This window comes from Actinacidiphila guanduensis, from assembly GCF_900103985.1.
Taxonomy (GTDB): domain Bacteria; phylum Actinomycetota; class Actinomycetes; order Streptomycetales; family Streptomycetaceae; genus Actinacidiphila; species Actinacidiphila guanduensis.
Genome location: NZ_FNIE01000007.1, coordinates 171,184 through 286,526, shown reverse-complemented (window position 1 = coordinate 286,526; position 115,343 = coordinate 171,184). Strand labels below are relative to the sequence as shown.

Genomic DNA, 115,343 nt, shown 5'->3' with positions numbered 1-115,343 from the left:
ATCCCGAATGCCGTTCGGCGCATGGCACCAGCAGACCTGATCACGGCACAAGACCACCCGAGCGGACTCTGACCGGGAGTGCACAGCCGAGGTCAAGACGCCGCCTCCGGCGGGGGCGCTCCGACTCCGGGATGGGCCAGACCCGGCCGGCAGCCGCGCAAGCGTCGCGGGCGGGCGCGGGAAGTTCCCAACCTGCCATCGACCGGCAAGCCGAGCAGTCAGGGCCCAGGGCGTCACGGGCGCTCGTTGGCGCGCTCCACCTTGGCGCCCTGAACCACGGCAGCCCCCAGGAGTGGGGCCGGTCATCACGCGGATACGCTGCCGCCGTGGACCCGAGCCAGGAACCGACCGGCCGCCTGTCGGACGAAGAATTCCGTCAGTTCCTCAGTTTGCTCCGGCGCTACCTGCACCACGACTTGGACCAGTGGGAACTCCTCGTGACTCAGCGCGAGTTCGGCCCGGCCTATGCGGTCTTCGCGAACAAGCTCCCGGAGGGCTGGCCCGAAGAGATGTTCAGGCCGTTCTAGTCCGCCCGGCAGCTCGCGTCCCACGTGCCCGCCACGTGCCCGCCTGAGGAGCGAACGAGGTGAGCTCACGGGGGAAATGCGGTCCGGACGTCCCAACGACCCTGTAAGGAGCCCTACGGCTGGTTGTCCTCGGGGGGTTCGAAGACGATCAAGGTGCCGTCCGGGGTGAAGCGCAGGACCCGAGGGGTGGGGGGCTGCTCGGGGGGCGGGGGCGGCTCCGGGTGGAGCTCACAGTAGCGCTGCCCGTAGAGGTCGATCGCCTCGCGGAGTGAGCAGCCTCGCGACGCGCGGATCGCCGACAGCGCGGGCAGGGTGCGCCCGTCCAGGATGTCGCGGTCCACACTCTCCGGCAGCCGATCCACGGCACCTCCCCTTCCGGCTCTCCGCAGTAGAGCAACCGCGGCGACCTCGGTCAACCGGATTGCTCCGCGGTCCGGACCGCTGGCCCGCGAGGGCAGGGCGCCCTCCAGGGCGGAGAGCGCCCCGCTCAGGGCTGCCGTTCCCGCAGAGCGCGGGCAGGTGCCGCACGCCGCTCCCCTTGTCGCCGAACGGCTCCCACTCCACGCCCTTCCCTGTCCCCCAGCGCACCCCATTGCGGTGGCCCACGCCACCGACGCGGCGACGCCGGGGAGTTGGTGCGCCCCGCCAGGCGAAAGGGTCCGCCCGTGAAAGGCCGACCGCAGGGCGGCGAGACCTGCGGATGAGAAGAATGGCGCCGTCCGGGCAACGGAGGGGCGGGCCGGGGGCGTTCAGAAGCCGTGGGGGAGCCAGGGTGCCGGGTCGGTGAGGAAGGCGGCGGAGGCCGCGGCGAGGGCCCCCTCGCGCAGTTCCCGGACCAGCCCCGCCGCACCCATCGCCCGCAGCGACAGGCCGCCGAGGTAGGCGGCCCCCAACTCGCGGACGTCCAGCGCGAGATCCGCCGGCTCCGTGCTCCGCTCGCAGCTCGCCCCCTTCGCGTCCCCGACCAGCTTCCAACGGCCGCTGTTCCAGGGGCAGAAGGGGTCCTCGACGTCGAACACGACCTCCACCGGCACCGTGTACGTACGCGCGGCGAGCGCCTCACCGACGTCGACCAACCGCACATGCAGCCCGTCGCGGAAGGACAGGTTGCAGCGGCGGACGTCCGAGACCAGATGCTGCACGGCGTCGTCGATGGGCCGGTTGTGCACGGAAATCTGCGTGCTGAGGTCGATGCCGGCCAGGTAGCGCCACAGCGCCGCGTACACCACCGGGTCCAGCGCCTCGATGTCGCGCAGGTGGATCGTGCCGTCCGCGCCCGCGGGGCTCCAGGAGGGCGTCACCGAGTAGCGGGCGTACCCCCGTACCCGCCCGTCCTGTTCGGCCAGGACGCACAGCAGCGGGCCCGAGCCGGGCTGCGAGGGCGGCACCAGCGCCTGCGTGTCCCAGCCGGGCTGCCGGACGAGCATCCCGGCCCGTCCGGGCACCAGTTCGGCGTAGATCTCCTCGCACCGCTCCCGCGCCTGCGCCGGGTCCACCAGCCGCATGCGCACCGCGTCGGCGCCCTCGGGCGCGAAGAAGGCCACCCGCGAGGTGTCGATGGAGGCGCGCAACTGCCGGGTGCCGATGCCGTACCCGAAGCGGCCGTAGATCGCCGGCTCGGAGGCGGTGAGCACCGCGACCGGCTCGCCGCGCTCGCGGAAGGCGTCCAGCTGCCGCCGCATCATGGCGGTGAGCACCCCGCGGCGGCGGTGCGTCGGCTGCACGGTGACCATGGTGACGCCCGCGGTGCCGACCGCGGAACCGCCCGGCACCGTCAGCCGGAAGGTGAACGCGCCCGCGGTGCCGATGAGTTCCTCGCCGTCCCACGCGGTGGTGGTCCGCCCGAACTCGAACACCCGGTGCCACTGCTCCCGGTGGGGCCGCGGGTCGGCCGGACCGCCGAACCCCCGTTCGACCCGGTCGAAGAAGTGGTCCCACTGCTCCGGCGCCAACGCGCGGTACTCGATCGCCATGACCCCCTGCCTACCAGTGGAAGTACGGCGGGAGCGACCGTATTTTCCGGCCTCGTCGGGGCGACTTCGGGCAGCCCTCCGGCCATCACGGGGGATCGGCCCTGCACGCGGCGGCGATCGATGGGTAGGGTCGCCGGGACATGACCAAAGAGTCGGCAAAGGAAGAGCTCGGGCTCCGGTGGCGCAGGTGGGCGCACCGGGTCCGCCTCGCCGTGCGCCGGTCCGCGGTGGACTACTTCCGCGGCGACGCCTCGGACCTGGCGGGCCTGGCGGCCGTGGCGGTGACCATCCCGGCCCTCGCGCTCGCCTCGGTGACCATGCCGGTGTGGTGCCCGCCGGGCGCGCTGGTGCTGCCGATCCTGGCCGGCGGGCTGCTGCTGCGCCCGGCCAGCCTGCTGTTCCTGTACGCGGCCTCCGCGCTGGCCCTGGTGGTGGAGTCGGCGGTGCTCGGCCCCTACCGCGAGGGCCCGGCCCGGGTCACCCCGGGCACGGTGCTGCTGGTCACCGCGGTGGCGCTGGCCGGCCTGGTGATCGCGCAGTTCCGGGCGCGGGTCGGGGTGCCGTGGCGGCGCGGCCACACCATGCTCTTCGACCTGCGCGAACGGATCAGGGTGCAGAGCCGGCTGCCGCACCTGCCGGCCGGCTGGCACGCGGAGATGGCGCTGCGGCCGGCCGGTGGCCAGTCGTTCTCCGGCGACTTCGTGGTGGCCACCCGCACCTCGGGCGGCCGGGTGCTGGAGGCGGTGCTCACCGACGTCTCCGGCAAGGGCATGGACGCCGCCTCGCGCTCCCTGCTGCTGTCGGGCGCCTTCGGCGGGCTGCTGGGCTCGCTCCCCCCGCACGCCTTCCTGGGCGCCGCCAACGGCTACCTGCTGCGGCAGAACTGGGACGAGGGCTTCGCGACCTCCGTGCACCTGGTGCTCGATCTGGAGAGCGGGGACTACGAGTTGCTGTCGGCGGGGCACCTGCCGGGCGTCCAACTCCACGCGGGCACCGGCCGCTGGGAGGAGAAGTCGGCCGAGGGGCCGCTGCTCGGGGTGTACGACGGGGCGGAATTCCAGGGCGTGAAGGGCACGTTGGCCTCCGGCGACGTGCTGATGCTGTTCACCGACGGCCTGGTGGAGACCGCCGAGCGGGAGATCGCCGAGGGTATGGACCGGCTGATCGGCGAGGCGGACCGGCTGGTCGGCACCGGATTCCGGGGCGCTGCCTGGCGGTTGATCGAGGCGGTCGCCAAGGACGTCAACGACGACCGGGCGTTGCTCGTGGTGTGCCGCGACTGACGTACGGGAATGGGACTATGGGCCCCGCGGCCGAGAGTCGGCCACAACGCGGCCTCCCGGTCCCGTGGCGGATGGCACCATGGGAGCGGGCGAGGCGGGGGCGGCGGGCGCGGTCCCCGGACCGGCAAGGGCCTACCGAAAGAGGAAGTGATCCATCGTGGTTATCTCCCTGTCCGCTGCACTGCTGCTGGCGATCGTGCTGGTGGTGATGATCCGGGCGAAGACCATGAAGGTGGGCCCGGCGATAGTCGCCGCGCTCTTCGGTTTCTTCCTGGCGTCCACGAACATGGCGCCCGACATCAACCGGTTCCTCAACTCAGTGGCCGACACCATCAGCCAGATAAAGCTCTGAGCGGGACAGGGCCTGCGGGGCGGCGCTGAGCACGGTGTGCAGCGTCTGCCCGGCGTCCTGCCCCCGCGGGGTGGCGAGCAGCGCCGCCAGCAGGGCGATACGGGTCTGCGCGGGGCGCAGCGTGCCGGCCAGCTGTGCGCCGGCGGCCACGAGGTCGACCGCTCCCCCGCCGGTGTAGAGCGGCGCCACCGCGCCGGCCGCGACCCGGGTGCTGACGGCGACGGGCACGCCGCCGGCGACCGCGGCCCGTACCGCGTCCACGATCTCGGGGGTGGTGTTGCCGGCGCCGGTCCCGGCGATCACCAGGCCGCGGGCGCCGGCGGCGAGGGCGGCCTGGACGAACACGGCGTCGCCGTCGCTGTGGTGGGCGATGATGTCGACGCGGGGGTGGGGGGCGTCGGCGGGGGGCAGTGGCAGGGCGGCCGCGCGGGGCCGCCGGCGGCCCCAGCTGACCCGGCCGAACTCGACGCGGCCGAGCGGGAGTCCGTCGGGGTCGCCGAAGGCGCGGGCGTCCAGGGTGTGCTTCTTGACGGTGCCGCGGGCGGCGAAGACCTGGCCGGCGAAGACGATGACGGCGCCGAGGTCGCTGCCGGTGGCGGCGGTGAGCAGGGCGTCGTAGAGGTTGCCCGCGGCGTCGCCGTCCTCGGCGTCCAGCGGCTTCTGGGCGCCGGTGAAGACGACCGGGCGGCGGTCGGAGTGGAAGAGGTCCACGAAGAAGGCGGACTCCTCCAGGGTGTCGGTGCCGTGGGTGACGACGATGCCGTCCACCTCGGGGTCGGCCAGGACGTCGTGGACGGCGTGCAGCAGGCTCAGCTGGTGGGCGGTGGTCACCCGGGAGCTGTTGACGGTGAAGAGGTCCACCACGCGGACCTCGACGCCCTCGGGGACGGCACCGGCGGCGAGCACCTCGCTGCCGGCCGCCTCGGCGGCGTACCCTTCCCCCTGCCAGCGGCTGGCAATGGTGCCCCCGGTGCTGATGACCACGACGTGTCGCATGTGTCCGCCTCCCTGAAGCGCCTGCCCCACGGTGGCGGCGGCGCGCGGCTGGTGCGCCTTCCCCGGGCGCACGGCAACATTCCCCAGCACAATGATATGCGCGTAGACCTGCCATATGATTGCTAAATCTGATGATGAACGCGCCATATCATGGGAGGAAGCACCCTCATGGACGCCATTGACCGCAGTATCTTGCGCGAGCTCCAGGCCGATGGCCGGCTGACCAATCAGGAGCTGGCCCAGCGGGTGGGCCTGACCCCCTCGCCGTGTCTGCGCAGGGTGCGGCAGTTGGAGGACGACGGGGTGATCCAGACCTACCGGGCCGTGGTGGACCCGACCGCAGTGGGCCGCGGCTTCGAGGTCTTCGCCTCGGTGGAGGTGCACCGCGACCGGGCCTCGGTGGCGTCCTTCGAGGCGGAGGTGCAGTCGATCCCCGACGTGGTGGAGGCGTACCGGCTCTACGGCGCCCCCGGCTGCCTGCTGCGGATCGCGGTCGCCGACTCCGACGCCTACGAGCGCTTCTGGACCGACAAGCTGATCGCGCTGCCCGGCGTCTCGGACGTCAACTCGCAGATGATCATGAAGCGGATCAAGGCGCCGCAGGGCGTCCCGGTGGACTGAGCCGGGCCGTACGGCCGGCGCGGGGAGGCTCGGGGGCGCCTGGATGCCCGGGGTGCCGCGGGCACGGCACCCCGTCGGCCGTCAGGCGTGCGGTGGTTGGCAGGTGGGGCACCAGAAGAGGTTGCGGCCCGCGAGCGGTTCGGTGCGCACGGGGGTACCGCACACCAGGCACGGCTGGCCGGTGCGCCGGTAGACGTACACCTCGCCGCCGTGGTCGTCCCGGCGGGGCGGGCGGCCCATCGCCTCGGGCTCGTGCTCGGGCCGCACCGTGTCGATCCGGTTGTCGCGCACCCCTTGGCGCATCAGGGCGGACAGGTCCGCCCACATCGCCTCCCACAGCGGCGCCGGCAGGTCCCGGCCGGGCAGGAAGGGGTCCACGCCGTGCCGGAAGAGCACCTCGGCGCGGTAGACGTTGCCGACGCCGGCGAGCACCTTCTGGTCCATCAGCAGGGCGGCGACGGGGATGCGCGAGCGCGCTATCCGGGTACGGGCCCGCTCGGGGTCGTCGCCGGGACGCAGCGGGTCCGGGCCGAGCCCGTCGTGCACCGCCTGCTTCTCGTCGTCTGTGACCAGCGCGCAGGTCGCCGGGCCGCGCAGGCTCATCGTCCGCTCGCCGTGCGGCCCGCCCTCCAGCCGCAGTCGCACGGTGGCGGTGACCGCGTCGCCGAAGGCGACCTTGCCGATCAGGCCGAGGTGGATGTGCACCCAGCCGAGTTCCCCGAAGCCGAGGAAGAGGTGCTTGCCGTGCGCGTCCACGCCGTCCAGCACGGTGCCGTCCAGCAGCGCCGCGCTGTCGGCGAACTTGCCCTGCGGGCTGCTCGCCCGCACCGGCCAGCCGGCCAGGCGGTCCCGGACGTCCTCGGCCAGGCGGTGGATCGTGTGGCCCTCGGGCATCGGCCGGCTCAGTCCTCCGGCTGCGGGTGGTGGGCCGGGACCGGCGGGAGGTCGCCGGTGGCCTCGTACCTGCTGAGCATGTCGATCCGGCGCTGGTGGCGCTCGGCGTGCGAGTAAGGGGTGGCGAGGAAGAGTTCGAGGAAGCGGGTGGCCTGCTCCACGGTGTGCATCCGGCCGCCGATGGCCAGCACGTTGGCGTCGTTGTGCTCACGGGCCAGGGTGGCGGTCTCCTCGCTCCACGCGAGGGCGGCGCGCACGCCCTTGACCTTGTTCGCGGCGATCTGCTCGCCGTTGCCGGAGCCGCCGATGACGATGCCGAGGGAGCCGGGGTCGGCGGCGGTGCGGGTGGCCGCGCGCAGGCAGAACGGCGGGTAGTCGTCCTCCGCGTCGTAGATGTGCGGGCCGCAGTCGACGGGTTCGTGGCCGTTCTTGACGAGCCAGTCGGCGAAGTGGTTCTTGAGTTCGAAGCCGGCGTGGTCCGAGCCGAGGTAGACGCGCATGGGGGGATTCTCGCACTCCCCGGCTCACGGTGCCGTACGCGGGCGGCGGCAGGGTGCTGCACCTGCGACACGGTGCCGCTGCGCGCGGCGGTGGGTGCCCTCAGCGGGAGAGGTGGTGCCAGGCGGTGGGGAGGGCGGTCATGGCGAGGGCGGCTTTGAGGGCGTCGCCCAGGAGGTAGGGGCGCAGGCCGAGGCGGAGGGCCTCGGGGGCGGAGAGGTGGGCGGCGTGGGCGAGGTAGGGGACGCCGACGGCGTAGGTCACCGCGGAGCCCAGGACCATCACCCCTGCCGTACGGAGCACCGTGCGGTCGCCCCCGCGGCGGGCCAGCGCGCCGACGACGGCCGCGGCGGCGATCATGCCGAGGATGTAGCCGAAGCTCGGCATGGACCAGCCGGAGGTGCCGCCGGCGAACCACGGCAGCCCGGCGACGCCGGCCAGCGCGTACAGGCCGAGCGAGGCGGCCCCGCGGCGGGCGCCGAGCGCGGTGCCGACCAGGAGGGCCGCGAAGGTCTGCCCGGTCACCGGGACCGGCGAGCCCGGCACCGGCAGGGACAGCTCCGCGGCGAGCCCGGTGAGCACGGCGCCGCCGACCACGAGCGCGAGGTCCCGCAGCCGCGCCCGCGCGGCCGAGGAGGCGGGCAGCAGGTCGGCCAGGACGGTTCCGGTGCTGGGTGCGGTGCCGGGCGCTGAGGGGGCGGCGGTGCTCATGGGTGACTCCGCGGGATACGGGGGCGGTCGGGGACACGGTGACGCTAGCGCACGGCCCGCGGGCCGCTCATCGTATGACTCCGACAAAGCCGTACCGCCCCCGCTTGGAGGCTTCCGCGGCCGCCCGCACCCGCCAAGGCCCGCACCCGGTACGCCGTTTCACCAGGTCGCGTGAGCCATGTCACGTAGGGCGGGTGCGCGGGCGGCACGGGACGGCCCCGGCACAGGAGCGGTGCCCTTGCCGTCCCGCTGCCGTCCCGCTGTGGGAAACCGCCAATGCCGGCCGCGGCCCGGGGTCAGTCGAAGATCGGGCCCTGCGTGCGGGTGCGCTTGATCTCGTAGAAGCCCGGGATGGAGGCCACCATCAGCGTGCCGTCCCACAGCTTCGCCGCCTCCTCGCCCTTGGGCGCGGGGGTGACGACGGGTCCGAAGAAGGCGATCTGCTCGCCGTCGGAGCCGGGGACGGCGATGACGGGGGTGCCGACGTCCTGGCCGACCTTGTCGATGCCCTCCTTGTGGGAGGCGCGCAGCTGCGTGTCGTAGGCGTCGGAGTCGGCGTAGTCCGCCAGCGACTCGGGCAGGCCCACCTCCGTCAGGGCGGCCACGATCGTCTCGCGGTCGCGCGGCAGCGCCTGGTTGTGGAAGCGGGTGCCGAGCGCGGTGTAGAGCGGGCCGACGACCTCGTCGCCGTGCAGCTCGCGGGCGGCGGTGACGACACGCACCGGGCCCCAGGCGTCGCGCAGGAAGGTCGCGTAGGACTCCGGGAGGGTGTCGAGCTTGTCCTCGTTGAGCACCGCGAGGCTCATCACGTGCCAGCGGACGCTGACCGGGCGGACCTTCTCGACCTCCAGCATCCAGCGCGAGGTCATCCAGGCCCAGGGGCACAGCGGGTCGAACCAGAAGTCGGCGGGGACGGTCCCGGCCGGTACCTGGGCGGCGGTTGCTTCGGGGGCGGTGGTGGTCACTGCGTGCTCCTCGGACGGCGTGGTACGGACTGCGGCACTGCGCCGCGCGGGCTCCCCGGAGGCGCCCGGGTCCCTCGCGGGCAGGGGGCGGGCGGGGGCGCCGGCTCGGCGCACACCACCCCTTCCAACCGGAACGTGCGGCGCCGACCTGGCATTCCCGCGCCGCGCAGCCGCCCGGGGCCCGTGGGAGGATGCCTCAGCGCCGCGATCCGGCGTGCCAGTCGAAGCAGACGAAGGAGCCGACCGTGCCCGGCGAGAACCTGAGCCGTGAGGAGGCCCGCGCGCGGGCCGCGATCCTGTCCGTGGAGCGGTACGACGTGGCGCTGGACGTGCGCTCCGCGGTGGGACCCGCCACCGGCGCCGGGCCGCGCACCTTCCGCTCCACCACGGTGATCGACTTCCGCTGCTCGCAGCCCGGCGCCTCGACCTTCGCCGACCTGGTCGCTCCCGCGGTCACCTCGGTGCGGCTCAACGGCCGCGACCTGGACCCGGCCCGGGTCTTCGACGGCGCCCGCATTGCGCTGGACAACCTGGCCGAGCGCAACACCCTGGTGGTCGACGCGAGTTGCGCCTACAGCCGCACCGGCGAGGGCCTGCACCGCTTCGAGGACCCCGAGGACGGCGCGGTCTACCTCTACACGCAGTACGAACCGGCCGACGCCCGCCGGGTGTTCGCGAACTTCGAGCAGCCGGACCTGAAGGCGCCCTTCACCTTCCAGGTGACCGCGCCCGAGGGCTGGACGGTGCTGAGCAACGGCGCCGCGGACGGCGAGCCCGTCCCGGCCGAAGGGGGCGGCGCCACCGTCTCGTTCGTGCCCACCCAGCCGATCGCCACGTACATCACGGCGGTGCTGGCCGGCCCGTACCACGTCGAGCACGACCACTACTCGCGGACCCTGAAGGACAAGGCGGTCCTCGACATCCCCCTGTCGGCGCTGTGCCGGCGCTCACTGGCCCGGCACTTCGACGCCGACGCCATCTTCGAAGTGACCAAGCAGGGCCTGGACTTCTTCCACGACGCCTTCGACTACCCCTACCCGTTCGGGAAGTACGACCAGGCGTTCGTGCCCGAGTACAACCTGGGCGCCATGGAGAACCCCGGACTGGTCACCTTCCGCGAGGAGTTCGTCTTCCGCGGCAAGGTGACCCGGCCCTCCTACGAGCACCGGGCGAACGTGGTGCTGCACGAGATGGCCCACATGTGGTTCGGCGACCTGGTCACCATGCGCTGGTGGGACGACCTGTGGCTCAAGGAGTCCTTCGCGGACTTCATGGGCGCCTTCGCGCAGGTGGAGGCGACCGAGTTCACCGAGGGCTGGATCACCTTCGCCAACCGCCGCAAGGCGTGGGCCTACCGGGCCGACCAGCTGCCCTCCACCCACCCGGTCGTGGCCGACATCCGCGACCTGGAGGACGCCAAGCTCAACTTCGACGGCATCACGTACTCCAAGGGCGCCGCCGTCCTGAAGCAGCTGGTCGCCTACGTCGGCCGCGACGCCTTCCTGGAGGCCGCGCGGCGGTACTTCACCCGCCACGCCTACGGCAACACCACGCTGGCCGACCTGCTGTCGGTGCTGGCCGAGACCTCGGGCCGCGACATGGCCGCCTGGTCGCGGGCCTGGCTGGAGACCGCGGGCGTCAACGCGCTGACCCCGCGGGTGGGCCTGGACGCCGAGGACCGCGTCGCCGAACTGGTCGTCGAGCAGGGCGCCGCGCAGTCGCACCCGACGCTGCGCCCGCACCGGGTCGCGATCGGCCTCTACCGGCGGGACGAGGAGGGCGCGCTGACCCGCTACGCCCGCGCCGAGACGGACGTGGCCGGCCCCTCCACGGCCGTGCCGGAGCTGGCCGGGCAGCCGCGGCCGGACCTGGTGCTCGTCAACGACGAGGACCTGACGTACTGCAAGGTGCGCTTCGACGCCGCCTCGCTGGACACCCTGAGATCCCACCTGGGCGACCTGACCGACCCGCTGGCGCGGGCGCTGGCCTGGTCCGCGGTGTGGAACCTGACCCGCGACGCGCTGATGCCGGCCGGTGACTTCCTCGACCTGGTGCTGCGGTTCGCCGGGCGCGAGTCCGACATCGGCGTGCTCCAGCAGCTGCACCAGCAGGCCCGCACCGCGCTGACCCGCTACGTGGCCAAGGACGCCCGCGCGGCGGCCGGACAGGCGCTGGCCGCGGGGGCGCTCGAGGCGCTGCGGGCGGCCGAGCCGGGCAGCGGCCACCAGCTGGCCTGGGCCCGCTTCTTCGCCGCCGTGGCCGCCGCACCGGCCGATCTGCGGCTGCTGCAGGGCCTACTGGACGGCTCGGAGGCGATCGGCGGCCTGGACGTCGACCAGGAGCTGCGCTGGACGCTGCTGGGCACCCTGGCCGCGCAGGGCGCCGCCGACGCCGCGGCGATCTCCGCCGAGCGGGCCAGGGACGACACCGCCTCCGGCCGCCGGCACGAGGTGCGCTGCCTGGCCGCGCGCCCCGACGCGGCGGTGAAGGCCGAGGCGTGGGCGGCCGTGGTGGACTCCGACGCGCTGTCGAACGCGCTGGTCGAGGCGACCATCGCCGGCTTCGCGCAGGACGGCCAGGCCGACCTCCTCGCGCCCTACGCGCAGCCGTACTTCGCGGCGATCGAGGAGCTGTGGGCCAAGCGGTCGATCGAGATCGGCATGTCGGTGGTGCGCGGCCTGTACCCGGCGCAGCAGGACGACCCGCGGACGCTCGCGGCCACCGACGCGTGGCTGCGCGAGCGCGAGGACGCCGCCCCGGCGCTGCGCCGGCTGGTGCTGGAGGCGCGCGACGACCTGGCGCGCGCGCTGCGGGCGCAGGAGTGCGACGCCCGGCGCTGAACAGGCGTGCGGGCACCGCCCGCCGGGCCGGCAGCGCGGCCGGGCGGTGCGGGGCCGTTCCGGCTGGTCGGGGCGGCCCCGTCACTCTTATGGGTGATGGGGGCTGATCGGCAGCCCGGCGGGCAGACTTTAGCCCGGTGTTGTCCGGTTTTGTCGACGAGACCGTAACAACGGTTAGTGACCACCGGGCGGACGGGAAGCTCCTGTCCCATGAACGCGAACGACCTCACCCCCCACGTCCCCCTCCGCCTCGACCCCCGCGGCGAGACCGTCCTGACGGTCCGCCGGCTGCGCGAGCGGGGCCTGTCCGCCGCGACCATCGCCGAGCGCTGCCGCCCGGGCGGACCCTGGCAGCAGGTGCTGCCGCAGGTGTGCCTGCTGCACTCGGGGCCGCCCTCCAGCGAGGAGCGGGTGCGGGCCGCGCTGCTGTACGCGGGCCGCGACCTCGGCGTCCCCGCCCCGCTGGGCGGCGAGGCCATGGTCACCGGCCCGGCCGCGCTCGCCCTGCACCGCTTCCGCGGGGTGCCGCCGCTGATCGGCCTGCCCCGGATCGACGTGCTGGTCGGGCGGCAGCGGCGGCTGCGGGACGCCGGCGACGTGGCGATCCACCGGGTGCGCGAGCTGCCGCCGCCCGTGGAGGTGGCGGGGTTGCCCTGCGCCCCGGTGCCGCGGGCGCTCGCCGACGCGGTGGCCGAGCTCGACGACCCCGACACCGTGCGGGCGCTGTTCAGCGAGGCGGTGCGCGGCGGGCACTGCGAGGGGTCGGCGGTGCTGCGCGCGCTGTCGGCCGCCGGGCTGCTCGAACGCCCCTACGTGCGGCGCGCGCTGGACGTCCTGCGGGCCGAGGAGCGCGGGGTTGCCGAGCAGCGGCTGTACGCCATGGTGGCCGGCCACCGGCTGCCCGACCCGGTGTGGAACGTGGACCTGCGGCTGCCGGGCGGGCCGCCGTTGGGCGGGGTGGACGCCTTCTGGCCCGAGCACGCGGTGGCGCTCGTGCTGGAGTCGCAGGAGGAGGCGCTGCGGTCCCACCAGGCCCGCCAGCAGGAGCACTTGGAGGCGCTGGGCATCACCGTGGTGCTGGTGCCGCCGGAGCGGCTGCGGCACGCCCCGGTGCAGCAGGCGGCCGTGGTGCGCACCGCGCTGATGGCCTCCGCAGACCTCGACCCGGCCGCCTACGTGGTGGTGACGCCCAGGTGAGGGCCGACCCCAAGCGGCGGTTCAGCGCTTCCGCAGCAGCAGCTCGGTGTTGCGGTCGTCCGAACCCCCGGTGAAGCGGGGGATGTTGGCGCCGGGGGCGTTGTAGGCCAGCTCGCGGTAGAGCGAGGCCAGGCCGGTGGCCGACAGGTCCTCGAAGTCGGTGCGGTGCGGGGCCGCCGACTCGATGAGCGTGGTGAACAGCGACAGGGTGCCGTCGTGGTTGTCGGTCAGCTCGATGATCCGGGCCAGCTGCGGATAGTCCACGTGGGAGGCGGTGTTGACCTCCCAGAAGGAGCCGTGGGACTCGATCCGGTTCAGGTGGCTGTGGCCGTTGATCCAGGCCAGCACGTTGCGGTGGCGGCCGAGCAGCGCGGTGAGGGCCTTGCCGTCGTGCCGGGCCTCCCCCGGGCGGGCCGGGTCGAGGTGCAGGTTGGTCATGGTGCGGCTGGTGTGGTGGCTGAAGACGAGCGCGTGGCGGTCGGCGTTGGCGGCCAGCGTGCGGTCCAGCCAGTCCAGTTGCTCGGTGCCGATGGAGCCGAGGTAGTCGCCGCCGCGGTCGGTGGTGTCCAGGCTGATGCCGAGCACGCCGTCGGCGACGTCGAAGGCGTAGTAGAGGTGGTCGGCGTCGACACCTTCGGCCGCGTACCCGTGGCCGGCCGGGCCCGCGCCCTTGCGGCGCGGCTCCAGGTGCGCGGCCAGGTACTCCTGCGGGGTGAAGGGCACCCGGCGGGCGTCGGCGGTGACGGTGCGGGCCGTGCGCGCGTAGCGGTCCAGGATCTCGTGCACCAGGGTGCCGCCCGGGTCGCGGTGACCGTTGACCGCCTTGACGGCCTTCTCGACGTCGGCGTGCGGCACCTGCTCCAGTTTGCGGGCACCGGTGGCGATGTCGGCCGCGAAGCCGGCCGAGCGGTAGGCGCCGCCGAAGAGGGCGTCGTGGTTGCCGACGGTGGAGTACCAGGGGATGGTCAGCCCCGGGCTGGTCAACGGCCGCCTGGCGGCGGTGAGGTAGCCCGGCAGGTGCGGGAAGCCGCGCTTCTTGTCGGCGTCGGCGCGGGCGCTGTCGGGCTGCCAGAACAACTGCAGGCCGGAGTTCTGCACGCCCTCGTACGCCTCCGGGTCACCGGAGTCGGGCGTGATCGTGCCGCCGCTCAACGCGGTGAGGAACCAGTCGAGTTCGAGCGAGGAGTTGTTGTCGGTGTTGTCGCCGGTGGTGACGGCGAAGGCCAGCGGGGCGCCGGTGACCGGGCCGCCGCGCAGGCTGTTGATGCGCTCCACCAGCGCCACCGCGCCGGCCGCGGTCAGCGCCTCGTGCGGCCGCCAGCCGTTGGGGGCGTGCGCGCGCATCCACTCGAGCCGCAGCGGTGACTGTACGTCGGTGATGTGCAGGTCGGTGAGCTGGACGAAGGAGGCGAGCACGGTGCGGCGGCGCTCGCGCCCGGCGCGGGCGGGGGCGAGGTCGGTGCGCACCACCTGCTTCCAGCCGGGCGCGTCCGCCAGCCGCCGGTAGCCGCCCTTCCGGCCGGTGGGTTCGGCGACGCTGTGCAGGGTGGTGCCGACCGGCGTGGGCCGTACCGGCGTCGCGCGGGTCGGGGTCGCCGAGGGGGTGTGCGGCGCGGGGCGCGGGGTCGCGGTCACCGCGGCGGTGCGGGCGCTCGCGGGGTCGGAGCCGGGCCCGAAGACCCAGGCGGAGGCGCCGCCGCCCGCGGCGACCACCCCGGCGGAGGCGATCAGCAGCGTCCGGCGGTCGATCCGGCGGGCGGTGCGGGCGGGGGCCGCGATGGGCTCGGCGGGCTGCTGGGCGGCCGGTTCGGCCCGCAGCCGGGCGGCCGGCTTCGCCTGTGCCGCGGCGCCCGCGATGGCGCCCGGTTCGGACACGTCCGATGCGCCGGGTACGTCGGGTGCGGCTTCGGCTGCGGCTTCGGCTTCGGCTTCGGCTTCGGCTTCGAGGGCGGGTACGGGTCGCGGCGTCGGCTCGGGCTCGGGGCGGGCGGCAGGTCCGGGCATGGGATGGTCCCCCTGAGGTTCCCCCGGCGGCCGGGGGAGGGCGCGGCGTGCGGGCGTCCGCGGTCGGGGCGCCCAGGGGGATGGTTGGCAGCTCAAGTGACCTGTGACGTAACGCGGGACGAACGCCGAACGCCCATCTCCGGGCGCGGAATGTCCGTTTCCGGGCTGTCCATCCGCGGCTCGCCGCCCGGTGGGGAACCGCTCACCCGCCGGCCACGAAGGGCCGTCAGCGGGGCGTTCGGCGGCATGGACCGCGGCGGTGCGTGTCACGGGGCGCCGCCGCCCGGTAGCCGCCCATCGTAGCCCGGCGGCGGGCTACTCGCGGGCCGTCCCCGCCGCCGCGGGCCGGGTGCGCAGCAGCGCGCGGGCCGGAAGCCCCGTGGCCGCCAGGGCGAGGAGCACCGCGCCTCCGGCGATGGCCGCCGCCGTGCCCGGCGGCACGTAGGGCGAGGAGCCGGTCAGGCCGCGGGCGATGGGCCCCAGGGTGACCCAGGCGATGGCCGCGCCGATGGCGAGGCCGGCCACGGCGACGAGCAGCGCCTCCCAGCGGAGCATGGCCAGCACCTGCCGCCGGGTGGTGCCGGCCAGCCGCAGCAGGGCCACCTCACGGCGGCGGTCCAGCACCGTCATCACCAGCGTGTTGGCGGCGGCCACGGCGGCGAAGCCGCCGAGCACCACGGCCATCACCTCGTTGGACCAGGCGTTGAGTTCGAGGTCCTTGTCCACCTCGGCCCGGTAGCCCGCCCGGTCGGTGACGGTGAGACCCGGCACCGGCAGCGCCGCCAACTGCCGCCGTACTGCCGCCCGGTCGGCGCCAGGGGTGTCGCGGACCAGGATCCGGGCGTCGTAGGCGGTGCCGGCGTGTGCGGCAACGGCCCCGCGTGGCATGAGCAGTTGGCCCAGGCCCAGGCCGCGCGAGTAGATCGCGACCACCTTCGGGCGGACCTGTGTGCCGTCGCCCAGCCACAGCGACAGCCGCCCGCCGACCTTCGCGTGCGCGGTGCCGGCCAGCAGCGTGTCCACCGCCACCGTGCGGCCGTCGGCGGTCAGTCCGGCGAGGCTGCCGCGGCGCACACCGAGGTCGAGCACGCGGCCCACCCGCGCCGGGTCGCCCGAGACCCCCAGGAGGTTCGCCGAGTCCAGACCGCCGCCGACCCGTACGAGGGCGCCGGTGCGCAGCACACCGACCGCGGTGTCCACCCCGGGCACGGCCGCCGCCTGCCGCTCGGCGGCCGCGGGCAGCCCGCCGCCCGAGGAGCCCACCACCTGGTCGGCGACCACCCCGTCGCGGACCTGCCGGGCCGAGGTGTGCGTCAGCGAGCCCTGCATGCCCAGCAGGGTGCCGCAGAACGCGGTGACCAGCACGATCGGCGTGATCGCCGCGGCCAGCCGGCGGGCCGCCGCCCGGGCGTTGGCGGCCGCGAGCATCCCCGGCACCGAGCCCGAGGCGCGCAGCGGCAGCCCGAGCACGGCGGCGGCGAGCCACGAGACGATCGGGCCGAGCAGCGCGACGGCGACCATGAAGCAGAAGACCACGCCGAGCGCGGTGGAGGCCGCGTCGTCACCGGACGCCTGCGCGGCCACCGCGGCCAGCACCACCCCGCCGGCCAGCGCCACGACGCCCAGCACGGTGCGCACCACGCCGGGCCTGCGCCGCTCCACGGCTGCCTCCCCCAGCGCCTGGCTCGGCCGGGCCTTCGACGGGCGGCGCGCGGCCAGGTACCCGGCGAGCAGCGCGGCCAGCAGCCCCGCGCCCACCGCGGCCACCATCGGGATCCAGCCCACCGACAGCGTCACGCCCGCCGGCACCGCGTCCCGGTGCGCCAACTGCCGCAGCCACCAGCCCGCGAGCCGCACGCCCGGCCAGATCCCGGCGGCGCCCGCGAGCGGCGCCACCAGCAGCGCCTCGGTGGCGACGGTCCTGCGGATCTGCCGCGGCGTCGCGCCGAGCGCGCGCAGCAGCGCGATCTCCCGGGCCCGCTGGCCCACGGCGAGCGCCACCGTGCCCATCACCACGAACACCGCGGTGCCGGTGGCGACCCCGCCGAAGGACCCGCCGATCGCGACCAGCAGCTCTTTGGCCGAGCCCAACTCGGGCTGCTCGGCGGCGCCCCTGCCGTTCCCGGTGCGTACCTGGGCGGCGTGGCCGACGGCCGCGCGGACCTGGTCCGCGAGCGCGTCGGTGGACACGCCCGGCCGCGGGAGGACGGCGATGGCGTCGGCCCGCCCGTCGTGCCCGGACAGCACCCCGGCCTGCGCGTCGGCGAAGTAGACGCTGTCGGCGCCCGAGGGGGCCAGGGCGGCGATCCGGTAGCCGGCGCTGCCGGCAGGCGTGGTCAGGGTGACAGTGCCGCCCGCGGCCAGGTGGGCGGCACGGGCGTCCGCGGCGGCCAGGACGACCTCGCCGGGACGGGGCGCCGCCGTGCCGCGGCCGGCCGGGCCCTCGATCAGCCGGGCCGACCAGTCGCGGCCGGTCAGCGGCGGCAGATGGCCGCTCCGGACGGGGAAGGCGATGTCCGGAACGGCGGCGGCCACCCCCGGCCGCGCGGCGATGCGGCCGGCCAGGGCCGTGGCCAGGCGCGGCCGGTCCGTGAGCGGTGCGGACTCGGTGTCGCGGTCGTCGCCGTGGCCGGTGGTGACGTGCCCGGACGGGTCGGGCGCGGCCACGACCGGCACGTGCGCGTACCGCACCGGCAGCACACGGGCGGTGATGCCCGTCTGCAGCAGCGCGCCGCAGGCGGTGACCACGGCGGCGGCGAAGAGCAGCGCGACGAAGGTGCCGGCGAAGGAGGCCGGCCGGAACCGCAGGGAGGCGCGGGCCAAGCCGTTCACGCCGCCGCCCCCGCCGGTCCGCCCGTCGCTGCCGAGGTGAGGGCGACCATCCGGTCGGCCACCGCGGCGGGTTCGGGGTCGCGCAGCTCGCCGGCGAGCAAGCCGTCCGCCAGGAACACCACCCGGTCCGCGTATGAGGCGGCGACCGGGTCGTGGGTCACCATCACCACGGTCGCCCCCGCGCGGTCCACGGCCTGCCGCAGCAGGGCCAGCACGTCGCGAGCGGTCGCGGTGTCCAGGGCGCCGGTCGGCTCGTCGGCGAAGACCACCTCCGGGCTGGTCACCAGAGCCCGGGCGATGGCCACCCGCTGCTGCTGGCCGCCGGAGAGCTGGCCCGGGCGCCGCCGGGCGTGCCCGGCCAGGCCCACCTGCTCCAGTACCGCGGCCGCCCGCCGCCGGTCGGGCCGCTGCCCGGCCAGCCGCTGCGGCAGCAGCACGTTCTGCAGCACCGTCAGGGACGGCAGCAGGTTGAAGGACTGGAAGACGAAGCCGATCCGGCTGCGGCGCAGTTCGGTCAGCTTGTTCTCGCCGAGGCCGGTGATGTCCTCGCCGCCCAGCAGGACCGCGCCGGCGTTCGGCCGGTCCAGGCCGGCCGCGCACTGCAGGAAGGTGCTCTTGCCGGAGCCCGAGGGGCCCATCATCGCGGTGAAGCTGCCGCGGGGCAGGGCCAGGTCGATGCCGCACAGGGCGTGCACGGCGGCGTCACCGCGCCCGTAGGTGCGCCGCACCGCGCGCAACTCGACGGCGTAGGGGGAGCGGGGCCCGACGGCCGGACCGCCCCTCGCGTACCCGGCGTCCCTCACGTCTTCGGCTGCTTTCCCGGCTGCGCCCCCGGCGCCCACTGTGTCCACGCCACCGACGCTACGGAGAGCCCGGCACCCCCCGGAATGACGCTCCCCGGCGTACCCGCGGTGGGGTTGTCCCCCCCTTTTTCGATGCCCTCCGGCTGATTCCCGCACACGGGCCGGGCTGTCCGCGGGCTCCGCTCCCGCCCCGGCCGGACACGGGTCCGGCCAGGAGGGGGATATGAGGGCGGTGCCCCGGGGTAGGGGTGTGGGCACGTGATGTGAGGACGGAGGCTCGATGGACCGGGCACGGCTTGCCGGCTTGTACGGCGTGGACACCGCATACCGGCCGACCCCGGACACGGAGGTCCCCGTCCCCGAGGAGACGATCGTCGCCGTGCTCGCCGCGCTCGGCGTGGACGCGAGCACCCACTGCGCCGTCAGGGACGCCCTGGCCGCCTACGAGCAGCGCGCGGCACGCCGGCTGCTCCCGCCGTGCACGGTGGTCCGGGCGGGCCGCGAGACCCTGCCGACGCTGGCGGCCCGGCTGCCGGAGGGCACCCGGCTGACCGTGGCCGGTCCCGGCGGCGAGCCGCTGGAGCAGGTGCCGCTCGTGCCCGGCCGCTATGTGCTGCGGGCCACGGCGGCCGACGGCCACGGCGCCGTCGGCGACCTCGTGGTGGCGCCGGAGCGGCTGCCGGGCCCCGCCGGGCGCACCTTCGGCTTCATGGCGCAGCTGTACTCCACGCTGTCGGCCCGCTCCTGGGGCATGGGCGACCTCGCCGACCTCGCGGACCTCGCCGCCTGGACCGGCCGCTCGCTGGGCGCCGGTTTCGTGCAGATCAACCCGCTGCACGCCGCCGTGCCCGGCCGGCCCACCGACCCCTCGCCCTACCGCCCCTCCTCGCGCCGCTTCCCCGATCCGGTCTACCTGCGGGTCGAGGAGGTCCCGGAGTACGCCTACCTGGGGGCCGAGGCCCGCGAGCAGGCCGCCGCACTGCTGCGGCAGGCGGCCGCGCTGCGCGACGAGGTGCTGCTCAAGGACGCGCTGATCGACCGGGACGCGGTGTGGGCGCTCAAGGCGCGGGCGCTGGACCTGGTGCGGGCGGTGCCGCTCGGCCCCGGGCGGCAGGCCGCCTACACCGACTTCCTGGCCGCGCAGGGCCAGGCGCTGGAGGACCACGCGACCTGGTCGGCGCTCGCCGAGGTGCACGGCCCCGACTGGCGGGCCTGGCCCGCGGGGCTGCGCGACCCGCGCTCGCCTCAAGTGGCCAGGGCCCGCAGCGAGCTGCGCGAGCGGGTGGACCACCACTGCTGGCTGACCTGGCTCACCGACGGCCAGCTCGCCACCGCCCAGCATGCCGCGCGGGACGCGGGCATGCCGGTGGGCGTGGTGCACGACCTGGCGGTCGGTGTGCACCCGGCGGGCTCGGACGCCTGGGCGATGCAGGACGTGCTGGCCGCCGGGATGTCGGTGGGGGCGCCGCCGGACGCCTTCAACTCCCGCGGCCAGGACTGGGGGCTGCCGCCCTGGCGCCCCGATGCGCTGGCCGCCACCGGCTACGCGCCCTACCGCGACCTGGTCGCGCGCATGCTGCGGCACGCCGGCGGGGTCCGGGTGGACCACGTGATGGGGCTGTTCCGGCTGTGGTGGGTGCCCGAGGGCCGCCCGCCCACCGAGGGCACCTACGTCCGCTACGACCCCGAGGCGATGCTCGGGCTGCTCGCTCTGGAGGCGTACGAGGCCGGGGCCGTCGTCATCGGCGAGGACCTGGGCACGGTGGAGCCCGGGGTGCGCGAGGAACTGGCCGACCGCGGCATCCTGGGCACCTCCGTGCTGTGGTTCGAGCGCGACTACGACGGGCCCGGCGCCACCCGCCTCCCCCTTCCGCCGAGCGCCTGGCGGCAGGCGTGCCTGGCCACCGCGACCACCCATGACCTGCCGAGCACCGCGGCCCGGCTCACCGGCGAGCACGTCGGGCTGCGCCACCGGCTCGGGCTGCTGGCCCGGCCGCTGGCCGAGGAGCAGGCCGAGGACGCCGCCGAGGTCGCCGAGTGGATCGCGCTGCTCGGCCGGCTCGGGCTGCTGCCCGAGGGCGCGGCCGACGCCGCCGACGAGGAGGCCGTGGTCATCGCCGTGCACCGGTTCCTGGCGAGCACGCCGGCCCGGATGGTGGGGATCTGGCTGCCCGACGGGGTCGGCGACCGCCGCCCGCAGAACCTGCCGGGGACCTCCGACGAGTACCCCAACTGGCGGCTGCCGGTGGCCGGGCCGGACGGACGGCCGCTCGCCCTGGAGCAACTGGCGGCCTCCCCGCGGCTGCACGCCCTGGCCGAGGAGGTCCGGCGCGCGCTCGCGACGCGCCCGTAGGGGGACCCCGCGCGCGCGGCCCGCGGGGGCGGTCACTACATTGAGGGCGTGGACAAGAAGCTGACCAAGAAGCTGCAGCGGGCCGGGGTCGTCACCATCGGCACCACGGTGATGCTGCTCATGTCGTCCCCGGCGTTCGCCCTCATCCGCGACCAGGGCGACGACCCGGGCTCCGGTCTCAGCGTGGCCCAGACCCTCGGCCTCTTCGTCGGCATCCCCATCGCGCTGTTCGCGATCATCGCGGGCCTGGTCATCGTCACGGACCGCTCCCCCAAGCGCTGACGCTCGCGCCGCGGGGCCCCGCGGCGCGCTCCGGCGAGCCCGCCCGCACCCCGCCACCGCCCGGTGGCGGGGTCGTCGTGCATCCCCGGGGCTGCGCCCGCGGGCGGCACCACGGCCCGGGCCGCCGAGGCAGCGGGCCGCCGGGCCCCGGCGGCCGTGACGGGCCGCGCCCGGCCCCTGCGGCCCGAGTACGACACTCGCGCGAAGCACAGCGGCCCTGTCCCGGCGCCACCGCTCCTCGCGGCGGCCCGGGACGGGGCCGTTCTTCTCGGTGCCGCTCCTTACGCCGACAGGCGGGCGTCCGCCGCCTGGGCCTTCAGCGCGCGCTCCACGCCCGAGCGGCTCTCCACCACCAGGCGGCGCAGGGCCGGCGGCGGCTGCGCGGAGGCCAGCCAGGCGTCGGTGGCGTCCAGGGTGGCCTGCGAGACCTGGAGCGCGGGGTAGAGGCCGACCACGATCTGCTGGGCCATCTCGTGGCTGCGGCTCTCCCACACCTGCTTCACGGCCGCGAAGTACCGCTCGGTGTAAGGCGCCAGCTCCTCGCGCTGGTCCGGCTGTGCGAAGCCGCCGATGACGGCCTCCTGCACCGCGTTGGGCAGCTTGTCGTCCTCGACCACGGAGGCCCACACCGCGGCCTTGTTCGCCGCGCCGGGGCGGGCGGCCCGCGCGGCGGCGGCGTGCTGCTCGCCGGCCGAGGTCGCGTCGCGGACCAGCTCGGCCTCGATCGCCTCCTCGCCCACCCGGCCGGTGGCCGCGAGGCGGTTGAGCAGGGCCCAGCGCAGGTCGGTGTCCACGGCCAGGCCCTCGTAGGAGCGGGTGCCCTCCAGCAGGCCCTGCAGGATGTCCAATTGCTCCGGGGTGCGGGCGGTGACGGCGAACGCCCGCGCCCAGGCGAGCTGGTGGTCGCTGCCGGGGGCGGCGGCCTCCAGGTGCTCCAGGGCGGCCTGCGTCCAGCGGGCCAGGCCGCTGTCCCGCCAGGCCGGGTCCGCGTACAGGTCGAGGGCGAGCTTGACCTGCCGGTGCAGCGACTGCACCACGCCGATGTCGGACTCCTTGCCGATGCCGTGCAGCACCAGCTCCAGGTAGTCGCGCGTGGCGAGTTCGCCGTCGCGCGTCATGTCCCAGGCGGCCGCCCAGACCAGGGCGCGCGGCAGCGACTCGGCGAAGTCGCCGACGTGGTCGCGGACCACGGCCAGGGACTGCTCGTCGAGGCGGACCTTGGCGTAGGAGAGGTCGTCGTCGTTGAGCAGCACCACGGCGGGACGGGGGGTGCCGGCGAACTCGGGGACGTCGGTGTGCGAGCCGTCGACGTCCAGCTCGACCCGGCGGGTGCGCACCAGCCGGCCGTCGACCAGGTCGTAGGCGCCGATCGCGATGCGGTGCGGGCGCAGCACCGGCACGCCCTTGGCGCCCGCCGGCAGGTCGGGGGCGTCCTGGCGGACGGCGAAGGAGGTGATGGTGCCGTCGGCGCCCGTCTCGATCTCCGGGCGCAGCACGTTGATCCCGGCGGTCTCCAGCCACGCCTTGGACCAGGTCTTCAGGTCGCGGCCGGAGGTCTCCTCCAGGGCGCCCAGCAGGTCGGTCAGGCGGGTGTTGCCCCAGGCGTGCCGCTGGAAGTACGTCTGCACGCCGGCGAAGAACGCGTCCATCCCCACGTAGGCGACGAGCTGCTTGAGCACCGAGGCGCCCTTGGCGTAGGTGATGCCGTCGAAGTTGACCAGGACGTCGTCCAGGTCGTTGATCTCCGCCATGATCGGGTGGGTGGAGGGCAGCTGGTCCTGCCGGTAGGCCCAGGTCTTCATGGTGTTGGCGAAGGTGGTCCACGCCTGCGGCCAGCGCGAGCCGGGGGCGTGCGCCTGGCAGGCGATGGAGGTGTAGGTGGCGAACGACTCGTTCAGCCACAGGTCGTTCCACCACTCCATGGTGACCAGGTCGCCGAACCACATGTGGGCCAGCTCGTGCAGCACGGTCTCGCCGCGCAGCTCGTAGGCGGAGTCGGTGACCTTGGAGCGGAAGACGTACTGGTCGCGGATGGTGACCGCGCCCGCGTTCTCCATCGCGCCGGCGTTGAACTCCGGGACGAAGAGCTGGTCGTACTTGGCGAACGGGTACGGGTGGGCGAACTTCTCGTGGAACCAGTCGAAGCCCTGGCGGGTGACCTCGAAGAGCGCCTCGGCGTCCAGGTGCTCGGCGAGCGACGGCCGGCAGTAGATGCCCAGGGGGACGCTGCGGCCCTCCCCCTCCCAGGTGCTGTGCACCGCCGTGTAGGGGCCGGCGATGATCGCCGTGATGTACGTGGAGATGCGCGGGGTGGGCTCGAAGACCCACACGCCGTCGGCCGGCGGCTCGGGCGTCGGCGAGTTGGACACCACGGTCCAGCCGGCCGGGGCCTTGACGGTGAAGGCGAAGACGGCCTTGAGGTCCGGCTGCTCGAAGCTGGCGAAGACCCGGCGGGCGTCGGGCACCTCGAACTGCGTGTAGAGGTACGCCTGGTCGTCCACCGGGTCGACGAACCGGTGCAGGCCCTCGCCGGTGTTGGTGTAGGCGCAGTCGGCGACCACGCGCAGCTCGCAGGGCCCGGCCGGCAGGTCGGCCAGGGCGATCCGGGAGTCGGCGAAGACCTCGGCCGGGTCGAGGGTGCGCCCGTTGAGCACCACCTCGCGGACGGCGGGGGCCACCAGGTCGATGAAGGTGGAGCCGGCCTCGCGGGCCTCGAAGCGCACGGTGGTGACCGAGCGGAAGGTGCCGCCCTCCTGGGCACCGCTCAGGTCGAGCTCGATGTCGTACCTGTCCACCGAGAGCAGGCGCGCCCGCTCCTGCGCCTCCACACGTGTGAGGTTCGTACCCGCCACGACAGCCCACTCCTTTTCACCGGCTCGTTCCCGCCCCGCCCGGCCTGATCGGGCGAGGCGCCCATCCTCGCATGTCGCGCCGTTCCCCCGCCGGGACCCTGTGGACAACCCGCGCGGCGCCCCTCCGCGGCCTGCCCGCAGCCGGTCGGCGCCCCGTCCGCCACCGGCCGGCAACCGTTCAGCGGCCGAAGACCGGCCGCACCGCGGCCAGCAGCCGCTCGCCGAAGTGCCGCTGCTCGGGCTGCGCCAGCTGGGGGTACTCCTCGGCGAAGTGGTGCCAGCCGTACGCGCCGACGGCCTCCTCCAGGTCCTCCAGCGTCAGCGTCAGTGTGCTGCCGCCGGGCGTCTCCTCCAGCAGCCAGAACACCTGCTGCAGCAGTTCGTAGCGCAGCGGGAAGCGCTCGGCCAGCAGCACCGCGTCGTAGAGGTCCTTGCCCTCCGGGTGCAGGTCCGTGCCGAGCCAGACGAGCTTCCAGGCGAGCGACAGCTCCGGTGAGGCGGCGAGCAGTTCGGTGCCGGGCAGTCCCGGCGCGCCGGACAGCGCGACCCGGGCCGGCCGCGGCGGGTCCGGCAGCTGCTCGCCGAAGACGAAGTCAAGCTGCACCGAGCCGCCGGGCACCCCCGGTGCCGACCAGGGCAGCACCATGCGGCGGCCGGGCACCCGCTCGTACGTCCAGATGAACTCCGAGCGGGCCTCGGCCGCGTGGATCGACGGCCCCTCCGGGAGGCGCGCGCCCACGCGGGCCGCGGCGGAGGCGATCCCGGCGAGCATCCGGTCGGTGCGCTCCTCCTCGATCCGCCAGTCCGCGGGCACGACGACGAAGTCCAGGTCGCCCGGCTCGCGCGCCGCCGCGCCGAACCAGCCCGCGAGCAGCGCGCTGCCGCGCAGCACGAGGGCGTCGCGGTAGCCGCCCTCGACCACACCGGCGAGCACCGTGTCCAGGGCCGCCCGGCGCGCGGCGTGCCAGGGCGCGGCCGCCGCGGGGTCATCGAACGTCGGCTCGGCCACCCGGAAGGCGGTGGTGAAGTGCTTGAGCGCGGGGTCGAAGGCGAGCCCCTGACGGATGCCGGGGTCCTGGCTCGGCAGGACGGTGCGGGGCAGCTCCCGGTATCGCCGGTCGCGCTGCGCGGGCGTCTCCTCGCCGCTGTCGGGGCTGCCGGGGAAGCGGTAGCGGGCCCAGGGGTCGTTGCGGGACGCGCCACTTGGGGCACCGCCCTGCCCGTCGGGCCCGGGCACCGTCCCACCCGCCGTCCCGTCCCCGTTCTCGCCGTTCTCGCCGTTCTCGCCGTTCTCGCCGTTCTCGCCGTTCTCGCCGTTCTCGCCGTTCTCGCCCATGGTCCCGCCCGTGTCGCTCATGTCGTCTCCCCCGTGTCGTCCGCTCGGCATCTCATCGGACGGTCCGACCGATACCGGCACCTGTGCCCGCACCGGATTCAGCACCAGCACCGGCTCCCGGCTCGATCCACCCCTCGTCCACCGACAGGTCGCTGTCGTAGAGCACGAACTCCCGCTCCACCGCCAGCACCTCGTGTCCCCCGTCCGCCGAGGCGGAACAGCCGGTCAGCTCCGCCAGCAGAGCGGCCAGGCGGCCGCCCGCCGTGCGCGCCCCCACGCCGTGGCAGCGCTGCGTCACGAACCGCTCGTGGCGGCCGCGGCCCGTGACCCGGCGGGCGTTCCACGACAGGTGGGCGCCGTGCGGGCGTACCGCGGCCAGCAGCCGCTCGCGGTCGAAGTCCCCGGGCAGCGCCAGCTTCACGTGGTGCTCGAAGTAGGTGCCCTCCGCCGCCGCGTCCGCGTCCTCCTGCGGGGCCTGGGGCGCCCAGGGCTCCGTCTCGGTCTTCACTCGTACGACGCGGAAGCCGGCCGCACGCAGCCGCGCCTGCAACTCCGCGGCCCCGGCGCGGTGTCCGGCCAGGCCGGCGCCGCCCCGCACGGTGAGCATCGGCTGACTGGGGACGCGCCCGCGGGCGAGCACGATACGGGTGGCCTTGACCCCCTGCCCGGCCGCCCAGGCGGCCAGCCGCTCCCACTCCCCGGAAGTGGCGCAGGGCACGGTCACATGGGTCTCGTACTGCGGTGTTCGCACCTGGCCGATGGTCCCAGAGCACCCATGGTGCGCTCATCCGAATATGTGCGGGATTCGCGCGCCAAAGGGCCCAGGGCTGTGGGCAGTTCGCCGCCAAGGAGCCCAAGTCGCCCGTAGGTCACCCGGGTGACGCCGTGCCACGTCCGCCGGATGCCGGAAAGACGCCCGGCGGCCGTTGACACGCACCGGCGGCAGGTGATGGGCTCACGATCCGGCGTAGGACCGGTGCGGTTGGGGCACGGGAGGCAAACGTGCTGCGGAGGAGTTCCGCTGTGGCGGTGGTCGCCACCGTGGTGGGCGGCTGGCTCGGCCAGGTTCCGGCCTGGGCGGACGGACCGACCGCGCCCGTGTCCCCGGTGTCCCCCACGGCCACGTCGGCCCCCGACGCCCAGGGGCAGACCACCCCCGCGGTGTGGCCCAAGCCCCAATCGATGCGCACCGGCGGGCTGTTCGCACCCGTCACCTCCCAAGTGACCCTGGTGGCCGACTCGGACGCCGACCCGTACGCGCTCCAGGTGATCGAGCAGGCGCTCAAGGACGCCGGCGCGCGGCAGGTCGTCCGCGCGAGCGCGCCGGGCCCCGGCCTGACCGTCTACGCCGGGGACAGCTCCGCCGAGGGGCCGCTGGAGCGGCTGGGCGCCCCCGCGGCCGGCGACCTGCCGTCGGGCGGCTACCGGCTGGCCGTCTCCGGCCGCACCGTGGCGCTGGCCGGCGTCGGGGACGACGGCCTCTTCCACGCCGCCCAGACACTGCGGCAGTTGGCCGCCGTCCATGGCGGCGAGCACGGCTTCGCGGCGGCCGTGGTGCGCGACTGGCCGACCTCCCCCGTCCGCGGGGTGGCCGAGTCCTTCTACGGCGTGCCCTGGACGCAGGCCCAGCGCCTGTCCCAACTGGACTTCCTCGCCCGCACCAAGCAGAACCGCTTCCTGTACGCCCCGGGTGACGACCCTTACCGCCAGGCGCAGTGGAAGGAGCCCTATCCGGCCGCCCAGCGCGCGGACTTCAGGGCGCTGGCGCAGCGGGCGCGGCAGGACCACGTCACCCTGGAGTGGGCGGTGGCCCCCGGGCAGGCGATGTGCTTCTCCTCCGATGCGGACGTGCGCGCCCTGGAGAAGAAGCTCGATGCCATGTGGGCGCTGGGTGTGCGGGCGTTCCAGCTGCAGTTCCAGGACGTCAGCTACAGCGAGTGGCACTGCTCCGCCGACGAGGCGGCCTTCGGTTCCGGTCCGGACGCCGCGGCGCGCGCGCAGGCCAAGGTGACCAACCGGGCGGCGGCCTACCTGTGGGCGAAGTACGGCGTCCCCTCGGCGGGCGGCCCCGAGGTCTCCCTGCTGCCCACCGAGTTCTACCAGGACGGCGCCACGCCCTACCGCACCGCGCTGGCCTCCGACCTCGACCCCGCCGTCGAGGTCGCCTGGACCGGCGTTGGGGTCCTGCCGAAGACCATCACCGGCGCCCAGGTGGCGGGCGCCCGGGCCGCGCTGCGCCACCCGCTGCTGACCGAGGACAACTACCCGGTCAACGACTTCGCGCCCGGCCGGCTCTTCCTCGGCCCCTACACCGGCCGCGAGCCGGCCGTGGCCACGGTGTCCGCGGGTGTCGTGGCGGCCGGCATGCAGCAGCCCGCGGCCTCCCGCATCCCGCTGTTCACCGCTGCCGACTACGCCTGGAATCCGCGCGGTTACGACCCCCAGGCGTCCTGGCAGGCCGCGATCGACGACTTGGCGGGCGGCGACCCGAAGGCCGAGGCGGCGCTGCGGGCACTGGCCGGCAACGAGGAGTCCTCCGCGCTCGGCGGCCAGGAGTCCGCGTATCTGCAGCCGCTGGTCAAGGAGTTCTGGGCGGCGCTGGAGGGCGCCGACCCCGCGCGGCTGACCACCGCGGCGAGCCGGCTGCGGGACGCCTTCTCGGTGATGCGCACCTCGCCGACCGCCCTGGAGGGCCTGGCCGACGGCACATTCGGCGGCGAGGTGCGGCCCTGGCTGGACCGGCTCTCGGCCTACGGGGCCGCGGGCGCGGACGCGGTGGACATGCTGGTGGCCCAGGCCCGCGGGGACGGCGCCGCCGCCTGGCAGGCCCGGCAGTCGCTGGACAAGGAGCGCGCCGACCTCGCCCAGGGCACCGCGAAGGTCGGCGAGCAGACCCTCGACGGCTTCCTGGACCGGGCCGTGGACGAGGGCGACGCCTGGACCGGGCTGCGCTCCGACGGCCGCACCGCGACGACCTCCATGGCCTCGGGGCGCGGCAGCGACCCCTCGGCGATGGTCGACGGCAAGGACGCCACCGCCTGGTCGAGCGCGGCCGCCCCGCAGCCGGACGACTCCTTCGGTGTGGACCTGGGCGCCTCCCGCCCGGTGGACTCCGTGCGGATCGCCATGGGCGACGGCAGCGGCTCCGACGACTTCCTGCACGACGCGGTGCTGGAGATCTCAGACGACGACGGCGCCGGGTGGCGGAAGATCGGCACCTACCACGACCGGGCCGTGATCACCGCCGCGCTGCCGGCCGGCACCACCGCCCGGCAGATCCGGCTGCGGGCCACCGGCACCCAGCCCGGCGCGGTGACCGTGCGGGAGTTCGCCGTCTCCGTGGCCGGGCGAGGCGGGCCCACCGCCTCGGGCGGACCGCACGCCTCCGCCGCGGTCGACGGCGACCTCGGCACGGCCGCCGGTCCCGGGCCGCTGACGGTGGACTTCGGCGGGGCCCGGCTGCTGGACACCGTGAGCGTGGCCGCCGGGCCCGCCACCGGCGGCCGGGCGCCCGAGCCGCCGCCCGGGCCGCCGGACTCCGGCTGGAAGGTCGTCCCGCCCGACCCGCTGCCCGACCCCGAGCCGGTGACCGTGCAGGTGCACGTGCCGAGCGGGCCGAACGCGGGCTGGCACACGCTCGGCACGGTGCGGCCCGGCGGCTGGGCCGAGCTGCCCGCGGGTGTGCTCGCCGACTCCGTGCGGCTGTCGGACGGTGACGGGGTGCGCGAGGTCGTGCCGTGGTTCACCGGGGCGCCCCGGGTGTCGCTGTCGGGTTCCGAGGTGGACGCCGAGGCCGGGGGCCCCGCGGCGACGGTCACCGCCGAGGTGGCCTCGGGACTGCCGCGCGACACCGAGGCGGTGGTCGCGGCGGGCGGCAGCTCGGCGAAGGGCCCCGTCACGGTGACCGCGCCCGCCTCGGTCACCGTGCGCAGGGGCGCCACCGTGTCCGTGCCGCTGCGGGTGGCCGTGCCCGCGGGGACGGCGCCGGGGACGTACACCGTGCCGGTGCGGTTCACCGTGGCCGGGCGCACCGTGGAGCGCACCGTCGCCGTCCGCGCCCACCCGCGTACCGGTGGGCCCGACCTGGTGCCCGGCAGCCGGGCGACGTCCTCGGGCAACGAGACGCCGGACTTCCCGGCCTCCTACGTCGCCGACGGCAACCCGTCGACCCGCTGGTCCTCCCCGGTGGACGACCGGGCCTGGGTGCAGGTCGAGCTGCCCGCGCCGGCCGTGGTGGGCCGGGTGGTGCTGCACTGGCAGGCGGCGTACGCGTCGGGCTACGAGGTGCAGACGTCCTCCGACGGGGTGACGTGGCACACCGCGGCCGCGGTCACCGACGGCTCGGGCGGCAACAGCGAGCTGTGGCTCGACTCCCCCGTCGCCACCCGCTACCTGCGCATCCAGGGCACCCGGCGGGCCACCCGCTACGGGTACTCGCTGTACGGCATCGAGGCGTACGCCGTCACCCGGTGAGACGGGGGCCCGGGCGGGCAGCGCCCGCAGGAGCGACGGCAGGCTTCCCTCCCTCCAGCGAAGCCGACTGTGTACACATGCGTCACTTGGTACCATCGAGCCATGACGCAGATGCCCATAGAGTCCATCCGCGATGTCCGCGCGCACCTGGCCGAAGTCGTCGACCGGGCCGACCGTGACGATCAGCCCACCGTCATCACCCGCCGGGGCAAGGAAGTGGCCGCCGTGGTGTCGATCGAGGTCCTGCGCAAGTACCAGCAGTGGGAAGAGCGCGAGATCAACCGCATCATCGACGAGCGGATGGCGGACAGGTCGCCCGGTGTCCCGATCGAGGACGTCATGAGGGAGACGCTCGCGCGCAGTGAGTAAGTACCGCACCGTCTTCCGGCCGGAGGCCCAGGCCGAACTCCGGAAGGTCCCCCGGGAGACAGCGCTTCGCATCCTCGCCAAGCTGACGGAACTGGAGAGCGACCCTCTCGGATTCAGCACTACCGCTCTCGTATCCCAGCCTGAACGCCGTCGCCTGCGCGTCGGCGACTACCGGGTCATCTACACCGTCGACAACGGCGAATTGATCGTGTGGGTCGTGCACATCGGGCACCGGTCCACGGTCTACGACACCTGAGTGGCACCCACCGGCCCGCAGGGGTCTCGGGCACGCGTCCGGCCCGATCGGCGGCCGGGCGCGCCGCACCGACCGGCATTGGTGCCCCCGCCGCGCGAATCCGCTGGTCAGGGGCACCGCCGAAACACACGAAAGCCCGGATCTCAGGCTGATATGCCGTCGATCCGGGCCAGGGCGTCGTCCGCGCCGAAGGGTTGCAGATATGGCAGCCACCTCGGGTCCCGGTGTCCGGTCCCGATGATCCGCCAGGCCAGGCCCGACGGCGGCGCCGGTTGATGGCGCAGCCGCCACCCCAGCTCGGCGACGTGGCGGTCCGCCTTGACGTGGTTGCAGCGTCTGCACGCCGCCACCACGTTGTCCCAGGCGTGCTGGCCGCCCCGGCTGCGCGGGATGACGTGGTCGACGCTGGTGGCGGCCGCCCCGCAGTACGCGCACTTGCCGCCGTCGCGGGCGAACAGGGCGCGCCGGGTGAGCGGCACCGTGCCCCGGAAGGGGACGCGGACGAACTTGGTGAGTTTCACGACACTCGGCGCGGGCAGCGCCTGGGTCTCGCTGTGCAGGTAGGCGCCGGATTCCTCCAGGCACACGGCCTTGTTGTTGAGCACGAGGACGAGCGCGCGGCGGAGCGGTACGACGCCGAGCGGCTCGTACGACGCGTTCAGGACCAGGACATGCGGCACGGATGCCTCCTTAGGCGCCGGCGGCGCGTGGCTCGCGCCGGGACGTTCTGGCCTCAGTCTCTCCGGAAGGCGCCCTGACGCGCCACCATGCCCGGGTAACGGACCGAGGGTGTTTTGGACCACACTTTCGGGCTCGTTCACCTACCGCCCACTTCCACCAACACCGCTGTTGTCTCCATGCATCCCCCGTATGGCGGCCTTCCGCTCCTGCCGCGGGCAACAAGACGGCATCAAAGCGCGGCCCGCGGCGCCGTTAGATTGGAGGCTTCGCACTTCCAGGAGGTCTTGGTCCCGTGTCCACCGCGACGCCCGGCGCTTCCACGCCGCTCGACGACGTGCCCCGTACCGCCGCCCAGGCCAGCTCCTGGGTGGACGACAACTGGGCGGGGTGGGTGACCGCCGGCCTGCGGATCATCCTCATCGTGGCGATCGCGCTGGTGCTGCGGACGGTGGTGCGGCGCACCCTGAGCCGGCTGATCGACCGGATGAACCGGGGCGCCGAGGCGGCCGCGGGCACCACGCTGGGCGGGCTGCTGGTCAATGCCGAGCGGCGGCGCCAGCGCAGCGAGGCGATCGGCTCGGTGCTGCGCAGCGTGGCGTCCTTCCTGATCATGGGCACGGCCGCGCTCACCGTGCTGTCGGTGCTGAAGATCAACCTGGCCCCGCTGCTGGCCAGCGCCGGGGTCGCGGGCGTGGCGATCGGCTTCGGCGCCCGCAACCTGGTCACGGACTTCCTGTCCGGGGTGTTCATGATCCTGGAGGACCAGTACGGCGTCGGCGACGTGATCGACGCCGGGGTCGCCTCCGGCACGGTGATCGAGGTCGGGCTGCGGGTGACGAAGCTGCGCGGCGACGACGGCGAGATCTGGTACGTGCGCAACGGCGAGGTCAAGCGGATCGGCAACCTGAGCCAGGGCTGGGCCACGGCGCTGGTGGACGTCCAGGTGGGCGCGGGCGAGGACCTGGAGCACGCCCGCAAGGTGATCTCCGAGACGGTCGAAGTGATGGCCAAGGACTCGCCCTGGGACGAACAGCTGTGGGAGCCGGCCAAGGTGCTCGGCCTGGAGTCGGTCTCGGCGGAGTCCGTGGTCATCACGGTCCAGGCCCGCACCATGCCGGGGCAGTCGGCCGCGGTCGCCCGCGAGCTGCGCTGGCGCATCAAGCGCGCGTTCGACCACGAGGGCATCGTCATCACCGGCGGCCCCACGGCGGCGGCGATCCCGCCCCAGGCCGAGGCGCCCGCCGCCGCTGCCGCCCCGGTGCCGCAGACCGGGCAGGGCGGGCAGAGCGGGCCGGGCGGGCAGACGGGGCCGGTCCCTCCCGCGCCTCCGGCGCCTCCCGCCGAGTAACCGAACCGGCGCTCCCCGCCGATCGGCAGACCGCCCCCGGCCGGCAGCGGCCCTCCGCGCTCCCGCGCTCCCGCGCTCCCCGCACCCCCTCGCCCCTCGCCCCTCGCCCCTCGCCCCTCGCCCCTCGCCCCTCGCCCCCGGCACGCCACCACCCCCGCCCTCCCAGGTCCCGGGCCCTCCTGACCGCCGGACCCGCCCGGTAACGACTTGGGCGAAGGCGGGGGTGCGCCTCTTGACGGGTCCGTGACGGCGGGCCTAACTTGTCGTTCGAAAATAGGAAACTTTCCTAACAGTGGAGTGAGGGAGGATGGCGCGCATGGCTGGCACCCCCGGAACGCCGCGCGTGCTGCGCGCGATGAACGACCGCGCCGCGCTCGACCTCCTGCTGGAGCACGGCACCCTCTCCCGCACCCGGATCGGCAAGCTCACCGGACTGTCCAAGCCGACCGCCTCCCAGCTGCTGGCCCGGCTGGAGGCCGCCGGGCTCGTGCTCGCCACCGGCACCACCGCCGGCCGCCCCGGGCCCAACGCCCAGCTCTACTCGGTGAACCCGGCGGCCGCCCACGTCGCGGGCCTGGACGTCAACGCCGAACGGATCAGGGCCGCCGTCGCCGACATCACCGGCCGCACCGTCGGCAGCTTCCGGCTGCCCACCCCGCACCACCGCGCCGGCAGCACCGTCGAGCAGGTCGTCCAGGCGCTCGACGGCGCCGTGAAGGCCGCCGGGCTGAGCCGCGCCGACCTGCACCGCGTGGTCATCGGCACCCCGGGCGCCTTCGACCCCAGCACCGGCCGGCTGCGCTACGCCAGCCACCTGCCCGGCTGGCACTCCCCCACCCTGCTCGACGAGTTGGCCGCCGCGCTGCCGATGCCGCTGGAGTACGACAACGACGTGAACCTCGCGGCCGTCGCCGAGCAGCGCATCGGCGCCGCCCGCGGCCACGACGACTTCGTGCTGCTGTGGAACGAGGAGGGCATCGGCGCCGCCCTCGTCATCAACGGCCGGCTGCACCGCGGCTGGACCGGCGGCGCCGGCGAGGTCGGTTTCCTGCCGGTGCCGGGCACCCCGCTGGTGCGCAACGTCGCCAAGGCCAACAACGGCGGCTTCCAGGAACTGGCCGGCTGCACCGCGGTGCTGCGCATCGCCGAGGAACTGGGCCTCCCCCGGCCGGACGGCAACCTCGCCGACGCCGCCACCGAACTCCTCTGCCAGGCCGCCGCCCACCACACCGAGGGCGGCCCCCACGCCGAACTGCTGGCCCGCTGCGCCACCGGCCACGCCGTCGGCCTCGCCTCCATCGTCGCCGTCCTCGACCCCGAACTCATCGTGCTGGCCGGGAACGTGACGATCGCCGGCGGTGAGCCGCTGCGGGCCGCGATCCAGTCCGAGCTCGCCGAACTCGCCGTCCCCCGGCCCCGGTTGGTGCTCGGCACCGTCGAACTCCACCCCGTCCTGACCGGCGCCCTGGAAAGCGCGCTGCTCACCACCCGCGACGAGGTGTTCGACACCTCGCGCTGACGTCCACCACCCCCAGAACCCCGCACCGCCCGTACCCAGCGGAACGGCCCCGCCGCCGTCCCGCCGGACCCGCACACCCTCTGCACGTCCCCACCGACCTCCCGGAGGTAAAGCGCAGTGTCCCGACTCACGAAGGCCGCGGCCGCGGCGGCCGCCACCGCGATCGCCCTGCTCGCGAGCGCGTGCACCGGTCAGAACTCGTCCGGTGCCACGGACGACGCCACCAAGGACGTCACGATCACCTTCTGGCACGGCTGGTCCGCGCCGAACGAGCTGAAGGCGATCAACGACAACGTCGCCCGGTTCGAGAAGCTGCACCCCAACATCCACGTCAAGGTGCAGGGCAACATCACCGACGACAAGATCAACCAGGCGCTGCGCGCGGGCGGCAGCAAGGCCCCCGACGTCGTCTCCTCCTTCACCACCGACAACGTCGGCCAGTTCTGCTCCTCGGGCGCCTTCGCGGACCTCGCGCCCTTCCTCGCCAAGGACGGCATCGACCCGGCGAAGACCTTCCCGAAACCGATGCTGGAGTACACCCAGTACCAGGGCAAGCGCTGCACCCTGCCGCTGCTCGGCGACGCCTACGGGCTCTACTACAACAAGAAGGAGTTCGCCGCCGCCGGCATCACCCGTCCCCCCAGGACCCTCTCGGAGTTCGACAAGGACGCGGTCGAGCTGACCAAGTCCACCGGCGGCTCCTACTCCCAACTCGGCTTCATGCCGGACTTCCACGGCTACGAGTCCACCCCCGGCCACCTGGCCGCCCAGTGGGGCGTGAAGTACTTCGACGCCCACGGCAAGTCGCAGGTCGCCAAGGACCCCGGCTTCGCCGCGATGTTCACCTGGCAGCAGAAGCTGGTGAAGTCCCTCGGCGGCTTCGCCAAGCTGGAGAAGTACCGCAACACCTTCGGTGACGAGTTCGGCGCCAAGAACCCGCTGCACACCGGGCAGGTCGCCATGGGCATCGACGGCGAGTGGCGGCTCGGCATGGCCCGCGACGCCGGCGCCGACGACCTCGGCGTCGCCCCCTTCCCCGTCCCCGACGACCAGGCGAGCACCTACGGCAAGGGCTACATCACCGGCACCGTCGTCGGCATCGCGAACACCAGCGCGAAGAAGAACGCCGCCTGGCAGCTGGTGAAGTTCATGACCACCGACACCGACGCCGTGGTCTCCTTCGCCAACGCCATCCACAACGTGCCCTCCACGCTGGCCGCGCTGAAGTCCCCGAAGCTGGACCCCGACCCGGCCTTCCGCACCTTCATCGACATCGCGCAGGACCCGCTGAGCACCACCACCCCGCCGAGCGTCAACGGCGGCGCCTACCAGGTCACCCTCCAGGACTTCGGCTACGACTTCGAGTCGGGCAAGGCGAAGGACCTGGCCGCGGGCCTGGCGGGCGTGGACCGGCAGGTCGACAAGGACATCGCGCAGGCCCGCTGATGAGCGCCGTCCACCCCCAATTGCGCGCCCGGCGCCGGAAAGCCGCGCTGCGGAACCTCGCGTTCCTCTCCCCGTGGATCATCGGGTTCTCGGTGTTCTTCGCCTACCCGCTGGTCTCCACCGTCTACTTCTCCTTCATGCACTACAACGGGTTCGACGCGCCGACCTGGAGCGGCGGGAAGAACTGGTCCTATGTCTTCCGCGACTACCCGCTGTTCTGGCCCGCGTTGCGCAACACCCTGTGGCTCGTCGTGGTGATGGTCACCCTGCGGGTCGTCTTCGGCCTCGGCATCGGGCTGCTGATCACGAAGATCAAGACCGGCGCGGGCCTGTTCCGCACCGCCTTCTACCTGCCCTACCTCGCCCCGCCGGTCGCCGCCACGATGGCGTTCGTCTTCCTGCTCAACCCCGGCACCGGGCCGGTCAACCACATCCTGGGCGGCATCGGCATCCCCGCCCCCGGCTGGTTCACCGACCCGCACTGGTCCAAGCCGGCGCTGACCGTGCTGGCCCTATGGGGCATCGGCGACCTGATGGTCATCTTCATGGCCGCCCTGCTCGACGTGCCGAAGGAGCAGTACGAGGCGGCCGAACTGGACGGCGCCGGGGCCTGGCACCGCTTCCGCTACGTCACCCTGCCCAACATCTCGCCCATCGTGACGTTCGCGGTCGTCACCGGGGTGATCCAGACCATGCAGTACTACACGCAGCCGCTCGTGGCCGGGAAGGTCGCCTCGGGGATCATCGGCAACTCCGGCCAGCAGTTCGAGCCCGGCTACCCCGACCGCTCCACCCTCACCCTGCCCCAACTCGTCTACAACCTGGGCTTCCAGCGGTTCGACTACGGCTCGGCCTGCGTCGTCGCACTGGTGCTCTTCGTGCTCGCGATGGCGTTCACCGCGCTCTTGATGCGCCGCCGCAGCGGCTTCCTGGGGGAGGACTGATCCCGATGACCCATGCCACCCTCACCCGCGGCGAATCGGCTCCGGCCACCGCGGCCGGCCCCGCCGGCCGCGCCCGCCGCACCGCCCGGCGCCGCGCGGCCCTGCAGTGGATCGCCGTGCACGCCCTCGGCCTCGCGGCCGCCGCGTTCTTCGTGCTGCCCTTCGTCTTCGTGCTGCTCACCGCGCTGATGAGCGACAACCAGACGCTCACCCGCGACCTGTGGCCGCACCCCTTCGTGTGGTCCAACTTCCGTACCGTGTGGGACACCCCGGGCTTCCTGACCTGGTGGCGCAACACCCTGGTCTACGCCGTGGCAGGCACCGCGCTCACCGTGGTGTCCTCGCTGCCGGTGGCCTACGCGCTCGCCAAGTTCCGCTTCCGGGGCCGCAACCTGGTCATGGTGCTGGTGATCTCCACGATGATGCTGCCGCCCCAGGTCGTCATCATCCCGATGTACCTGTTCTGGACCAAGCAGCTGGGCATGGACGGCACCTTGTGGCCGCTGATCATCCCGATGGCCTTCGGCGACGCCTTCACCATCTTCCTGCTGCGCCAGTTCCTGCTCACCGTGCCCAGGGAGTACACCGAGGCGGCCAGGGTCGACGGCTGCGGCGAACTGCGCACCCTGCTCACCGTGGTGGTCCCGATGATCCGCCCGGCCATCGCGGCCGTCGCGCTCTTCCAGTTCTTCTACTGCTGGAACGACTACTTCGGCCCGCAGATCTACGCCAGCTCCAACCCGGGAGCCTGGACGCTCAGTTACGGCTTGGAGTCCTTCCGCGGCGCCCACCACACCGACTGGAACCTCACCATGGCCGCGACCGTTCTGGTCATGGCCCCGGTGATCCTGGTCTTCTTCTTCGCCCAGAAAGCCTTCATCGAAGGCGTGACGCTCACAGGAGTCAAGGGATGAAACTGGCAGTCGTGGGCGGCGGGTCCACGTACACGCCCGAACTCGTCGACGGGTTCGCGCGGTTGCGGGAGACGCTGCCCGTCGAGGAGCTGGTGCTCGTCGATCCGGCGGCCGATCGGCTGGAGCTGGTGGGCGGGCTGGCCCGGCGGATCCTGGCCAGGCAGGGGCACCCGGCCAGGGTCGTCACCACCGCCGACCTGGAGGCGGGGGTCGAGGGCGCCGACGCGGTGCTGCTGCAGCTGCGGGTCGGCGGCCAGGCCGCCCGCAACCAGGACGAGACCTGGCCGCTGGAGTGCGGCTGCGTCGGCCAGGAGACCACGGGCGCCGGCGGACTGGCCAAGGCGATGCGGACCGTGCCGGTGGTGCTCGACATCGCCGAGCGGGTGCGCCGGGTGGCGCCGCGGGCCTGGATCATCGACTTCACCAACCCCGTCGGCATCGTCACCCGCGCCCTCCTGCAGGCCGGCCACCGCGCGGTGGGCCTGTGCAACGTCGCCATCGGCTTCCAGCGCAAGTTCGCCGCGCTGCTGGACGTCGCGCCGGAGCAGGTGCACCTGGACCACATGGGCCTGAACCACCTGACCTGGGAGCGCGGGGTGCGCCTGGGCGGCCCGGACGGCGAGGACGTGCTGCCCAAGCTGCTCGCCGAGCACGGCGACGCCATCGCCGACGACCTCCACATGCCGCGCGAGATCGTCGACCGCCTCGGCGTGGTGCCCTCCTACTACCTGCGCTACTACTACGCGCACGACGAGGTGGTGGACGAACTGCGCACCAAGCCGTCGCGGGCCGCCGAAGTCGCCGCGATGGAGGAGCAGTTGCTCCGGATGTACGGCGACCCGGCGCTGGACGAGAAACCCACGCTGCTCTCCAAGCGGGGCGGCGCCTTCTACTCCGAGGCTGCCGTGGCGCTGGCCTCCTCGCTGCTGCGCAACAGCGGCGAGGTGCAGGTGGTCAACACCTACAACAACGGCACCCTGCCCTTCCTCGCCGACGACGCGGTCATCGAGGTGCCCGCGGTGGTGGACGGCAGCGGCGCGGTGCCACTGCCCGTGGCGCCGGTCGAGCCGCTGTACGCGGGGCTGATCGCGCACGTGACGGCGTACGAGGAGCTGGCCCTGGAGGCGGCGCTGCGCGGCGGGCGGGACCGGGTGTTCAGCGCGCTGCTGGCCCACCCGCTGGTCGGCCAGTACGCACAAGCCGAGGGCCTGACCGACCGTCTGATCGCGCACAACCGGGAGCACTTCGCGTGGGCCTGAGCCTCCCCGAGAGCCGCGGCACAGGGCTCGGCCCCGAGCCGCTCGTCCCCGGCGGCGTCCTCGCCGTCGACGCGGGCAACAGCAAGACCGATGTGGCGCTGGTCGCCGCCGACGGCCGGGTGCTGGGCGGCGCCCGCGGCGGCGGCTTCCAGCCGCCCGTCGTCGGGATCGGCCCGGCCGTGGACGCGGTCGCCGAGGCGGTGGAGCGCGCGGCCGCGGCCGCGGGCCTGCCGCCCGCGGCGGCGCGCGGCGGCCGGCCGCTCGCCGCGTACACCTCGGCCTGCCTGGCCAACGCCGACCTCCCGGTCGAGGAGCGGGAGTTGCAGCAGGCCGTGCACGCCCGCGGCTGGGCGCGCGAGACCGCGGTGGCCAACGACACCTTCGCGATCCTGCGCGCCGGTGTGGAGGAGCCGCGGGGTGTGGCCGTGGTGTGCGGCGCGGGCATCAACTGCGTGGGCATGCTGCCCGACGGGCGCACCGCGCGCTTCCCCGCGCTCGGCCGCCTGTCGGGCGACTGGGGCGGCGGCTCGGGCCTGGTGGACGAGGCCCTGTGGCTGGCCGCCCGCGCCGAGGACGGCCGCGGCGCGCCGACCGCGCTGGCCGCGACCCTGCCCGCCCACTTCGGCCTGGACTCCATGTACGCGCTGATCGAGGCGCTGCACCTGGAGCGCATCGCGGGCCCTCGGCGGCACGAGCTGACCCCGGTGGTCTTCGCCACCGCCGACGCCGGGGACCTCGCGGCGCGCGGGCTGCTGGAGCGCCAGGCCCGGGAGATCACGCTGCTGGCGACGGTCGCGATGCGGCGCCTGGACCTGCTGGACGAGGAGGTGGACGTGGTGCTGGGCGGCGGGGTGATGGCCGCGCGGCACCCGCTGCTGATGGCCGCGCTGGAGGCCGAATTGGCGGCGGCCGCGCCCAAGGCCCGCACCCGGGTGGTCACCTCGCCGCCGGTGCTGGGCGCCGCCCTGCTCGGCCTGGACCACCTGGCCGCTCCCCCCGCCGCCGCCGCGGCCCTGCGCGCGCACTACGGCTGATCCCGGGGCGGAACCGTACGCGTGCGCGGACGCGTGTGCACAGGTGGGCGGCGCCAGCCATACTGCTGCAAAGCCGACCGCTTCGTGGGGAGGGTTGCGTGACGCAGACGCGGACCGGGGGACCCGGGGAAGGGGCCCTGCGGGTGCCCGGCCGTACCGTCCGGGCGGCAGGCGCGGTGGTACCGCGGGCAGCGGCACCGGCGGGAGCGGCGCCGGTCGCCGCGCGGCTGCGCGCCTCGGCGGCTACCGAGCCGGGGCGGCTGCGCGTCATCGGCGCCGTGCTCGCCCTGCTGGTTGTCGCCTTCGGCGCGGTGACGGCCTGGCAGGTCGCGGAGCGCCGGGCGGCCGCCGGCAACGTCCTGGACCACAGCGCCCCCCTGAGCGCGAGCGCCGCCGAGATCTACCGGTCGCTGGCCGACGCCGACGCCACCGTGGCCGGCGGGTTCCTGGTCGGCGGCGAGGAGCCCGCGGACGTGCGGACCCGCTACGACCAGGACATCTCCCGCGCGGCCAACCTCATCACGCAGGCGGCCGCCAGCAGCGCGGGCTCCCAGGAGGCGCGCACCCAGATCGCCGCGCTCAACAGCCAACTGCCCACGTACACCGGCCTGGTGGCCGACGCTCAGGCCGACAACCGGCAGGGCCTGCCGCTGGGCGGCGCCTATCTGCGCTACGCCGACCAGCAGATGCGCAAGCAGGGCGGCCTGCTGGACGCCGCCGACCGGCTCTACCGGGCGGAGAACGCCCGGTTGGGCGCGGACTACTCCGACGCGAAGGCGCTGCCGTACGCCGCCTGGGCGCTGGGCGTGGTGGCGCTGGCCGCGCTGGTGTGGGCGCAGCGGCGCCATTTCCGGCGCACCAACCGGGTGTTCAACCGGGGGCTGCTGGCGGCGACGGGCGCGTGCGCGGTGGTGCTGCTGTGGCTGGTGGTCGGGCACACCGTGGCCCGGGGCGACCTCGACGACTCCTACGGGCACGGCGCGAAGTCGGCGCAGGTGCTCAACAACGCCCGGATCGCGGTGTTGCAGGCCCGCGGCGACGAGAACCTGACGCTGGTGGCGCGCGGTTCGGGCGACGCCTACGAGCAGACCTTCCGCGCCGGCATGGACCGGCTGGCCGGCACCGATCCGCACGGCACCGGCGGCGAGTTGGCGCAGGCGCTGGCGCTGGCCGACAAGCCCGCGGGCCGCGCCCCGGTCGAGTCGGCCGCCGCCGCGGTCCGGCAGTGGCGCGAGCGGCACACCGCCGAGCGCGCGGCCGACGACGGCGGCGACTACACCACCGCGGTGGCCCAGGTGATCGGCGGCAAGGACAGCAAGGGGGACCAGGTGGCGCAGACCACCGGGCAGAGTTTCCAGACCGTCGACACCCAGCTCGGCCGGGCGGTGGACCAGGAGCTGGCCGAGTTCCGCTCGGCGGCGGGCAACGGACGCGACGCGCTGGCCGTCCTCCCCTACGGGGCCGGGCTGCTGGCGGCGTTCGCGGCCGGCGCCGCGATGGTCGGGATCGGGCGGCGGCTGGCGGAGTACCGGTGAGCGGTGGGGGCGAGGGGATGACGGCGATGACCGGCCGGGGCGGGCGCGGCAACGGGATCGGCGAGGGGATCGACACCCCGATCGGCAACGGGCCCGCCGAGCACGGCGACCGGCACGCCACCCGTCGGCACCGGCCGTGGCGCGGCTGGGGCGGGGTCGCGGCGATGGCCGGGGCCTGCGCGCTGGCGCTGACCGCGGTGCTGTGCCCGCTGCACCACCACGACGCCGCGGGAGCGCTGCCGGTCCCCGAGGGCGGCGGCAACTCCGCGGCCACGCACGCGCGGTACGCCTCGGCGCCGCGGGACACCGGCTGCACCGACGCGACCGCGGCCGCGAGTCTCGATCCGGCGTCGGGCAGCACCGACGGCCCGGCGGTGGAGCGGATCAAGGCGCGCGGCCGGCTCATCGTGGGCGTGGACCAGAACAGCTATCTGTGGGGCTTCCGCGACCCGGCGACGGGCCGGCTCGCCGGGTTCGACATCGACATCGTGCGGGCGATCGCCCAGGACATCCTCGGCGACCCGGGCAAGGTGCAGTACCTGACGGTGCCCACGGCCGACCGGATAGACGCCGTGAAGGACGGCAAGGTGGACATGGTGGTGCGCACCATGTCCATCAACTGCCAGCGGGAGAAGGACGTCGCCTTCTCCACCGCGTACTTCGAGGCCGGACAGCAGGTGCTCGCGCCGAAGAAGTCCGCGATCACCGGCTTCGACGACAGCCTGAAGGGCAAGCGCGTGTGCACCGCGCGCGGCTCGACCGGGCAGGCCGAGTTGCAGGACGAGTCGCACGGCGCTTCGGTCACCCTGGTGGACAACCAGCTCGACTGCCTGGTGCTGCTGCAACTGGGCCGGGTGGACGCGGTGTTCACCGACAACGCGCTCGCCGCCGGCCAGGCCGCCCAGGACCCGCAGGTGCACCTGGTGGGTTCGAAGGTCACCGACGAGCCGTACGGCGTGGCCATGAACCTCGGTGCCCCGGATCTGGTACGCAGGGTCAACCAGGTGCTGGACGCCTACCGGGCGGGGGGCGCGAACAGCCCCTGGATGCACTCCTATCGCACGTGGCTCGCAGCACAACTGCCCGGCATCACGGGGCCGCCGCAGCCGACGTACACATAGACCGGCCCTGGAAGCCGGCAGCAGAACGGGCATCGCACGGGCCGGGCGGACCGGCCGAGGGACAAGCCGGCGGACCGGCGCGGCGACTTCAAGGCGCGCGGGGGCGGCGGGAGACGAGGGGAGCGCGGCGGCGGGCCGGCGGCGGAGTGGCGGGCCCGCGGCGGGGGGAAGCATCGGGAAGAAGCACGGCGAAGGCATCGGGGAAGCATCGGGAAGAGGGTGTGATGGCGCTGGTGGGAGCATCCGGACCGGTGATGGGCCGGGACGACGTCGACCGTGCCCTGGCACGGCTCGGCGCCGAGCACGAGGCCGTGGAGTCCTCGCTGCTGGCCCTGCAGGACCACTCCGGGCGCAGGCTGCTGGAGGGCGCGCAGCTCACCGGCGTGACCAAGGAGCGCTGGGCCCGCACCGACGAGGCGATCACCGCGCTGTGGGCGCACTACGAGGCGTACACCGAGGCACTGCGCGCCGCGCGCGAGCTGCGGGCCCGCCGCCGCTGGCCGACCCAGACCGAACTGGCCCGGCTCACCGAGCTGTTGCGCGGCGACGGGATCACCGTGACCGGCGCGGACGTGCCCGACCACGCGCGCTCGCTGACCGGCCCGGCCCGGCTGACCGAGCAGCTCAGCCTGGAGGAGCTGCTGCGGCGGATGAACGCCTGGTACGAGCAGGCGATGGAGACCGTCGCGGCGGCCGACTCGGTGTGGTCGGCGCTGCCCGCCCGGATAGACCTGCTCGCCGCCGAGGCCCAGCGGGTGCGCTCGCTCGCCGACTCCGTGGGCGTGCGCCCCGGCACCCACCCGGCCGGCGACGACCTGCGGCAGCTGATCGCCGACCTCGCGGTGCTGCGCGCCCGGACCGTCTCCGACCCGCTCGCCTTCTGGCAGCCCGCCCCGGCGCCGGGCCGCCCCGACACCACCCGCTACGACGCGGCCGGCCGCCGGCTCGAGGACATCCGGCGCGAGGTCGAGGCCGTGCTGCACGTGCGCGACGACGCCGAGCACCGGCTCAACCGGCTGCGGGACGTGCTCTCGCGGGCCGACCGCACCCTGACCGAGGCCCGCAGCGCCCGGGTCGAGGTGCTCTCCAAGATCCTCGCCTCCGACGTGCCCGCGGTCAGCGGCGCCGCGGTGGCGCTGCACGAACAGCTGTCCACCGCCGAGCAGTTCGCCGCCACTGCGCAGTGGCACCGGCTCTCCCCGCTGCTCGACGGCCTGGAGCAGGCCGCCGACGAGGAGCTGCTGCGGGCCCGCGACTCGCTCACCGCGGTGACCGCGCCGCTGGCGGTGCGCGCGGAGCTGCGCGGCCGGCTCGACGCCTACCGGGCGAAGGTGGCCCGGCTCGGCCAGGCCGAGGACCCGGTGCTCATCGAGCGCTACGACCAGGCCCGCCGGCTGCTGTGGAGCGCGCCCTGCGACTTGGCCGCCGCCGACCGCGCGGTGCAGCGCTACCAGCAGGCGGTCGCCGAACTCGGCGCCCCGCAGCAGGAGCCCAGGGACCGGGGGCCGGTATGAGCGCGCGGCCCGCGGTGCCGGCCGGCAGCGCCGACGGCGACCGGATCAGCGACCGGAACACCGCTCGGAGCGGCGGCCGGCACCTCGGCCCGGGCAACGGCCCGACCGGCAACGCGACCGGCAATTCGGCCGACCGCCATGCCCGTTACCGGCGGGGCCCGAACCGCGACCGCTCCGGTCCGCGTCATCAGCTGAGGAAAGGCATGAGGGGGAGACCGTGAGCAAGTGCCAACGGCCCGGCTGTGACGGGACCTTGGAGGACATGGGCGGCGGCGAGCTGTACTGCGGCACCTGCGGCCTCGCGCCGCTGCCCGCGGCCGCCCCCGCGGCCCAGGGTGCCCAGGCCGGCGCCGCGGCGGTGCCCCCGGCCCGCTCGGGCGGCGACTCGGGGCACTCCTCCGCCTCTTCGGGCAGCTCGCGTTCGGTCCGCTCCTCCTCGCAGGCGTCCCGCCGCTCGGTCTCCGGGCGGCTGTCGCAGACCCTGACCGGCAGCTCCGGTTCCGTCTCCGTACGCAGCACCCGCGGCAGCACCAGCGGACCGACCCGCGGCAAGCTCGGCGCGGGCCTGGTCACGGTGCCGCCGATCGCCCGGTTCGACCCGGCCGCGGCGGTGCTGGAGAACCCCGAGGTGCCCGAGCGCAAGCGGTTCTGCAGCAAGAGCGACTGCGGTGCCCCGGTCGGGCGCAGCCGCGGCGACCGCCCGGGCCGTACCGAGGGCTACTGCACCAAGTGCGGCCACCCGTACTCCTTCACCCCCAAGCTGCGGCCGGGTGACATCGTGCACGGGCAGTACCTGGTCAAGGGGTGCCTGGCGCACGGCGGTCTGGGCTGGATCTACCTGGCGGTGGACCGGGCGGTCTCCGACCGCTGGGTGGTGCTCAAGGGCCTGCTGGACACCGGCGACGAGGACGCGCTGGCCGCCGCGGTCTCCGAGCGGCGCTTCCTCGCCGAGATCGAGCACCCCAACATCGTGCGGATCTACAACTTCGTGGAGCACCTCGACCAGCGCACCGGCACCCTCGACGGCTACATCGTGATGGCCTACGTGGGCGGCAAGTCGCTCAAGCAGATCGCCAACGAGCGCCGCACCCCCGACGGCAGGCGCGAGCCGCTGCCGGTCACCCAGGCCATCGCCTTCGCCATCGAGGCCCTGGAGGCGCTCGGCCACCTGCACAGCCGCAACCTGCTCTACTGCGACTTCAAGGTGGACAACGCGATCCAGACCGAGGACCGGCTCGAACTCATCGACATGGGCGCGGTGCGCCGCATGGACGACACCGAGTCCGCGATCTACGGCACGGTCGGCTACCAGGCGCCCGAAGTCGCCGAGCGCGGGCCCTCGGTGGCCTCCGACCTCTACACCGTGGCCCGCACCCTCGCCGTGCTCACCTTCGACTTCCAGGGCTACACCAACGTCTTCGTCGACAGCCTGCCCGACCCGGAGAACATCGAGGTCCTGCGCCGCTACGAGTCCTTCTACCGGCTGCTGGTGCGGGCCACCGACCCGGACCCCGAGAAGCGGTTCGCCTCCGCCGAGGAGATGTCCGACCAGCTGCTCGGCGTGCTGCGGGAGATCGTCGCCCTGGAGACCGGCACCCCGCGGCCGGCCCTGTCCACCCTCTTCGGCCCCGAACTGCGGGTGGTCGACACCGAGTTGGTGCGCCCGCTGACCGGTGACCCGTCCCGGCTGGGGGCCGGCCGCCCGGCGGAGCCCCGGCGCCGCAGACGCGACCACGGCACCCCCGCTGCTCCGCCGCCGGGGCTGCCGCCCGCGCCGGGCGCCTTCGGGCCTCCGCCGCCCGCTCCCCCGGCCGCCCCGCCCACACCGCCCCGTCCGGTGGTCTCCCGGCTGGACCCGGCCGCCGCCGTGCTCGCCCTGCCGGTGCCGCACGTCAACCCGGCCGACCCCAACGCGGGCTTCCTCGCGGGCCTTTCGGCCGCCGCGCCCGGCGAGACGGTGGCCGCGCTGCAGTCGGCGCCGCAGGACTCGGTGGAACGGCGGCTGCGCGAGCTGCGGGCCCGGCTGGAACTCGCCGACACCGACGGCGCCCGCAAGATCCTCCAGGCCCTGGCCGACGACGACCTGGACGACTGGCGGGTCGTCTGGCACCGCGGCCTGACCGCGCTGTGCACCGGCGACCACGAGACGGCCGCGCTCGCCTTCGACGCGATCTACGACGCCTTCCCCGGCGAGAGCGCGCCGAAGCTGGCGCTGGGCATCTGCGCGGAGGTGCTCGGCCAGCTGGACAACGCCGCCGAGTACTACCGGCTGGTGTGGACCACCGACCAGAGCTACGTCAGCGCCGCCTTCGGCCTGGCCCGGGTGCTGCTGCGCGCGGGCGACCGCGCGGGCGCGGTACGGGCCCTGGAGTCGGTGCCGGAGTCCTCCACCCACTACACCGCGGCCCGCGTCGCCGCCATACGGGCCCGGCTGCGCGACCGCGCGCCGCAGGAGCCGCTGCTGCCCGACCTGCACGCGGCCGCCCGCCAGGTGGAGGAACTGCAGCACCAGGGCCTGGACTCCGACCGGCGCGAGCAGCTGGCCACCGAGGTCTACGGCAGCGCCCTGGACTGGGTGCTGGCCGGCCGGACCGGCGAGCAGGGCGGCGCCCCCGCCGCCCTGCTCGGCGCCGAACTGGACGAGCGCGGCCTGCGGTTCGGGCTGGAGCGCTCCTACCGGGTGCTGGCCCGGCTCGCCCGCCAGGGCAGTACGAGGATCGAACTGGTGGAGCGCGCCAACCGCTTCCGCCCCCGGACGTGGGTGTAGCCGATGCCGCCTCTCCCCGAATCGGCGCAGTCCGCGCCCCCGCAGGCCGCCCCCGCGGCGGCCCCGACGCAGGCGCGCACGGCGGACCCCGCGACCGGCACCGCGGCCCGCCCGGCTGCCGCTGAAGCGGGTGCCGCCGGCGCTGAGGGTGCCACCGGCGCTGCCGGAGCTGCCGGCGGCCGTCTCACCGCCTGCCCCGGCTGCGGCGAGCCGCACGACCCTGAGGACCGCTTCTGCGGCGCCTGCGGCACCGACCTGGCCGCGCCGCCGCCCGCCGCTCCACCGCCACCCGCGCCCGCGCAGCCCGCACCCGGGCCCGTAGCGCCCGCGCCCGCGGAGGCGGCCGACCCCGCCGACACCGGCTCCTTCCACCTCGCCCCGCCGCGCCCGGGCGGCGACGAGACCCTGCCGCTGGGCTTCAGCGCCCGTCTGTCCGACCCGGGCGAGGGCGAGGAGGGCGCCGACGACCGGGCAGGCGAGGCCGGCGGGAGCGAGGAGGCGGAGTCGCAGACGGCCGAACTGCGGGGCGGCCGCGGCCAGGTGTGCGTGGCCTGCGGCCTCGGCGGTGTCGACGCGGACGGCTACTGCGAGCACTGCGGGCACGCCCAGCCCCGGCAACGCGACCACCAGGAGAAGGAGTTGGAGGGCGTGGCCGCCGTCAGCGACCGCGGCCTGCGGCACCACCGCAACGAGGACGCCTTCGCGCTGGCCGCCGCCTCGCTGCCCGACGGCAGCGCCGCGGTGGCCGCCGTGGTCTGCGACGGGGTCTCCACCGCCCACCGGCCCGACGACGCCTCTGCCGCCGCGGCCGCCGCGGGCAGCGAGTCCCTGCTGGCCGCCCTGGAGGGCGGGGCCGCCGCGGACGAGGCCATGCGCGGCGCCCTGATGGCGGCCTTCGAGGCGGTCACCGCCCTCGCCGAGGAGGCCCGGCCGCGTACCGCCGTGCCCCGGCACAACGCGCCGGCCTGCACATACGTCAGCGCGGTCGCCACCGGCCCGGTCTTCACCGTCGGCTGGATCGGCGACAGCCGCGCCTACTGGGTGCCCGACGACCGGGCGCTGCCCGCCGCGCGGCTGACCGAGGACGACTCCTGGGCGGCCCGTATGGTGGCGGCCGGCCTGATGGCGGAGGCCGAGGCCTACGCCGACGAGCGGGCGCACGCGATCACCGGCTGGCTCGGCGCGGACGCCGTCGAGGTGGACCCGCACGTGGCCGCCTTCCAGCCGGACGGCCCCGGGGTGATCGTGGTGTGCACCGACGGGCTGTGGAACTACGCGGAGTCGCCGGCCGAGATGGCCGAGGCCGTCCCCGCCGACGCCCGCACCCGGCCGCTCGCCGCGGCCCGCGCCCTGCTGGGTGTGGCGCTGGACGGCGGCGGCCACGACAACGTCACCGTCGCGGTGCTGCCGTTCCCGGCCACCGTGGCACGGGCAGGAACCACCCCCGCCTGAAACCGGTTCGGCAGCAGCCGAACGGGGGGAACCAGCGAAGGCGTGAAGGAGCACAGGAAGCGATGCCGAGTCTTTCCAAGTCGAACGTGCCGCAGTTCTCGGTGGACGTGTACCAGAACGAGTTCCTGCCCGAGGGCGGCCGCGAGGTCAACGCGATCGTCACGGTGACGGCCACCGGCGGCGGCACCTCCGGCGGGCGGCCGCTGCCCGGCGGCGGCGCCACGGCCGGCGTCGTCGTCATGGTCGACTGCTCCGGGTCGATGGAGTACCCGCCGACGAAGATGCGCAACGCCCGCGAGGCCACCGCCGTCGCCATCGACACCCTGCGGGACGGGGTGTCCTTCGCGGTGGTCGCCGGCACCCACGTGGCCCGCGAGGTCTACCCCGGCGGTGGCCGCATGGCCGTCGCCGACGCCGCCACCCGCGCCCAGGCCAAGCAGGCGCTGCGCAAGCTCACCGGGGGCGGCGGCACCGCGATCGGCACCTGGCTGCGGCTGGCCGAGCAGCTGCTGTCCTCGGCGGACGTGTCCATACGGCACGGCATCCTGCTCACCGACGGGCGCAACGAGCACGAGAAGCCCGAGGACCTGCGGGCCGCCCTCGACCTGTGCGCGGGCCGCTTCACCTGCGACGCGCGCGGCGTCGGCACCGACTGGGAGGTCAAGGAGCTGACCGGGATCGCCTCGGCGCTGCTCGGCTCGGCCGACATCGTCGCCGACCCGGCGGGCCTGGCCGAGGACTTCCGGTCGATGATGGAGAACGCGATGGGCAAGGAGGTCGCCGACGTCGCGCTGCGGCTCTGGTCGCCGCAGGGCGCCGAGACCGTGTTCGTCAAGCAGGTCGCGCCCACCGTGGAGGACCTGACCGCGCGCCGCACCGAGGTGGGCCCGCTCACCGGCGACTACCCCACCGGGTCCTGGGGCGACGAGTCGCGCGACTACCACGTGTGCGTCCGGGTGCGGCCGGCCGCCCTCCGCCAGGAGATGCTCGCGGCCCGGGTCTCGCTGGTGCTGCCGCAGCCGGACGGCACCGTCCAGGTGCTCGGGCAGGGCCTGGTGCGGGCGGTGTGGACCGACGACATGGCGGCCTCCACCCGGATCAGCCCGCAGGTCGCGCACTACACCGGGCAGGCCGAGCTGGCGCAGGTGATCCAGCAGGGCCTGGAGGCCCGCAAGGCCGGCGACCTGGACAGCGCCACCGCGAAGCTGGGCCGCGCGGTCCAGCTGGCCAGCGCCTCCGGCAACGAGGACACCGCCAAGCTGCTGGCGAAGGTCGTGGACGTGGTGGATGCGGCGAGCGGTACTGTGCGGCTGAAGTCGAAGGTGACGGACACCGACGAGAGGACCCTGGAGACGCGGTCGACCAAGACCGTGCGCGTGAAGAAGTAGCCGTCGGGTACATAGTGCTCGCGCACCACCTGGAGACGCCGCCGCGGCGGATGGGGAGACCACACCATGCCGGTCTGTGTGAACGGCCATCAGACGAGCGCCACCGACTGGTGCGAGGTCTGCGGCATCCGGATCGCGTCGCCGGCCGGGGCCCACGGGTCCCGGTCGGCGTCCGCCGCGTCGTCGTCCTCCGCCTCGCCGGTCTCACCGCCGCCCCGCTCGCCCTCACCGCCCTTCGGCACCGAGCAGTCGGCACCCGAACGCTGCCCGAACTGCGGCACCCCCAGGGAGGGTTCCGCGCTCTTCTGCGAGGAGTGCCGCTACAACTTCCGCACCCACGCGGCCGCGCCCGAACCGCCGCAGCCCACCGCGCCCTCCTTCCCGCCCTACGAGCGCTACGAGTCGCAGCGCTCGCGGCCCTCGCAGATCAACCGCCCCGCCGAGCCGCTGCCCTCGGAGTCGGTCACGGTCACCTCCGGCTCGGGCGACTTCCTGCTCGACCCGCCCTCCGGCTCCGTCGCCGCCCCCGCGGCCCCGCCGACGGTCGCCGAGCCGGTGGCCGGCACCTCGGGCCGCCCCGTCCCCTCCCCCTCCGCCGGCGCTGCCGCGGATCCCGCCGCGGCGGCGCCCGCCGAGCAGGGCCGCGGCACCGCGTGGGTGGCCGTGGTGGCCGCCGACCGGGCCTACTTCACCGCGATGATGGCCCGCAGCGGCCCGGACGCGCAGGGCCTGTACTTCCCCGCGTACTCCCCCGAGCGCGAACTGCCGCTCACCGGCAACCAGGTCACCATCGGGCGGCGCCGGCACAGCACGGGCGAGGCACCCGACATCGACCTGGCCCGGGCGCCGGAGGACCCCGGCGTCTCGCACCAGCACGCGGTCCTGGTCCAGCAACCCGACGGCACCTGGGCGGTGGTCGACCAGGACTCCACCAACGGCACGACGGTCAACCTCGCCGAGGACCCCATCCGCCCCTACACCCCCGTGCCGCTCGACGAGGGCGACCGGGTGCACGTGGGCGCCTGGACCACCATCACGATCAAGCGCGCCTGACCCCGTCCGGGCGCGCCGGACGGAGGCAGCCAGTGGAACCCCTCCCCCTGCGCCGGCTGGACCTGGGCTGGTTCGTGCGGCCCGGCACCGAGACCGCGGACGGACGGCCGCGGGTGGAGCCGGCGTTCGGCTACCTGGTCCGGCACGGCGGCGAACTGGTGCTCTTCGACACCGGGATCGGCACCGCCGACGCCGCGACGGACGCCCACTACCGGCCCCGGCGGCGCCCGCTGCGGGCCGCCCTGGCGGCGGCGGGCGCGGCACCGGAGGACATCGCCCTCGTCGTCAACTGCCACCTGCACTTCGACCACGTCGGCGGCAACCCGCTCTTCCCCGGCACCCCGATCCTCGCCCAGTCCGCCGAACTGGACCTCGTCCGGGCCGGCGGCCACACCTTCGAGGAGCTGGTCGCCTTCCCCGGGGCCCGCTACGAGGAGCTGGCCGGCGAGGCCGAGGTCCGTCCGGGGCTGTGGATCGTGCCCACGCCCGGGCACACCGCGGGCCACCAGTCGCTGGTGGTACGTCGCCCGGACGGCACGGTCGTGCTCGCCGGCCAGACGCACGCCTCCGCCTCGGACTTCGCCGCCGCGCGCCTGGCGGAGACCGCGCGGGCCGAGGGCGCGGTGCCACCGCTGCCCGAACCGGACGCCTGGCCCGCCCGGTTGCTCGCCTTCGACCCGCGCCGGGTGCTGTTCGCGCACGACGCCTCGGTGTGGGAGCCCGCCGGCTGAGCCCGGCTTGCCCGCGGGAGCGGCCGGCCGGTCCCACCGCACGTCCCCTTCAGGCCGCGGGCGAGCCGCACGCGGAGGCCCGTTCGCCGGGTCCGCCCGGGTCCGCCCGCAGAGCCCGTCCGGGAAGCCCCTTCTCCGGGTCCTAGGGCCTCGGTCCTCCGCCGGCGCGTCTGCGACCATGGAGGGGTGAACGAGATCCCGCACGGCGAGTTGCAGCAGCAGACGTTCTACGAACTCGTGGGCGGCGAGGACACCTTCCGCCGGCTGGTGCACCGCTTCTACGAGGGCGTGGCCGGCGACCCCGACCTGCGGGCGATGTACCCGGAGGAGGACCTCGGCCCGGCCGAGGAGCGGCTGACCCTGTTCCTGATCCAGTACTGGGGCGGCCCGCGCACCTACAGCGACAGCCGCGGCCACCCGCGGCTGCGGATGCGGCACGCCCCCTTCGCGGTGAACCGGGCCGCGCACGACGCGTGGCTGCGGCACATGCGCACCGCTGTGGACGAGCTGGGGCTGCCGCCGGAGCAGCGGGCCCAGCTGTGGGACTACCTGGTGTACGCGGCCGCGTCGATGGTCAACACCCCGGGCTGAGCCGCCCGGCCGCCGCTTCCCCGAGCGGTTCGGTGAACTCCGGCCCACCCTTGTCCGGAACTCGCGGGCGCCCCTGTCCTGGACTCGCGCGCACCCTCGTCCGGGACTCCCGCGCACCCTCGTCCGGAACTCGCGGGCGCCCGGCCAGGACTCCCGCGCGCCCGCCTCGACGTCTGGTGCGCCCTCCCGCACGAGCTGCTCCGCGAGCCTCTTCGCGAGCCGTCCGCAGGCGGCCGCGCACGCCGTGTCACCGCCGGCCCGCCCGGCCCCTCCCGCGGTCACGATCGCATTGCGACAGAGATCGGCATGCTGCTGCACACGTCCGGCATTTGAGAGCATCCCGTCAGCGGCAGACGGGGGGACAGCGGTGACCGGGTTCGTCCTCTTGCGTGTCCGCGCGCACCGCCTGCTGCTCGCCGCCGCCCTGCTGACAGTCCTGCTCACCACCTGCGTCCTGGCCACCTTCACCGCCTTCACCGGCGCGATCGGCGACGCGGCGCTGCGCCGCACCCTGGAGCACCAGGCCGCGGGGCAGGCCACGGTCGAGGTGCAGGCCGACGTGACCGGCCCCCAGGGCAGCGCGCTCGACACCGCCGTCCGCCGCACCCTCGGCACCGCTTTCGGCGGGCTGCCTACGCGCGTCGACGCCAGCACCCGCTCGGGCCCGTACGGCCTGCCGGCCTCGCTGCGGCCCGCCGGGCGCCCCAAGACCGGCGACCCCGACCTCACGCTGCTCGCCACCTTCGACCGCGCCCGCCTCCGGCTCACCGCGGGCCACTGGCCGGCCCCCGCCGCCAAGGGCGCCGCCCGCGTCCAGGTCGCGATGCCGCAGACCGCCGCCCAGGCGCTGGGCACCCGCCCCGGCGACGTGCTCGCCCTGGCCAACCGCCTCGGAGGACCCGGCCTGCGGGTCGAGGTCAGCGGCGTCTTCCGCCCGGCCGACCCCACGGCCCCTTACTGGCACCTGGACCCGCTGGGCGGCCGCGGCGTCCACACGGTCGCCTTCACCACCTACGGGCCGCTGCTCGCCGACCCCGGCACCTTCGCCGCCGGCGCGGTCCCGGCCGCCGCCATGTCCTGGCAGGCCACCGGCGACTTCCGCACCGCCACCGCCGGCGGCATGGACGCCCTCCAGGAGGGCGCCCGCCGGGCCATCGCCCAATTGCGCGCCGACCCCGCCACCGCCTCCGCCCAGCCGTCCAGTGGCCTGCCCGACCTGATCGACCAGTTGCGCCGCAGCATGCTCGTCACCCGCTCCACTCTGCTGATCGGCGCCCTCCAACTGGTCATCCTGGCCGCCTTCGCGCTCCTGCTGGTGGCGGGCCTGCTCGCCGAGGAGCGGGCCGGCGAGACCGCGCTGCTGCGGGCCCGCGGCGGCTCGGCGGGCCGCGTGGCGCGGCTGGCCGCGACCGAGGCGCTGCTGCTCGCGCTGCCCGCCGCGGTGGCCGGGCCGCTGCTGGCCGGGCCGGTCACCCGCCTGCTCGCCGGCACCGGCGCGATGGCCCGCACCGGCGTCCACCTGGGCGGCGGCAGCACCGGGGCGGCCTGGCTGGTCGCGGTGTGCACGGCGCTGGCCTGCGCGCTCGCGGTGATCGTGCCCGCGCTGCGCACCGGCGGGTCCTTCGCCGCGGTGCGTGCCACCCGCTCCCGCCGGGCCGCGCTGCCCGGCATCCTCCAGGCGGGCGCCGACGTCGGGCTGCTGGTCGTCGCGGGCGTCGCCTACTGGCAGCTGCAGCGGCGGGCCTCCGGCAGCGGCGCCCTGAGCACCGACGCGGGCGGCGGGCTCGGCGTGGATCCGGTGCTGGTCGCGGCCCCCGCGCTGTGCCTGCTGGCCGGCACCGTGCTGGTGCTGCGGCTGCTGCCGCTTGCCGCGAAGCTCGGCGAGCGGCGGGCCGCCCGGGGCCGCGGCCTGGCGCTGGCCCTGGCCGGGTGGCAGCTGGCCCGCCGCCCGCGCCGGGGCGCGGGCCCGGCGATGCTGCTGGTGCTGGCGGTCGCCATGGGCATGTTCGCCATCGGCCAGGGCGCGAGCTGGGACCGCTCGCAGCGCGACCAGGCACAGTTCGCGGTCGGCGCGGACATCCGGGTCACCGGCATGACGACGCCGCCCTTCGGCCAGCACGGGATCTTCGCCTCGGTGCCGGACATCGCCGCCGCGGCGCCCGCCGCCCGCACCGACCTCTCGCTGGACGGCAACCGGCAGGCCACCGCGCTCGCCATCGACACCGCCCAGGCCGGCCGTGTCATGCGTTTCCGCTCCGACCTGACCGGCGGCCGGCCCCTGGCCACGCTCCTCCAGCCGCTGCGCAAGGGGGTCCGGCCCGACGGCAGCGGCTACCCGGTGCCGGCCGGGGCGCGGCGGGTCGAGCTGACCGGCACGCTGACGCCGGACGGCGGCTCCGAAGGCGACTCCGGCGACGGCCCCACCCACCTCGTGGCCACCCTCGTGGACGCCGAGGGCGTCCCCTACCAGTTCGCCATGGGCGACCTCGCCCCGGACGGCGCCCCGCACCCCCTCGTCCTCGACCTGGCCGCCCAGTCCGGCGCGGCCGGCGGCGCCCCCGCCGGGCCGCTGCGGCTGACCCGTATCGAGGCCACCTACGCCGTCGGCGTCCGCGACCAGGCCGTGCGGCTCGCCCTGTCGGCGCCCCGGGCGGTGCTCCGCGACGGCTCCGTGCAGCCGCTCGGCGAGCACGGCGCCTGGGCGGCCGCCCCCTCCTTCGACGACCCCACGCTCGCCACCACCTCCGGCATCACCGCCCCCACCACCGCCGCGCCCCCGCACCTGGCCGGCGGCGCGCTCTCGGCCGCCTACCGCACCGGCGCGGTCCCCGAGATGCTCGGCTACGACCAGGCCGAGGCGACCGTCCGGCTCGACGTGGACGCGCCGCCGCCCCCGCCGCTGGCCGCCGTCGCCACCGCCGACTACCTCAAGGCGGTCGGCGCGAGGGTCGGCGACACCGTGGCTGTCGAGGTCAACGGCGTCACCGCGCACGTGCGGATCGCGGCTTCCGTACGGGCGATCCCGGGCCTGGCCGACACCCTGGACACCACGGCCGCCGCGGACTCCACCGCGCCCGGGTCCGCGTCCGGCTCGGACACCGACACCGGGGGCGCGGCACAGAGCGGCACCAAGGACGTCGGCGGCATGATCGTGGACCTGCGGGCGCTGGACACGCTGCTGGAGGCGCAGGACGCGCCCACCCTGGAGCCCACCGAGTGGTGGCTGTCGGCCCGCCCCGGCCGCACCGCCCGGGCCGCCGCCGCGCTGCGGGCCCGTACCGACGTCGACACCCTGCTGGTCGCCGACGAGGTCGCCGCCGACCTGCGGGCCGACCCGCTCGGTGCCGGTCCCCAGTCGGCGCTGCCCGCGGCCGTGGTTGCGGCGGCGGTGCTGGCGGCGGTCGGCTTCGCGGTCTCCTCGGCGGGCGCGGTACGCGAACGCGCGGCGGAGTTCGCGGTGCTGCGGGCACTGGGTGCGCCCCGCCGCAAGCTCGCCCGGGTCATCGCCGCCGAGCAGGGGCTGCTGGTGCTGCTCTCACTCGTGGTGGGGGTGGGGCTGGGCGCGCTGCTGACCCGGCTGGTGGCGCCGCTGATCGTCCTCACCTCGCAGGCGGCCGAACCGACACCCGGGCTCCTGGTCGAACTGCCCGCGGGCCGACTCGCCCAACTCCTCGCCATGGTCCTGGCGGTGCCGGTGCTCGTCGTCCTTGCGACGGCGGCCCGGCGCGGCGACCCGGCGGCGGCGCTGCGGCGACAGGGGGAGGACTGAGATGAGCGATCCGACGGGACGGGAGCGGGCGGGCTCCGCCGGGCACGGGGATTCCACGCCGGGACCGGGGAGTTCGAGCCCGGGCGAGCCGAGCGGCACGGGGACCGCGGCCGGGGTCCCGCCGAGCGGCACCGACGGCCGCGAGCGGGGTCCGGGGGTGCCCGGTGACGGTTCGGCACCCAACCCTCCGGGCACAAGCGACGGTTCGGCGGTGCCTGGTGGCGGCTCCGCGCCCAGCCCTCCTGGTGCGAGCGACAGTTCGGCCACCCCAGCCGGTGCGCGTATCCGGCCTGTGCGGCTCTCCTGGGTGCGTGTGCGGCTGCGTACCGCGCGGGGTGCCGCGTTCGCCGTCTTCGCGCTGGTGCTCGTCACCGCGTTCCTCGCCGCCGCGATGCCGCGCGCCGTGGACCGCTACCAGGACTCCGCGCTGCGGCAGATGGTCCACGCGGCCCAGCCGCAGTCCCGCGGCATCAACCTCGCCGCCGGCTACACCCCCCAGCCCGGCTCGGCCGGTACGGACCCGCTCGGCCCCGCCGCCGTGGACCGCGTCGAGCGGACGCTGCTGCGCCTGGTGGGCCCGCCCGCCCGCATCGACGCGAGCACGGCCGTCTACGGGGTCCGGTCCGCCAAGGAGTCGACCGTCCTCGACCAGGGCATCCCCCGCCTCTCACCGCACCCGCCCGCGGCCTCCGTGGTCGCACAGGCCGGGCTGGAGCAGCAGGTCAGGGTCGTCGCCGGGCGGCTGCCGGCCGCGGTGCCGCCCGGCCGGAACCCGGCCACCGTGGAGGCCGCGGTCACCGTGCGGACCGCGCGGGTGCTCCACCTCAAGGTCGGCCAGACCGTGCACCTGGGCATGCAGACCGCCGTCGCCGGGAGCTTCCGCGTCTCCGGCATCCTCGCCCCGCGCCAACCCGGCTCCCTCTACTGGCACGAGGACGACGACCTGCTCGCCCCCGTCCGCACCACCCCGCCGACCGCGCCCGGCGGCGACCCGTACTTCTACTGGCACTTCACCCTCCTGGTCGACCGCACCGCCGCCGACGTCATCCCCCGCCTCGGCCAGGGGAACGACCTGTACTGGCACAACCCGCTGGCCGACGGCAGCCTCACCGCGCACGACGTGCCCGCGCTCCAGAAGGAGATCACCGCCCTGCAGAGCGGCCCCCTGGCCGCCCGGCTCCAGTCCGACTCCGGTACGGCCGTGCACGCGGACAGCGGGATCGGCCCCGTCCTCACCGACTTCGCCGCCCAGCGGTCGGCGTCCTCGCCGCTCGTGCTGGTCGCGGCCGTGGGCGTGGGCACCGCCGCGCTGGCGGTGCTGCTGATGGCGGGCGGGCTCGCGGCCGAGCGCAGGCGCGGGGAGGTCGCCCTGCTGCGCTCGCGCGGCGGTTCGCTGCGCGGCATCGCCCTGCGGCTCGCCGGGGAGACGGCGGCGGCCGCGGTGCCCGGCGGCGCCCTCGGCACCCTGCTGGCGCTCCTCCTGCTGCCGACCGAGCGGTGGGAACTGCCCCTGCTGCTGGGCGCCTTGGCCACCGCCGCCGGTGTGCTCGCGCTGCCGCTGCGGGCCGCGGGCGCCGTCCGCAAGCCGCGCCCGGCCGCCCGCGAGGACGTCGCCACCGCCCGGCCCTCGCGCCGCCGACTCGTCGCCGAACTCACCGTCCTCGTCCTGGTGGCGGGCGCAGTCGCGGCACTGCGGCAGCGCGGTGGGGGCGGTGCGGGGGCCGACGGCACGACCGGCGGTTGGGGCGACGACCCCTTCGTGGCCGCCGCGCCCGTTCTGGTCGCCGTGGCCGCGGCGATCGTCCTGCTGCGGCTGTACCCGCTGCCGCTGCGGCTGCTGGCCCGTCCCACCGCACGGCTGTCCGGCGCCGTCACCCACCTGGGCCTGGCCCGCGCCGGGCGCTCCCCCGCCACCGGCCAACTGCCGCTGCTGGCCATGCTGGTGGCGCTCACCGTGGCGTCCTTCGGCGGCTCGGTGCTGGCAGGCGTCGATCACGGGCGGGACCGGGCGGCGGTCGCCACCGTCGGCGCGGACGCGCGGGTCGACGCGACGCAGACGCTCGCTCCCCAACTGCCGGGCCAGATACGCAAGGTGCCCGGGGTGGGCGTGACCGCCACGGTGCGGGTCGAGCCGAGCAGCGCGGGGACGTTCTTCGCGGTGCCGTACTCCGTGGTGATCGTCGACCCCGCGTCGTACGTGAAGCTCACGGCGGCGATCGGGCTGCCGGGGTTCCCTGCGGGGGCGCTGACGGGGGAGCCCGCCGATAAGGGGGCGGGGTCGGGTTCGGGCTCGGAGGCGAGCGCGGGTTCGAGCGGCGGCGCGGCTCCGGGTTCGGGTCCGAGTTCGGGTGCGGGTTCGAGCGGCGGCGCGGCTCCGGGTTCGGGTCCGAGTTCGGGTTCCGGCAACAGCGCGGCTTCGAGTGCGAGTTCCGGCAACGTCCCCGGCGCGGGTGCGGGCGACGGCAACGGTGCGGGTGCGGGGTCCAGCAGCCCGGCTCCAAGCACCGGCTCGGCTTCGGGCACAAGCTCGGCTTCAGGCGGAGGCTCCGGCTCCGGCTCCGGCTCCGGCGAGAGTTCAGCGGCGAGTTCCGGCTCCGGCTCCGGCGACAGCTCAGGGGCGGGTTCCGACGCGAGTACGGTGCTGCCCGCCGTGCTCTCGCCGCAGTTGGCCGCCCAGCTGGGCAACCGTACGACCTCCGTCTCCACCGGCTTCGGGCCCGTGACCATCCGTACCGCGGCCGTCGTCTCCACCACCCCGGCCGTACCCGGCGACCAGTTCGTGATCCTCTCGGCGGCGCGGCTGGCCGCCCTCCACCCGAGCGCCGCCGCCTATCCGCAGACCACCGCGCCGACCACGGTGCTCGCCATGAACGCCCCCGGCCGCCGTATCGACGGCGCCGCCCTGCGCGCGGCGGTCCGCGACTCGACCACCTCGGCCACCGTCCTGCTGCTCACCCAGCAGCGTGCCGCCCTCGCGGACACCCCGCTCCAGCACGGCGCCCGGCGGATCTACCTCGCCGCGGTCGTGGCCGGCGCCCTCTACAGCGCGCTGGCGATGCTGCTGTCGCTGCTCCAGGCCGCGCCCGGCCGGAAGACGCTGCTGGCCCGGCTGCGCACCATGGGCATGACCCGGCGGCAGTCCCGGCGCCTGGTGCTGCTGGAGATGCTGCCGCAGGCCCTGCTGGCGGCGGTCGGCGGTGCCCTCGTCGGGCTCGCGGTGATCCCCCTGCTCGGCCCGGGCATCGACCTGCGCGCGCTCGCCTTCGGCACCGGGCCGCGCGACCTGGCTCCCGTCGACTTCGGCCTCGGGCTCCGCGCGGACCCGTGGTCCCTGGTCCTGCCCTCGGCGGCCCTGCTGGTCCTGGCCTGCGCGGTGCTGCTGACCCAGGCATGGCTGACCGCACGACGCCAAGAAAGCACCGAACTGAGAGCGGGGGACCAGGCATGAGCCGGAAGCCGATGGAGAACGGGCCCGCATCGCAGGCCCCGGGCGATACGGAACCTTCGAGCGGTGCGGGAAGTTCGAGCGCCACGGGGGCTACGGGCGGTGCCGCGAGCGATGCGGGAACTTCGAGCGCTGCCGGAGCTGCGACCGCCGCGGACGCTGTGCGGGCTTCGAACGCCGCGCGAGCTGCGGGCCCTGCGGCCACTTCCGGTGCTCCGGGTGCTCCCGGCGCTCCCGGCGCACTGAGCGCACCCAGCACGCCCGGCGCACCCGGCGAGGCTCCAGCCGCCGGTGTCGCCCGGGTGCGGGAGGTGGCGCCGCCGAGCCTCGCCGAGTTGGAGCGGCAGGCCGCCGCACGGCGGGACGGTCCCGCGTACGGTGAGGACGCCCTGATCAGCTGCGACCGCCTCGTGCGCATCTTCACCGCGGACGGCGTCGAGGTGCAGGCGCTGCAAGGCCTCGACCTGCTGGTCGGGCAGGGCGAGCTGATGGCGCTGGTGGGCGCGTCGGGCAGCGGCAAGTCGACGCTGCTGAACATCCTCGCCGGGCTCGACGTGCCCACCGCGGGCGCGGCCTCCGTCGGCGGCTACGACCTGCTCGCCATGGACGCCGGCGCCCGGCTCCGCTACCGCCGCGAGGTCGTCGGCTTCGTCTGGCAGCAGACGGCCCGCAACCTCCTGCCGTACCTGACCGCCGCCCAGAATGTCGTCCTGCCCATGCAGCTCGCCGGCCGCGGCGGCTTTCGCGCCCGGCGCCAACGAGCGGCCCGGGCCGATGAACTGCTGGACATGCTCGGTGTCGGCTACTGCCGCGACCGCCGCCCCGGGCAGATGTCCGGCGGCGAGCAGCAGCGCGCCGCCATCGCGGTCGCCCTGGCCAACAACCCCCGCGTGATCCTCGCCGACGAGCCCACCGGGGAACTCGACTCCGCCACCGGCGAGCAGGTCTTCGCCTCCTTCCGCACCGCCAATGAGGAGTTGGGCACCACTGTCGTTGTGGTCACCCACGACCACGCCGTGGCGAACGCCGTCCGCCGCACCGTCGCCATCCGCGACGGCCGCACGGCCTCCGAGGTGGTCCGCCGCACGGAGGTCGACGAGCACGGCCAGGAGTCGGTGGTGGCCCGCGAGTACGCCACCGTGGACCGCGCCGGCCGCCTCCAGTTGCCCCGCGACTACACCGAGGCCCTGGAAATACGCTCCCGGGTCCTGCTGGAACTGGAACCCGACCACATCGGCGTCTGGCCCGACCGCCCGCACAGCACCCCGGGAACGGCGAGCCCGGCTTCGGCCGCGGGCCCGGCGGGAGCGGCGCCCACGGCTACGGGTGCGGCTCCTTCGGACGGCCCCACCGCGGACTCGCCTACCGATTCGGCACCAGGGATGACCGGCAGTGCCGCCGGCCCTGGCAACAGCGCGGAACCCGGCCCCGGTTCCCCGCAACCACCCGCCTGAAGGCTGCCGCGTCACCGACCTGGCAGCGCCGACCCGTCCGGTCCCGCCCGGCCTCCACACGTCCGGTCCACCGCTCCACCCAGCGCCGACCAGTGCCCGACGCCGCTCAAGCTCCGGGCACCGGGCTGCCCATGCCGGCGAGGCTCGTACGCGGCAACGGCTCGGGCTCGCACGCCGGGCAGGCGCCATCGGCCTTCGCGGCAGAGGCGTCGGCCGAGCCCGCTACGTCTACGTCGGCGAGACCAGCAGGCCCGTGCCGGGCGACGTGCCGCGCATGGCCACCGAACCGTAGCCCGTCCGCAGCCGTACCCACGGGCCCGAGGTCAGCACCGCGACCGCCTCGTCCGCGACCTCGCCCGAGCGGCGCGCGGGCAGGAAGCCCAACGCGTGCGCCGCGTGCACCACCCGCAGCGTCACCCCGGCGCCACCGCCCGGCAGCGGCCGCTGCCACAGTTCCTCGGCGAGGGCGTCCAACTCGGCCCGGCCGCGCCGCTCGGGGACCAGCGCCTCCGTGCGCGCCCGGAACTCCGCGACCGCCCGCGCCGCCACCTCGCGCACCTCGGCGGCCTCCAACTCGGCCACCCGGCGCCATCCGCCGCGCGGCGGCAGCACTCCGGCCCAGGCGGGCCCGGTGACGGACGGCGGCACGGTGAACTCCCCGCCGCCGACCGCCTCCGGCACCGCCTCCAGCAACTGCCCGGCCGCCACGGTGGCGTCCACGGACGCCGCCACCCCGCCGGCGCCGAGCGGCAGGCTCTTCACCGCCAGCACCCCGCCGAAGGGGGGCTGCCCGAACACACCGAGCGCCGCCTCCCCCTCGGCGGACCGCAGCCGCACGACCGCGGCCTTGTCCCAGCGCACCAGCCGCCCGAGGAAGGCGGCGAGGTCCGCCTCCACGGCCGCCGACCCGTCGGGCCCCGGCTCGAAGCCCAGCCGCGTGCTCACACGGCCACCGCCCCGTCGTCCCGGTACTGCTCCAGGAACGCCTTCTCCTCCGGCGTGATCCGCCGCGGCCGCTGCTGCTCCAGGTTGTACGGGACCAGCACCGAGGACGCCCGCACGTACAGCTGCGTCTCGTCCTTCAGCTCGTACCGCAGTGTCATCGACGCCGCGGTGATGTCGGTCACCCACGTCTCGATGACGACCGGCTCGTAGCGGTGCACCAGCGGCCGGAGGTAGTCGATCTCGTGCTTGGCCACCACCGACCCGCCGGCGAACGTGGCGCTCCCCGCGTCCGAGGCCAGCCGGAACATCAGGTCGATCCGGGCCTCTTCCAGGTACCGCAGGAAGACCACATTGTTGATGTGCCCGTATGCGTCCATGTCCGCCCACCGCAGCGGGCAGTGGAAGACGTGCCGCGCCATCAGCCGCGGGTCAGCTTCTTGTAGGTGGTGCGGTGCGGCCGCGCGGCGTCCGGGCCGAGCCGCTCCACCTTGTTCTTCTCGTACGACTCGAAGTTGCCCTCGAACCAGAACCACTTCGAGTCGCCCTCGTACGCCAGGATGTGCGTTGCCACCCGGTCCAGGAACCACCGGTCGTGCGAGACGACCACGGCCGCACCCGGGAACTCCAGCAGCGCGTTCTCCAGCGAGGAGAGCGTCTCGACGTCCAAGTCGTTGGTCGGCTCGTCCAGCAGCAGCAGGTTGCCGCCCTGCTTGAGGGTCAGCGCCAGGTTCAGCCGGTTGCGCTCACCGCCGGAGAGCACCCCGGCCGGCTTCTGCTGGTCCGGGCCCTTGAAACCGAACGCCGACACGTACGCCCGCGACGGCATCTCCACCTGCCCGACGTTGATGTAGTCCAGGCCGTCCGAGACGACCTCCCACAGCGTCTTCTTCGGGTCGATGTTGGCCCGGCCCTGGTCGACGTAGGAGACCTTCACCGTCTCGCCGACCTTGATGGTGCCCGAGTCCGCCTGCTCCAGCCCCTGCAGCATCTTGAACAGCGTCGTCTTGCCCGCGCCGTTCGGCCCGATCACGCCCACGATGCCGTTGCGCGGCAGCGTGAACGACAGGTCGTCGATCAGCACCTTCTCGCCGAACGCCTTGCTGAGGTGGTCGACCTCCACCACGACCGACCCGAGCCGCGGGCCCGGCGGGATCTGGATCTCCTCGAAGTCCAGCTTCCGCATCTTGTCCGCCTCGGCGGCCATCTCCTCGTACCGGGCCAGACGCGCCTTGGACTTCGCCTGCCGCCCCTTGGCGTTGGAGCGGACCCACTCCAGCTCTTCCTTCAGCCGCTTCTGCCGCTTGGCGTCCTTCTGGCCCTCGACCTTCAGCCGGGACGCCTTGTTCTCCAGGTACGTCGAGTAGTTGCCCTCGTACGGCAGCGCCCGCCCGCGGTCCAGCTCCAGGATCCACTGCGCCACGTTGTCCAGGAAGTACCGGTCGTGGGTGACCGCGACCACCGTGCCCGGGTACTTCGCCAGGTGCTGCTCCAGCCACTGCACGGACTCCGCGTCCAGGTGGTTGGTCGGCTCGTCCAGCAGCAGCAGGTCGGGCGCCTCCAGCAGCAGCTTGCACAGCGCCACCCGGCGCTTCTCGCCACCGGACAGGTTCGTCACCGGCCAGTCCCCGGGGGGGCAGCCCAGCGCGTCCATCGCCTGCTCCAGCTGGGCGTCCAGGTCCCACGCGTCCGCGTGGTCCAGCTGCTCCTGCAGCTGGCCCATCTCGTCCAGCAGCGCGTCGGAGTAGTCGGTCGCCATCAGCTCGGCGATCTCGTTGAACCGGTCGAGCTTCGCCTTGGTCTCCGCGACGCCGTCCTGCACGTTCTCCAGCACCGTCTTGGACTCGTCCAGCGGCGGCTCCTGCAGCAGCATCCCCACGCTGTAGCCCGGCGAGAGGAACGCGTCGCCGTTCGACGGCTGCTCCAGCCCCGCCATGATCTTCAGCACGGTGGATTTACCGGCACCGTTCGGCCCGACCACACCGATTTTCGCGCCCGGCAGGAAGCTCAGCGTCACATCATCGAGGATGACCTTGTCGCCGTGCGCCTTGCGCGTCTTGCGCATCGTGTAGATGTACTCAGCCAAGAGAAACCGTCCGGCATTCGAGAAGGGCCAATGTGCGGCTCCGCCGCGTGAGGCAGATACACCCCATCTTGCCAGCCGTCCACCCCGCGGGGCGAACGGGTGCCACCCCTGCCCCACCCCCTCGGCCCGCCCCGCACCCCGACTCGGCCACCCCCGCCCGGACCCCGCATGGGCAGTGCGCGGGCGCTGCACGCGCCCCGCACGGACCCCGCGCGGGCACCTCTGCACGGACCCCGCTCGCACTGCACGGACCCTGTATGGGAACTGCACAGACCCGCATGGACCCCGCACGGGCCCCTCGCCAGCGCATTGCGGACCCTCAGCGGCAACCGTACGGACCTCGCGCCGCCGCCTCGCGAACCCCTCCGCGGCACCGTAGACCCCGCGCCCGCCGAAGCGCCGGCACCGTTACGGCCTACGGCCCCCGGATTCACCTCATCCGACTCCGCACCCATACGGGTACGAACCCCTGCCGATCCCGTACTCACCCCGTACGGACCCCACCACCACTCGCCACCCGCCTGCTCCCCCGGTCACCGCGAGCGCTTCGGCTCACGGTGACCGGGTTTCCAGCTCTCCTGCCGTGGCCTCGCCCGCTGCGAGGCCACGACAGGGTGTCCCCTGCGAAGGAGCAGCCTTCTTACGAGGCCGCCGAGCCCTTCTTGCGGCGGAAGAAGAAGACCGCGCCGCCGCCGACCACCACGAGGGCGGCCGCGATACCCGCGATCACCGGGGTCGCGTTGCTGCTACCGGTCTCGGCGAGGTTGCCGCTGCCACCGGTGGCCGGGCTGGGCTGGTTGCCGGCCGGGGCGGTCGGCGAGCTGCTCGGTGCGGGCGCGGAGGTCTTGCAGTCCAGCACGCCCTTGAAGGTCTTCACCGACTTGTCCGGCAGCGCGATGTCGATCTTGTACGACTGGTCCTCGGCGACCGGCACCGTGATCGTCTGCGACTTGCCGGGCGCCACGGTGTAGGTCTTGCCCTCGAGCTGGAAGGTGAAGTCCTCGTCACCCTGGTTGGCCGCGGTCACGTCCACGCCGTTCTTGGCGCAGTCGACCTGCGCGGACAGCGCCGGTATCGGGCCCTTCTTCGCCCAGGAGAGCGCGGCGGCCACGCTGACCGTGGTGCTCTGCGAGCCGGCGAGGATCTGCGACTGGCTGGACTGGTCCGTGGCCGAGAAGGCCCGGCCGATCGCGATCTCGCTGCTGGTCGACAGGTTCACCGTGGTGGAGCCGTCGGGCGTGCCCGCCGGTATGTCGAAGTACAGCGCGGAGCCGTCCTGCGCGGTCGTCACCGCGTTGCCGGACTTGTCGACGATCTTCGCCCCGGCCGGAGCGCCCGTGCCCAGGGACACGGCCACCGACTTCGCGGTGGTGTGGACCGTCAGCGGGCCGAGCCGGTCACCCGACTTGCCGGAGATCGCCGCCGGCTCCGCGGTCAGCGTCGGCTGCGGCTCGTCCAGGGTCTGGGCGTTGCCGTCCAGGTAGTCCGAGAGCGCCTTGGCGTCGGGGTCCTTCGCCTGCACCTTCACCGACGGGTCCGACAGGTGCCAGATCGCCACCTGCGTCCCGGCCGCGGCCTGCTGGGGGGTGAGCGGCTCGGGGAGGTCGATGTTCGCGGCCTTCAGGTTCCCCGTGATGGTGTTCACGTCGAGCTTCGGGTACGAGTTGTTCAGGATCCAGGCGATCTTGCCTGCGTCCTTGTTGCCGCGCAGGGTGGAGTCGCCCCAGGCCACCTCTTTGTAGGTGGCCTTGTTCGCGGTGTGGTGGTTGAAGTCGATGCAGTAGGTCTCGATGGTGCCGCCGTCGGGCATCGTCATCGTGAACAGACCGGCAGGCTGGTCGTGGGCGCCCTTGTCGTCGGTGACGCTGACGTTGGCCCACTTGCCGGCCTCGAGCCCGTCCAGGACGGCGGTCGCGCCACCGGACGACGAATCGGTGGGAGCAGGATCGGCGAAGGCCGTCCCGGCTCCGGCGAGCGCGCCTGCCGCGAGCAGACCGGTGACGACACCGGCCGCCGCAAGACGGGCAGCGCTCCGCCTGTAGCTGTTGAACATTGAAGTTCCCCTCCGGACGCGGCCCCTGGTCACATTGATGGGCGCGCCGCGCCTGCAGTTCCTGGCCCCCGTGCATATGAACGACGAGATCCTAGAAACCGTGCATGCGACAGCCACCATCGAAGACGCCACAAGTGGAATTCGAATCTCAATCGTTATCCGCCCGCAGGCGTGTTTCCGGGATTGTCGATAAATCATCGACGCTATTCACTCGTGAAACACGGCGGTATTCCGGCAGACCGGGACACTCAGGGCGCCGCGGCCGCCAACGCCGGCGCCGGCGGCCTCGTATCCGGCTGCGGTGCGGCACTCGACGCGCCGTTCCGCCGGAAAGTGGACCTCCCCCTGGCCAGATCGTGGCCGATGGCCACCGCCTCCAGTTCGGCGACGAGGTACCGCCGACCGTCCTTCTCGTCCTGACGGATTCTCAGTTTCCCCTGGACGACCAGGGGTTCTCCGAGACCCACGGATTCCTTGACGTTCGACCCGAGGGTCCGCCACGCGCTCACCGAGTAGAAGCTGGTGGATCCGTCCACCCACTCACCGCGCTCCGGATCCCAGCGGCGCGTCGTCGTGGCCAGCCGGAACCGCGTGACCGCCGCACCGGTGGCGATCACCACCGTCTCGGGCTCCGTCGCCACGTTTCCCACCACGGTCACCAAGGTCTCGTTCATCGCACGTTCCTCTCTCCTCTCGCGCTCCCGTGCGGAACGCGACAAGAACATCGTGCGCGAATTTCGACTACTTCAGCGGAAAAATCCTGAATCTGTGGACAACCGGCTTGCTGTGGAAAACTTCGTCACCCGACAGAGTGACCGCTGCGGCCTGCGGCCGCGGACAACGCGGAACCGGCTGAACCCGCGGAACCCGCGGAACCCGCGGCCCTGCCCGGTACGGGAGCCGAGCCGGCCACGACCGCGTACTGCTCGCGCACCTCGCGGTACCGCATCAGCTCCGCGGCGAGCGGTTCCAGTACCCCGGCCCGGCCGCAGTCCGCCGCCGCGTCCCGCAGCCTCCGCTCGGCGGCCTGGCCGTAGCGCCTGGCCGGCCCCCGCGCGATGATCCGGCACGTCCCCGAGACCAGTGGGCCTCCCGCCCCGCCGACAGCGGCCATGACCAGCGGCGGCCACCACGGCATGCGCAGCGAACCCGCGCCGACCGCGGCCAGGCACACCGCCCCGGCCAGCGCCAGCGCCATCAGCAGCCACTGCACGGCAGCGGCCGCCGACCACCAGCCGGGCCGGTCCGGGGATTTCGGCCGCGCCCGCAGCACCGCCTCGTCGAGCGCCGCCGGCAGTTCCTCACCGCCGCGACGGGCCGCCTCGCGCACGGCCCTCGCCCACGGCGCGGGCAGCCCGCGGGCAGCGTCGGCCGCGACCCCGCGGACGGCCTCGTCCACCACGGGGCGGGAGGCCGTCGGGACGGGCCCGATGACTCCGGCGAGCCCGGTGAGCGGCGGCGCGGGCGGGGCGCCGGCCCGGGTCGCCGTGCGGACGCCGGTGCGCGCGGCGGGCCCGGGACGGTTCCTCATCCGCCGAACGAGTGATCTCGGCGTTTTCGGCGCGGAATGGGAACGTGCGATCGAACCGGTCCGTTCAGTGATCAGTCGACTCCACGGGGTACGGCAGGTGTCCCACGCGGCGGCCGCCCACTCCCGTTCTGCCGACTGGCCTGCTCCGGCCGCCCCCACAGCGTCCGCGAGCCGGTCGACGAACTCCTCGCGCGCCGGATCGGTGAGCCCGGCGCCGCCCTCGCCGACGTACAGGGGGTGCAGCCCGCTCGCCGCGCGGTCCATGTCCGCTGCCAGCCGCCGTCCCGCCGCGGCCCGCTCGGCGGCGATCTGGGCCAGCACGGCCCGCAGGTCCTGCACGCCCTGCCCGGTGAGGGCGGAGGCGGGGAGCACAGCCGCCCCGGCTTCGCCGTGCTCCCCGACCGCGAGCCCGTCCTCGTCGAGCAGCCGCCGCAGGTCGTCGAGGACGAGGTCCGCGGTGTCCCCCGGCAGCCGGTCGACCTGGTTGAGCACCAGGACGGTGACGTCCGCGTGCCCGGCCAGCGGCTGCAGGTAGCGCTCGTGCAGGGCGGCGTCGGCGTACTTCTCCGGGTCCAGCACCCAGACGACGACGTCGACCAGCCGCAGCAGGCGGTCCACCTGCTCGCGGTGTCCAGCGGCCGCGGAGTCGTGGTCGGGGAGGTCGATCAGCACAAGCCCGTCGAGGCTCTGTTCCTCGGCGCCGTCGCGGTCCGGGCCGGCCGCGGCGCCGCCGCCAACTGAAGAGTGTGCTGCTCCGGTGGTTCCGGAGCCGCCGGCCTGCGCCGGCACTTCCGGGACGGCGTCCGCCTCGTCCCGTGGGCCGGGCCGGCAGTAGCGGTCCTGGGGCGCGATACCGAGCCGGTCCAGCAGTCCCGCGGCCTGCTCGGGCTGCCACGCGTAGGAGACAGGCCGGGAGGTGGTGGGACGGCGCACCCCGGTCGCCGACAGCTCGTGTCCGGCCAGCGCGTTGAACAGGGTGGACTTTCCGCTGCCGGTCGCGCCCGCGAGGGCGACGACGGTGTGGTCGAGCGAGAGCCTGCGCCGCTCGCCGATCCGCGCGAGCAGCTCGCTGCTCTCGGCGAGGTCGTCGGGACTGATCCGCGTCCTTGACAGCCCGAGCAGTTCGCCCAGTGCCTCGACGCGCGCGGTCAGGGCGTCGCAGGCCGCGGGGTCGGTCGCAGGGGTCTGCACGTCAAGTGCCGTAGTACCGGCGGCCATCTCGGTCACCTCTCCTTCTGCAGGGTGGACAGGGCCGCGATGAGGGCCGCCTGCTGCCCGGCGGTGACGTCGTGGCGGTCGACAGGGGCGAGGCGGCGCTCACGCTCGCGGGAGAGCAGTCCGTGGACGGTGTCGTCGAGCAGTTGGCGGGCGGCGTCCCGCAGCCTGACCGCGGCCTGGGCGCCGAGGGTCTCGGCGAGCCGTTCACCGGCGGCGCGTCCGGGGCGCCCGCCGAGCACCACGGTGGCCAGCAGCGCGGCCACGTCCTCCGGATCCGCGGCCGGGCGGTCGGCCGCGCGGGCGGTACGGGCTTCGGCGCGGGCGAGTTCGGCCATCCCGCGCCGCCAGCGCCGGACGCCTTTGTCGATCCGGGCTGCCACGGCCACGCGGTCGCGGTCGGGGCGGGCGCCGGGCTCCTCCAGCAGGGCCTCGCCGGCCGGTTCGCGCCGCCAGGTCTCGGCGATCCGGTCGTCGGCGGCGTCGGTCTCGGTGCGCAGCAGTGCGGCCAACTCCTCGGCGAGGGCGCGCTGCAGGGGCCGGGAACCGCTGGCGGGGTAGCCGCGCCAGTGGGCCAGCGCCTCGCCGGCGAGCGGCCGGCCGGAGGCGATGGCGTCGCTGGTGCGGGCGGCGGCCTGCTCGTAGGCGTCCTCCACGGCCCGGATCAGCCGCTGGGCCGCCGCATGCTGGGCCGCCGAGGCGGCGGCCAGGGCGGGCAGCCGGCCGCGCAGCGAGTCGAGGGTGCCGACCGCGGTGCGACGGCCCGCGAGCTGCCGTGCGGCGGGGTCCTCCGCGCAGTGGGTGAGCCAGGCGCGCAGGGAGGCGACGGTGGTCTGGGGGAGCAGACCGGCGCCGGCTGCGGACTCCGGGAGTTCGGGGACGGTGAAGCGGGGCACGTCGCCCAGCCCGGCCTTGGCCAGCAGGGCGGCGTAGTGCCGGCCGACATCGGCGGCGACCTGGTGGGGCACCCTGTCGAGCACGGTCGCCAGGGTCACGTCGTGCTCCTTGGCGCTGCGCAGCAGGTGCCAGGGCAGGGCGTCGGCGTAGCGGGAGGCGGTGGTGACCAGGATCCAGATGTCGGCGGCGCAGATCAGCTCGGCGGCCAGGTCGCGGTTGCGCGCGATCAGGGAGTCGATGTCGGGGGCGTCGAGGAGGGCGAGCCCGCGGGGCAGGGAGTCGTCGGCCTCCAGGCGCAATTCGGCGCACTCGCCGCCCCGGCGGTCGAAGTCCCCGCGGTCGGGACCGTCCTCGTCGGACCGGGAGCGCTGGCGCACCGACCAGGTGCGGGTCAGTCCCGGCAGGACACGCGGATCGGCGAACCAGGCGCGGTCCTCGGGGTGGCACACCAGCACCGGGACGCGGGTGGTCGGGCGCAGGACTCCGGAGGCGCTGACGCGGCGGCCGACGAGGGAGTTGACGAGGGTGGACTTCCCCGCCCCTGTGGACCCTCCGACCACCGCGAGGAGCGGAGCCTCCGGGGCTCTGAGCCGGGGCACGAGGTAGTCGTCGAGCTGGGCCAGCAACTCCTCGCGGGCACGGCGGGCCCGCGCCGCCCCTGGGAGCGGGAAGGGGAAGCGTGCGACATCGACACGATCACGCACTGCGGAGAGCGCGTCGAGCAGCTCGGGCCGTACGTCCAAGATCACCACAATGGCAGAATGCCCCATATTGCAGCGATTTCGAAGCTCATTCAGGCCGATTTGACCCCTTCGGCCCGCTTATCGGTCCGGACACCCCTCCAATGGGGCTGACGGGGACCAGGGGACAGAATGAGCCACCGGCATAACGACTGCACAACGGCAGCATTTCGACCCGTCAAAAGCGGTGCACCAACCGCGACAGCCTGGGATTATCGGACCGCTTCACCGAACCTCCACAACATGTCACGCGGGTGAAGCACCCGGCGGCAGGCACGTGGCGCCCTATCCTTGACCCCGGTACGAGGCCATGGAACCACTCAGGGCGAGACAGCCGCGGCCACTGTCCGGCCCCCGTAGCTCAGCGGATAGAGCAGGTGCCTTCTAAGCACTTGGCCGCAGGTTCGAGTCCTGCCGGGGGCGCCACGCACGGGGACGGCGTTTCCCCGTCCTCCCGCATCGCCTCCCCCTCTCGCCTCGTCCGGTCGCAATCACGCCCACCGCCGGGGCCCGGACATACCGGCGAATGATCTTTTCGCCATTCGTCCACTACCTTCCGTCAACACTACTTCACGGGCGGCTACTTTCGGGGCGGAACGGCTCCCTTCCTTCCCACGCGCCCCATCGGGCCCGCCGCACACGAGGCACGAGCCCACTCTGCAGGGCTGCGGACCGCCCCGCCCGCCGGACGCCGAGGCCGACCCATGACCGAAAATCGCCTGCACCGTAACCACCCTGCCCGCAGGCCCGGATCGAGGCCGCAGCCGACGCGCGCCCCGCACCCCCAATATTCGGCAAATACGCAGCCAGGGATGTTTAGGGTATTTGCCGGTTTTGTGATGGTTTGACGGCAGGGCGACCGGGCACACCACTCTCGGCCCCTTACGGCGATGACCGCCCGTATGCGAGGAGCTGGTGACGCATGCACTCTTCCTCTCCGGCCCGCAACAAGCACCCCCATGACGACGCACCCGACACCGCCGAGGCCTTCCGCCGCCTCGCGGGGCTGCCGGAAGGCGCCTCCAAGGAGCGGTTGCGGCAGCAGATAGCCACCGACTGGCTGCCGATGGCGCACCGCCTGGCCGGGCGGTACCGCAACCGCGGCGAGTCGCTGGACGACCTGCGACAGGTGGCGGCGCTCGGCCTGGTCAAGGCGGTGAGCCGCTACGATCCGGCCCGCGGCACTGCCTTCGAGAGCTACGCCGTGCCGACCATAGACGGCGAGATCAAGCGGCACTTCCGGGACTGCATGTGGTCCGTGCACGTCCCGCGCCGGGTGCAGGTGCTGCGCGCCCGGGTCAGGACGGCCCACCAGGAGCTGGCGCAGAGCGCCCCGGGCCGCACCCCGACCGCGGCCGAGATCGCGGAGCACGCCGGCATCACCGAGCAGGAGGCCGCCGACGGCCTCGAAGCCCTCGACAGCTTCAGCTCCCTCTCCCTGGACGCCCAGTGCTCGGGCCCCTCGGACTCCACAGGACCGATGTCGCTCGCCGACACCCTGGGGGCGCCCGACCCGGCGTTGGACGTCGTCCTGGACCGCGAGGCCGTCAAGCCGCAGCTGTGCCGGCTTCCCGAGCGCGAAAGGGAGATCCTCTACCTGCGCTTCTTCGGCGGCATGACGCAGAGCATGATCGCCGAGCGGCTCGGCATCTCACAGATGCACGTGTCGCGGCTGATCAGCCGCTCGTGCTCGGCGATCCGCGCCGAGGTCACCGGCGAGGAGGCCGACGACACCTCGAGCGCCGCCGCCCGGCGCCGCCGCGCCGCCTGACCCCGGCAGCGCCCCAGAGCGACCCTGGCGGCATTTCTTACGGACCCCGGACAGGGATGACGATTTGCCGTATCCATCCCTTTGGCTCCTCATTCGGCGCGTTAGCGTGAGGACCGGTCACAGAGCACGCATGTCCATCAACTCCCTTGATTTGCAGGGGAGTTGACGGCTGATGCGGTGTGCCCTGCGGACCGGTTCCCCGTCCCACGCAGGAGGAGTCACCGCCCATGTCCGCCATCCGCCGTACCCGCAGCCGCGCCCTCGGCCGCACCGCCGGCTTCGGGGCCGCCGCCCTCGCCTGCGCCGCTCTCTTCGCCGCCGCCCCCGCCGCACACGCCGCCCAGCCCGGCGACACCGCGCAGGGCCGGGCCCAGCACCAGGGCGACCGGGCCTTTTCGGACAGTACGAGCACCGGCCCGGTGTTCGTGCAGACCGACAACCCCGACGGAAACGCGGTCGTCGCCTACCACCGGGCCGCCGACGGCACCCTCACCCGCGACGGGATCTACCCCACCGGCGGCAAGGGCGGCGTCCTGGACGGCTCCGTCGTGGACCACCTCGCCTCCCAGGGCTCGCTGGCGTACGACAGCCGGCAGGGCCTGCTGTACGCCGTCAACGCGGGCAGCGACACCGTGACCGTCTTCGCCGTCCACGGCGACCGCCTCCAGCGACTCCAGATACTGGGCTCCGGCGGCTCCTTCCCCGTGAGCATCACCTTCCACGGCAACCTCGTGTACGTCCTCAACGCCCTGGACGGCGCCTCGGTCCAGGGATTCGTGCGCGTCGGCGACCGCCTCGTCACCGTGCCCGAGTGGAACCGCTCGCCCGGCATCGACCCCACGGCCACACCCCAGTTCACCCACACGCCGGGCCAGATCTCCTTCACCCCGGACGGCACCGCACTCGTGGTCACCTCCAAGGCCGCCAAGGGCGGCGCCATCGGCGTCACCCCCCTGGACAGCACGGGTGGGCCCGGCGGCCCGACCGTGTTCACCCCCCTTCCGGGCGCGGTGCCCTTCGGTTTCGTCTTCGACCGGGCCGGACGCCTGCAGGTCACCGAGGCGGGTCCCAACGCCGTGGCCACCTTCACGCTCGGCCGCGACGGCAAACTCACCAACACCGGCGAACTCCCCACCGGCCAGCAGGCCACCTGCTGGATCACGGCCGCTGGCAGCCACCTGTACGCCTCGAACGCCGGCAGCGGCACCCTCTCCGGCTACGCCACCGCCGGTGGCGCCCTGACCCCGCTCGGCACGACGAGCACCGACGCCGGCACCGTCGACGCCGCTGCCTCCCCCGACGGGCACTTCCTCTACGCCCAGACGGGCGCGGCCGGGATCGTCGACGAGTTCCGCGTGGAGGGCGACGGGTCGCTGACCGCGATCGGCTCGGTGACCGTGCCTGGGGCCGTCGGCGGCGAGGGCATCGCGGCAGGCTGATCCCCACGGGGCCGGTCCCGACCGGCCGGCCCCGCCCTCCTTTCCACGGCCGCACCGGCGCCACACGACTCCCCCGCGCACCCCTGCCCCCGCCCATCTCCTCGCAGGTCGGCGGGCGGGGATTATTTGCCCGAAAGGGCTACGAGCGCTCGTGGGCGGTGTGAGAAAGTGTGCGCCTGAGCGCCCTGGCGGGCTTCGAGCACCCACCGGATCGCGATCGCTGCCGGGCTGTCGCGGAGGCGCTCTTGGGCCATCCCGGCGCGACTGCGAGCGATGCGAGGGATCGTTGCGTATGGATTCCACCCTGTCCAGGACAGCCTCGACGGCGCGGCGACGCAGACGGCTGACCAACCGCATCAAAGAGGAACTGCGGGACCTCAGCATGCAGATGACGCTGCTGAACCACCAGGTGGGCTCCCATCTCGACCTCAGGGACGCCGATCTGGAGTGCCTGGACCTCATCAGCCGCTACGGACCGCTGGGGCCGACTGCCCTCGCCCGTCGTGCGGGCCTGCACCCCGCCACCCTCACCGGGGTCCTGGACCGGCTGGAACGCGGCGGCTGGGTGGTCCGCACCCCCAACCCGAGCGACCGTAGGGCCATACTCGTCCAGGTGATCAAGGAGAAGGAGGAGGAGATAGCCTTCCTCTTCTCCGGTCTCAACCACGCCATGGACACCGTGTGCGCGGACTACGAGGACGCCGAGCTGCTGATGATCGCCGACTTCCTCCAGCGCAGCGCCAAGGCCGGCCGGCTCGCCACCGACGAGCTCGCCGGGAACTGAACCCCACCGGACTGCCCGCGCCCGGCGACCTCTGCGGCCCGCCGCCGCGGTGACGCACCCCCAAGGGCGGCCTGCCGAAGCGGCCGCAGGCGCGGGCAGCCGACACCGAACCGCCCCCTGAACCGCCGCCTCCCGCGCGAAGCCGCTGCGCGACGCCCTCGCCCTTCCTCACACGCGACGCGGCACCCCGCCCTCACTGCACGCTTCTGCTCATTCCGTGCTCCTTTCGCGCAGAATCAATCACCTACACTGTGCGTCAGCGCACGACGCAAGGTCGCGTGCCGCCCACCCGCATCTCGTGAGGAGCCCGCATGCCCGCGCCGTCCCAGACCACCGCCGAGATCGCGACACAACCCGAATGCTGGGAGCGCGCGGCCGCCTTGGCCCCGGAGCAGTCCGTGAAGCTCCCGGTCCGCGGCGAACGGGTCGCGGTGGTGGGCTGCGGCACCTCGTGGTTCATGGCGCAGTCCTTCGCCGCCCTGCGCGAGAGCTCGGGGCACGGCGAGACGGACGCGTTCGCCGCCTCGGAGTTCCCCGCCACCCGCGGCTACGACCGGCTCGTCGCGATCACCAGGTCGGGTACGACGACCGAAGTCCTCGCCCTGTGCGAGCGGTTGCGCGGCATCACCCCCGTCACCGCCATCACCGCCGACCCCGACACGCCGGTGATGGAGACGGCCGACGACATCGTGGTCCTCGACTTCGCCGACGAGCGGTCCGTGGTGCAGACCCGCTTCGCCACCACCGCCCTGGCCCTGCTCCGCGCGCACCTCGGCGAGGACCTCACCGCCGCGGTCGCGGACGCCCGCACCGCCGTCACCGACGAACTGCCCGCGCAGGCGCTGGCCGCGGAGGAGATCACCTTCCTCGGCACCGGCTGGACCTACGGTCTGGCCCAGGAGGCCGCGCTGAAGATGCGCGAGGCCGCCGGTGCGTGGACGGAGGCGTACCCGGCGATGGAGTACCGCCACGGCCCGATCAGCATCACCGGCCCGGGCCGCGTCACCTGGGCCTTCGGCACCCTGCCGGCGGGCCTCGGCACCGACATCGCCGCTGTGGGCGGCCACTTGGAGCACCGCCCGGCCACCGACCCGCTGGCCGACCTGGTCCGCGCCCAGCGGCTCGCGGTCGCCGTCGCGGAGGCCAAGGGTCACAACCCCGACCAGCCGCGCAACCTGACCCGCTCCGTGATCCTCCCCTGAGGCCCGCCCCGACCACCCGTCCGGCCGGCCGCACCTCCGAGCCCGCAGCACCGCACGGCAGCAGGTAAGCGCGACCCGATCCCAGGAAGCCGGTATGACCGCCACCACCGCCGCCTCGCTCGTCCGCGCCGCCCATGCGACCGGCCGGGCGGTGGCCGCCTTCAACGTCATCACCCTCGAACACGCCGAAGCCGTCACCGCCGCCGCCGAGCGCACGGGCCTGCCGGTCATCCTGCAGATCAGCGAGAACGCCGTCCGCTTCCACGAGGGGCGCCTGGACGGCGTACTGGCGGGCACCGCGGCCGTCGCGGCCGCCTCCGACGTCCCCGTCGCGCTCCACTTGGACCACGTGGCGGACGAGGCCCTGCTGCGGACGGGGGTCGCCGCGGGGGTGACGTCCGTGATGTTCGACGCCTCCGCCCTGCCGTACGAGGAGAACGTGCGGGCCACCGCCCAGGTGACGGCGTGGGCGCACAGCCGGGGCGTGTGGGTGGAGGCGGAACTCGGCGAGGTCGGCGGCAAGGACGGCGCCCATGCGCCGGGGGTGCGCACCGATCCGGCCGAGGCCGCCGCCTTCGTCGAAGCCACCGGCGTGGACTCCCTCGCCGTCGCTGTGGGCAGCTCGCACGCCATGACCGAGCGCACCGCCCGCCTCGACCACGCGCTCATCGCCCGCCTGAGCGCCGCCGTCGGCGTACCCCTGGTGCTGCACGGCTCCTCCGGCGTGCCCGACACCGAACTGCGTCAAGCAGTCGCCGCCGGCATGGCGAAGATCAACATCGGCACGGCGCTGAACATCGCCTTCACCACCGCGGTCCGCGAGCACCTCGCCGCGGATGCCGCCGTGGTGGACCCCCGCCGCTACCTGCGCCAGGCGCGCGCCGCCATGGAGGCCACCGCCGCGCACCTGCTCCGCGTCGTCGCCGAAGCACAGGAGCCCACCGCCGGGACGGGCACAGAGGCCGACGCCCAGGAACGCGGCCAAGGCGCCCAGCCGTCCGGCACCAAGGAGGCGGCCACCGGCTGAGCACCATGGCGTCCGGGCAGGTCCGCCGCAATGGCGGCGGGCGGCCCCCGCGTCCTTGGCGGCGACTGCCGCTCGTACACATGTCCTGCGAACCGTCCCCGTTTGTCACCGTTACGCGGGTTCCGTGTCACAGAAGATCGACAAGCCCATGCGGTGGTCGCACCGGGCGGGGTCGCCGGACGAAGGTGCTGAGCGACATCCCCGTCATATGGAGGTGCATCATGAGTGACCGGACTCTGTGGTCGTACGCCGACATCGCCGCCCATATCCGCGTGCAGGTCGACACCGTGCGCTCCTACCGGAAACACGGACACCTGCCCGACCCGGACGTCGTCCAGGGCGGCCGCCCTCTGTGGTACGCGGACACCATCCGCGCGTGGAGCGCCCGGCGGCCGGGAAACCGTGGACGGATTGCGCCGGACTGACCGGGGACGCGAAACGCCGCCGGGGACGCCCATGGCGTCCTGTCCGGCGGCGCAGCGAAGCGGCCGCGGCCTAACCGCCGCGGCCGCCGCCCAGAGGACAGGGTCTGTGCTTGGAGCCCTCGTCGGGTGAGGAGAGCTGCGAGGGCAGGATCTCCTTCTTGATCTCCTTCACGTCGGCCCGCGCGCCGACCGGCGGTCCGCTGCTCAAGGGATCAGCACTCATCGGTCCGCCCAGGGGGCCGGGCCCGCCGGGCGTGATCGCGGAGCCGCCGCCCGCGAGTGAGGCCGCGACCACGGGCGAGGGATGCGCCGCCTCGCCGTGCCGCCGGTCACGGCTGCGGGATATCCACTGCGCCAGCGTGCCGATTCCGGCCACGACCAGGGAGATGCCGAGGCCGAGGGACAGCGCGTAGAAGGAGTTCGAGGCGGCGCGACCGCTCAGATAGCCGGCGCCCACCGAGTACGACGCCCAGACCGCCTCCGCGATCCCCGCCCCGACGACGTAGCGCCTGGCCGGGTAGCGCACGACGCCCGCCGCCAGGCCGCCGATCACCCGGCCGCTGGGCAGGAACCGCACCCCTATGACGAAGGGCACGCCGTGGCGCTGGATGCGCAGGGCCGCCCAGTGCAGCAGCGCCGCCTGGCGCGGCCGGCGGCGCATGCGGCCCAGCACCCTGGTGCTCAGAGCGCCGCCCGTGCGGTGCACCACCATGTCGCCCACGACAGCGCTGCCGGCGACCACAAGGAGGACCAGGGCGAGGTTCAGGTGACCCTGGGCAGCCATGACGCCGCCGGTCACGAGCAGCACGGCGTTGGGCACCAGTGGTGGGGCCGTCGTCGCTGCCAGCAGCGCGTAGGCCCAGATGACGTGCCCACCCCGCAGGTACTCGGCGAGTCCGGAGGTGAAGTCCAGTGACGACACATTCAGTGCAACGTCCATTCCACCGCCCCTCTTCCCACCCACTCCCCTGCAATCAACGCTGACAGCGATGAACGCGGGTCGGCAAGCAGGTTTCGACACTCAGCCGATCTCCTCCAGGGATCGGCAAGGATTTCATCCTTGAGTTGCAGGCTTCCTACTCCTGTGGGAGTAGGAAGCCGACGTTCCCACCGACAGGTGTCAGCGGCCGAGCAGTTCGCCTCCATTGCACTGGAGGATCTCGCCGGTGATGAAACCGGCCTCCGGGGAGGCGAGGAAGAGCACGGCGGCGGCCACGTCGGCCGGCCGGCCCACCCGGCCCACCAGCGTCCGTCCGGCCCGCCGGGTCAGCTCGGCGTCGTTGAGCCGCGAGCCGAAGAACTCCGTTCCGGCCACTGTGCCCGGCGCCACGATGTTGCAGGTGACGCCCTGGGGGCCGAGCTGCGCCGCCAGGGAGTGGTTCCAGGCGTGCAGGGCGGCCTTGGAGGCCCCGTAGGAGCCGCCGCCGCGCAGGGCGGCGACCGAGGTCACGGTGACGACGCGGCTGCCGTCGCGGAAGCGGTCCCGCAGCGATTCGGTGAGCAGCACTGCGGTGAGGACGTTGCGCTCGAAATCGCCCCGCCAGCGGGCCAGCAGGCCGTGCGGCCCGGCGCCCACGGCCAGCTCCCGGCTGCCCGCGCTGTTGACCAGGACGTCGACCCGGTCGGGCATCTGCGGGAGCGCTCCCTCGACGTCGTCGGGGTCGGCCAGGTCGCACACCACGGGGGTGACGTCCAGACCGCGCTTCTCGGCCAGCTCGCCGGCCGCCGCGTGCAGCACCTCGCGGCGCCGCCCGACGATGGTCACATGGTCGCCGTCCTCCGCGAACCGGGTCGAGATGGCCAGGCCGATACCCGTGCCGCCGCCGGTCACCACGATGTTCCGGACCGCTGTCCCGTTCTCTGCCATGTGCTCCGCCCCTCCAGGAGAGACAGCACGCTACGGGATCGCCGTCCCCCGGCCGCGAGCGGGGTAGCCTGCGAAAACACCTTCCCCCGAGAGACACAGATCACATAGCTTGGAACGTAACCATTGCGGTGTTTCACGTGTCTTATGTCTTGAACACCGGCCCCCGGCGGAGCCGGTGCAGGGGGTTGAGGTACGGTCCGTCTAGGGGGATGGACCGAGTTGCGTCGCCGGGGCGACGCCGGGGAGCTTGAGCGGCCCTCCCGGCCTGCCGTCCCGGCCCGGCGCAGCCGCCAAGGACGCCCGGTGCAGACCCGTGGGGGGATCTGTTCCGGGAAACGGGAGCGCCCCGTGCCGGACCCGTGGGGGGATTCGTCGCGGGGCGCTTCTCTGTGCCGGTGACTGCCGGGGCTGCCGGCCCCTGCCGGTGTGGCAGGTGCCGTTCCGATGCGAGCGGTCAGCGGGCCTCGACCGGAACGTAGTCGCGGGTGACCACGCCGGTGTAGATCTGCCGCGGCCGGCCGATGCGGCCGCCCGGCTCCTTGATCATCTCGTGCCACTGGGCGATCCAGCCGGGCAGCCGGCCCAGCGCGAACAGCACGGTGAACATGCTGGTCGGGAAGCCCATTGCCCGGTAGATCAGGCCGGTGTAGAAGTCGACGTTCGGGTAGAGCTTGCGCGAGACGAAGTAGTCGTCGCTGAGCGCGTGCTCCTCGAGCTTCAGCGCGATGTCGAGCAGTTCGTCGGACTTGCCGAGCGCCGAGAGGACGTCGTGCGCCGCGGCCTTGATGATCTTCGCCCGGGGGTCGAAGTTCTTGTAGACGCGGTGCCCGAAGCCCATGAGCTTGACGCCGTCCTCCTTGTTCTTCACCCGGCGGATGAAGGAGTCGACGTCGCCGCCCTCGGCCTGGATGCGCTGCAGCATCTCCAGCACCGACTGGTTCGCGCCACCGTGCAGCGGCCCCCACAGGGCGCTGATGCCCGCCGAGATCGAGGCGAACAGGTTGGCCTGCGAGGAGCCGACGAGCCGGACCGTGGAGGTCGAGCAGTTCTGCTCGTGGTCGGCGTGCAGGATGAGCAACTTGTCCAGCGCGCTGACCACGACGGGGTCGAGCTGGTACTCCTCCGCGGGGACCGAGAAGGTCATCCGCAGGAAGTTCTCCACGTAGCCGAGGTCGTTGCGCGGGTAGACCACCGGCTGGCCGACGGACTTCTTGTACGCGTAGGCGGCGATCGTCGGCAGCTTGGCGATCAGCCGGATGGTGGACAGGTCGCGCTGCTTGGGGTCGAACGGGTTGTGGCTGTCCTGGTAGAACGTCGACAACGCGCTCACCACGGAGGAGAGCATCGCCATCGGGTGCGCGTCACGCGGGAAGCCGTCGTAGAACCGTTTGACGTCCTCGTGCAGCAGGGTGTGCTGGGTGATCTGGCCCTGGAACTCCGACAGCTCGTCGACGGTCGGCAGCTCGCCGTTGATGAGCAGGTACGCGGTCTCCAGGAAGCTGCCGCGCTCGGCGATCTGCTCGATCGGGTAGCCGCGGTAGCGGAGGATGCCCTCCTCACCGTCGAGGAAGGTGATCGCGGACTTGTAGGCCGCGGTGTTGCCGTATCCGCTGTCCAGGGTGACCAGGCCGGTGTCGGCACGCAGCTTGCCGATGTCGAAGCCCTTGTCGCCGACGGTGCTGTCCACAACGGGGTAGCTGTACTCGCTGTCCCCGTACCGCAGTACTACAGAGTTGTCGCTCACGTCATTCCCTCACCGACGGTTCTGCCTCTTCTTCGAGGTGCCCTGACTACGTCCACTGTCCCCCATTTGGCACTGGGGTGTGCACTCGGGGTCGGCCATCGGGCCGAAAAGTGGCACGGAGTGCCTATTTTGCGCCCAGAACAAGCCGATGGTCGAGAGCCGTGAAACGGCGGCCCGCCGAGACCGTGCGGACCGCCTGGCCGATCGCCCGCCGCGAACCGACCAGGACGACCAGCCGTTTCGCCCTGGTGACGGCCGTGTAAAGCAGGTTCCGCTGGAGCATCATCCAAGCGCTCATGGTGACGGGGATCACTACCGCCGGGTACTCGCTGCCCTGCGAGCGGTGGATGGTCACCGCGTAGGCATGTGCGAGTTCGTCCAGCTCGTCGAAGTCGTAGGCGATGTCCTCGTCCTCGTCGGTACGGACGGTCAGCCGCTGCTCCACCGCGTCCAGGTGGGTGACGACGCCGACGGTGCCGTTGAAGACACCGTTGGCCCCCTTGTCGTAGTTGTTCCTGATCTGCGTCACCTTGTCGCCCACCCGGAAGGTACGGCCGCCGAACCTGCGTTCCGGCAGGTCGGGGCGGGCGGGGGTGACAGCCTGCTGGAGCAGCCCGTTGAGCGCGCCGGCGCCCGCCGGCCCCCGGTGCATGGGGGTGAGCACCTGGACGTCCCGGCGCGGGTCGAGGCCGAACTTGGCCGGAATGCGCCGCGCCACCACGTCCACCGTCAGCCGCGCCGCCTCCTCGGCGTCCTCCTCGGCGAAGAGGAAGAAGTCGGGCAGGCCCTGGGTGAGTGGCGGCGTCCCGGAGTTGATCCGGTGGGCGTTGGTCACCACGCCGGACTGCTGGGCCTGGCGGAAGATCCGGGTCAGCCGCACCGCGGGCACCGGGCCGGCGGGCGCCAGAAGGTCGCGCAGCACCTCTCCGGCCCCCACGCTGGGCAGCTGGTCCACGTCCCCCACGAAGAGCAGGTGGGCGCCCGGCGGCACCGCTTTGACGAGCTTGTTCGCCAGCAGCAGGTCCAGCATCGACGCCTCGTCGACGACCACCAGGTCGGCGTCCAGGGGGCGGTCGCGGTCGTAGGCGGCGTCCCCGCCGGGCTTGAGCTCCAGGAGGCGGTGCACGGTGGAGGCCGGGGCGCCGGTCAGCTCCGCCAGCCGCTTGGCCGCGCGGCCGGTCGGTGCGGCGAGCACGACCTTGGCCTTCTTCGCGGTGGCCAGGGCGACCACCGAGCGCACGGTGAACGACTTCCCGCAGCCGGGCCCGCCGGTCAGGACTGCCACCTTCCGGGTGAGCGCCAGCCGCACCGCTTCCTGCTGCTCGGGCGCGAGGTCCGCGCCGGTCCGCGTGGCGAGCCAGGCGAGCGCCTTGTCCCAGTCGACGTCCGCGAAGGCGGGCATCCGGTCCTCGGAGCCGCGCAGCAGCCTGAGCACCTGGGCGGCCAGGGAGATCTCGGCCCGGTGGAAGGGCACCAGGTACACCGCCGTCACCTGCTCGCCGCTTCCGTCCGGCGCGGGCACGCGCTCGCGCACCACGCCCTCCTCGTCGGCGAGTTCGCCCAGACACTCGATCACCAGGCCGGTGTCCACCTGGAGAAGCTTGACCGCGTCCGCGATGAGGCGCTCCTCGGGCAGGAAGCAGTTCCCGGCATCGGTCGCCTGGGACAGGGCGTACTGGAGACCGGCCTTGACACGCTCCGGGCTGTCATGTGGTATCCCGACGGCCTGCGCCAGCCGGTCGGCGGTCAGGAAGCCGATGCCCCACACCTCGGCCGCGAGCCGGTACGGCTGGTTCTTGACCACGGAGATCGAGGCGTCGCCGTAGTTCTTGTAGATGCGCACGGCGATGGAGGTGGACACGCCCACGCCCTGGAGGAAGACCATCACCTCCTTGATCGCCTTCTGCTCCTCCCAGGCGGCGGCGATCAGCTTCGTGCGCTTGGGGCCCAGGCCCGGCACCTCCACCAGCCGCGTCGGCTCGGTCTCGATGACCTCCAGGGTGGCGGTGCCGAAGTGGTCCACGATCCGCTCGGCGATCCGCGGGCCGATGCCCTTGATCAGTCCGGAGCCCAGGTAGCGGCGGATGCCCTGGATGGTGGCGGGCAGCACCGTGGTGTAGTTCTCCACCGTGAACTGCTTGCCGTACTGCGGGTGGGACCCCCAGCGGCCGTGCATCCGCAGGGACTCGCCGACCTGGGCGCCGAGCAGCGCGCCCACCACGGTCAGCAGGTCGCCCGAGCCGCGCCCGGTGTCCACGCGGGCGACGGTGTAGCCGTTGTCCTCGTTGGCGTAGGTGATCCGCTCCAGCACGCCCTCCAGGACGGCCGTGTGCGGCGCCTCCCCCATCTGCGGCCTCCCTGCGGGCAACGGCGGTGATCCGCCTCCGAAGGTACCGGCCGCATCCGACACCGGGCCCGCCGCGGCCCACTCCCCGGGCAAAGGTCTTCCGGGCAGGCGCACATACGAGTGGGGTCCGGCCGGAGCCGGACCCCACTCGTTCCCCCCACTACCCCCGAAGCCCCCCTCGGGCGTACCTACCGCCAGGCTCCGTGAACCCCTCCTCGGAGCCTTGATGACATGTACGACCGACGGCCCGGTGAAAGGGTTGTACGCGCTGCACGGAATTTCTCAAGATTTTTTTCAGAGCACGTGCCGCCGGTAGCGGTCGGCGATCTCGGCGAGCACCTCGCGGCCGTCCCTGGCCCACAGGGCGGGGTTGAAGATCTCCACCTCGACCGGTCCCAAGTAGCCCGCAGCGTCCACCTGCTCGCGGAATCCCCGCAGATCCACGCAGCCGTCGCCGAGCTGGCCGCGGCCCAGCAGCACGCCCTCGGGCAGTGGCGTGACCCAGTCGGCGAGCTGGAAGCAGACGATCCGGCCGCCCCGTCCGGCCCGGGCGATCCCGTCGGGCACCCGGTCGTCCCACCACAGGTGGTAGCTGTCCACCACCACGCCGACCTGCTCGGCGGGGAAACCCTCGGCGATGTCCAGTGCCTGCCCCAGGGTGGAGACCACGCACCGGTCGGCGGCGAACATCGGGTGCAGCGGCTCGATCGCCAGCCGCACCCCGCTCCCAGCCGCATAGGCGGCCAGCTCCCCCACCGCGTCGGCGACCCGCAACCGGGCGCCGGCGATGTCGCGGTCGCCGTCCGGCAGCCCGCCGGAGACCAGAACGAGCGCGTCCGTGCCCAGGGTTGCGGCCTCGTCCACTGCGGCGCGGTTGTCATCCATGGCTGCGGCCCTGGCGGCGGGGTCAGCCGCGGTGAAGAAGCCGCCCCGGCACAGGGAGGTGACGGTGAGTCCGCTGTCGCGCATCAGCCGGGCCGCGCGCTCGACGCCGTACTCCTGGACGGGCGCGCGCCACAGGCCCACGTTCGTCACGCCCAGGGAGCGGCAGCCCTCGGCGAGTTCGGGCAGCGACCACTGCTTGAGCGTCTCCTGGTTGATGCTCAGGCGGGCCAGGTCCCGCGCGGCCTCCTGGCGGCCGCCTGTGGCGCTCACGCGGCCACCCCGTAGACGGAAAGCAGCCGGCGCATGCGGGCCTCGGCGAGTGCCGGGTCAGGGAACAGGCCGATCCGGTCGGCCAGTTCGTACGCCGTGGCCAGGTGCGGCAGGGAACGGGCCGACTGCAGGCCGCCGACCATGGTGAAGTGCTCCTGGTGCCCGGCCAGCCAGGCGAGCAGGACCACACCCGTCTTGTAGAAGCGGGTGGGCGCCTCGAAGAGGTGCCGGGAGAGGGCCACCGTGGGGTCCAGGACGCGGCGGAAGCCCGCGACGTCCCCCGCGTCCAGGGCGCTGACCGCGGCCGCCGCCATGGGCGCGAGGGGGTCGAAGATGCCGAGCAGCGCGTCGCTGCACCCCTGGGCGTCGCCCGCAATGAGTTCGGGGTAGTGGAAATCGTCGCCCGTGTAGCAGCGCACTCCTTCGGGCAGGCGGCGGCGCAGCGCGACCTCCCGATCGGCGTCCAGGAGCGAGATCTTCACCCCGTCCACCTTGTCCGGATGGGCGGCGACGACGTCGAGGAACGTGTCCGTGGCCGCGTCGAGGTCGTCGCTGCCCCAGTAGCCGGACAGCGCGGGGTCGAACATCGGACCCAGCCAGTGCAGGATCACCGGCCGCTCGGCCTGCCGCAGCAGGCGGCCGTAGACCTCCAGGTAGTCCTCCGGGCCCTTGGCGACGGCCGCCAGGGCGCGCGACGCCATGAGGATCACCTGGGCCCCCTCGGCCTCCACCAGGGCGGCCTGCTCCTCGTAGGCGGCGGACACCTCCGCCAGGGTGGCGGCGGGGGCGGCGAGCTGGTCCGTGCCGACGCCGCAGGCGATCCGGCCGCCGGCGGACCGGGCCTCGGCGCAGGACCGGCGGATCAGCTCGGCGGCGCTTGCCCAGTCCAGGCCCATGCCGCGCTGCGCGGTGTCCATGGCCTCGGCGACACCGAGCCCGTGAGCCCACAGGTGACGGCGGAAGGCGAGGGTGGCCTCCCAGTCGACTGCCGCGGGCCCCTCGGCGGAGGTGCGGTGGGGATCGGCCACCACGTGCGCGGCCGAGAAGACGACGCGGCTGCGCAGCGGGAGGTCCGCCACATGGGCGACCGATTCCGTCCTGGGCGCATAGGGGTGCGAACCGCCGGAGGCGTCGGGCAGCAGGATGGTCACAGGGACAGCTCCGGCACTTCGAGGCGGCGGCCCTGCGCGGAGGACTTCAGGCCCAACTCGGCGAGCTGCACGCCCCGGGCACCGGCCAGCAGGTCCCACCGCCACGGCTCGTCCAGGGCGACATGGCGCAGGAACAACTCCCACTGCGCCTTGAAGCCGTTGTCGAAGTCCCCGTTGTCCGGCACCTCCTGCCACTGGTCCCGGAAGCGCTCGGTTGCGGGCAGGTCGGGGTTCCACACGGGCTTGGGGGTCGCCGAGCGGTGCTGCGCCCGGCACTTGCGCAGCCCGGCGACAGCCGACCCCTGTGTGCCGTCCACCTGGAACTCCACGAGTTCGTCGCGGTCGACGCGCACGGCCCAAGAGGAGTTGATCTGCGCCACGATCCCGCCCTCGAGCTCGAAGATGCCGTAGGCGGCGTCGTCCGCGGTGGCGTCGTAGGGCTTGCCCTGCTCATCCCAGCGCTGCGGGATGTGGGTGGCGGTGAGCGCCTGCACGGTGCGGACCGGGCCGAACAGCTCGTGCATCACGTACTCCCAGTGCGGGAACATGTCGGCCGCGATGCCACCGCCGTCCTCGGACCGGTAGTTCCAGGAGGGGCGCTGGGCGCTTTGCCAGTCCCCTTCGAAGACCCAGTAGCCGAACTCGCCCCGCACGGACAGGATGCGGCCGAAGAAACCGCCCTCGACCAGGCGGCGCAGCTTCAGCAGGCCGGGCAGGAAGAGCTTGTCCTGCACCACCCCGTGCTTGACGCCGGCCGCGGTGGCCAGACGGGCGAGCTCGAGTGCTCCCACGGTCGTGGTGCCGGTGGGCTTCTCGCAGTAGATGTGCTTGCCCGCGGCGATCGCCTGCCTGACGGCTTCCTCCCGTGCGGAGGTCACCTGGGCGTCGAAGTAGATCTCGACGGAGGGGTCGGCGAGGACGGCGGCCAGGTCGGTGCTCCACTGCTCGATGCCGTGCCGCTCGGCGATGGCCCGCAGCGCGTGCTCGCGCCGCCCGACCAGCACCGGCTCCGGCCACAGGGTGGTCCCGTCGCCGAGGTCGAGCCCGCCCTGCTCGCGCAGGGCGAGCAGGGAGCGGACGAGGTGCTGCCGGTATCCCATGCGTCCGGTGACGCCGTTCATGGCGATCCGCACGGTCCTTCGTGTCATCGGGGCAGTCATCTCCTGGGCGTTGCGGCGACGGGGTCGTAACGACCGGGCGCCGGGCGATGATCTTTAGCAAGCGCTTTCTGCGGGATCACGCTAGCCTGCGGGCGGACGGGACGACAAGGGCGCACAAGGAGGCGGGAGAAAGCGCTTGCCGCCCGCTTGCCGCATTCGCCCACGCCCTTCCGGCCGCGGTCCCGTCGGGTACGGCGCTCGGCCTGGCCCCGCGGGCGACCCGGGAGTGAGAGCATGTGCCGCGGCGCGGCCGCCGGGGCCGTCCGCCGGGGCGGCACCAGCCCCCGCACGAGGAGGACCGGGACAGATGGCAGTGACGCTGGCCGACGTGGCGGCACGCGCGGGGGTGTCGTCGGCGACCGTCTCCCGTGTGCTCAACGGCAACTACCCCGTGGCGGGCAGCACCAGGGAGCGGGTCCAACGCGCCGTGGAGGAGCTCGACTACGTCGTCAACGGCCAGGCGCGCGCGCTCGCGGCCGCCACCTCCGACCTGGTCGGCGTCCTGGTCAACGATGTCGCCGACCCGTTCTTCGGACTCATCGCCAGCGCCCTGCAGAGCGAGATAGGCGTGGGCGGCGGGCAGCCGGACGCGGGCAAGCTCGCGGTGGTCTGCAACACCGGCGGCTCGCCCGAGGCCGAGCTGACCTACCTGACGCTGCTCGAACGGCAGCGCGCGGCGGGGGTCGTGCTCACCGGCGGCGCGGTGGAGGACGACGCGCACACCGCGGCCGTCGCCACCCGGCTCGCCCGCCTGGCGCGCTCGGGCACGCGGATCGTGCTGTGCGGGCGGCCGCCGCTGCCGGCGGGCTCCGGACCGGAGGCGGCCACGATCGCCTTCGACAACAGGGGCGGGGCGCGGCGGCTGACCGAGCACCTGATCTCACTGGGGCACCGCAGGATCGGCTACGTCACCGGCCCCCAGGGGCGCAGCACCACGCGGCACCGCCTCGAAGGCCACCGTGCGGCGCTGGCCGCGCGCGGTCTCGGGCCGCAGACCCGGGCGGGGGCACACGCGGAACAGCTGATCGTGCACGGCGGCTACGACCGCGGGGCCGGCTACGACGCCACGCTGGAGCTGCTGCGCCGGGACGACGGCATCACGGCGATCGCGGCCGCCAACGACACGGTGGCGCTGGGCGTGTGCGCCGCGCTGCGCGACAGCGGGCTGCGCATCCCCGAGGACGTGTCGGTCGCGGGCTTCGACGACCTCCCGTTTGGCGTGGACGCCTCCCCCGCCCTCACCACGGTCCGCATCCCGCTGCAGGACGCCGGGGCCCGGGCCGGGCGGCTGGTCCTGGGCCGGGTGGCGCCGCCACCCGGCGGGGTCGCCACGGTGGCCACGGAACTCATGGTCCGGGGTTCGACGGCGCCGCCCGGCGGGTCCCGCTGAGTTATCCACAGGCTGGGGAAATCCCTCCCGTGCCGTCCCCGCTTCGGATTATCTTTGACCCAGTCAACGGAAAATTCGGAGGTGGGCCGTGTCCGTCCGGGAAGTCCGCGAGTTCAACCGCTTCTACACCAATCTGATCGGCGCGCTCGACTACAGCCGCCACCTGCACACCCCGTACACCCTCACCGAGGCGCGGGTGCTCTACGAGCTGGCGCACGCGCGGGGGACCGACGCCGCCGACTTGCGGGCCGTGCTGTCGCTGGACGCCGGCCACCTCAGCCGGATGCTGGCGAAGTTCGAGGAGCAGCAGCTCGTCACGCGCGGACCGTCCGCGCAGGACGCGCGGCGGCAGCGGATAGAGCTCACCTCGCAGGGCCGTCAGGCCGCGGCGCTGCTGGAGGAGCGCTCGCAGGAGGCCGTGGGCACTCTGCTGGACGCGGTACCGCCCCAGGACCGCCCGCGTCTGGCGGAGGCGATGGGCACGGTGCGGCGGATACTGCGCGACGGCGAGGCCGACCGGGCCGGCAGGTCGCCCGCCGGCCGCCGGGTGGTGCTGCGCGGGCCGCGCCCGGGCGACCTCGGCTGGGCCGTGGAGCGCAACGCGGCCGTGTACGCGGCGGAGTTCGGCTGGGACGAGGAGTACGAGGCGCTGGTCGCCCGCATCGTCGCGGACTACGCGGCCGACCACGACGCCGAGCGGGAGGCGATGTGGGTGGCGGAGCTGGACGGGCAGCGGGCCGGGTGCGTGTTCTGCGTCCGGGACGAGGCCCCGGGCACGGCGCGGCTGCGGCTCCTCCTGGTCGATCCGGCCGCCCGCGGGCACGGGTTGGGCCGGCGGCTGGTGGAGAAGTGCATATCCTTCGCCCGCTCGGCCGGCTACGAGCACCTGGTGCTGTGGACGAACGACGTCCTGGCCGACGCCCGCAGGATCTACGAGCGCGCGGGCTTCACACTGGTCGCCGAGGAGCCCCACCGCAGCTTCGGCAAGGAGCTCAACGGGCAGGACTGGCACCTGGCGCTGTAGCCGCGGGGCTGGGCACGGCGTCGGTAGCCCGGGTTCGAGCACGGCGTTGCCAAAGGGGGCTGAACACGGCCCTGCGAAGGGGCCGGTGATGGTTGACCCGCCCATACCCGCTGCCTAGGGTCGCCGGATGAGACTCGCCTTCTCCACTCTCGGTGTCCCCACGCTGCCCGTCGACAAGGTGGTGCGGCTGGCCACGGACCACGGCTACCACGGTGTCGAACTGCGGGCGAGCGAGGAGGGGCCGGTGCACACCGGGCTGTCCGCCGCCGAACGGGCCGGCGTGGCCGAGCGGTTCGCCGCGGCCGGCATCGACATCGTCACCGTGGCCGCCTACGCGCAAGTGGCTGCGCCGGGCGCGGACGGGCCGGTGCTGGAAGAGGCCCGGGCCGCGCTGGGACTCGCGGCGGACCTGGGAGCCTCGTTCGTACGCGTCTTCCCCGGTGGCGGCGAGGCCGCGTCCGGGGAAACCGACGAGGTGGCGGCGCGCAGGCTTGCCGCTCTGGCGCCGCTCGCCGAGGACTTGGGGGTGCGGGTGCTGCTGGAGACGCACGACTCGCACCGGGCGGGCGCCGACGTGGCCCGGGTGGTGGGCCTGGTGGGCCACCGCGCCATCGGGGCGATGTGGGACGTGATGCACACCTGGCTGGCCGGGGAGCAGCCGTCCTCGACCTGGTCGGTACTGGCGCCGTTCCTCGGCTGCGTCCAGGTCAAGGACATCGCCTCGGCGACGGACACCACGCCGCTGCCGCTGGGGGCGGGGGTGCTGCCGCTCGCGGAGACGATCGAGGTGCTGTCGCGTGCGCAGTGGGAGGGCTGGTTGTGCTGGGAGTACGAGAAGAGGTGGTACGAGCAGGCCGCTGACCTGCCGGGCCTGCTGGGCCCGGGCAGGGAGCTGCTGGTGCGGCTGCTGTCGGAGTCGGCCTGAGCGGTGCGGGGCCGGGCCAGGGGAACCGGGTCGGGGTACGGCCCGTCGAACCGGCATGGGGACGCAGGTTCGGCACGGGACAAGGGCGGTTCCTACTCGCGTCCCGGGAGCGGTGGCGCTGGTAGCGGCGACCGCTCTTGTGGCGGGGTGCGGGGGCGGGCCCGGCAGCGCCGGTGGGACCGGCGGTGGGCCGAACGGTGGGGCAGGTCCGACGGTGGCACGCCCCACGGCTTCAGCCTCTGCCGCGGTGCGGACGGTGTACTTCTCGTCGTCGGCGCGGGTGGTGGCGGGGCTCCATGTGGTGGTGCGGGATCGGGCAGGGCTGGAGCGGTTCGCGGCGAACGCGGCGCCCGGCGATGGGGCGGCGAGGGCCGCGATGGTCCGGGCCGGGCGAGGTGCGGACTTCTCGCGGTCGGTGCTGGTCGGGTGGACGGCGACGACCGGATGCAGCGCGGCGACGGCTGCCGCGCTGGACGTGGTCGGCGACCGCTTGGCGGTGCGGATACGGCAACCGAGGCAGCCACCCGAGTGCTTTGCGGTCTCCCGGGTGGCGGCCGTGTTCGAGGTGCCGAAGCAACGGATGCCGGAGCGGCCCGTGTTCGGGTGACCGCCGGCCGGGACGGCGGTTCGGGCGGCGGGACGGCGGTGCCTGGGCAGCGGCCTGGTGTGAGTGCGGATCAGACCGTTGTTTCGGCGACCTCGCCGGTGAAGGTGCGCCACAGGGCCGCGTAGTGGCCCTCCCGGGCGAGCAGTTCGTCGTGGGTGCCGTCCTCGACGACGCGGCCGTGGTCGAGGACGACGACGCGGTCGGCTCGGGCGGCGGTGCTCAGGCGGTGGGCGACGACGAGGGTGGTGCGGCGGACGGCAAGACGGTCGGCGGCCTCGTTGACCAGTGCCTCAGTAGCGAGGTCGAGGGCAGCGGTGGCCTCGTCCAGGAGCAGGATCGCGGGGTCCACCAACTCCGCGCGGGCCAGGGCGATCAGCTGACGCTGGCCGGCGGAGAGGTTGCGGCCGCGTTCAGAGACCTGGTGCAGGTAGCCGCCCTCCAGGGAGGCGATCATCGCGTCGGCGCCGACCGCGCGGGCGGCGGCCTCGACCTCGGCGTCGGTGGCGTCCATGCGGCCGTAGGCGATGGCGTCGCGGATGGTGCCGGCGAACAGGTGCGGTTCCTGCGGGACGACGCCCAGGCGCTGGCGGTAGCCGGTCGGGTCCAGGGTGCGGATGTCGGTGCCGTCCACCAGGACGGCGCCGCCGGTCGGGTCGTAGTAGCGGGCGACGAGCTTGACCAGAGTGGACTTGCCGGCGCCGGTCTCGCCGACGAAGGCGACGGTCTGGCCCGCGGGGATGTGCAGGCGGATGCCGTCGAGGGCGTCGGTGTCGGCGCCGCCGTAGCGGAACCTGACGTCCTCGAAGGAGATCTCGCCGCGCAGCCGCCCCACGGGCCGGGGGTCGTCGGCGACCGGGGTGGTGGTCGGCTGCCGCAGCAGTTCGCGGATCCGGCCGAGGGAGACGCTGGCCTGCTGGTAGCCGTCGAAGACCTGGGAGAGCTGCTGGACGGGTGAGAAGAACAGGTCGATGTAGAGGAGGTAGGCGACCAGGGCGCCGGCGGTGAGGGTGCCGGCGTTCACCCGGTGGGAGCCCACGATCAGCACCAGGGCGGCGGCCACGCTGGAGAGCAGCTGAACGAAGGGGAAGTAGACCGAGATCAGGAACTGGCCGCGTACCCGGGCCCTGCGGTATTCGTCGCTGCGGCTGAGGAACCGGCGGGCGCCGTGCCCCTCGCCGCGGAACGCCTGGACGACCCGCAGCCCGGCCACGTGCTCCTGCAGATCGGCGTTGACGACGGCGATGCGCTCGCGGGCGGCCTCGTACGCCTTGACGGACTTGCGGCGGAAGATCCAGGTGCCCACCACGAGGACCGGCAGGGTGGCGAAGACCATCAGGGCCAGCTGGACGTCGATGGCGAGCAGGGCGACCAGGATGCCGAGGAAGGTCAGCAGGCTGACCAGCGCGGTGACCAGTCCGGTCTGCAGGAACGTGGACAGGGCGTCCACGTCCGTGGTCATGCGGGTCATGATGCGGCCGGACAGCTCCCGCTCGTAGTAGTCCAGGCCGAGCCGGTGCAGGTGGGCGAAGATCTTCAGCCGCAGGCTGTAGAGGACGCGCTCGCCGGTGCGGCCCGCGAGCAGTGTGGACCACCACTCGACCAGCCACTGCACCAGCACCAGGCCGAGGCCGATCCACGAGGCCACCCACACGGCGTGCAGGGCGTGCTGCCGCACGCCGGAGTCGATGCCGTGGCGGATCAGGATCGGCAGCAGCAGCCCGGCGAAGGCGTCGATCGCGACCAGCAGCAGGCTGACCAGCAGCGGCGCCCGGAAGCCCCGGAGCATGTTCCGCAGGCCGAAGGAGGTGTCGGCGGCGCGGGCCCGCTCCTCGTCGATGTCCGGGGTGTCCACTGCCGGGGGCAGGGCGTCGACCTGGGCGAGCAGTTCGGGGGTGGCGGGCATGCCGGCGATGGCCCCGGCCATGCCGGCGCCGCGGGCGGTGGCCGCCCCGCCGCTGCGCGCGGCCGCGGAGGGTGCGGCGAGGCCGGTGCGGGACTCCTCCTCCTCGGCCGGGCGCAGGTGCTCCGGCCACAGCTCGGGGGTGACCCCGGCGGGCTGCTGCCCCGCGTCGCCGGTCGCTGCCGCCTCGTCCGCCTCCTGTGGCGAGCACTGCGGGTCGGTGCAGGTGGCCCCCGCGGGGACGCGGTGCGGGCAGCGCTCGACCGGGGCCGCGGCGCCGGCCGGGTCGCGCTCGATGGCGTCGGCGCCCAGGGCGTCCGGGTCAGTCAGCAGGGCGCGGTAGAGCGGGCTGCGGGCCTGCAGTTCCTCGTGGGTGCCGACGTCGGCCAGCCGCCCCGCGTCCAGGACGGCGATGCGGTCGGCCAGGGCGAGGGTGGAGCGGCGGTGGGCGATGAGGAGCGTGGTGCGGCCGCGCATCACCTCGCGCAGCGCGTCGAAGATCTCCGCCTCCACCCGGGCGTCGATCGCGGAGGTCGCGTCGTCGAGCAGCAGCAGACGCGGGTCGGTGAGGACCGCGCGGGCCAGGGCGATGCGCTGGCGCTGCCCGCCGGACAGGGTGAGGCCCTGCTCGCCGACGACCGTGGAGTACCCCTCGGGGAGGTCGGAGATGAAGCCGTGCGCCTGGGCGACGCGGCTGGCGGCGAGGATCTCCTCGTCCGTCGCGTCGGGCCGGCCGTAGGCGATGTTGGCCCGCACGGTGTCGGAGAAGAGGAAGCTGTCCTCGGGGACGAGCCCGATCGTGGAGCGCAGCGAGTCGAAGGTCAGCTCGCGCACGTCGGTGCCGCCGATCCGCACGGCGCCGCCGGTCACGTCGTAGAGCCGGGGCAGCAGCAGGGAGACGGTGGACTTGCCAGAGCCGGAGGAGCCGACGACAGCGACGGTCTCACCTGGCTCGATGCTCAGGTCGAAGCCGTCGAGGACCGGCCGCCCGGCGGTGTAGCCGAAGGTGACGTGGTCGAAGTCGACGGTGGCCGGGGCGTCCGGCGGCAGCACCTTGGCGCCCTCTTCGAGGGTGGGCCGAGTGTCGATGAGCTCCAGGACGCGCTCGACTCCGGCGCGGGCCTGCTGGCCGAGGGTCAGCATCATGGTGAGCATCCGCACCGGGCCGGTCAGCTGCGCCAGGTAGGTGGAGAAGGCGACGAAGGTGCCCAGCGTGATCTGGCCGCGGGCCGCCATCCAGCCGCCCAGCGCCAGCATGCCGATCTGGCCGAGCGAGGGGACGGCCTGCAGGGCGGGCGTGTAGCGGGCGGTGAGCCGGATCGTGCGCAGCCGGCCGGCGAAGAGCCGCCTGCTGACCCGGATCAGCTTGCCCATCTCCTGCTGCTCCTGGCCGAAGCCCTTGACCACGCGCACCCCGGACACCGAGCCGTCCACCACTCCGGCCACGGCCGCGGCCTGCCCCTGCGCGTACCAGGTGGCGGGGAAGAGCCGCTTGCGGGAGCGGTCGGCGATGAAGGCCAGGGCGGGCGCGACGGCGAGGGCGATCACCGTCAGCAGCGGCGAGAGCACCAGCATGACGACCAGGGAGAGCAGGAACAGCAGCAGGTTGCCGATCATCACCGGCAGCATGAACATCAGGCCCTGGATCAGCTGCAGGTCGCTGGTGGCACGGCCGACGACCTGGCCGGTGCTCAGCTCGTCCTGACGGCGGCCGTCGAGCCGCATGATCGAGCGGAACATCTCGTCGCGCAGGTCGTGCTGGACGTCCAGGGCGAGCCGGCCGCCGTAGAAGCGGCGCATGTACGTCAGCACGTAGACGGCGACGGCGGCCACCACCAGGGCGATGGCCCAGGGGGCGAGCGGCCTGCTGTGCGTGACGATCACGTCGTCGATGATCAGCTTCGGGACGAGCGGGACGAGCGCGGTGACCGCCATGCCGACCAGCGAGGCGCCGAACGACAGCAGCACCGTGCGCTTGTACCGCCAGGCGTACCCGCACAGCCGCCGCAGCCAGCCGGGCTGCTCCCCGTCCGGCTGCCGCGCCGCCGTGTCCGCCGTCGCCTTCGTCACGTGATCCTCCCGCCACTCTCGCCGCCGCACCTGCCCGTGCGGCCGGTCCCCGCTCCGACGCTGCCAACATCGCACGCTGCGGGTTTCATCCTCCCGCAACAAAACCAACGACCAAGGTCGCACAGGAGTGCGACCTTGGTCGTAATCCTTTCGAGTGGTTCAGCGGGCGGCGGCGATCTGCCGGGTCATGATCGTCACGAGTTCGTAGGCGGTGTGCGAGGCGGCGACGGAAGTGATCTCGGCGTGGTCGTAGGCGGGCGCGACCTCCACGACGTCGGCGGAGACCAGGCGGCAGCCGGACAGGCCGCGCAGGATCTCCAGCAGCTCCCGCGAGGTGAGGCCGCCGGCCTCGGGGGTGCCGGTGCCGGGCGCGTGGGCCGGGTCGAGGACGTCGATGTCCACCGAGACGTACAGCGGCCGGTCGCCGATGCGCTCGCGCAGCTGCTCGACGACCTCGTCGACCCCGCGCCGCATCACATCGGCCGACGTCACGATGCCGAAGCCCATCTTCGCGTCGTCGTCCAGGTCGGACTTGCCGTACAGCGGCCCGCGAATGCCCACGTGGGAGAGCGCCGAGGTGTCGAGGATGCCTTCCTCGACCGCCCGCCGGAAAGGCGTGCCGTGGGTGTAGGCGGCGCCGAAGTAGGTGTCCCAGGTGTCGAGGTGCGCGTCGAAGTGCAGCAGCGCCACCGGGCCGTGCCGCCGGGCGACGGCCCGCAGCAGCGGCAGGGCGACGGTATGGTCGCCGCCCAGCGTCATCAGGCGGGCCCCGGTGCCCAGCAGGTGGCCGGCCGCCCCTTCGATGGTCTCCACCGCCTCCTCGATGGAGAACGGGTTGGCGGCGATGTCCCCGGCGTCGGCGACCTGGGCCAGTGCGAAGGGCGAGGCGTCCTGGGCGGGGTTGTAGGGACGCAGCAGGCGGGAGGCCTCCCGGACGGCGTTGCCGCCGAAGCGGGCGCCCGGCCGGTAGGAGACCCCTGCGTCGAAGGGGACACCGACCACGGCGACGTCGGCCGCCCCGACCTCGTCCAGCCTCGGCAGCCGGGCGAAGGTCGCGGGGCCCGCGTAGCGCGGCACCTGCGAGGAGTCGACGGGGCCGCGCGGCTGTGCGCTGCTCATGGGGTCTGCCTCTTCTCGGTTCGGCTGTCGGGTCGCGGATGCCGGGGGTCGCCCGGCGGGTCCGTGCGCGCGACCCTACGCGGGCGGACCCGGTGCCCACATGTACGGTTCCTCCAATCGGGGCGGGTGATTACGCCTCGGCGTCGATCTCCGGGAGGTCGCACGCGTGCACCCCGGGGCAGGAGAATGTGCGCATGTCCTTGGATTCCGTGCCTGTCGCGCCGACCCGGCAGGCCCTTGCCGCCCACCTGATACGGACCCGCATCGCGGGAGAGGTGGCCACCCCCCGCGAGAACAACCTCGACCACTACCGGGAGCTGTCCGAGGGGAACCGCTACTACTGGTTCGGGCTGGACCTGGGCGACCGCTGGTCGGACAAGGCGGCGGTGCTGGAGCTGATGGCGCAGCGGTGCGGCGTGGTCGCCGACCCGGCGCACACCTCCGGTCAGGACACCATCGACCCCGAGCTGACCATCGACGCCCTGGACCGCATGGCGGCGGTGCTGGAGAAGGCGGTGGAGAACCGCTCGACGGTGCTGCTGGCCAGCGGCCACCCGGCCGGGCTCTTCGCCGTGCACCAGGTGCTGGCGGCGGGGCTGCGGGCGGCCGGCTGCCGGGTGGTCGGGCCGGTGGAGCACCTGTACGCCGACGGCGGCGAGATACGGCACATGGCCGGGGTGTTCATGCTGCACCGGGGCGGCAGTCTGGTGCACACCCACTCCCCCGATCCGATGGCCGAGGTGCTGGGCGGGCTCGAGCGCGACGGGCGCGACCTGCCGGACCTGGTGGTCGCCGACCACGGCTGGGCGGGGTGCGCGGGCGCCCGGGGCATCGAGACGGTGGGCTTCGCGGACTCCAACGACCCGGCGCTGTTCGTCGGCGAGGCCGAGGGCAGCATCCTGGTGAGCGTGCCGCTGGACGACAACGTGCAGCCGCACTTCTACGCGCCCCTGAGCAGCTACCTGGTGGACGCGGCCGGCCTGCGCAGACGCCCGGCGCTGAACCGCAATGGCAGCGGACGGCACCGCCCGGACCCGCGGGCCAAGCGCACCCGCACCCGCAAGGGCCGCGACCAGTAAGGGCGCGGGCAGGCCGCGCGGACCCAGCGGCGGCAGAACTTTCCGCCACCTGACTGCCGGGAGCCGCCGCCATGGACGCGCGCTGGACCGGCAGCCATGGATGCCAGGGCGCGTCGCCATGGACGCCGGGCACCTGGGTGCTCAGTCGCGCGGCACCCTGACCAGGCCCTCCTGGATCACGGAGACGGCGAGGCTGCCGTCCTGGGTGTAGATACGGGCCGTGCCCAGGCCGCGGCCGCCTGAGGCGGACGGGCTCTGCTGGTCGTAGAGCAGCCACTCGTCGGCGCGCAGGGGGCGGTGGAACCACATGGCGTGGTCGAGGCTGGCGCCCACGACGTCGCCGACCGCCCAGCCGCCGCGGCCGTGCGCCAGCAGGATCGAGTCGAGCAGGGTCATGTCGGACACATAGGTGGCCAGGCACACGTGCAGCAGGGGGTCGTCGGCGAGTTTGCCGCGGGTGCGGAACCAGACCTGCGAGCGCGGTTCGCGCCGCACGCCCGCGGTCAGGAAGGGCGGGTCCTCGACGTAGCGCAGGTCGACGGCCGCGCGCGCCTCCAGGAGGCGGTCGACCACGCGGGGGTCGGGGAACTTGTCGGCGTGCGCCGGCAGCAGTTCGTCGGCGGAGGGCAGCGTCTCGGGGTCCGGCGCCTGCGGCATGGGCTCCTGGTGTTCCAGGCCCTCCTCGTGCACCTGGAAGGACGCCGACAAGTGGAAGATCGGCTGGCCGTGCTGGATGGCCACCACTCGCCGGGTGGTGAAGGAGCGGCCGTCGCGGATGCGGTCGACCTCGTAGACGATCGGCGCCCCGGGGTCGCCCGGCCGCAGGAAGTACGCGTGCAGGGAGTGGGCGGCCCGCTCCTCGGGAACGGTGCGGCCGGCGGCGACCAGGGCCTGGGCCGCGACCTGGCCGCCGAACACGCGCGGCACGAGCGCGGGGCGGCTGACCCCCCGGAAGATGTCCTGCTCGATGCGTTCGAGGTCGAGCAGGTCGAGGAGGGACTGTAGCGGGCTCGGGTTCTCGTTCACGGGTCCTTCGGTTCCGGCGGCGGTGGCACGACCGCCCGGGTCGGGGCGGCCGGGGGCGGCCCTGCGCTCACAGGCCCATCGACTTGGCGATGATCGACTTCATGACCTCGCTGGTGCCGCCGTAGATACGGTTGACCCGGCTGTCCGCGTAGAGGCGAGCGATCGGGTACTCGTTCATGTAACCGTAGCCGCCGTGCAGCTGCAGGCAGCGGTCGATCACCCGGGAGGCGACCTCGGTGCAGAACAGCTTGGCGGAGGCGGCGTCCGCGGCGGTCAGCTCGCGCCTGTCGTGCGCCTCCAGCGCGCGGTCCACCACGGCCTGGGCGGCGTCCACCTCGGCCTGGCAGGCGGCGAGTTCGAACTTGGTGTTCTGGAAGGACGCCACGCTCTGGCCGAAGACGGTGCGGTCCTGGACGTACGCCTGGGCGAAGCGGACGGCCGCGGCCGCCTGGGCGTAGGCGCCGACCGCGATGCCGAGCCGCTCCTGCGGGAGGTTCTGGCCGAGGTAGGAGAAGCCCTTGCCCTCCTCGCCGAGCAGGTCCTCCACGGGCACCTTGACGTCGGAGAAGGACAGTTCGGCGGTGTCGGACGCCTTCAGGCCGATCTTGTCGAGCTTGCGGCCGACCGTGTAGCCGTCGGACTTCGTGTCGACGACGAAGAGGGATATGCCGGCGCGGCGGTCCTCGGCGGTGGGCGGCGCGGTGCGGGCGCAGACGATGACGCGGTCGGCGTGGACGCCGCCGGTGATGAAGGTCTTGGCCCCGTTGAGCACGTAGTGGGTGCCGTCGGCCGCGAGCCGCGCGGTGGTCTTCATGCCGGCGAGGTCGGAGCCCGTGCCGGGCTCGGTCATGGCGATGGCGAGCATCGTCTCGCCGCTGGCGACGCCGGGCAGCCAGCGCTTCTTCTGCTCCTCGGTGCCGTACGCCAGCAGGTAGGGCAGGCACAGCGCGACGTGGACGGAGCTGCCGCCGAAGGTGACGCCGGCGCGGGCGCACTCCTCGCTGATGACGGCCTGGAACTTGAAGCTGTGCTCGCCGGCGCCGCCGTACTCCTCGGGCACCTCGATGCCGAACACGCCGAGTTCGCCGAGCCGGCGGTAGAACTCGCGGGGCACCTGGCCGGCCGCCAGCCACTCGCCGTAGACGGGGACGACCTCGGCCTCGATGAAGGCGCGCAGTGTCTTGCGGAATGCCTCGTGGTCCTCGTTGAACACCGTACGACGCACGTTCACGCCTCCCGTCGGTCGATAAGCAAGCGCTCAGTAAGTTACCCGCCGGTCGTCGCCGCTGTCCAGGGCGGTCTCCCCGTCGAGGGCGGCCAGCGCGCTGAGCGCGAGGCGCTGCAGCAACGCGGCCGTCGCGGACCGCTCCGGCAGGCCGGACTGGCTGCCGAGATGGGGCGTGGAGTTCAGCAGTCCGAAGACCGCGTGGACGGCGGCGCGGGCCTCCAGTTCGGTGGCGTGCGGGTGGACCCGCCGGACCACCGCGACCCACTCCTCCACGTACTGCCGCTGCAACTGGCGGACGAGCTTGCGGTCGGTCTCGCGCAGCCGGTCGAGTTCGCGGTCGTGCAGGGTGATCAGCGGGCGGTCGTCGATGGCGAAGTCGATGTGGCCGCGGATCAGCGCGTCCAGCGCCTCGGCCGGGTCCGGGGTCTCCGCCACGCGCATCCGGCCGGCGGCCAGCAGCCGCCCGCTGATGCCCACGAGCAGTTCGGCGAGCATCGCGTCCTTGCCCGTGAAGTGCCGGTACAGGCCCGGGCCGCTGATGCCGACGGCGGCCCCTATCTCGTCCACGCCGACGCCGTGGAACCCGCGCTCGGCGAAGAGCCGCGCGGCCTCCCTGAGGATCTGCTCGCGCCGGTTTTCCACAGCCTTGGTCGGACTCATGCGGTCGAGTCTAGACAATCCCGTTAGCGGGCGTTAACGTAGAGCCATCGAGTTAACGACCGCTAACACACGGGGGGCCGAACCATGGCATCACCCGCCCTCTCCAGCGCCGCGGATCCGGCGTCGGAGGCGTACCGGGCCAACACGCAGGCGCACGCCGCCCTCGGCGCCGCCCTGCGCGGCAAACTCGCCGCCGCGCGCCTCGGCGGCGGGGAGAAGGCACGCGCGCGCCACACCTCCCGCGGCAAGCTGCTGCCCCGGGACCGGGTGGACGGCCTGCTGGACCCCGGCTCGCCCTTCCTGGAGCTGTCCCCGCTCGCGGCCGACGGCATGTACGACGGCCAGGCGCCGGCGGCCGGGGTGATCGCCGGGATCGGCCGCGTCTCGGGCCGCGAGGTCGTCGTGGTGGCCAACGACGCGACGGTCAAGGGCGGCACCTACTACCCGATGACGGTCAAGAAGCACCTGCGCGCCCAGGAGGTCGCCCTCGACAACCGGCTGCCCTGTGTCTACCTGGTCGACTCCGGCGGTGCCTTCCTGCCGCGGCAGGACGAGGTATTCCCGGACCGGGACCACTTCGGCCGCATCTTCTTCAACCAGGCCACGATGTCGGCCCGCGGCATCCCGCAGATCGCCGCGGTGATGGGCTCGTGCACCGCCGGTGGCGCCTACGTCCCGGCGATGAGCGACGAGGCGGTGATCGTGCGCAACCAGGGCACGATCTTCCTGGGCGGCCCACCGCTGGTGAAGGCCGCGACCGGGGAGGTCGTCACGGCGGAGGAGCTGGGCGGCGGCGAGGTGCACGCGCGGACCTCCGGCGTCACCGACCACCTCGCCGAGGACGACCCGCACGCCCTGTCCATCGTCCGGGACATCGTGGCGACCCTGCCCGCCCGCGGGCCGCTGCCGTGGACGGTCCGGCCGGCCGAGCCGCCCGCCGTGGACCCCGAAGGGCTCTACGGGGTGGTGCCGGTGGACTCCCGCACCCGTTACGACGTGCGCGAGGTGATCGCCCGGCTGGTGGACGGCAGCCGCTTCGCGGAGTTCAAGGCGGAGTACGGCACGACGCTGGTCACCGGGTTCGCCCACATCCAGGGCCACCCGGTGGGCATCGTGGCGAACAACGGCATCCTGTTCGCCGAGTCCGCCCTCAAGGGCGCCCACTTCATCGAGCTGTGCGACCAGCGGGGCATCCCGCTGGTGTTCCTCCAGAACATCTCGGGCTTCATGGTGGGCCGCCAGTACGAGGCGGGCGGCATCGCCAAGCACGGCGCCAAGATGGTCACGGCGGTCGCCTGCGCCCGGGTGCCGAAGCTGACCGTGGTGATCGGCGGCTCCTACGGCGCGGGCAACTACTCGATGTGCGGCCGCGCCTACAGCCCCCGGTTCCTGTGGATGTGGCCCAACGCCAAGATCTCGGTGATGGGCGGGGAGCAAGCGGCATCCGTGCTCGCCACCGTCAAGCGGGACCAGTTGGCGGCCGCCGGGGAGAAGTGGAGCGAGGAGGACGAGGAGGCGTTCAAGGCGCCGATCCGCGAGCAGTACGAGACGCAGGGCAGCGCGTACTACGCCACCGCCCGGCTCTGGGACGACGGGGTGATCGACCCGTTGGAGACCCGCACCGTGCTGGGCCTGGCCCTGACCGCGTGCGCCAACGCCCCCCTGCCGGCAGCCGACCCGACCGCGCCGGGCTACGGCGTCTTCCGGATGTGAGGCCGAGATGACCACAGAGACGACCTCGCCGGGCACCCCCGGGACGGTGCCGGGGCCGGGCCGAGCAGCGGAAGCACGAAGCGGGCAGGAGCGTGGCGGAGCGGGAGGGGCGATGTTCGGCACCGTGCTGGTGGCCAACCGCGGGGAGATCGCGGTGCGGGTGATGCGCACCCTGCGGGAGCTGGGGGTGCGGTCGGCGGCGGTGTTCACCGACGCGGACGCGGACGCCCGGCACGTGCGGGAGGCCGACGCGGCGGTGCGCGTGGACAGTTACCTGTCGGCGGCGGAGCTGGTGCGGGCCGCGCGGGCGGCGGGCGCAGAGGCGGTGCACCCGGGGTACGGGTTCCTCGCGGAGAACGCGGGCTTCGCCCGGGCCTGCGCACAGGCGGGGCTGGTGTTCATCGGGCCGCCGGCCGAGGCGATCGAGGTGATGGGCGACAAGATCCGGGCAAAGCAGACCGTGCGGGCGGCGGGCGTGCCGGTGGTGCCCGGGAGCAGCGGCAGCGGGCTGTCGGATGAGGAACTGGCCGCGGCGGCACGGGAGATCGGCATGCCGGTGCTGCTCAAGCCGTCAGCGGGCGGCGGCGGCAAGGGCATGCGGCTGGTGCGGGACGCCGGGTTGCTCGCCGAGGAGATCGCGGCGGCCCGGCGGGAGGCGCGCGGCTCGTTCGGGGACGACACGCTGCTGGTGGAGCGCTGGGTGGACCGGCCGCGGCACATCGAGATCCAGGTGCTCGCCGACGGCCACGGCAACGTGGTGCACCTGGGCGAGCGGGAGTGCTCGCTGCAGCGGCGGCACCAAAAGCTCATCGAGGAGGCCCCCTCGGTGCTGCTCGACCCCGCAACCAGGGCGGCGATGGGCGAGGCGGCCGTCCAGGCGGCGAAGTCGTGCGGCTACACCGGGGCCGGGACGGTGGAGTTCATCGTGCCGGGTGCGGACCCGAGCGCCTACTTCTTCATGGAGATGAACACCCGGCTGCAGGTCGAGCACCCGGTGACCGAGCTGGTGACGGGGCTGGACCTGGTGGAGTGGCAGCTGCGGGTGGCGTGCGGAGAGGCGCTGCCGTTCGGGCAGGAGGAGGTGCGGCTGACCGGGCACGCCGTGGAGGCCCGGGTCTGCGCGGAGGCGGCACGGGCGGGCGGGGGCCGGCTGGACTTCCTGCCGTCGGCGGGCACCGTGCTGGAGCTGCGCGAGCCCTCGGGCGCCGGGGTGCGGGTGGACTCAGGACTGGCGCCGGGCACGGAGGTCGGTACCGCCTACGACCCGATGCTCGCCAAGGTCATCGCCTACGGCCCGGACCGGGCGACGGCGCTGCGCCGACTGCGGGCGGCGCTGGGCGGCACGGTGGTGCTCGGCCTGGAGACCAACACCGGGTTCCTGCGGCGGCTGCTGGAGCACCCGGCGGTGGAGTCGGGCGAGTTGGACACCGGGCTGATCGACCGGGAGGGCGGGAGCCTGCTGCTCCCGCAGGTGCCCGAGGAGGTCTACGCGGCGGCGGCGCTGCTGCGGCAGCGGGAGTTCGGCCCGGTGGCCGAGGCGGGCGGCTGGGTGGACCCCTTCTCGGTGCCGAACGGGTGGCGGCTGGGCGGGGAGCCGGCGTGGACGGTCCACCAGCTGCGGGTGGCGGGGCACGATCCGGTGATGGTGCGGGTGGCCGGCGAGCAGGTGCGCGTGGGTGAGGGCCCCGCGGTCCAGGCACGGGTGTCCGTGGACGGGGCGCGGGTGTTGCTGCACCGGGATGGGACGGTCACCGCCTTCGAGGCGGCATTCGAACCGGGGGGACCGGGCGAGCCGGGCGGGGTGTGGCTGGGCCGGGAGGGCGACAGCTGGCGGGTGCAGGTGTACGACCCGGTGGCGGCCGCGTTGCGCGGGACGGCGGCGGGTGCCGGGGGCGGCGCCCTCACCGCGCCGATGCCGGGCACGGTCACGGTGGTGAAGGTCGCGGTCGGCGACGAGGTGGTCGCCGGGCAGAGCCTGCTGGTGGTGGAGGCGATGAAGATGGAGCACGTGATCACGGCCCCGCACGACGGGACGGTGGCCGAGCTGGACGTGGCCGCGGGCAGCGCGGTGGCGATGGACCAGGTGCTGGCCGTGGTGGCCCCGGCAGCGGACGGGCAGTCGGCCGAGCCTGCCTCCGGCGCCGCAGCGGCCCGGCCCGACGCGGGCGCGAGCCCGGCAGCCGCCACCCAGCCCACCACCCAGCCCGCCGCCGGCACCACAGCAGCCCAGCCGCACGCGGGGCCGAGCCCGGCAGCCCAGGCGGAGCCCACCACCCAGCCCACCGCTGAGCCAGCCCCCGACGCCGCAGTAGCCCGGCCCGACGCAGGGGCAAGCCCAACGGCCACATCGGGGCCCGCCGCCCAACGCACCACCGAGCCCGGCCCTGACGCGGGGGCCGGCGCGCCCTTCGGGGAGTCGTCATGAGTGGGAGCGGGCTGCCGGAGGGGCTGCCGATGGCCGTGCCGGCGGGCGGGCTGCCGGCCGAGGTGCGCATCCACGAGGTGGGGGCGCGGGACGGTCTGCAGAACGAGAAGACGGTGGTGCCGACGTCGGTGAAGGCCGAGTTCGTGCACCGGCTGGCCGGGGCGGGGCTGCGCACGATCGAGGCGACCAGCTTCGTCCACCCGAAGTGGGTGCCGCAGTTGGCGGACGCGGCCGAGCTGGTGCCGCAGCTCGCCGACCTCCTCGCGGACCCGGCGCTGCGCCTTCCCGTCCTGGTGCCCAACCAGCGGGGGCTGGAGCGCGCCCTGGAGCTGGGCGTGCGGGAGATCGCGGTCTTCGGCAGCGCCACGGAGTCCTTCGCCCGGGCCAACCTGAACCGGACGGTGGACGAGTCGCTGGCGATGTTCGAGCCGGTCGTGGCGCGGGCCCGGGCCGAGGGGCTGCGGGTGCGCGGCTACCTGTCGATGTGCTTCGGCGACCCCTGGGAGGGCCCGGTGCCGATCGGGCAGGTCGCGGGGGTGGCCCGGCGGCTGCACGCGATGGGCTGCACCGAGTTGAGCCTCGGCGACACCATCGGGGTGGCCACCCCCGGCCATGTCACCGCCCTGCTCGCGGAGTTGACCGGCGGCGGGGTGCCGGTGGAGCAGCTGGCGGTGCACTTCCACGACACCTACGGCCAGGCGCTGGCCAACACCCTGGCCGCGCTGCAGCAGGGCGTGACCGTGGTGGACGCCTCGGCCGGCGGGCTGGGCGGCTGCCCGTTCGCGAAGAGCGCCACCGGAAACCTCGCAACCGAGGACCTCGTCTGGATGCTGCACGGACTCGGCATCCGCACCGGGGTCGACCTCGTCCGCCTCAGCGCCACAAGCGTCTGGATGGCGGAGCAGTTGGGACGGCCGAGCCCGTCCCGTACCGTCCGCGCCCTGACCCACCAGGAGCAGTAGCCATGTCGATCGACCACCGTCTGTCCGAGGAGCACGAGGCACTGCGCGCGACCGTCGCGGAGTTCGCCCGGGACGTGATCGCGCCGAAGATCGGCGAGTTCTACGAGCAGGAGGAGTTCCCGTACGAGATCGTGCGGGAGATGGGGCGGATGGGCCTGTTCGGGCTGCCGTTCCCGGAGGAGTACGGCGGCATGGGCGGGGACTACTTCGCGCTCGGGCTGGCGCTGGAGGAGCTGGCCCGGGTGGACTCCTCGGTGGCGATCACCCTGGAGGCCGGGGTGTCGCTGGGCGCGATGCCGGTCTACCGGTTCGGCACCGAGGAGCAGAAGCGCACCTGGCTGCCCAAGTTGTGCTCGGGCGAGATGCTCGGCGCCTTCGGGCTCACCGAGCCGGCGGGCGGCTCGGACGCCGGCGGCACCCGGACGACCGCGCGGCTGGACGAGGCCGCCGGCGAGTGGGTGATCAACGGCACCAAGTGCTTCATCACCAACTCCGGCACCGACATCACCGGGCTGGTCACGGTGACGGCGGTGACCGGCCGCAAGCCGGACGGGCGGCCGCTGATCTCCTCGATCATCGTGCCCTCGGGCACGCCGGGCTTCACGGTGTCGAAGAAGTACAGCAAGGTCGGGTGGAACGCCTCGGACACCCGCGAGCTGTCCTTCGACGACTGCCGGGTCCCGGCGGCGAATCTGCTGGGCGAGCAGGGCCGCGGGTACGCGCAGTTCCTGCGGATCCTCGACGAGGGGCGGGTGGCGATCGCGGCACTGGCGACCGGCCTCGCGCAGGGCTGTGTGGACGAGTCGCTGGCGTACGCGGGCGAGCGCAAGGCGTTCGGGCGGCCGATCGGGGCCAACCAGGCGATCCAGTTCAAGCTGGCCGACATGGAGATGCGCGCCCACACCGCGCGGCTGGCCTGGCGGGACGCGGCCTCGCGGCTGGTGAGCGGGGAGCCGTTCAAGAAGGAGGCGGCGATCGCGAAGCTCTACTCCTCGGAGATCGCGGTGACCAACGCCCGCGAGGCCACCCAGATCCACGGCGGCTACGGGTTCATGAACGAGTACCCGGTGGCGCGCATGTGGCGGGACGCCAAGATCCTGGAGATCGGCGAGGGCACCAGCGAGGTGCAAAGGATGCTGATCGCAAGGGAGTTGGGCCTGGCGGGGTAACGGAGGGCGGAGCGGGGAAGGACCGCGGGAGCACTTGCGCGGGAGCGGCCGCGGACGTCTGGGCGCAGGGCCGGAACCCGAGGGACGAGGGGGGTGGAAGAGCGGTCCGGAGTGGTTGAGTTAGGTTAGGCTTACCTAACTCAACGTCTCCGGATGAGAGGTCCTGCCCCCATGCGCTCACACCTGCTCAGTGACGCCACGACGAAGGAGTACCACCGCTCCGTCACCCAGGCAGTCGAGCGGGTGGCGGCCACCTTGGCCGCGACCGACAGACCGTTCAGCGGCATCGCCCCCGAAGCGCTCGCCCCGGACGTCGACGCGATCGACCTGGAGCGGCCGCTCGGCGACACGGCCGCCGCACTCGCCGAGTTGGAGAAGGTCTACCTGCGGGACGCCGTCTACTTCCACCATCCCCGCTACCTCGCCCACCTCAACTGCCCGGTGGCGATCCCGGCGGTGGCGGCCGAGGCGGTGATCGCGGCCGTCAACTCCTCGCTGGACACCTGGGACCAGAGCGCGGGCGCCACCCTGATCGAGCGCCGGCTGATCGACTGGACCGCCGCCCGGATCGGCCTGGGCCCGGCCGCGGACGGCGTGTTCACCAGCGGCGGCACCCAGTCCAACCTCCAGGCTCTGCTGCTCGCCCGCGAGGAGGCCGCGGCGAGGACGGCCGGCACCGGCGCCGTCCCGGCCGCGCGGATGCGGATCCTCACCTCCGAGTACGGCCACTTCAGCGTCCGCAAGTCGGCGATGCTGCTGGGCCTGCCGGCCGACGCCGTGGTCACGGTCCCCGCCGACCAGGAGCGGCGGATGCAACCGGCCGCGCTGGAGCACGAGTTGGAGCGCTGCGTGCGCGAGGGGACGGTGCCGGTGGCCGTCGTCGCCACCGCCGGCACCACCGACTTCGGCTCCATCGATCCGCTCCCGCAGATCGCCGCCCTCTGCGCCCGCCACCGGACCTGGCTGCACGTGGACGCCGCCTACGGCTGCGGCCTGCTGGTCTCCCCCACCCGCCGCCACCTGCTGGCGGGCATCGAGCAGGCCGACTCGGTGACCGTCGACTACCACAAGTCCTTCTTCCAGCCGGTCAGTTCGAGCGCGGTCCTGGTCCGGGACCGCACGGCGCTGCGGCACGCCACCTATCACTCCGACTACCTCAACCCGCGCCGGGCCGCCGCCGAGAACATCCCCAACCAGGTGGACAAGTCCCTGCAGACCACCCGGCGGTTCGACGCCCTGAAGCTGTGGACGACGCTGCGGGTGATGGGCGCCGACGGCGTGGGCGCCCTCTTCGACGAAGTGGTCGACCTCGCCGACCGCGCCTGGCACCTCCTCGCGGCCGACCCGAGGTTCGAGGTGGTCACCCGCCCGGCCCTGTCCACCCTCACCTTCCGCTGGGTCCCCCGGCGGACCCCCGAGGACCCGGCCGCCCCGGCCATCTCCCCCGCCGCGATCGACAGCGCCAACCTGCATGCCCGCAAGGCCCTGTTCGCCTCCGGTGAGGCCGTGGTCGCCGGCACCACCGTGGCCGGCCGCCACCACCTGAAGCTCACCCTGCTCAACCCCCGCACCACCACCGACGACATCGCCGCCGTGCTCGACCTGATCGCCGAGCACGCCGCCCGCCACCTCGACCTGGGAGAGCCGCTTGTCCACGCCTGCTGAGTCCGCCGCCGGCGACCCGGACTTCATCGCGATCGGCCTCGGCCCTTTCAACCTCGGCCTGGCCTGCCTCACCGAACCGCTGCCGGGACTGCGCGGCCTCTTCCTGGAGGCCAAGCCCCACTTCGACTGGCACTCGGGGATGTTCCTGGAGGGCGCCACCCTCCAGACGCCCTTCCTCTCCGACCTGGTGACGCTCGCCGACCCCACCTCCCCCTTCAGCTTCCTCAACTACCTGAAGGAGCGGGGCCGGCTGTACCCCTTCTACATCCGCGAGAGCTTCTTCCCGCTGCGCGAGGAGTTCAACGACTACTGCCGCTGGGCCGCCGCCCGCCTGCCCTCGATCCGCTTCGGCCGGCCCGTCACCGAAGTGACCTACGACGAGCGGACCGGGCAGTACGCGGTCCGGACCGCGACCGGGCACACCTACCGCGCCCCGCGCCTGGTGCTCGGCACCGGCACCCCGCCCCACCTGCCGCCCGCCTGCGACGGCCTCGGCGGCGACTTCCTGCACAACTCCGGCTACCTGGCGGCAAAGAAGTCCCTGCAGGCCAAGCGGAGCATCACGGTGGTGGGCAGCGGTCAGAGCGCCGCCGAGATCTACCACGATCTGCTGCAGGACATGGACGCCCACGGCTACACGCTCAACTGGGTGACCCGCTCCCCGCGCTTCTTCCCGCTCGAATACACCAAGCTCACCCTGGAGATGACCTCCCCGGAGTACGTCGACTACTTCCACGCGCTGCCCGGCGATGTCCGCGACGCCCTCGGCGCCTCCCAGAAGGGGCTCTACAAGGGCATCAACGCCGAGCTGATCAACGCGATCTTCGACCTGCTCTACACAAGGAGCCACCGCGGCAAGGTCCCCACCCGCCTGCTCACCAACACCTCGCTCGAAGCGGCCTCCTACGACCCTGCGACCCGCAGCTACACCCTGGGCCTGCGCCAGCGCGAACTGGGCCGCGACCACGAACTCACCACCGAGGGCCTGGTCCTGGCCACCGGATACCGCTACCAGGTGCCGGACTTCCTCGCCCCCGTCCGCGACCGCATCCGCTGGGACGGCCGGGGCCGCTTCGACGTCACCCGCGACTACGCCATCGACATCACCGGCCGCGGCATCTACGTGCAGAACGCCGAGCTGCACACCCACGGCTTCGCGGCGCCCGACCTCGGCATGGCCGCCTACCGCAACGCGCGGATCATCCGTCAGCTGCTCGGCGGCGAGGAGCCGTACCGGGTGGAGACCGCCATCGCCTTCCAGGAGTTCAGCGTATGACCCGCCCCGAAGCCCCCCGCGGCGAGCACCCGGGCACCGGGGCACCCGAAGCCCCCGACCCGGCCCGCATCTCCTTCCGGCCCGTCCGCCCCACCGCCGACGCCGAGTTGCTGCACCGCTGGGTCACCCACCCCAAGTCCTCCTTCTGGCTGATGTCGCAGGCGAGCCGCGCGGACGTCGAGCGCGCCTACGCCGAGGTCGAAGCCTCCCCGTACCAGGCGGCGTTCATCGGCGAATACGGCACGTGGCCCTACGGCCGGGAGCGGTACGGCACGCCGCCCGGAGAGGCCGCCGGCGAGGCCCCGTACGGCGGGGGCCCGCGCCGCCCGGAACCCGTCTGCCTGATGGAGCGCTACGACCCCGCGCACGTCGAACTCCCCGGGCTGTACGAGCCCGAGCCCGGCGATGTCGGCATGCACTTCCTGGTCGCCCCGGCCGGCCCCGGCACCCCGCCCGTCCACGGCTTCACCCGCGCGGTGATCACCGCGGTGCTGGCCGAGCTGTTCGCGGACCCGTCCGTACGGCGGGTCGTGGTGGAGCCGGACGTCCGCAACACCGCCGTGCAGCGGCTCAACGCGGCGGTCGGCTTCGTCCCCGTCCGCGTCGTCCGCAAGCCCGAGAAGGACGCGCTGCTGAGCACGTGCACCCGCGAGCAGTTCGAGGCCGCCCGATGACCCACCAGCCCGCCGTACCCCCGTCGGCCACCGCCCACCTCACCCCCGAGCTGTGGCAGCGCGCCACCCGCCACCTCCTGCGCAAGGCCCTCGCCGAGTTCGCTCACGAACGGCTGATCCACCCCGAACCCGAACGGGAGCCCGCCCCCGCTCCCGAGACGGAGCCGGCGCCCGAGGCGGAGCCCGCACCCCGCGGCGCCACCCCGTACACCCTGCTCAGCGACGACGGCCGCATGCGCTACCGCTTCACCGCCTGCCGCCTCGCCCTGGACCACTGGCACATCGACCCGGCCTCCATCGAGCGCACCGCCCTCGCCCCGGAACCCGCAGCGGACCCAGCTCCGGAACCCGCCCGGGAGACAACCCCCTGTGCGGCCACGACAATCCCACCGGACACCCCATCGCACACGGCAGCGGTCACCGCCCCCCGGACCACCACCGCACCCCCCGGCTCCGGTACCCCCCTCCCGCTGGACGCCCTCGCCTTCCTCACCGAGTTCCGCACCTCCCTCACCCTCACGCCCGAGATCCTCCCCGTCTACATGGAGGAGATCACCGCCACCCTCGCCTCGCTCGCCTACCGGTTCGCCGCCGAGGCGGACGCCCGGCGCCCCTCCACCGCCGCCGAGTTGGCCCGCGCCCCCTTCCAGGCCGTGGAAGCCGCCATGACCGAGGGCCATCCCTGCTTCGTGGCCAACAGCGGCCGCCTCGGCTTCGGGGTGAACGACCTGCCCGCCTACGCGCCCGAAGCCGGCGCCCCCGTCCGCCTGATGTGGCTCGCCGCCCGCAAGGAGCGCACCCGCTTCGCGGCGGGCGCCGGTGTCACGTACGCGTCCCTGCTGGAAGGCGAGCTGGACCCGGCGACCCGCCGGCGGTTCGACGCCGTGCTGCGCGACCAGGGCCTGGACCCGGCGGACTACCTGCTGGTCCCCGTGCACCCCTGGCAGTGGGAGCACCGGATCGCGGTGACCTTCGCCGGCGAGGTCGCCCAGCGCCACCTGGTCCTGCTCGGCCCCGGCGACGACGCGCACCTGCCCCAGCAGTCCGTACGCACCTTCTTCAACGCCACCCACCCCGAGCGGCGCTACGTGAAGACCTCGCTGTCCGTGCTGAACATGGGCTTCCTGCGCGGGCTGTCCGCGGCCTACATGGAGGCCACACCCGCGATCAACGACTGGGTCGCCGGCCTGATCGCCGCCGACCCGACGCTCACCGCCGCCCGTTTCTCGATCATCCGCGAGTGCGCGTCGGTCGGCTACCACCCGCTGCCCTACGAGGCCGCGACCGCCCCCGGCTCCCCCTATCGCAAGATGCTCGCCGCCCTGTGGCGGGAGAGCCCGGTGCCGGGCCTGGCGGCGGGCGAGTCCCTGGTCACCATGGCGGCGCTGCTGCACACCGACAGCGCGGGCGGCTCGCTGGCGGCCGCGCTCGTCGCCCGCTCGGGCCTGCCCCCCGAGCGCTGGCTGCGCCGCTACCTGGACGCCTACCTGGTGCCGGTGCTGCACAGCCTCTTCGCGTACGACCTGGCGTACATGCCGCACGGCGAGAACGTGATCCTGGTGCTGGACGCGGACGGGGCGGTGGACCGGGTGGTCTTCAAGGACATCGCCGAGGAGGTCGTCGTCATGGGCGACCGCACCCCGCTGCCGCCGGCGGTCCGCCGGATACGGGCCGAGGTGCCGGCGGAGCAGCAGGTGCTCTCGGTGTTCACCGACGTCTTCGACGGCTTCCTGCGCTTCCTGTCGGCGATCCTCCACACCGGGAACGTCCTGGACGAGACGGTCTTCTGGCGGACGGTCGCGGCCTGCGCGGCGGACTACCAGCGGGCCCACCCGCAGCTCGCGGACGCCTTCCGCCGCCACGACCTGTTCGCCCCCGAGTTCGCGAGGTCCTGCCTGAACCGGCTCCAGCTGCGTGACAACCGCCAGATGGTGGATCTTTCCGACCCCTCGGCGGCGCTCCAGTTCGCCGGCACCCTCCGCAACCCGCTCGCCGAGTACGGCAGGCACGGCGGACCCGGCGGACCCGGCGAGAGGGGCGCAAACGGCGAGAACACCGCGTACGCCGAGCACACCGATTGCCACCGGCGGACCGGCCGCGCACGGCCCACCGGCCCCGCAGCCCCCTGAACCCGACGCCGGCCCCTGAGCCCGGCCCACAGGCCCGCCGGCCCCCGAGCCGGCCTCTCCCGACCCCCGAATTCACCCGATCGGCCCTCTCCACGCCGCGAACCCTGCCCGAAACCGGGCAGAATTCTTGCAAAGCGGAGATGATCTGATGAATATCAACGGGTGCTCGAACGCCGGACGTCCTACGAAGACCTGATCGACCACCTGGTCCGCACCACCCCGCTGCACCGCGGGGAAGCGGCCCGGGTGGTCCTCGACGTCCTGGCCTACTTCGACGAGACGACGGAGGAGTTCGTCCGCCGCAGACACCGCGAACTCCAGGCGAAGGGCCTGGTCAACGCGGAGATCTTCGAGCGGATCGGCGAGGAGCTGCCGCACCGGGCGGTGGCCCCCGCCGCACTCTCCCACCGGCAACTGCGCCGCATCGTCTACGGCTGAGCGGGCGGCCCGCCCGGGAAGGGACACCGAGGGGCCGGGAAGGGACACCGAGGGCCAAGAAGGCCGAGCAGGGCAGAAGCGCCGGGAACGGCCGGCACGCCCGGGCAGACGCCCGAGGACAGGCCAGGACAGGGCAAGCCCGGACCACCGGCCGAGCACGGATCAGCACCACCGAACAGGACGACCGAGAGGGACGGCACATGTGCGGAATCGTCGGCTACATCGGCAGGCGCGACGTCGCGCCGCTGCTGCTCGAGGGTCTGCAGCGGCTGGAGTACCGGGGCTACGACTCGGCCGGCGTCGTGATCACCGGCAAGACCGGCGACCTGCGCACGGTCAAGGCGAAGGGCCGGGTACGCGAACTCGAGTCCCGCATCCCCAAGCGCTTCGCCGGCACCACCGGCATCGCCCACACCCGCTGGGCCACCCACGGCGCCCCCAGCGACACCAACGCCCACCCGCACCTGGACGGCGACGCCAAGGTGGCCGTCGTCCACAACGGCATCATCGACAACGCCTCCGAGCTGCGCGCCCGCCTCACCGCCGAGGGCACCGTCTTCGCCTCCGAGACCGACACCGAGGTGCTCGCGCACCTGATCGGCCGCTCGCAGGCCGAGACGCTGGAGCAGCGGGTCAGCGAGGCGCTGCGGGCGATCGAGGGCACCTACGGCCTCGCGGTCCTGCACCGCGACTTCCCCGACCGCATCGTGGTCGCCCGCAACGGCTCGCCGGTCGTGCTCGGCATCGGCGAGAAGGAGATGTTCGTCGCCTCGGACGTGGCCGCGCTGGTCGCCCACACCCGCCAGGTGGTCACCCTCGGGGACGGCGAGATGGCCACGCTGAAGGCCGACGACTTCCGCACGTACACCACCGAGGGGTCCAGGACCACCGCCACGCCGACCACCGTGGAGTGGGAGGCCGAGTCGTACGACATGGGCGGCCACGACACGTACATGCACAAGGAGATCTCCGAGCAGGCCGAGGCGGTGGACCGGGTGCTGCGCGGGCGGATCGACGACCGGTTCGCCACCGTCCACCTGGGCGGGCTCAACCTGGACGCCCGCGAGGCGCGCGGGGTGCGCCGGATCAAGATCCTCGGCTGCGGCACCAGCTACCACGCGGGCCAGATCGGCGCCCAGCTGATCGAGGAGCTGGCCCGTATCCCCGCGGACGCCGAACCGGCCTCGGAGTTCCGCTACCGCAACGCGGTGGTGGACCCCGACACGCTCTACGTGGCCGTCTCGCAGTCCGGCGAGACCTACGACGTGCTCGCCGCCGTCCAGGAGCTCAAGCGCAAGGGCGCGCGGGTGCTGGGCGTGGTGAACGTGGTGGGCTCGGCGATCGCCCGCGAGGCGGACGGCGGGATGTACGTGCACGCCGGGCCGGAGGTCTGCGTGGTCTCCACCAAGTGCTTCACCAACACGGTGGTCGCCTTCGCGCTGCTGGCGCTGCACCTGGGCCGGGTGCGGGACCTGTCGGTGGCCGACGGGCGGCGGATCATCGAGGGGCTGCGCCGGCTGCCCAGCCAGATCGACGAGATCCTCAAGGCCGAGCCGGAGATCAAGCGGCTGGCCCTGCACTTCGCCGAGGCGCGCTCGATGCTCTTCATCGGGCGGGTGCGCGGCTACCCGGTGGCCCGCGAGGCGTCGCTGAAGCTGAAGGAGGTCAGCTACATCCACGCCGAGGCGTACCCGGCCTCCGAGCTCAAGCACGGGCCGCTGGCGCTGATCGACCCGGCCATGCCCACGGTGGCGATCGTGCCCGACGACGACCTGCTGGAGAAGAACCGGGCGGCGCTGGAGGAGATCAAGGCCCGCAGCGGCCGCATCCTCGCCGTGGCGCACCAGGAGCAGGAGAAGGCCGACCACACCATCGTGGTGCCCAAGAACGAGGACGAGCTGGACCCGATCCTCATGGGCATCCCGCTGCAGCTGTTCGCCTACCACACCGCGGTGGCGCTCGGCCGGGACATCGACAAGCCGCGCAACCTGGCGAAGTCGGTGACCGTGGAGTAGCCGGCCGCCAGCGGCGGCCGCCCCGAGCCAGGCCCCACCGGCACCGTACGCGGGCCCGGTGGGGCCCACAGGGGCCCACGGCCTCAGGACTCACGGCCGCACGGACCACGGCCACACGGCCACACGGACCTTACGGGCACCCGGCCGCGGCCACGGACGTGACGAGCGCGGGCCTCACGACGGCACGGGCCTGACAGCCGCGGGCCCGCCGGATGGACCGGCCCTACGGGATGACCACCACCGGCCGCTGGGCCCGTCGCGCCAGTCGCCCGGCCACGGTGCCGAAGATGCGCCCCACCATCCCGTGGGTGCCGCCGACCACGATGGCGTCGGCCTCGTACTCCCGGCCGACCTCCTCCAGCTCGTGGCAGATGTCGCCGCCGCGCTCGACCAGCACCCAGGAGATCTCGGCGAGGTGGTCGGAGCAGGCCAGCTCCAGACCGAGCACCTCGGTGCGGTGGTCGGGGACGTCGACGAAAACGGGGGGCTCGCAGCCGGCCCACACCGTGGCCGGCAGCCGGTTGGCCACGTGCACGATGATCAGCGCGGACTGCGTCCTGCGGGCCATGCCGATGGCGTACGACAGGGCGCGCTCGCTGGAGACGGAACCGTCGAAGCCCACCACGACGCCGTGCCGGAAGGCCGGGTCGCAGGAGTGGTGCCGCGCGGTGGCCAGCTCGGGCAGCGCCGCCGACTCGGCGAGCGGCCTGCCGTCGGCGGGCTCGGGAATCTCATGACCGGCCATGATGCGGATTCTCGGCGAAGGCGGCGCTCACGCGCCGAGCAGCGGACAGGACGGTTCGCATGGGGCGGGCCGCCGCAGCAGCCGGTTTCGGCCAGTTCGCCACTTCCCGTCCCACTCCCTCCAGGGTACGGCCGCGAAGTCCGCCTGCACAGGCATGACGGGGTCTTCACAGGGTCTTCCGTACCCCGGGTTCCCAGGAGAATGCCGGAGCCGGGCGAAGAGTGCAACGCCATCGCGCCAACCGGCCGCACGGACGGGCGCACGGGCGCATCGCGGGGGCGCATCGCCGCCGAATCGTTTCCGCCGTTCCCGCCGATCGCCGCTCCCGCGCGGCCGCCCGCCACGCGATCAGCACCCGCGCGGCCCCACCAGCGGTGCTGCCGCCGCCCGTTCCCCCGCGGGCAACCACACCGCTTGTACGCGCAACCCCGCACCACAGCGGTTGTTTTCGGCCAACTTCCGGCCGTTACAGGATCGTTGGGCGCCACCCGCACTAACACCTGCGCCACCTGCGGTTCTACGATGCGGCGGGACGCAGGCGGAGTTCGGCGGTCACCCGCGGCCACGAGGCGTACTTCCCAGTGAGCCCGACGAATGAAACGCTTCGTGATCGAATGCTTTACGCCACGTTGTCTTGTCGACTTGGCATCAGATGGTGAACTTGTCACTAACGCCCCACCTGACACAGTAGATTTGATCATGGTGGCTGCGCCTTGTTCAGCGGGGGATTACGTGCAGGACCGAGGGGACGACGCGTCGATACGAGGGGGGCTTGAGCTCCATGAGCCAGGAGTCCAGTTCCGGTACGGCGACGGACACTCCGTCGCAAGCACCATCGGCATCGCCTCGCGCCATCCGCAAGCTCTCCGCGCGCCGCCGGCCCGAGGTCGTCGCCGTGCTGCTCTTCAGCGGTGGGCCGATCTTCGAGAGCTCCATCCCGCTGTCGGTCTTCGGCATCGACCGGCAGGACGCGGGGGTGCCCCGCTACCGGCTGCTGGTGTGCGCCGGTGAGGAGGGCCCGCTGCGCACCACCGGCGGCCTGGAGCTGACGGCTCCGTACGGTCTGGAAGCGCTCTCCCGGGCCGGCACGGTGGTCGTGCCGACCTGGCGCTCCATATCCCAGGCGCCCCCGCCCGAGGCGCTCGACGCCATCCGGCGGGCGCACGAGGAGGGCGCGCGGATCATC

84 protein-coding genes, 1 tRNA gene and 2 pseudogenes (1 of these 87 running past the window's edge) are annotated in these 115,343 nt (G+C 73.9%); 53 read left to right on the top strand and 34 right to left on the bottom strand.

Features of this window, described 5'->3' with window-relative positions; translation table 11 throughout:
• Positions 1-326: 326 nt before the first annotated feature.
• Positions 327-527: a hypothetical protein gene (locus BLR33_RS17485; RefSeq protein ID WP_093785413.1), complete on the top strand. Its 201-nt coding sequence runs from the start codon at positions 327-329 to the stop codon at positions 525-527.
• 113 nt (positions 528-640) lie between these two features.
• On the opposite strand, the gene BLR33_RS17480 is transcribed toward BLR33_RS17485, so the two are convergent.
• Both BLR33_RS17480 and BLR33_RS17475 read right to left on the bottom strand, forming a co-directional pair.
• The gene (locus tag BLR33_RS17480) at positions 641-889 is read right to left on the bottom strand and encodes a hypothetical protein (protein ID WP_093785412.1); all 249 of its coding nucleotides are present in this window, start codon (positions 887-889) and stop codon (positions 641-643) included.
• Between the two features lie 387 nt (positions 890-1,276).
• Positions 1,277-2,500 (bottom strand): GNAT family N-acetyltransferase, encoded by a 1,224-nt coding sequence (locus BLR33_RS17475; RefSeq protein WP_093785411.1) that lies wholly within the window; start codon positions 2,498-2,500, stop codon positions 1,277-1,279.
• A 140-nt stretch (positions 2,501-2,640) separates the two neighbouring features.
• On the opposite strand from BLR33_RS17475, the gene BLR33_RS17470 reads away from it, so the two are divergent.
• Together BLR33_RS17470 and BLR33_RS17465 are read left to right on the top strand one after the other, a co-directional pair.
• Positions 2,641-3,783: a PP2C family protein-serine/threonine phosphatase gene (locus BLR33_RS17470; RefSeq protein WP_093785410.1), complete on the top strand. Its 1,143-nt coding sequence runs from the start codon at positions 2,641-2,643 to the stop codon at positions 3,781-3,783.
• Between the two features lie 157 nt (positions 3,784-3,940).
• Complete coding sequence (locus tag BLR33_RS17465) at positions 3,941-4,135, top strand: hypothetical protein (protein WP_093785409.1); 195 nt, start codon at positions 3,941-3,943, stop codon at positions 4,133-4,135.
• Here the strand turns inward: BLR33_RS17465 and BLR33_RS17460 are convergent.
• Positions 4,100-5,131, bottom strand: coding sequence for an asparaginase (locus tag BLR33_RS17460; protein WP_093785408.1), 1,032 nt, complete (start codon positions 5,129-5,131; stop codon positions 4,100-4,102). The genes BLR33_RS17465 and BLR33_RS17460 overlap by 36 nt on opposite strands.
• Before the next feature lie 168 nt (positions 5,132-5,299).
• On the opposite strand from BLR33_RS17460, the gene BLR33_RS17455 reads away from it, so the two are divergent.
• Complete coding sequence (locus BLR33_RS17455; protein ID WP_093785407.1) at positions 5,300-5,752, top strand: Lrp/AsnC family transcriptional regulator; 453 nt, start codon at positions 5,300-5,302, stop codon at positions 5,750-5,752.
• A gap of 81 nt (positions 5,753-5,833) precedes the next feature.
• On the opposite strand, the gene BLR33_RS17450 is transcribed toward BLR33_RS17455, so the two are convergent.
• The 4 genes from BLR33_RS17450 to BLR33_RS17435 all read right to left on the bottom strand — a co-directional run bounded on the left by BLR33_RS17450 (position 5,834) and on the right by BLR33_RS17435 (position 8,820).
• A complete protein-coding gene (locus BLR33_RS17450; protein WP_093785406.1) occupies positions 5,834-6,646 on the bottom strand; it encodes an Fpg/Nei family DNA glycosylase in 813 nt (270 codons plus the stop codon).
• Positions 6,647-6,654: 8 nt separating this feature from the next.
• Complete coding sequence (locus BLR33_RS17445; RefSeq protein WP_093785405.1) at positions 6,655-7,146, bottom strand: ribose-5-phosphate isomerase; 492 nt, start codon at positions 7,144-7,146, stop codon at positions 6,655-6,657.
• A gap of 100 nt (positions 7,147-7,246) precedes the next feature.
• Complete coding sequence (locus BLR33_RS17440; RefSeq protein ID WP_093785404.1) at positions 7,247-7,855, bottom strand: biotin transporter BioY; 609 nt, start codon at positions 7,853-7,855, stop codon at positions 7,247-7,249.
• Positions 7,856-8,151: 296 nt separating this feature from the next.
• Positions 8,152-8,820: a mycothiol-dependent nitroreductase Rv2466c family protein gene (locus tag BLR33_RS17435; protein WP_245771472.1), complete on the bottom strand. Its 669-nt coding sequence runs from the start codon at positions 8,818-8,820 to the stop codon at positions 8,152-8,154.
• Between the two features lie 245 nt (positions 8,821-9,065).
• Here BLR33_RS17435 and pepN (BLR33_RS17430) point away from each other — a divergent pair, with 245 nt between their 5' ends.
• Together pepN (BLR33_RS17430) and BLR33_RS17425 are read left to right on the top strand one after the other, a co-directional pair.
• Complete coding sequence (gene pepN / locus BLR33_RS17430; RefSeq protein WP_093785403.1) at positions 9,066-11,660, top strand: aminopeptidase N; 2,595 nt, start codon at positions 9,066-9,068, stop codon at positions 11,658-11,660.
• Between the two features lie 210 nt (positions 11,661-11,870).
• A complete protein-coding gene (locus tag BLR33_RS17425) occupies positions 11,871-12,857 on the top strand; it encodes a hypothetical protein (protein WP_093785402.1) in 987 nt (328 codons plus the stop codon).
• A gap of 21 nt (positions 12,858-12,878) precedes the next feature.
• On the opposite strand, the gene BLR33_RS17420 is transcribed toward BLR33_RS17425, so the two are convergent.
• The 3 genes from BLR33_RS17420 to BLR33_RS17410 form a co-directional block, all read right to left on the bottom strand.
• Positions 12,879-14,861 carry a TIGR03767 family metallophosphoesterase gene (locus tag BLR33_RS17420; protein ID WP_093785401.1) on the bottom strand — a complete coding sequence of 661 codons (1,983 nt, stop codon included), beginning with the start codon at positions 14,859-14,861 and terminating at the stop codon, positions 12,879-12,881.
• A gap of 315 nt (positions 14,862-15,176) precedes the next feature.
• The gene (locus BLR33_RS17415) at positions 15,177-17,693 is read right to left on the bottom strand and encodes an ABC transporter permease (RefSeq protein ID WP_093785400.1); all 2,517 of its coding nucleotides are present in this window, start codon (positions 17,691-17,693) and stop codon (positions 15,177-15,179) included.
• A complete protein-coding gene (locus BLR33_RS17410; protein ID WP_093785399.1) occupies positions 17,690-18,496 on the bottom strand; it encodes an ABC transporter ATP-binding protein in 807 nt (268 codons plus the stop codon). Before BLR33_RS17410 ends, BLR33_RS17415 begins: the two co-directional genes overlap by 4 nt.
• 280 nt (positions 18,497-18,776) lie before the next feature.
• Between BLR33_RS17410 and malQ the strand changes: the two genes are divergently transcribed.
• Positions 18,777-20,849 (top strand): 4-alpha-glucanotransferase, encoded by a 2,073-nt coding sequence (gene malQ / locus BLR33_RS17405; protein WP_093785398.1) that lies wholly within the window; start codon positions 18,777-18,779, stop codon positions 20,847-20,849.
• 48 nt (positions 20,850-20,897) lie between these two features.
• A complete protein-coding gene (locus BLR33_RS17400; protein WP_093785397.1) occupies positions 20,898-21,131 on the top strand; it encodes a hypothetical protein in 234 nt (77 codons plus the stop codon).
• 281 nt (positions 21,132-21,412) lie between these two features.
• On the opposite strand, the gene pepN (BLR33_RS17395) is transcribed toward BLR33_RS17400, so the two are convergent.
• From pepN (BLR33_RS17395) to BLR33_RS17385, 3 genes are all read right to left on the bottom strand, one after another.
• Positions 21,413-23,983: an aminopeptidase N gene (pepN, locus tag BLR33_RS17395; RefSeq protein WP_093785396.1), complete on the bottom strand. Its 2,571-nt coding sequence runs from the start codon at positions 23,981-23,983 to the stop codon at positions 21,413-21,415.
• Positions 23,984-24,161: 178 nt separating this feature from the next.
• Positions 24,162-25,340 (bottom strand): nucleotidyl transferase AbiEii/AbiGii toxin family protein, encoded by a 1,179-nt coding sequence (locus tag BLR33_RS17390; RefSeq protein WP_245771490.1) that lies wholly within the window; start codon positions 25,338-25,340, stop codon positions 24,162-24,164.
• Positions 25,341-25,371: 31 nt separating this feature from the next.
• Complete coding sequence (locus BLR33_RS17385) at positions 25,372-26,070, bottom strand: hypothetical protein (protein ID WP_093785395.1); 699 nt, start codon at positions 26,068-26,070, stop codon at positions 25,372-25,374.
• Between the two features lie 272 nt (positions 26,071-26,342).
• Here BLR33_RS17385 and BLR33_RS17380 point away from each other — a divergent pair, with 272 nt between their 5' ends.
• The 3 genes from BLR33_RS17380 (at position 26,343) to BLR33_RS17370 (ending at position 30,417) form a co-directional block, all read left to right on the top strand.
• Positions 26,343-29,792 carry a beta-N-acetylglucosaminidase domain-containing protein gene (locus tag BLR33_RS17380; RefSeq protein WP_245771471.1) on the top strand — a complete coding sequence of 1,150 codons (3,450 nt, stop codon included), beginning with the start codon at positions 26,343-26,345 and terminating at the stop codon, positions 29,790-29,792.
• Between the two features lie 102 nt (positions 29,793-29,894).
• Positions 29,895-30,161 carry a type II toxin-antitoxin system Phd/YefM family antitoxin gene (locus BLR33_RS17375; RefSeq protein ID WP_093785393.1) on the top strand — a complete coding sequence of 89 codons (267 nt, stop codon included), beginning with the start codon at positions 29,895-29,897 and terminating at the stop codon, positions 30,159-30,161.
• A complete protein-coding gene (locus tag BLR33_RS17370; RefSeq protein WP_093785392.1) occupies positions 30,154-30,417 on the top strand; it encodes a type II toxin-antitoxin system RelE family toxin in 264 nt (87 codons plus the stop codon). The genes BLR33_RS17375 and BLR33_RS17370 overlap by 8 nt, the downstream gene beginning before the upstream one ends.
• A gap of 143 nt (positions 30,418-30,560) precedes the next feature.
• On the opposite strand, the gene BLR33_RS17365 is transcribed toward BLR33_RS17370, so the two are convergent.
• Positions 30,561-31,097 (bottom strand): HNH endonuclease, encoded by a 537-nt coding sequence (locus tag BLR33_RS17365; protein WP_093785391.1) that lies wholly within the window; start codon positions 31,095-31,097, stop codon positions 30,561-30,563.
• A gap of 293 nt (positions 31,098-31,390) precedes the next feature.
• On the opposite strand from BLR33_RS17365, the gene BLR33_RS17360 reads away from it, so the two are divergent.
• From BLR33_RS17360 to BLR33_RS17265, 19 genes and pseudogenes are all read left to right on the top strand, one after another.
• Positions 31,391-32,446, top strand: a complete 1,056-nt coding sequence (locus BLR33_RS17360; RefSeq protein ID WP_093785390.1) for a mechanosensitive ion channel family protein — start codon at positions 31,391-31,393, stop codon at positions 32,444-32,446.
• A 307-nt stretch (positions 32,447-32,753) separates the two neighbouring features.
• Positions 32,754-33,965 (top strand): ROK family transcriptional regulator, encoded by a 1,212-nt coding sequence (locus tag BLR33_RS17355; protein WP_093785389.1) that lies wholly within the window; start codon positions 32,754-32,756, stop codon positions 33,963-33,965.
• A 117-nt stretch (positions 33,966-34,082) separates the two neighbouring features.
• Positions 34,083-35,411 carry an ABC transporter substrate-binding protein gene (locus BLR33_RS17350; protein ID WP_093785388.1) on the top strand — a complete coding sequence of 443 codons (1,329 nt, stop codon included), beginning with the start codon at positions 34,083-34,085 and terminating at the stop codon, positions 35,409-35,411.
• On the top strand, positions 35,411-36,355 hold the full coding sequence (locus BLR33_RS17345; protein ID WP_093785387.1) for a carbohydrate ABC transporter permease: 945 nt from the start codon (positions 35,411-35,413) through the stop codon (positions 36,353-36,355). The genes BLR33_RS17350 and BLR33_RS17345 overlap by 1 nt, the downstream gene beginning before the upstream one ends.
• Before the next feature lie 5 nt (positions 36,356-36,360).
• Positions 36,361-37,269, top strand: a complete 909-nt coding sequence (locus tag BLR33_RS17340; protein ID WP_093785386.1) for a carbohydrate ABC transporter permease — start codon at positions 36,361-36,363, stop codon at positions 37,267-37,269.
• Positions 37,266-38,528, top strand: a complete 1,263-nt coding sequence (locus BLR33_RS17335; protein ID WP_093785385.1) for a 6-phospho-beta-glucosidase — start codon at positions 37,266-37,268, stop codon at positions 38,526-38,528. Before BLR33_RS17340 ends, BLR33_RS17335 begins: the two co-directional genes overlap by 4 nt.
• Positions 38,525-39,562, top strand: a complete 1,038-nt coding sequence (locus BLR33_RS17330; RefSeq protein ID WP_093785563.1) for an N-acetylglucosamine kinase — start codon at positions 38,525-38,527, stop codon at positions 39,560-39,562. Before BLR33_RS17335 ends, BLR33_RS17330 begins: the two co-directional genes overlap by 4 nt.
• Positions 39,563-39,660: 98 nt before the next feature.
• Complete coding sequence (locus BLR33_RS17325; RefSeq protein ID WP_322987166.1) at positions 39,661-41,097, top strand: hypothetical protein; 1,437 nt, start codon at positions 39,661-39,663, stop codon at positions 41,095-41,097.
• 164 nt (positions 41,098-41,261) lie between these two features.
• Complete coding sequence (locus tag BLR33_RS17320; protein ID WP_245771488.1) at positions 41,262-42,218, top strand: glutamate ABC transporter substrate-binding protein; 957 nt, start codon at positions 41,262-41,264, stop codon at positions 42,216-42,218.
• 224 nt (positions 42,219-42,442) lie between these two features.
• Complete coding sequence (locus BLR33_RS17315; protein WP_093785384.1) at positions 42,443-43,732, top strand: hypothetical protein; 1,290 nt, start codon at positions 42,443-42,445, stop codon at positions 43,730-43,732.
• Between the two features lie 262 nt (positions 43,733-43,994).
• On the top strand, positions 43,995-46,499 hold the full coding sequence (locus BLR33_RS17305) for a serine/threonine-protein kinase (RefSeq protein WP_093785382.1): 2,505 nt from the start codon (positions 43,995-43,997) through the stop codon (positions 46,497-46,499).
• 3 nt (positions 46,500-46,502) lie between these two features.
• The gene (locus BLR33_RS17300; RefSeq protein WP_093785381.1) at positions 46,503-47,951 is read left to right on the top strand and encodes a PP2C family serine/threonine-protein phosphatase; all 1,449 of its coding nucleotides are present in this window, start codon (positions 46,503-46,505) and stop codon (positions 47,949-47,951) included.
• Positions 47,952-48,013: 62 nt separating this feature from the next.
• On the top strand, positions 48,014-49,339 hold the full coding sequence (locus tag BLR33_RS17295) for a vWA domain-containing protein (protein ID WP_093785380.1): 1,326 nt from the start codon (positions 48,014-48,016) through the stop codon (positions 49,337-49,339).
• A gap of 78 nt (positions 49,340-49,417) precedes the next feature.
• On the top strand, positions 49,418-50,392 hold the full coding sequence (locus tag BLR33_RS17290; protein WP_407639690.1) for an FHA domain-containing protein: 975 nt from the start codon (positions 49,418-49,420) through the stop codon (positions 50,390-50,392).
• A gap of 32 nt (positions 50,393-50,424) precedes the next feature.
• The gene (locus BLR33_RS17285) at positions 50,425-51,123 is read left to right on the top strand and encodes an MBL fold metallo-hydrolase (protein ID WP_093785378.1); all 699 of its coding nucleotides are present in this window, start codon (positions 50,425-50,427) and stop codon (positions 51,121-51,123) included.
• A 186-nt stretch (positions 51,124-51,309) separates the two neighbouring features.
• Entirely contained in the window at positions 51,310-51,714 is a 405-nt protein-coding gene (locus BLR33_RS17280) for a globin (protein ID WP_093785377.1), read from the top strand.
• 367 nt (positions 51,715-52,081) lie between these two features.
• Positions 52,082-55,483, top strand: a complete 3,402-nt coding sequence (locus tag BLR33_RS17275; RefSeq protein ID WP_093785376.1) for an FtsX-like permease family protein — start codon at positions 52,082-52,084, stop codon at positions 55,481-55,483.
• A gap of 313 nt (positions 55,484-55,796) precedes the next feature.
• The gene (locus BLR33_RS17270) at positions 55,797-58,931 is read left to right on the top strand and encodes an FtsX-like permease family protein (protein ID WP_143031704.1); all 3,135 of its coding nucleotides are present in this window, start codon (positions 55,797-55,799) and stop codon (positions 58,929-58,931) included.
• Positions 58,932-59,230: 299 nt separating this feature from the next.
• Positions 59,231-60,181: pseudogene (locus tag BLR33_RS17265) on the top strand (ABC transporter ATP-binding protein); the annotation flags it as partial.
• Between the two features lie 429 nt (positions 60,182-60,610).
• Here the strand turns inward: BLR33_RS17265 and BLR33_RS17260 are convergent.
• From BLR33_RS17260 to BLR33_RS17230, 7 genes are all read right to left on the bottom strand, one after another.
• Entirely contained in the window at positions 60,611-61,327 is a 717-nt protein-coding gene (locus tag BLR33_RS17260; protein ID WP_245771470.1) for a hypothetical protein, read from the bottom strand.
• Positions 61,324-61,746 carry an acyl-CoA thioesterase gene (locus BLR33_RS17255; RefSeq protein ID WP_093785374.1) on the bottom strand — a complete coding sequence of 141 codons (423 nt, stop codon included), beginning with the start codon at positions 61,744-61,746 and terminating at the stop codon, positions 61,324-61,326. Before BLR33_RS17255 ends, BLR33_RS17260 begins: the two co-directional genes overlap by 4 nt.
• Positions 61,746-63,410 carry an energy-dependent translational throttle protein EttA gene (ettA, locus tag BLR33_RS17250; RefSeq protein ID WP_093785373.1) on the bottom strand — a complete coding sequence of 555 codons (1,665 nt, stop codon included), beginning with the start codon at positions 63,408-63,410 and terminating at the stop codon, positions 61,746-61,748. Before ettA ends, BLR33_RS17255 begins: the two co-directional genes overlap by 1 nt.
• A 640-nt stretch (positions 63,411-64,050) precedes the next feature.
• Positions 64,051-65,463, bottom strand: coding sequence for a thioester domain-containing protein (locus BLR33_RS17245; protein WP_093785372.1), 1,413 nt, complete (start codon positions 65,461-65,463; stop codon positions 64,051-64,053).
• A 248-nt stretch (positions 65,464-65,711) separates the two neighbouring features.
• On the bottom strand, positions 65,712-66,137 hold the full coding sequence (locus tag BLR33_RS17240; RefSeq protein WP_093785371.1) for a single-stranded DNA-binding protein: 426 nt from the start codon (positions 66,135-66,137) through the stop codon (positions 65,712-65,714).
• A gap of 125 nt (positions 66,138-66,262) precedes the next feature.
• The gene (locus BLR33_RS17235) at positions 66,263-68,212 is read right to left on the bottom strand and encodes a GTPase (RefSeq protein WP_093785559.1); all 1,950 of its coding nucleotides are present in this window, start codon (positions 68,210-68,212) and stop codon (positions 66,263-66,265) included.
• A gap of 5 nt (positions 68,213-68,217) precedes the next feature.
• On the bottom strand, positions 68,218-69,858 hold the full coding sequence (locus BLR33_RS17230; protein WP_093785370.1) for a dynamin family protein: 1,641 nt from the start codon (positions 69,856-69,858) through the stop codon (positions 68,218-68,220).
• A gap of 338 nt (positions 69,859-70,196) precedes the next feature.
• Here BLR33_RS17230 and BLR33_RS17225 point away from each other — a divergent pair.
• From BLR33_RS17225 to BLR33_RS17195, 7 genes are all read left to right on the top strand, one after another.
• Positions 70,197-70,272 (top strand) — tRNA-Arg (locus BLR33_RS17225).
• A gap of 496 nt (positions 70,273-70,768) precedes the next feature.
• Positions 70,769-71,617, top strand: coding sequence for a SigB/SigF/SigG family RNA polymerase sigma factor (locus tag BLR33_RS17220; protein ID WP_093785369.1), 849 nt, complete (start codon positions 70,769-70,771; stop codon positions 71,615-71,617).
• A 227-nt stretch (positions 71,618-71,844) separates the two neighbouring features.
• A complete protein-coding gene (locus BLR33_RS17215) occupies positions 71,845-73,056 on the top strand; it encodes a lactonase family protein (protein WP_093785368.1) in 1,212 nt (403 codons plus the stop codon).
• A gap of 292 nt (positions 73,057-73,348) precedes the next feature.
• Positions 73,349-73,840 carry a MarR family transcriptional regulator gene (locus tag BLR33_RS17210; protein ID WP_093785367.1) on the top strand — a complete coding sequence of 164 codons (492 nt, stop codon included), beginning with the start codon at positions 73,349-73,351 and terminating at the stop codon, positions 73,838-73,840.
• Between the two features lie 311 nt (positions 73,841-74,151).
• Positions 74,152-75,042 (top strand): SIS domain-containing protein, encoded by an 891-nt coding sequence (locus BLR33_RS17205; RefSeq protein ID WP_093785366.1) that lies wholly within the window; start codon positions 74,152-74,154, stop codon positions 75,040-75,042.
• 94 nt (positions 75,043-75,136) lie between these two features.
• Positions 75,137-76,069 carry a class II fructose-bisphosphate aldolase gene (locus BLR33_RS17200; RefSeq protein ID WP_093785365.1) on the top strand — a complete coding sequence of 311 codons (933 nt, stop codon included), beginning with the start codon at positions 75,137-75,139 and terminating at the stop codon, positions 76,067-76,069.
• Positions 76,070-76,290: 221 nt separating this feature from the next.
• A complete protein-coding gene (locus BLR33_RS17195; protein ID WP_093785558.1) occupies positions 76,291-76,494 on the top strand; it encodes a MarR family transcriptional regulator in 204 nt (67 codons plus the stop codon).
• Positions 76,495-76,564: 70 nt separating this feature from the next.
• Here BLR33_RS17195 and BLR33_RS17190 read toward each other — a convergent pair whose 3' ends face one another.
• From BLR33_RS17190 to BLR33_RS17160, 7 genes are all read right to left on the bottom strand, one after another.
• Positions 76,565-77,434 carry a DedA family protein gene (locus BLR33_RS17190; RefSeq protein WP_093785364.1) on the bottom strand — a complete coding sequence of 290 codons (870 nt, stop codon included), beginning with the start codon at positions 77,432-77,434 and terminating at the stop codon, positions 76,565-76,567.
• A 180-nt stretch (positions 77,435-77,614) separates the two neighbouring features.
• A complete protein-coding gene (locus BLR33_RS17185) occupies positions 77,615-78,361 on the bottom strand; it encodes an SDR family NAD(P)-dependent oxidoreductase (RefSeq protein WP_093785363.1) in 747 nt (248 codons plus the stop codon).
• 454 nt (positions 78,362-78,815) lie between these two features.
• Entirely contained in the window at positions 78,816-80,105 is a 1,290-nt protein-coding gene (locus BLR33_RS17180; protein WP_093785362.1) for a citrate synthase, read from the bottom strand.
• Between the two features lie 124 nt (positions 80,106-80,229).
• Positions 80,230-82,452 carry an SF1B family DNA helicase RecD2 gene (gene recD2, locus BLR33_RS17175; RefSeq protein WP_093785361.1) on the bottom strand — a complete coding sequence of 741 codons (2,223 nt, stop codon included), beginning with the start codon at positions 82,450-82,452 and terminating at the stop codon, positions 80,230-80,232.
• A 294-nt stretch (positions 82,453-82,746) separates the two neighbouring features.
• Complete coding sequence (locus tag BLR33_RS17170; RefSeq protein WP_093785360.1) at positions 82,747-83,607, bottom strand: sugar phosphate isomerase/epimerase family protein; 861 nt, start codon at positions 83,605-83,607, stop codon at positions 82,747-82,749.
• Positions 83,604-84,758, bottom strand: a complete 1,155-nt coding sequence (locus tag BLR33_RS17165) for a dihydrodipicolinate synthase family protein (protein ID WP_093785359.1) — start codon at positions 84,756-84,758, stop codon at positions 83,604-83,606. The genes BLR33_RS17170 and BLR33_RS17165 overlap by 4 nt, the downstream gene beginning before the upstream one ends.
• On the bottom strand, positions 84,755-85,906 hold the full coding sequence (locus BLR33_RS17160) for a Gfo/Idh/MocA family protein (RefSeq protein ID WP_093785358.1): 1,152 nt from the start codon (positions 85,904-85,906) through the stop codon (positions 84,755-84,757). Before BLR33_RS17160 ends, BLR33_RS17165 begins: the two co-directional genes overlap by 4 nt.
• Before the next feature lie 319 nt (positions 85,907-86,225).
• Here BLR33_RS17160 and BLR33_RS17155 point away from each other — a divergent pair, with 319 nt between their 5' ends.
• From BLR33_RS17155 to BLR33_RS17140, 4 genes are all read left to right on the top strand, one after another.
• Positions 86,226-87,308: a LacI family DNA-binding transcriptional regulator gene (locus BLR33_RS17155; RefSeq protein WP_093785357.1), complete on the top strand. Its 1,083-nt coding sequence runs from the start codon at positions 86,226-86,228 to the stop codon at positions 87,306-87,308.
• 88 nt (positions 87,309-87,396) lie between these two features.
• Entirely contained in the window at positions 87,397-88,332 is a 936-nt protein-coding gene (locus BLR33_RS17150) for a bifunctional helix-turn-helix transcriptional regulator/GNAT family N-acetyltransferase (RefSeq protein WP_093785356.1), read from the top strand.
• Positions 88,333-88,459: 127 nt separating this feature from the next.
• The gene (locus BLR33_RS17145) at positions 88,460-89,257 is read left to right on the top strand and encodes a sugar phosphate isomerase/epimerase family protein (protein WP_093785355.1); all 798 of its coding nucleotides are present in this window, start codon (positions 88,460-88,462) and stop codon (positions 89,255-89,257) included.
• Between the two features lie 247 nt (positions 89,258-89,504).
• Positions 89,505-89,864, top strand: a complete 360-nt coding sequence (locus BLR33_RS17140; protein WP_143031703.1) for a hypothetical protein — start codon at positions 89,505-89,507, stop codon at positions 89,862-89,864.
• Between the two features lie 70 nt (positions 89,865-89,934).
• Here BLR33_RS17140 and BLR33_RS17135 read toward each other — a convergent pair whose 3' ends face one another.
• A complete protein-coding gene (locus BLR33_RS17135; protein ID WP_093785353.1) occupies positions 89,935-93,834 on the bottom strand; it encodes an ABC transporter ATP-binding protein in 3,900 nt (1,299 codons plus the stop codon).
• Positions 93,835-93,993: 159 nt separating this feature from the next.
• The gene (gene speB, locus BLR33_RS17130) at positions 93,994-94,953 is read right to left on the bottom strand and encodes an agmatinase (RefSeq protein ID WP_093785352.1); all 960 of its coding nucleotides are present in this window, start codon (positions 94,951-94,953) and stop codon (positions 93,994-93,996) included.
• A gap of 194 nt (positions 94,954-95,147) precedes the next feature.
• Between speB and BLR33_RS17125 the strand changes: the two genes are divergently transcribed.
• Complete coding sequence (locus tag BLR33_RS17125) at positions 95,148-96,032, top strand: phosphatase (RefSeq protein ID WP_093785351.1); 885 nt, start codon at positions 95,148-95,150, stop codon at positions 96,030-96,032.
• Positions 96,033-96,173: 141 nt separating this feature from the next.
• Here the strand turns inward: BLR33_RS17125 and BLR33_RS17120 are convergent, their stop codons facing one another.
• The 3 genes from BLR33_RS17120 to BLR33_RS17110 all read right to left on the bottom strand — a co-directional run bounded on the left by BLR33_RS17120 (position 96,174) and on the right by BLR33_RS17110 (position 98,946).
• Positions 96,174-97,058, bottom strand: coding sequence for an acyl-CoA thioesterase (locus BLR33_RS17120; protein ID WP_093785350.1), 885 nt, complete (start codon positions 97,056-97,058; stop codon positions 96,174-96,176).
• Between the two features lie 67 nt (positions 97,059-97,125).
• On the bottom strand, positions 97,126-98,283 hold the full coding sequence (locus tag BLR33_RS17115; RefSeq protein ID WP_093785557.1) for an acyl-CoA dehydrogenase family protein: 1,158 nt from the start codon (positions 98,281-98,283) through the stop codon (positions 97,126-97,128).
• A gap of 33 nt (positions 98,284-98,316) precedes the next feature.
• The gene (locus BLR33_RS17110) at positions 98,317-98,946 is read right to left on the bottom strand and encodes an SACE_7040 family transcriptional regulator (RefSeq protein WP_093785349.1); all 630 of its coding nucleotides are present in this window, start codon (positions 98,944-98,946) and stop codon (positions 98,317-98,319) included.
• A gap of 84 nt (positions 98,947-99,030) precedes the next feature.
• Between BLR33_RS17110 and BLR33_RS17105 the strand changes: the two genes are divergently transcribed.
• The 10 genes and pseudogenes from BLR33_RS17105 to glmS all read left to right on the top strand — a co-directional run bounded on the left by BLR33_RS17105 (position 99,031) and on the right by glmS (position 113,412).
• A complete protein-coding gene (locus BLR33_RS17105) occupies positions 99,031-100,659 on the top strand; it encodes a carboxyl transferase domain-containing protein (RefSeq protein ID WP_093785348.1) in 1,629 nt (542 codons plus the stop codon).
• A gap of 112 nt (positions 100,660-100,771) precedes the next feature.
• A pseudogene (locus tag BLR33_RS17100) lies at positions 100,772-102,820 on the top strand (acetyl/propionyl/methylcrotonyl-CoA carboxylase subunit alpha); the annotation flags it as partial.
• 260 nt (positions 102,821-103,080) lie between these two features.
• Positions 103,081-104,046 carry a hydroxymethylglutaryl-CoA lyase gene (locus BLR33_RS17095; protein ID WP_093785346.1) on the top strand — a complete coding sequence of 322 codons (966 nt, stop codon included), beginning with the start codon at positions 103,081-103,083 and terminating at the stop codon, positions 104,044-104,046.
• Between the two features lie 8 nt (positions 104,047-104,054).
• Positions 104,055-105,215, top strand: coding sequence for an acyl-CoA dehydrogenase family protein (locus tag BLR33_RS17090; protein WP_093785556.1), 1,161 nt, complete (start codon positions 104,055-104,057; stop codon positions 105,213-105,215).
• 171 nt (positions 105,216-105,386) lie between these two features.
• The gene (locus BLR33_RS17085; RefSeq protein ID WP_093785345.1) at positions 105,387-106,880 is read left to right on the top strand and encodes a pyridoxal phosphate-dependent decarboxylase family protein; all 1,494 of its coding nucleotides are present in this window, start codon (positions 105,387-105,389) and stop codon (positions 106,878-106,880) included.
• Entirely contained in the window at positions 106,864-108,156 is a 1,293-nt protein-coding gene (locus BLR33_RS17080; protein WP_093785344.1) for a lysine N(6)-hydroxylase/L-ornithine N(5)-oxygenase family protein, read from the top strand. Before BLR33_RS17085 ends, BLR33_RS17080 begins: the two co-directional genes overlap by 17 nt.
• Complete coding sequence (locus tag BLR33_RS17075; RefSeq protein ID WP_093785343.1) at positions 108,153-108,830, top strand: GNAT family N-acetyltransferase; 678 nt, start codon at positions 108,153-108,155, stop codon at positions 108,828-108,830. The genes BLR33_RS17080 and BLR33_RS17075 overlap by 4 nt, the downstream gene beginning before the upstream one ends.
• Entirely contained in the window at positions 108,827-110,959 is a 2,133-nt protein-coding gene (locus tag BLR33_RS17070) for an IucA/IucC family protein (protein ID WP_107408893.1), read from the top strand. The genes BLR33_RS17075 and BLR33_RS17070 overlap by 4 nt, the downstream gene beginning before the upstream one ends.
• A gap of 162 nt (positions 110,960-111,121) precedes the next feature.
• A complete protein-coding gene (locus tag BLR33_RS17065) occupies positions 111,122-111,397 on the top strand; it encodes a hypothetical protein (protein WP_093785342.1) in 276 nt (91 codons plus the stop codon).
• 200 nt (positions 111,398-111,597) lie between these two features.
• A complete protein-coding gene (gene glmS, locus BLR33_RS17060) occupies positions 111,598-113,412 on the top strand; it encodes a glutamine--fructose-6-phosphate transaminase (isomerizing) (protein ID WP_093785341.1) in 1,815 nt (604 codons plus the stop codon).
• A gap of 223 nt (positions 113,413-113,635) precedes the next feature.
• On the opposite strand, the gene BLR33_RS17055 is transcribed toward glmS, so the two are convergent.
• Positions 113,636-114,157 carry a universal stress protein gene (locus BLR33_RS17055; protein WP_093785340.1) on the bottom strand — a complete coding sequence of 174 codons (522 nt, stop codon included), beginning with the start codon at positions 114,155-114,157 and terminating at the stop codon, positions 113,636-113,638.
• A gap of 781 nt (positions 114,158-114,938) precedes the next feature.
• Here BLR33_RS17055 and BLR33_RS17050 point away from each other — a divergent pair.
• Positions 114,939-115,343, top strand: the 5' portion of a protein-coding gene (locus BLR33_RS17050; RefSeq protein WP_093785339.1) for a GlxA family transcriptional regulator. It continues 972 nt past the right edge of the window; 405 of the gene's 1,377 nt are visible here — the first part of the coding sequence; its start codon is at positions 114,939-114,941; the stop codon falls past the right edge of the window.

Coding starts and splice junctions, on each gene's coding strand:
- BLR33_RS17475 (WP_093785411.1), bottom strand. CDS start 2,500: ATGGCGATCGAGTACCGCGCGTTGGCGCCGGAGCAGTGGGACCACTTC.
- BLR33_RS17470 (WP_093785410.1), top strand. CDS start 2,641: ATGACCAAAGAGTCGGCAAAGGAAGAGCTCGGGCTCCGGTGGCGCAGG.
- BLR33_RS17460 (WP_093785408.1), bottom strand. CDS start 5,131: ATGCGACACGTCGTGGTCATCAGCACCGGGGGCACCATTGCCAGCCGC.
- BLR33_RS17455 (WP_093785407.1), top strand. CDS start 5,300: ATGGACGCCATTGACCGCAGTATCTTGCGCGAGCTCCAGGCCGATGGC.
- BLR33_RS17450 (WP_093785406.1), bottom strand. CDS start 6,646: ATGCCCGAGGGCCACACGATCCACCGCCTGGCCGAGGACGTCCGGGAC.
- BLR33_RS17445 (WP_093785405.1), bottom strand. CDS start 7,146: ATGCGCGTCTACCTCGGCTCGGACCACGCCGGCTTCGAACTCAAGAAC.
- BLR33_RS17440 (WP_093785404.1), bottom strand. CDS start 7,855: ATGAGCACCGCCGCCCCCTCAGCGCCCGGCACCGCACCCAGCACCGGA.
- BLR33_RS17425 (WP_093785402.1), top strand. CDS start 11,871: ATGAACGCGAACGACCTCACCCCCCACGTCCCCCTCCGCCTCGACCCC.
- BLR33_RS17420 (WP_093785401.1), bottom strand. CDS start 14,861: ATGCCCGGACCTGCCGCCCGCCCCGAGCCCGAGCCGACGCCGCGACCC.
- malQ (WP_093785398.1), top strand. CDS start 18,777: ATGGACCGGGCACGGCTTGCCGGCTTGTACGGCGTGGACACCGCATAC.
- BLR33_RS17390 (WP_245771490.1), bottom strand. CDS start 25,340: ATGAGCGACACGGGCGGGACCATGGGCGAGAACGGCGAGAACGGCGAG.
- BLR33_RS17375 (WP_093785393.1), top strand. CDS start 29,895: ATGACGCAGATGCCCATAGAGTCCATCCGCGATGTCCGCGCGCACCTG.
- BLR33_RS17355 (WP_093785389.1), top strand. CDS start 32,754: ATGGCGCGCATGGCTGGCACCCCCGGAACGCCGCGCGTGCTGCGCGCG.
- BLR33_RS17345 (WP_093785387.1), top strand. CDS start 35,411: ATGAGCGCCGTCCACCCCCAATTGCGCGCCCGGCGCCGGAAAGCCGCG.
- BLR33_RS17340 (WP_093785386.1), top strand. CDS start 36,361: ATGACCCATGCCACCCTCACCCGCGGCGAATCGGCTCCGGCCACCGCG.
- BLR33_RS17335 (WP_093785385.1), top strand. CDS start 37,266: ATGAAACTGGCAGTCGTGGGCGGCGGGTCCACGTACACGCCCGAACTC.
- BLR33_RS17320 (WP_245771488.1), top strand. CDS start 41,262: ATGGCCGGGGCCTGCGCGCTGGCGCTGACCGCGGTGCTGTGCCCGCTG.
- BLR33_RS17315 (WP_093785384.1), top strand. CDS start 42,443: ATGGCGCTGGTGGGAGCATCCGGACCGGTGATGGGCCGGGACGACGTC.
- BLR33_RS17305 (WP_093785382.1), top strand. CDS start 43,995: ATGGGCGGCGGCGAGCTGTACTGCGGCACCTGCGGCCTCGCGCCGCTG.
- BLR33_RS17300 (WP_093785381.1), top strand. CDS start 46,503: ATGCCGCCTCTCCCCGAATCGGCGCAGTCCGCGCCCCCGCAGGCCGCC.
- BLR33_RS17295 (WP_093785380.1), top strand. CDS start 48,014: ATGCCGAGTCTTTCCAAGTCGAACGTGCCGCAGTTCTCGGTGGACGTG.
- BLR33_RS17255 (WP_093785374.1), bottom strand. CDS start 61,746: ATGGCGCGGCACGTCTTCCACTGCCCGCTGCGGTGGGCGGACATGGAC.
- BLR33_RS17245 (WP_093785372.1), bottom strand. CDS start 65,463: ATGTTCAACAGCTACAGGCGGAGCGCTGCCCGTCTTGCGGCGGCCGGT.
- BLR33_RS17240 (WP_093785371.1), bottom strand. CDS start 66,137: ATGAACGAGACCTTGGTGACCGTGGTGGGAAACGTGGCGACGGAGCCC.
- BLR33_RS17235 (WP_093785559.1), bottom strand. CDS start 68,212: ATGGCCGCCGGTACTACGGCACTTGACGTGCAGACCCCTGCGACCGAC.
- BLR33_RS17220 (WP_093785369.1), top strand. CDS start 70,769: ATGCACTCTTCCTCTCCGGCCCGCAACAAGCACCCCCATGACGACGCA.
- BLR33_RS17215 (WP_093785368.1), top strand. CDS start 71,845: ATGTCCGCCATCCGCCGTACCCGCAGCCGCGCCCTCGGCCGCACCGCC.
- BLR33_RS17210 (WP_093785367.1), top strand. CDS start 73,349: ATGGATTCCACCCTGTCCAGGACAGCCTCGACGGCGCGGCGACGCAGA.
- BLR33_RS17205 (WP_093785366.1), top strand. CDS start 74,152: ATGCCCGCGCCGTCCCAGACCACCGCCGAGATCGCGACACAACCCGAA.
- BLR33_RS17200 (WP_093785365.1), top strand. CDS start 75,137: ATGACCGCCACCACCGCCGCCTCGCTCGTCCGCGCCGCCCATGCGACC.
- BLR33_RS17195 (WP_093785558.1), top strand. CDS start 76,291: ATGAGTGACCGGACTCTGTGGTCGTACGCCGACATCGCCGCCCATATC.
- BLR33_RS17190 (WP_093785364.1), bottom strand. CDS start 77,434: ATGGACGTTGCACTGAATGTGTCGTCACTGGACTTCACCTCCGGACTC.
- BLR33_RS17185 (WP_093785363.1), bottom strand. CDS start 78,361: ATGGCAGAGAACGGGACAGCGGTCCGGAACATCGTGGTGACCGGCGGC.
- recD2 (WP_093785361.1), bottom strand. CDS start 82,452: ATGGGGGAGGCGCCGCACACGGCCGTCCTGGAGGGCGTGCTGGAGCGG.
- BLR33_RS17160 (WP_093785358.1), bottom strand. CDS start 85,906: ATGACACGAAGGACCGTGCGGATCGCCATGAACGGCGTCACCGGACGC.
- BLR33_RS17155 (WP_093785357.1), top strand. CDS start 86,226: ATGGCAGTGACGCTGGCCGACGTGGCGGCACGCGCGGGGGTGTCGTCG.
- BLR33_RS17145 (WP_093785355.1), top strand. CDS start 88,460: ATGAGACTCGCCTTCTCCACTCTCGGTGTCCCCACGCTGCCCGTCGAC.
- speB (WP_093785352.1), bottom strand. CDS start 94,953: ATGAGCAGCGCACAGCCGCGCGGCCCCGTCGACTCCTCGCAGGTGCCG.
- BLR33_RS17125 (WP_093785351.1), top strand. CDS start 95,148: ATGTCCTTGGATTCCGTGCCTGTCGCGCCGACCCGGCAGGCCCTTGCC.
- BLR33_RS17110 (WP_093785349.1), bottom strand. CDS start 98,946: ATGAGTCCGACCAAGGCTGTGGAAAACCGGCGCGAGCAGATCCTCAGG.
- BLR33_RS17105 (WP_093785348.1), top strand. CDS start 99,031: ATGGCATCACCCGCCCTCTCCAGCGCCGCGGATCCGGCGTCGGAGGCG.
- BLR33_RS17095 (WP_093785346.1), top strand. CDS start 103,081: ATGAGTGGGAGCGGGCTGCCGGAGGGGCTGCCGATGGCCGTGCCGGCG.
- BLR33_RS17085 (WP_093785345.1), top strand. CDS start 105,387: ATGCGCTCACACCTGCTCAGTGACGCCACGACGAAGGAGTACCACCGC.
- BLR33_RS17075 (WP_093785343.1), top strand. CDS start 108,153: ATGACCCGCCCCGAAGCCCCCCGCGGCGAGCACCCGGGCACCGGGGCA.
- BLR33_RS17070 (WP_107408893.1), top strand. CDS start 108,827: ATGACCCACCAGCCCGCCGTACCCCCGTCGGCCACCGCCCACCTCACC.
- glmS (WP_093785341.1), top strand. CDS start 111,598: ATGTGCGGAATCGTCGGCTACATCGGCAGGCGCGACGTCGCGCCGCTG.
- BLR33_RS17055 (WP_093785340.1), bottom strand. CDS start 114,157: ATGGCCGGTCATGAGATTCCCGAGCCCGCCGACGGCAGGCCGCTCGCC.